This window comes from Nocardia sp. NPDC058244 (assembly GCF_042882065.1).
GTDB lineage: Bacteria > Actinomycetota > Actinomycetes > Mycobacteriales > Mycobacteriaceae > Nocardia.
Map to the genome: position 1 here is coordinate 561009 of NZ_JBHVWX010000005.1, position 87911 is coordinate 648919.

The window sequence follows — 87911 nt, forward strand, 5'->3', positions numbered from 1 at the left end:
GAATTCGCCGCGACCAGCGGCGCGCTGTCCTCGCACGCCTACGACCATCCGCTCATCGCGGCGGGCGCGGGCACGCTGATGCGCGAGATCCATGCGCGCGTCCCCGATCTGGACACCGTGCTCGTCGCCGTCGGCGGCGGCGGGCTGTTCACCGGAACCGCCGTCGCCGCACAGCATGTCGGGGTCCGCACGGTCGCGGTCGAGCCGGTGGGCAGCCGGTCGCTGCACGCGGCGCTCGCGGCGGGCAGGCCGGTGGACGTCACCGTCGATTCGGTGGCCGCCGATTCCCTGGGCGCGCCGAACGTCTCGGCCATGGCGCTGGCCGCGGCGCAGCACGAGAGCGTGCGCTCGGTCCTGGTCGACGACGACCTGATCCGGCGGGCCCGCAGGCAGCTCTGGGACGAGCACCGGATCGCGGTCGAATGGGGTGCCGCGACGGCGCTCGCCGCGCTGCTCGACGGCGGTGCGGGCGCGGCGTACCGGCCCGAGCCCGGCGAGCGGGTCTGCGTGATCCTGTGCGGGGCCAATACCGATCCCAGCGATCTGGTGCGCTGAGCGAGGTCAGCGGCGCAGGGCGGTCGGCTGTCCGATCCGGGCGAGTTTGTCGGGGTTGCGCATCGCGTAGAGGCCGGTCACCAGCCCGTCGTCGACCCGGACGGCGATGACCGTGTCGATCGTGCCGTCGAGGCGCAGGATCAGCGCGGGGTGGCCGTTGACCGGCACCGGGGTGACGGTCATCGTGGCACCGATCCGGGGCATGCTGCCGGACAGCAGCGCCGCGACGCGGTCGGCGCCGACGACGGGCGCGAGCGCGGCCTGCACGACGCCGCCGCCGTCACCGAGGAACACGACATCGGGGGCGAGGATGTCGAGCAGGGACTGCAGGTCGCCGGTTTCCACCGCCCGCTGGAACGCGTCGATCGCGTCGCGTGACTGCGCGGGCGAGACGATCCCGCGCGGGCGGCGCGCGGCGACGTGAGCGCGGGCCCGGCGTGCGATCTGGCGGACCGCGGCGGGCGTCTTGTCGACGGCCTCGGCGATCTCGTCGTAGGGCAGGTCGAAGACCTCGCGCAGCACGAACACCGCGCGCTCGGTCGGGGCCAGGGTCTCCAGGACGAGCAGCATCGCCATCGAGACGCTTTCCGCCAGTTCGACATCGGCGGCGACATCGGGCGTGGTGAGCAGCGGCTCGGGCAACCACGGACCGACGTAGGACTCCTTGCGGCGGCCGAGGGTCCGCAACCGCATCAGGGCCTCGCGGGTGGTGATCCGTACCAGGTAGGCGCGGTGGTCGAGCACCATGCCGAGATCGACACCGACCCAGCGCAGCCAGGTCTCCTGCAGGACGTCCTCGGCGTCGGCGGCCGAGCCGAGCATCTCGTAGGCGACGGTGAAGAGCAGATTGCGGTGGGCGACGAAGGCCTCGGTGGCGGGGCCCGGCGCGCTCGGCGAGGTGGCATACACGCCCATCAGATGCCGCCGCCGGGAATTCTGTGACAGCAGCTGGATATGGTCCACGTCACAGCGCCGGGGTTGTCACACCGCACGGGCCCGCGGCATCTCCATGGTCGTTCGCAAGACCCACGATGTGAGGACGAACTCATGGAACCCCGTTTCACCCTGGTGGACAACGAGATCGGCGCGAAATTCGCCAAGCGTTTCGGCAACGCCAGCCTGGCCATCCTGCAATCGACACTGCCCAAGACCACTCAGGATCTGGTGATGCTGCGCGTCAGCCAGATCAACGGGTGCGGATGGTGCACCGATGTGCACAGCAAAGACCTGGCACACGCCGGGGAACCCGCGACCAGGATCAACCTGGTCGCGGCCTGGCACGAGGCGGCGGTGTTCACCGAGGCCGAGCGGGCCGCGCTGGCGCTGGCCGAGGAGGGCACCCGGATCGCCGACGCCGCGCGCGGGGTCACCGACGAGACCTGGGCGCGAGTGCGTGCGCACTACGACGACGATCAGATCGCGGCGCTGGTCGCGCTGGTCGCCCAGATCAACGCGGCCAACCGGCTCGGCGTGATCGTGCGCCAGCAGGGCGGATCGTACGTGCCCGGCGCGTACGACATCGTCGCGTCCTGACCCCGGATCGGGCCCTGGATCCGGCGATCCGGGGCCCGTCCGGTCAGCGGACCAGCGCGTTCTTGGCGGCGTACCCGGACATGGCCGAGTTGAGACCGCGCATGGCCAGGGTGTAGCCGTAGGGCACGTAGCGCTGGCCCCAGTGCGCGAGCTGGATGTCGCGCGAGGTGTAGACCCAGTAGCGATTGCGCTCCACGCCCTTCACCACGGCGGTCGCGGCCTGCTCGGGAGTCACCGCGTGGCGCAGGAACAAGCGCATCGCCTTCTGCAGTGCCGCGTTGTCGCGATCGACACCGGCGATGTCGACGCTGTCCACCATCGGGGTGGCCATCGCGCCCGGCAGCACCAGGCTGACGCCGATCTTGTGCCTGCGCAGGTCGAACCGCAGCACCTCCGACACCCCGCGCAGGCCGAACTTGGTGGCGCTGTAGGGCGCGTGCCAGGGCAGACCGAACAGCCCGGCCGCCGAGGAGACGTTGACGATGTGGCCGCCGCGGCCCGCCGCGATCATCGGCGGCACGAACTCCTCGATGATGTGGATCGGCCCCATCAGGTTGATGTCGACGGTGCGCCGCCACTGCTGGTGGGTGAGCTTGTCGACGGTGCCCCAGGTGGCGATGCCCGCGACGTTCATGACGATGTCGACCCGGCTGACCGCCTCGAAGGTGTGCGCGGCCAGGCCGACGACGGCGGCATGATCGCTGACGTCGGCGGCGTGCGCGAGGTGCACGGTGGCGCCGGTGGCACGCAGCTCGGCCGCGGTGTCGGCGAGCGCGTCGGCGCTGATGTCGGTGAGCACGAGGGCAGCGCCTTTGGCGGCGGCCGCGAACGCGGTGGCGCGGCCGAGCCCGCTGGCGGCACCGGTGATCAGGCAGGTCTTCCCGTCGAACTTCGTCATGGCCCCGACCCTACGGTTCGGTGAACGGATTCGTCTATGGTCGCGTGGCGATCTCTATGGTGGTCCACCCGCCGACGTGGATCCGGCTGCCCGCGCGCAGTTCGACGGCGACCTGGGGCCGGATCGGCTGCGCGGCGCCGTCCAGGCTGGTCCCGTTGGTGGAGCCGAGGTCGGTCACGGTGAGACCGCCTGCCGGGTCCACCCGGATCAGCGCGTGCGCGCGGGACACCCCGATGTCGGCCGGGGCGATGCCGAGGTCGATCTCGGGCACGATGCCCTGCGAGTCCGAGCGTTTGCCGATCAGGAACTGGCTCCCGTGCAGCGGGATCCGCCGTTCCGGATAGAAGTCGGGGAAGGCGACGCGCTCGGCGTCGGGCCCCTTGTCGGCCTGGACCCTGGTGTAGAACTCGCGGTCGGCGAACACACGGGCCTCCCAGGCCGGCGCGACCCGGTCCCCGCGCGGCCCGTCCGCGCGGACGAGGGTCGGCTCGGCGCGGCGCGGATCGGGCTCCGGACGCGGCGCCGGCGGCAGGGCCGAGTCGTAGCCGCAGACCTCGCAGAACCGGCCGCTGGTCGGCGTCGCGCAGGACGGGCACAGGCGCAGGTCGGCCGGATCCGGCGCGCCGGCACCCGCCAGCGCCGAACCGCACACATCGCAGTAGTCCAGCGAGCGCGACTGGTGCCCGTCCGCGCAGATCGGCATGTCAGGCACCCTCCGGACGGACCCGCGCGGTCTTGGTCGAGCGGATGTCGAGCGCGAGTTCGTCGGCGGCGGCGACCTGGCCGCGCAGCTTGACGGTGCCGTCGCGGTCGTCGACCTCCACCACGCCGCGCAGCAGCTTGGCAGTGGACTCGTGCCCGGAGGCGGCGGCCAGTTCTACCGCGCGCCGCAGTTTCGCGGTCGCGGTGGTGAGGTCGCCGTTGCGACGGGCGGCCAGGCCCTCCTGGACGGCCTGGGCCAGTTCGACCTGCCCGGTGTAGTGGGCGACACGCGTACTGATCCGGGTGGACAGGGTGGTGTCGGTGGTCCAGACCGCGCGCACCAGCCCCTGGCCGAGCACCTCGTCACCGGCCAGCACACTCAGCCGCGCGGCCAGCTTCTCGCGGCCGGGCGCGGCCGGTTCCAGCTCGATCTGCACGTGGTACTCGCGCTCTTCGGCGGCCCAGGACGAGAGCGGGTACTCCCCCACCTGCGGGCCGGTGTCGGTGCGGCGGGGAGTGAGGTCCTCGAGCACCGGCGCGACCTGTTTGACCATCCGCACCCGCGCGCCCGCCGGGGTCCACACCCGCAGGGTGAGCTCCGGGATGACCCGCGCCACCGAGGACCGCATCATCTTGGCGAAGTCGGCGGACAGGTCCTTCGGATCGGCCACCATGTCGGCGTCGCCGGACAGTTTCGAGGAGATCTTGTGCAGATCGGCGGCCATCCAGTCGTCGCCGACACCGCGGCAGTCGCAGACGAAAAGGCCTTCGGCACGGTCGAGTTCGGTGGCCAGCTGCTCCGGCGTCTCGTGCTCGTTCTTGCCGTCGGTGAGCAGGATGGCGTGCGCCTGCGCGCCCGGATGCGCGGCGGCGACCTGGCGGGCCAGCGCGAGCCAGGACCCCATGGCGGTGCCGCCGTCGGGCCGCAGCTTGTCCAGTGCGCGCCGGGCGGCGCTGCGATGGGTGCGATCCGCCGGCGCCGACATGGTGCCGGTCGGGTAGATCAGCCGGGCGGCCTCGGTGCCCTCGATGATGGCGAACGCGGTGCCGTCGGGGATCTCGTCGAGCGCGGTCCTGGTGGCGGTGCGCGCGTTCTCGAACTTGCGCTTGTTGCCCATCGACCCCGAACAGTCGATGATCAGGATCTCCAGCCGGGGCGGCGGGGTGGCGACGGCGGCCAGTTCGGGGCCGGTGGCCACCGTCAGCACCGCGTCGACCACCCGCGTGCCCTCGGCGAGGAACTCGTTCTGGTCGACGGCGATCGAGATACCTGTGGTCTCGGCTGAGCTCATGACACTCCTGGATCGTGCGGTACGGCAGCGGGCGCGGGCACCGGGGCCAGCGCGACCGTGATGTTGTCGCTGCCGCCACTGTTCAGCGCGAAGTCGGCCAGCGCGCGGGCCGCGGCCTGCGGTGAGGTCTCGACGGTGAATCCGGCCAGGGCGACGGCATCCGGTAGGTAGTTCCACAGGCCGTCGCTGCACAGCAGCAGGGTGCCCGGTTCGGTGACGACCAGGCTCTGCAGGCAGTGCGCCGACCAGGGCGCCTCGCCGCCGTCGGCACCGAGCCAGCGCAGCAGCGTGTGCGCGCGGGGGTCGTGCATGGCGGCCTCCTCGTCGAGGGCGCCCGCGTCGACGAGGGCCTGGGCCCAGGAGTCGTCGACACTGAGCCTGCGCGAGGCGGTCGGGTCGCCCGCGGCCAGCCAGAACGCCCGGCTGTCACCGACATTGGCGACGGTGATCTCGGTGCCCTCGGCGGTCGTGCGCACGATCGCCGAGACGTAGGTGCACGAGGGCGCGTACTCGCTGCTGCGCGACATCCCGCGCACCGCCGCGGTCGCGGTCGCCAGGCCCGCCATCACGCTGTCGCGCGCGGACCGGCCGTCGGCGAGGGCGGCCAGCGCGGCGTCGACGCCGGAGCGGGCCGCGGTGCCGGAGGCGGCCTGCGGGTCCTGCGAGGTGGAGACGCCGTCGCTGACCACGATCACCCGGGTGCCGTCGCCGTCGCGGACGGCCGCGGCGACGGCGTCCTCGTTGCGCGCGTGGCTGATTCCGCGGTCGGTGAGCAGATACACCGCGCCCAGATCGTCCTCGAACCGGTCGGGCACCGGCTTCGGGCTGCCGCACTGCACGCAGAAGCCGCCCTCGTAGCGGCGTTCACCGCAGGTCGAGCACTGCGGCACCGCGGCCGGATCGTGTACCGGGAGCGCGACCTTGCGCACGCCGAGTTCCCGCCCGCACCCCTCGCAGAAGCGGTGCCCCGCCCTGGCCGACCCCGCGCAGTCCGGACACCCCGGCGCGCTCACAGCGTGGTCCTCGGCCGCACCGCGTTGGCCTGATCCACCAGCACGAACCGGGTCCACATGTCGTCGGCTTCCCGAGCCAATGTCCGCAAGCATCGTTCCAACCCCGTCCGCACTCCCTGCTCGGTGAATTCCACGTCCAACAGCTTGCCTGGCGCACTCGGCCGCTGTCCCGACCGGATCCAGTTCAGCGCCGCCTCCAGGACCCGCATGCGCACCCGCGCGGTCCGCGTCCGCGAGTCCAGGCTGAGCCGTTCGACCCGCTCGCCGGCCTCCCGCAGCAGCGCCTCGTCCAGCTCGGCGGGCGCGCGGTCGGCCAGCAGGGTCTCGACGGCGGAGACCCTGGCCTCGGTGTACATCGACGAGCTGCGGTCGACCTGGTCGAGCACCGCGACGGCGCCCGTCCGGTCCGCGCTCGCGCGCCGCAGCCGGGCCGCGCCGAAGGCGCCGGACAGATAGGTGTGGTCGGTGCGCCACACCAGCTCGTAGAGCGCCAGCGCGCGATCATGCTGTGCCGCAACAGCTTCGGTCTGCACCGCGCCGAGTTCCAGCGCCGCCGCCAGCGCCAGTTTCGGGGCGGGCTCGCCGGGCAGCGCGGCGTAGACGGCCTCGAAGTCGGCGGCGGCCGTGGCGTACTCGCCGGTCAGCAGCGCCGCCTGGGCGCGGTACCAGACCCGGCGCCAGTCGTATTCCAGGTCGATGTCCAGCGCGGCCAGGCGGGTCAGCGCGGCCTCGGCGTCGCCTGCCTCGAGTTCGGCGCGGACCAGGCGCAGCGGAATCTCCACCGACTCACCGGATCCGGTGACCACGGCGCGCAGCCCGGCCGTCAGCGCCGCCTCGAGTTCGGCGGGGGTGGCCGCGTCGGTGGTGGCCAGCAGGGCGGCGCCGCTGTCGGCGGGATCGACCAGCGGCGCGGGCAGGCCGGCGATCAGCGCGGCGGGCTCCGGGGTGGCGCTGTCGATACCGAAGACCGCGCGGGCGGGACCGAACGAACTCGACATGCCGGGCCGCGGGACCCCGTCGCCGGTGGCCAGTACCTCACGCAGGACGCCGGTGAGCTGATCGGCCATCTCCGCCATCGATCCGAAGCGGGCCAGTGGGTCGTCGTCGGTGGCGCGCAGCAGGAATCGGTGCAGGGAATCGTGGCGGGCGAGCAGGGGTTCGGCCTCGGGAGCGGGCAGCGGGCCGAGTTTGCCGTCGACGGAGGCGATCCGCATCATCAGCACGGCCAGCGTGCGGCCCGCGGTGTAGACCTCGGTGGCCACGGTGGGACCGGTCTCGGCGATCTCGGGCGCCTGGTAGCCGATGGTGCCGTAGATCGGGCTGGTGCGGTCGTCCATCGAGATGACGGCGCCGAGGTCGATCAGCTCGAGCCGTTCCTCGGTCTGCATCACGTTGTCGGGCTTGAAATCGCAGTAGGCCCAGCCACGCGCGTGCAGGTAGCCCAGCGCGGGCAGCATCTCCAGCACGTAGGCGATGGCCTGCGCGGGCGGCAGGTAGCGGTCGTGCTCGGCGCGGTAGGCGCGCAGGATCTGCTTGAGCGAGGTGCCACCGACATAGGCCATCACGATGTAGCCGACCGGATCACCGTCGGCGTCGGCGTGTTCGGTGAAGTTGTGGATCTTGACGATGTTCGGGTGGTCGACCTCGGCCAGGAAGCGCCGCTCGGCCACGGCCGCCGCGAGCGCGTCCGGGTCGCCGGTGTCGATCAGGCCCTTGAGCACCACCCAGCGCCGGTTGACGCGATGGTCGACGGCCAGATAGATCCAGCCCAGGCCGCCGTGCGCGAGCGCGCCCGCCACCTCGTACTGACCGCCGACGAGGTCGCCGGCGCGCAGGCGGGGCACGAAGGAGTAGCGGGTGCCGCAGTGCGGGCAGAACCCGGCGGTCCGGCCTGCTACACCGTCGTGGCTGCGGCCGACGGGCTTGTCGCAGGTGCCGCAGTACCGGTCGGATTCGGGGACCTGCGGGTCGGCGAGCACCGCGGTGGCCGGGTCGACGCGCGGAATCGGCGGCACCTCGACCAGCCCGGCGCCGAGCCTGCCGCGCGCGGCCGAGCGGGCCGACCCGGACCGGTGGGTGCGCACCGAGCGGCTCGAGGTGCGGCCACTGGCGCTCACCGTCGGCGCGGACGGTCTGTACACGGGGCTCGCGGTGGGCGCGGTACCGCAGGTGTCGCAGTACCCGTCGACGATCGTTCCGCCGCAGTCGGGTTCGGCGCACGCGCCCGGGGTGACGGGCGGGGGCGTCGCGCCGTTGCGCGGCTGGGCCGTGGTCCGCGAGGACCTGCCCGCACCGGACGGCGGCACCGCGCTCGGCGGCGGCGCGCTCGCCACCGGGGCGGTGCCGCAGAGGACGCAATAGCCGTCCTCGACGGTGCCGCCGCACCCCGGTTCACTACATGTCATGCTGTCCGCCCCGCTTTCTCCCCGATGATCGAACGATAGTCGGCGACCGCCCGGGTGACCGCGGCCAGATCGCAGGGCGTGCGGCCGAGCAGGCCGGCGGCGATGCGATCGGCGGCGAGGACGTCGCGGTCCTCGCTCACCCCGAGCCGGGACGCCTTGGCCCGGTAGGCCGTCAACCGGCCGCGTAGTTCGGCGCGCCGGTCCAGCAGTCCGCGCGCCAAATCCTGTCGCCGCGTCGCGATGTCGACGGCCTCGGTGGTGCGCGCCCGCAGCGCGAGCAGATGCTCGACCGTCGGTCTGGTCGGCGGCGCGCCGAGGGTGTCGAGCGCGGCGAGCAGTCGCGCGGCCGGTTCCCCGCCGCCGGGGAGCTCGCCGGTCGCGACCTTGCGCGCGGCGTCGGCGGCGGTCTCGTCGGCCGCGCGTTGCAGCGCGTCGAGATCGGCGAGCCCGGCCCGCAGTCGCGCGACCGCGCCGGGCAGGTCGGCGGCGACCGCGAGATACTCGGCGTGCCGGGCGGATTCGGTCTCGATCAGCGCGGTCAGCGAGGCGAGCGCGGCGGTGATCTCGCCCGGCCGGAACCCCAGTGGGTCGGTGCCCGCGCGGCTCAGCATCTTCGCCAGCGGTTCGGCGGCGGCGTCGAGCGCGCCGTGCGCCTGCTCGACCCGCTGCTGGAGCGGGGCGAGCGCGCCGAGCACCTGCTGGTCGACCGCCGCCACTTCCTCGGCGAACGGCGCGACGAACGCGAAGGCGGCGCGCATCCGGTCCAGCGAATCGGCGATGCCGACCGTCACGAGGGTCTCGGCGGGACCGGTGAGTCCGCGCTGCGCCAACGGGATCGGGATCCGGGCGACCTCGTGTGGACGGCCGCGCAGCAGTTCGGTGAGGCGGGCGCGGGCGCGGTCGTCGATCCGGCCGCGACCGCCACGGACCGTCTCGGCCTCGGCCAGGATCGCGCGCACCCGGCCCAGGTCCTCCCAGAGCCGGCCGAGCGCCTCCTCCACCGGCGCCCAGCGGCGCGCGGTCTCCCCCGTCGGCGGATACCGGCGCACCAGGGTCAGGCCGGGATGCCGGTCCAGTTCCAGCAGGGTCGTGGTCACCTGGGCCAATTCCGCGGTGCGCGCGGCCAGTTCCCGATCGATCTCGGCGAGACCGAGCAGCGGCCAGGTCATCCGACGTACCGGGGCACCGGCGGGCCCGGCGACGGCCCGAGCACCCCCAGATGCTGCTGGTAGATCCGCTGCCAGGTGCCGTCGGCGCGGGCCCGGTCGAGCACGCCGTTGACGAACCGGACCAGATCGCTGCTGCCCTTGGGCACGCCGACCGCGTAGGCGCCGGTGCCGATCTCGTCGCCGACCATTTCCAGGTTGCGGTCCTGGGCGACCAGTCCGGCCAGGATCGGCTCGTCGCCGCTGATCGCGTCGACGGTGCCCTGCTGCAGGGCGACCAGGCAGTCGGTCCAGTTGGTCACGCCGAGCACGGCGGGCGGCGTTGGCAGCGCGAACAGCGGCGCGGCCGCGGTGGTGCCCTTGGTGACGCACACCCGCTTGCCCGCGAGCCCGGACGCGGTGGTGATGCCCGAGCCCTTCGGGGCCGCGATGCGTTGCGCCGCACGGTAGTACACGCTGGAGAAGTCGACGTCGCGGCGCCGTTCGCAGGTGGCGGAGAAGGTGCGCACGATCATGTCGACCTTCTTCTCCTGCAGCAGCGGGATCCGGTCGGCCGCGGCGACGGAGCGCAGTTCGATCTTGTCCGGGTCACCGAACAGATCGCGGGCGATCTCCCTGGCCAGATCGATGTCGAAGCCCTCCAGCCGTCCGGTGGACGGGTTGCGGAAGCCGAACATGTAGGTGTTCTGGTCGACGCCGACGCGCAGCCTGCCGTTGGCCACGATCGCGGCCATCGACGAACCGGCGGGCATCGCGCCGGGACGCGGTTGCGCCGTCGGCGCCAACGTCGCCTCGGTGTCACAGGATCCGGTGCCCTCCGCGGCGGGGGCCGCGGTGATGGCCTCCGCGCCGGGGATCGGCGGGGCGACGGCGGTGGCCGGGATGGTCGACGGTGCCGGGGCGTCGCCGCAGCCGGCGACCAGGACGGCCACCGCGGCCAGGACCACGGCCAGGAGGGGACGCCGGGTGCTCACAGGAACTCCTTCAGTCGGGGCCACAGGCCGGTGACCACCGCGCCCGCAGCGGCCAGCAGTAGGAGCAGCGTGCCGAACGGGCTGAGCGTGAAGGTGGTTCCCGCGGCGTCGACGCCGTCGCGCAGGTCGGTGCGGGCCTGGGCCAGCGCGTCGCGCAGTTCGCGGTCGAGCCGGGCGAAGCTGGTGGCCGAGCTGTCGGGACCGGTGCCGATGGCCTGGGTGACGGCGCCCGCGTAGTCGGCCTTCTCGTAGGCGGTGCGCTGGGCGTTGTGACCGGCGTTCCAATTGGTCAGTGCCCGAGCCGCTTCCGAGTCACCCGCACCGGCCGCGGTGAGCCGCTGTTCGAGGTCGCGGGTGTGGGTGTGGAAGGCGTTCTCCGGCGCGGTGATGTCGCCCCGGGTGATCAGGGCGAGCGTCTCGTCGGTCCGGGCCTGCTGGGCCAGGATGCGCGCGCTCGCGAGGTTCTCCACCCGCGCGCCCGCCCCGGAGTCGCCGGTCTCGAGCAGTTGCGCGGCGGTCAGGGTGGCCCCCGCCGACCACACCAGCGCCAGCAGCGCGGCCGCGGCGGCCAGGGCCACCCCGGGGTTCACCAGCCGGTTGGTGCGGCGCAACAACAGCACCGAACCGGCGCCGCAGGCGGCGAGGACAAGAAGCAGGAGCACGATCGAGGTCAGCGGCAGCGCGCCGATGCGGTGCTGGTCCTCGCGGACGGCGGCGAAGCGGGCCTGGTTGAGCTGTTCGGCGTTGGGCAGCAACGAGGTCTGCATGAGGTCGGAGGCCTGCCGCAGATACGCCGAGCCGACCGGGAAGCCCTGGCGGTTGTTGGCCCGCGCGGTCTCCACCAGGCCGGTGTAGGTCGGCAGGTCGGCGGCGATGCGGGCCACGATCGCCCTGGTCTGGGCGTCGGTGGCGCCCGAGGTCGCTTCCGCCAGTGCGGCAGCGGCTTCGGCGAGCGCCTGCTCGTAGGTGTCGCGGACCTGGGGTGATTCGACGCCGCCGGACAGGAACGCCGTCGCCGCACCGGCGTCGGCGGCCGAGAGCGAGACGTAGAGGCTCTGCGCCGCGAAGGCCAGCGGCTCGGTGCGGTCGAGCACCTGCTCGGTGCGGCCGATCTTGGCGTCGAGCTGCTGTCCCACTGTCGATCCGGCGATCAGGCAGGCCACCGTGGTCACCACGAGGACCGCGCCGATCACACCCGGTGTCGTCGCGGCGAAACGCCGCACCCACATCCCCGCGTCTCGGATGGTCGCCGGTAGGCGAGATCCCACACCGTCCTCCTTCGTCTCCCCGGGCGGTGTCTTCGATCGCGATAGTACGGGAGGCGCTGGAAGTTCGCCCGGGCGACCGAAACCCGCTGCGCGCGAGCGGATCGGGCATCGATCACCGTGACGAAGAACGGGGTCCGTCACCGTGAAGTGACGGACCCCGTTCGGGTTCGGGTGGTACCGGAACTCAGGCGCCGACGGCCTGCTCGCCCGGCGCGACGGTCGTGCCGGTCTTGCTGAACCGCAGGACACCGTCCTCGATCGGCGCCTTGTGCATCAGCGTGCGGTCGCGGTAGTAGTTGTTGACCAGCTTCCAGGCACCGCGGGCACCCTGCCGCGGCATCGCGTCGTTGCCGCGCTGGATGTAGCCCGAGGTCAGGGCGCCACCCATCAGCGACTCGTCGGCGATGTCCTCGGGATTGGCGTGCACCTCGTAGGTGGTGTAGCCGCGGTCGCGCATGATGTTCAGCACGCGGCACAGGTAGGCGGCGGCGAGGTCGGCCTTGAGCGTCCAGGACGCGTTGGTGTAGCCGATGATCATCAGGAAGTTCGGGATGTCGGAGTACAGCACGCTCTTGTAGGCGACCGTCTCGTTGAACTTCACCGGCACGCTGTCGATGGACATCGTGATGCCGCCGAGCATCTGCACGTTCAGGCCGGTGGCGGTGACGATGATGTCGGCCTCGAGCTCCTGGCCCGACTCGGTCCGGATGCCCTTCTCGGTGAACGTGGCGATGCGGTCGGTGACGATGTCGGCCTTGCCGCTCTTGAGCACCTTGAACAGGTCACCGTTGGGCACCACGCACAGGCGCTGGTCCCACGGGTTGTAGCTCGGGGTGAAGTGGCGCAGGTCGACGTTCTTGCCGACCTGCAGGCGCACCTGGGCCAGCATCAGCTTCTTGGCCAGCTCGGGGTTGGTGCGGGAGAGCTGGAAGCTGGCCCGCTGCAGGGCGATGTTGCGGGCGCGGCCGATCTTGTAGGCGATCTGGTCGGGCACCCGGGACTTCTTAAGGCCGATGGCGACCGGGTCATCCGAGGGCAGCGCCTGGATCCAGGTGGGCGAGCGCTGCAGCATGGTGACGTGCGCGGCCTTGTCGGCCATCGACGGGATCAGCGTGATCGCGGTGGCGCCGGAACCGATGACGACGACCTTCTTGCCGGTGTAGTCCAGGTCCTCGGGCCAGTGCTGCGGGTGCACGATCCGGCCCTGGAAGTCGTCCTGGCCGGGGAAGGTGGGCTGGTAGCCCTCGTCGTAGTTGTAGTAGCCGCTGGCGCCGACGAGGAAGTTGGCGGTCCAGGTCTCGGTCTCGCCGGTGGCCTCGATCAGGGCGGTGACGGTCCACAGCGCGGCGGCGCGGTCGAAGTCGGCGGTGACGACCTTGCGACCGAAGGTGATGTGGTCGGTGACGCCGTATTCCTTCGCGGTGTCCTCGACGTACTGGCGGATGCTGGCGCCGTCGGCGAGCACCTTGGTGCCGATCCACGGGCGGAAACCGAAACCGAAGGTCAGCATGTCCGAGTCGGAGCGGATGCCGGGGTACTTGAACAGGTCCCAGGTGCCGCCGATGTTGTCGCGGCGCTCCAGGATCGCGTAGCTGCGTCCGGTCTGCTCGCGGATGAGGTGACAAGCCGTGCCGATTCCGGACAGGCCCGCGCCGATGATCAGTACGTCGACATGCCGCGTCATTGAGGAAACTCGTTTCGTAGGGTCGTCGCCGCCCGGGCACCGTCGCCCGAGCCTCCGCCGAGGTTACGTGTTTCGCATGGTTACGTCTAGTTCGGTCGGGCCACGTCATGGCGTGTCGGGGGTTGCGCGCACGGTGATCCGAATCCGTGACGCCGTCGCCTTCGCCGGTCAGAGTCGAGGACGGATTCCCCTCCCTACGACGAAAAGGCGGACATGACCGAGCGCGGACTGTCGTTCCACTGGTTCCTGCCCACATACGGCGATTCGCGCGGGCTGGTCGCCGGCGGACACGGCAGCTTCATGTCCGGTGATCGCCCGGCCACCCTGCGCTACCTCAACCAGCTCACCGCGGCGGCCGAGGACAACGGTTTCGAGGGCGTGCTGACCCCCACCGGCGCCTGGTGCGAGGACGCCTGGCTGACCACCGCCATGCTGGTGCAGACCAGCGAGACGCTCAAGTTCCTGGTGGCGTTGCGCCCCGGCCTGATCAGCCCCACGCTGGCGGCGCAGATGTCGGCGACCTTCCAGCGCCACTCCGGCGGCAGGCTGCTGCTCAATGTCGTCACCGGTGGCGAGCCGCGCGAACAGCAGGCCTACGGCGACTTCCTGGACAAGGCCCAGCGCTACGCCCGCACCGGCGAGTTCCTGCACATCGTGCGCGAGCTGTGGGAATCGACCGCGCCGATCAGCTTCACCGGTGAGCACCTGCGGGTGCGCGACGCGCTGCTCAGTGCCCGGCCCGACCCGATTCCGCCGGTCTTCTTCGGCGGCTCCTCCGGCCCGGCGGGCCCGATCGCGGCGCGCTATGCCGACACCTACCTGACCTGGGGTGAGCCGCTGGACGCGGTGGCGAAGAAGCTGGACTGGATCCGTGGGCTGGCCGCGATCGAGGGCCGCACCGTCGACTTCGGTCTGCGCATCCACGTGATCAGCCGCGACACCGCCGCCGAGGCGTGGGCCGAGGCCGAGCGGCTGCTGGCGGGCATCGCGCCGGGTGAGATCGAGCGGGTGCAGGCGAGCCTGGCCAACAGCGAGTCCGAGGGCCAGCGCCTGATGGCGCAGCTGCACAACGGGCGCACCGACGGACTCGAGATCGCCCCCAACCTGTGGGCCGGGGTCGGGCTGGTCCGCGGCGGCGCGGGCACGGCCCTGGTCGGGTCGCACGCGGAGGTGGCCGAGCGGCTGCTCGAGTACGCCGCGCTCGGGATCGACCACTTCATCCTGTCCGGGTATCCGCACCTGGAGGAGGCGTACTGGTTCGGCGAGGGTGTGCTGCCGATCCTGGAGCGCAAGGGGGTCTGGCGGCACCCGTCGCGGCCCGCCGCGGTGCCGGTGGTGGCACCGTTCACCGCGGCGGCCAGCAGCTGAGACGGCACGGTCAGCGCGCCGCGCCGAACCAGCGGGGCAGGTGGACCAGCAGGTCGTGCTGGTCCACCCCCGCCCAGGCGACGTGGCCGTCGGGGCGCAGCAGCACCGCGGGGACATCGAGTTCCGCGCCGACCTCCACCACATGGTCGACCCGGTCGGCCCAGCCCGCCACCGACAGCCGACCGGTCTGATCGAGCAACACCCCGCGCCCGGCGTGCATGCGGTCGTAGAGGCGCCCGTCCGTCAGCGCGATGTCGCGCAGCCGCCTGCCGAGGAGCTCGTGCCCGTCGCCGACGTCGTAGCGGATCCCGATCGCGACGATCTTCTCGATCAGGTACCGGTTCACCTCCTCGAACTCCATCAGCTCCGCCAGCAGCCTGCGCACGGCCTGCGCGCCCGGGTCGAGCGAGACCAGCGCCATCTGGGCACGGGTGTTGTCCAGGACGTCGGCGGCCACCGGACGCCGTTCGGCCTGGTAGCTGTCGAGCAGGCCCGCCGGCGCCCAGCCCGCGACCGCCGCGGCCAGCTTCCAGCCCAGGTTGACCGCGTCCTGCAGACCCAGATTCAGGCCCTGACCACCCAGCGGTGGATGGATGTGCGCGGCGTCGCCCGCCAGCAGGACCCGGCCGACGCGATAGCTCTCGGCCAGCCGGGTGGCGTCACCGAAGCGCGACAGCCAGCGCGGCGCGTGCGCGCCGAGGTCGGTGCCCGCGGTGGCCACCAGCTGCTGTCGCAGCTCCTCGAACGACGGCGGAACGGTCCGGTCCGCGGCGACACCGGCCGCGGGCACGACGACGCGGTAGACGCCGGCACCGAGCGGCATGGCGCCGAAGCGCAGCTGCGTCTTGCGCACCTCGGCGTTCACCGTGGCCAGCGTCTCCGGGGACGCGGTCAGCCGCAGCTCGCCGAGCAGGGTGTCGACCCGGCTGGGCTCGCCGGGAAAGGCAACGCCGAGCAGCTTGCGCACGGTGCTGCGGCCCCCGTCGCAGCCGACGAGGTAGCGCGAACGCAGCCGCGTGCCGTCGGCCAGCTCGACATCGACGCCGTCCTCGTCCTGCGTCAGCCCGACCACCTCGGCGCCGCGCCGGAGCTCCGCACCGAGGGCCAGCGCGTGCTCGGTCAGCAGGCGCTCGGTGACCGGCTGCGGGATGCCGAGCACGTACGGGTGGGTGGTGTCGAGGCCGGTGGGCTGGGGTTTCACGATCCCGGCGAAGAAGCCGCCGAGCGGGTGCGTCGTCCCCACGGCGAGGAATCGGTCCAGCAGGCCGCGCTGCCCCAGAATCTCGAGACTGCGGGCGTGCAAGCCCATCGCCCGCACCACCGGCGTCGGCGCCGGATCCCGGTCCAGCACCAGCGTCCGGACGCCGTGCAGCCGTAGCTCGCCCGCCAACATCACCCCGGTCGGTCCGCCGCCCGCGACGATCACGTCGATCATCAATGCCCCTTGTTTTCGCTGGTCATGGCTTCGGCAGGCGATTGTGCAGGAGGACCGGGGTCTTGCCGCAAGCCCCGGGGTGAGTTATAAATTGAGTGTGGCAAGGGGTGGTTTTCCCTCCTTGCCATTGGTTTGTCCGCACCCAGGTTGTCTCCTGGAGCCGTGTGCGACGCCCCTCTGCGACCATTGGCCACGGTACGGTTGCGCCTTCTCGATGGCAGTCGATGCATCTTTGCGGCCACTGCTGGTGACCGCTGATTCCTCCTGCCGACACCGCCGAATATGCCCGGGACCTCACCGGCTCTCGTTCACCACGAAACCGCCATACTTCGTGCACCGCCTGCGGTGATACACGCAGTGCATCGCACAATCGCACTCCCCCAAGCGTTTTCGGCAGTGAGTGCACGCGCCGTTCCACGTGAATCAGCCCGTCAGCGCGGGATTCGACCGGATCCCGATACGCTCGGCTCGTGACCCTCACCGTCGGTTTCGATCTGGACATGACCCTCATCGATTCGCGTCCCGGCGTCGCCGTCGCGATCGACACCCTGGCGCGGGAATTCGACCTGCCGATGGTGGGCAGCCACTTCGCCGACCACCTCGGACCGCCGCTGGCCACCCTGCTCGCCGACGCGGGCGCACCCGACGATCTGATCCCCCATCTGGTCACCCGGTTCCGCGCGCTCTACCCCGATGTCGTCCCGCACATCCCCGCCCTGCCCGGCGCGACGGCCGCGCTCGACACCGTGCGCGCCGGTGGCGGCCGCACGCTGGTCGTCACCGGCAAGTACGAGCCGAACGCGCGGCTGCACCTGGACCACCTCGGCTGGGAGGTCGACCGCCTCGCCGGCGATCTCTGGTCCACCGCCAAGGCCGAGGTCCTGCGCGCCGAGTCCGCGGCGGTCTTCGTCGGCGACCACGCCGGTGACATGCGCGGCGCGAAGGCGGCCGACGTCCTGGCCGTCGGCGTGACGACCGGCCCGTACGACGCCGACGGCTTGCGGGCCGCCGGCGCCGACGTCGTCCTCGACGACCTCACCCAATTCCCCGGCTGGCTGGCCGGTTTCGCGGCCGGTCGGGGCTAGGCCACCGGAACCGCCTGCGCGCGGCGGGGTTTCCCGGCCGGAACCCCCGCGTGATCCCGGCCGTTGTCGTGACATGTCGACCGACCCCTACTGGAATCACAACACGCAGTACCACCCCTGGATCCTCGATCAGGTCCCGGCCCACGCCCGCACCGCGCTCGACATCGGGTGCGGCGACGGCCTGCTCGCCCGCAAACTCGCCACCCGCTGCGACGCCGTCCTCGGCGTCGACATCGACGACGACATCATCGCCACCGCGCCTGCCGCCCCCAACGTGCACCTCGAACAGGCCGACTTCCGCGATCTCGACGACACCTTCGACATGGTCACCGCCGTCGCCACCCTCCACCATGTTCCCGTCCGCGACGGCATCGCCGCCCTGCGTCACCTCGTCGCCCCGGGCGGCACCCTCGCGGTGGTCGGCCTCTGGAAGATGCACCCCCTCACCGACATCCACTATCTCCCGCTGCTGCCCGCGATCCGCGGGCTGGACTGGTGGCGCCGCGGCGCGCTGGGCGGCCCGAACGCCACGGTCCGCGACCCGCGGGAAACGCTGGCCGAGATCCGTGCGGTGACCGGCGAACTGCTGCCGGGCGCGCAGATCCGCCGTCGCCTGATGTGGCGCTACACCCTGGTCTGGCGCAAGCCCGGTCAGCCCGGATAGGCCGCCACCAGACCACCGTCGACGATGATGTCCTGCCCGGTGACATAGGACGCCTCGGCCGATCCGAGGAAGGCGACCAGGGCGGCGACCTCCTCGGCCGTGCCGAACCGGCCCGCCACCACCCGGCCCGCCGCCGCGGCCGCGAACTCCTCGGTCATCGCGGCCGCGGACATGGGGGTATCGATATAGCCGGGGCTGATCGAATTCACCCGGATTCCGCGCGGACCGAGTTCGGTGGCCAGCGTGCGGGCCAGGTTGTGCACGGCGGCCTTGGTCGCGGCGTAGAGGGTGAGCGCGCTGTCGCCGCGGTGCAGGGTCCACGACGCGTTGAGCACGACCGAACCGCCCGCGGCCAGCAGCGGCAGCGTCTTCTGGACGGTGAAGAAGACGCCTTTGACGTTCACCGCGACCGCGTGGTCGAAGACCTCCTCGGTGATCTCGGGAAACGGCGCGAAGGTGCCTGCGCCCGCGTTGGCGAAGACCAGATCGAGCCGCCCGAAGCGGGCCGTGAGCGTGTCGGTCAGCGCGTCCAGTGCGTCGAGATCGGCCGTGTCGGCGGCGATTCCGGTGGCCCGCGGTCCCAGGTCGGCGGCCGCGGCGCGCACCCTGTCCTCGGTGCGGCCGGTGACGATCACCTGGGCGCCTTCGGCGATCAGCCTGCGCGCGGTGGCCAGGCCGATGCCGCTGGTGCCGCCGGTGACGAGGGCGACGCGGTCGGTGTAGCGGTTCATGCGAGTCCTTCGGTGAGATGGTCGGCGACGGTGTGCAGCCAGGCCGACCGGTGGTTGCCGACGAGGTGGTCACCGCCGGGAATGCGGAGGTAGCGGCCCTGCGGTGCGGCGCGGGCCAGCGCGGCGCCGTCGGTGACGCCGGGGATCACGTCGTCGGCGCCGTCGACCACCAGCAGCGGGCAGCGCACGCGCGGTGCCAGGTCGGTGAGGTCGACGGTGGCGGCGAAAGCCTCGGCGGCGGCTCGTGATCCGGCCCGGTGGGTCATCAGGTCGCGGACGGGGTCGGGCAGGTGTCGCCAGTCCAGTCGGTAGGGTCCGCTCACGGTGGCGGCCACGACGATGCGTGGGTCGCGGGCCGCGGCCGCCGCGACATAGAAGCCGCCGAGGCTGAGACCGACGACGCCGACCCGTGCGACGCCCAGGGTGTCGATCGCCGTGGCGACGACCGCCGGGTAGTCCGGGTCCAGCGTCGACGTGGCGACAGCGGCCCCCTGCGCGGGACCGTCCAGGGCGAGAACCCGGAGGCCGCGGGCCACGAGCGCATCGGCGAGGACATGGAATTCGTCCTTGCTCGAGTCGAGGCCGGGCACCACGATCACCGTGCCGATGGCGGCGGCGGGACCGCGCAGGATGCCCGTGAAACCGGGGCCGCTGCACCGCCGGGTGGTCGGATCCAGCAGGGAGTAGCCCTGTTCGGCAGCCGCATCCGCCGCCGCCGCTGCGGCCGCGTGGCCGTCGTCGGGCACCAGCGTGGCCAGGTGCGACCAGCGGGCCGCCAGGAGCAGGTGGTGGCCGCGCGTGATCGCCGAGCCGGGAGTGTTCCGGTGGCGGTCGGCGGCCGCTACACAGGTAGGTGCCCAGTCGGCGGGCGTGCCGATATCGGCGCAGATCCGCCGGTAATCGTGCGGATCGATGCCCGCCGCGGTGGCCCGGCTGAACAGGGCGTCGACCAGGTCGGCGCTCATCGGCCCGCGCTCGTGGTCAGGACGGCCTTGCCGCGTACCCGGCGCTCCCGCAGGTCGACGAGCACGCGTGCGGTCTCGGACCAGTCGGAGACCACGCCGATCTCGGGATGCAACCGCCCCTCGGCGACCAGCCGCACCAGGGTGGCGAGATCGCGCCCGTACGGTCCGCCCGCGTAATGGAAGTGGCGGATCGTCGCGTTCTCCGGCCCGGCGAAGAAGTCGAAGAAGTTCAGCGTGACCGGGGTCCGACTGGCCTGACCGAACCAGATCAGGGTGCCACCGGGTCGCAGCAGCGCCAGGCTCGTGGCCGTCGCGGCACCGCCGATCGACTCGAGCACGAGGTCGAACGGGCCTGCCGCGGCGGCGATCTCGTGCACCACCCGGGTCGCGCCGAGCATGGACAGGCGCTCGCCCCGTTCGGGCGTCGCGGTGAGGACGGTGACGTCGGCGCCCGCGGCGGCGGCCAGCTCGGTGACATAGTGGCCCACGCCGCCGGAGGCCCCGGTCAGCAGAATGCGCGCGCCCGCCACCGGGCCCGCCGCGCGCAGCAACCGCAGGGCCGTGATCCCGGCCAGCGGCAGGGCGGCCGCCGTCACCACGTCGAGCGCGTCGGGCAGCACGGCGAGCGCGTCGGTGGGCACCGCCACGTAGTCGGCCCAGCCGCCGAGCGCCGGATGACCGACCACCCGGGTTCCCATCGACGGACCCGAGCCGTCGGCCGCCGCCTGCACGACCAGTCCCGCGATGTCCTTGCCCGGTAACAGGTCCGGACGCGGATCCTCCAGCAGGAACGTCTCACCCCGGTTCGGGGCGAAGGCCGCGACGCGCACCAGCGCCTCGTCGGGTCGCGGCACGGGTTCGGTCGCCTCGGTGAACGCGACCGGCCGCCCCGGGTCGCCCGTCGGAATCAAACGCTGCATGACCCCAGGGAACCGCCGGGCCGCACCGACCGGCCAACAACCCGGCGACGGCGCCGACAACGATCGGTTGTCACCGCTGGCAGCACGGCTCTCCGGCTAGGGTGGACGACTGTGGATCTGGATCTCGCGACGGTGCGCGCGTTCGTGTTCGTCGCCGAGGAACGGCATTTCGGCCATGCCGCGGCGGCGCTCGGGCTGAGTCAGCAGGCGCTGTCCAAACGGGTGGCGCGGCTGGAATCGACCCTCGGCGTGCGGCTGCTGGACCGCGACCATCAGGGCGTGCGGCTCACCGAGGACGGCGCCCGCTTCCTGCCGGGCGCACAGGACACCCTCGACGCCGGCGATCGGGCCGTCGCCGCGCTGCTCGACGAGCGGCGTCCCGTGCGCGTGGACGTGTGGGGCCATCTGTACGCACCGCTGCGCACCCTCGCCGGGCTCACCACCGCTCCGGGCGCGCCGCCGCTGGAGCCCGGGCACGGCCGCGACCTGCCCGCCGTCGCCGCGGCGCTCGCGCACGGCGATATCGATGCGGGATTCGGCCGGGTCCATCCCCCACTGCCGCCCGGCCTGACCCATCGGCTGATCCGCCTCGAACCGGTCGATGTCCTGCTCGGCGCGGACCATCCGCTGGCCGCCGCGCCCGAACTACGTCCCGACCAGCTGCGCGACAGCGTCCTGCACACGCCCGCGGCCCTGGATCGCCTCGATTTCCTGGCCCGCTTCGCCGAGCGTTTCGGGATCGGCGAACACCGCGCCACCCCGAATCTCGGTCTGGCCCCGCTGCTGTCCGCGCTCGCCGCCGATCCCCGCGGCTTCGTGCTGCTGCCCGCCGACGTCGAGACACCCGAGGTCCCCGGTGTCCGCGCGATCCCGCTGGTCGATCCGACACCGCTGTACGCGTGGTCGCTGATCTGGCGCACCGGCCCCGCATCGCCGCAGGTGGACGCCCTGCTCGCCGCCCTGGTGCGGACGGCGGGCGAGCGCCGCTGGCTGGAATACGATCCGGCCCGCGACTGGCTTCCCGCCGCCGACTGACCAGCGCGCGACGGGCGCAACGGTTTTCGATGCGCCCATGCCGGGTGATACAGTCCGCCCAGTTTTTGTACGGGGAGGGTTTCGCACAGCGTGACGATGAATCGCACCAGATGGATCGTGGCGGGGATCTGCGCCGTGGTCGTCGCCATCGTCGCCGTGATCGTGGTGGTCGTGGTGACCAGGGACGAGAATCCGCGCGAGTTCGTGGCCGAGCACTATCAGCGGGCCCGCCAGCTCGACCAGGTCAACGACGGCCTCGCCTTCACCGCGGCCGCCGCGCCCGCCGCCGTGGCCGCGGCCATCGCGAAGGCCACCGACCCCCGTGATCGCCGCACTACCGGCGACAACCACTACCTGCGCTTCGACAAGGACCTCGTCGCGGTGTCACCGCACGCGGGCGGTTCGCTGGTGCTGGTCGACAGCCTCGCCAACGGCACCCGCCGCCATCACACGCACACCAGCACCTACGGCTGGAACAGCGGTTCCGCGGCGGGCGACTTCCGCGGCGGCGGCAGCGACCAGGGCGGCAAGTAGTACATCGTCACACAGCACAGGAGGACACACATGCTCGCCGACCTGGCGGCGGACGCGGGTGCCGCGCTCGCCTACTCCGCGGTGGGAATCGTGTTGATGGCCGTCGGTTTCGGCGTCGTCGACCTGCTCACCCCCGGTGATCTGCGCGCCCAGATCTGGCTCGAGCGCAACCGCAACGCCGCGACACTGCTCGCGTCGAACCTGTTCGGCGTGGGGATCATCGTGGCCACCGCCATCTGGACCTCCGAGGGCAAGATCCTGCAGGCGCTACTGGCGAGCGCGATCTACGGGGTGATCGGCCTGGCCGCGATGGCACTGGCGTTCGTGCTGCTCGACGCGCTCACCCCGGGCGATTTCCGGGCCGTCGTCGCCGATCCGGAACCGCATCCGGCGGTGTGGGTCACGACGTCGGCGCATGTCGCGGTCGCGCTGGTGGTGGCCGCGGGCCTGACCTGATGCCGGTGCACCGCCTGGCCAGGGCGGCGCTGCTGGCGACCGTGTTCGTCTGCGCGGCCTGCGGTCTGGTGTACGAGCTGTCGCTGGTCACCCTCGGCAGCTATCTGATCGGTGACACCGCGGCGCAGGCCTCGATCACGTTGAGCGTGATGGTGTGCGCGATGGGTGTGGGCGCGCTGGCCGCGAAACCGCTGCGCCGCCAGGCCGCGGCCGCGTTCGTCGCGGTCGAACTGGCGCTGGCCGTGATCGGCGGGCTGTCGGTGGCGGCGCTGTACGCCAGCTACGCCTGGCTCAATGTCTACACCGGGACCCTGGTGCTGGCGGCGGCGGTGATCGGCATGCTGATCGGCGCCGAGATCCCGCTGCTGATGGAGCTGCTCCAGCAGATCCGCAGGCAGGAGGCCAGCGGCGCGGTCGCGGACCTGTTCGCCGCCGATTACGTCGGCGCGCTGCTGGGCGGGCTGGCGTTCCCGTTCCTGCTGCTGCCGGTGTTCGGGCAGATCCGCGGCAGCCTCGTGGTCGGCGTGGTGAACGCCGCCGCCGGACTGGCGTTGGCGTTCTTCTTCTTTCGCGCGCAGATGACCCGCACGGCCCGGCGCGTGCTGGTGATCGCGACGGTCCTCGTCGCGGGCGGGCTCACGAGCACCTACCTCTACGCCGACCGGTTCGAGGCGACCGCCCAGCAGGCGCTGTTCGCGCATCCGATCGTGTGGCAGACCCGCACGCCGTATCAGCAGATCGTGCTCACCGAGTCGTTCTCGCCGTTCGGCACCACCGACACCCGGCTCTATCTCAACGGCGGACTGCAGTTCTCCTCGGTCGACGAGTATCGGTACCACGAGGCGCTGGTACATCCGGTGCTGGCGGGCGCGCACCGCTCGGTGCTGGTGCTCGGCGGTGGGGACGGCCTGGCGCTGCGGGAGATCCTGCGGTATCCCGATGTCGCCGAGGTGACGCTGGTCGAGCTCGATCCGGCGATGATCGAGCTAGCCCGTGCCGACGAGCGCCTCACCACCCTCAACCAGCGTTCCTTCGACGACCCCCGGGTGCGGGTGGTCACCGCCGACGCGTTCACCTGGTTACGCGGTGCCCCCGGTCTTTTCGACGCGGTGATCGTCGACCTGCCCGACCCGGACCAGACCTCGGTCGCCAAGCTGTACTCGCAGGAGTTCTACGCGATGACCGCGAACGTGTTGGCGCCGGGCGCCCGGCTGGTGGTGCAGTCCGGGTCGCCGTTCTTCGCCCCGCGCTCGTTCTGGACCATCGACGCCACCCTCCGCGCGGCCGGGCTGCGCACCACGCCGTACCACGTGGACGTCCCGAGCTTCGGCGATTGGGGCTTCGTTCTCGCCGCCGTCGGCGAAGCCCCGGCCCCGGCCCTGCGCTCCCCCGGCCCGCTGCGCTCCCTCGACGACCGCACCCTCACCGCCGCCACGGTGTTCCCGCCGGACCGCCGGGCGGTCGACCCGCAGGTGTCGACCCTCATGCGCCCGGTGATCCTGGATCTCCAGCGCCAGGAATGGCGCTGACCCTCAGGCCGTTCCGGAACAGGCCAGGTGGGTGCCGACCACGGCGAGTCCCAGGCCGGCCACCGCCGCCGACAGCGCGGGCAGGGGTTCCCGCACCACGCGCGTCGCCGCGCGCCGCGTCGCGGAGGCCACTCGCTCGACGCGCTGTCGCACCGGCATCCGCTCGGTGGACCGCGCCTCATCTGGCGCGCGGCCACGCAGGCTCCGGCGGAGGACACCGACGAGAGTGAGGACGAGGGCGGTGATCAGCATCGTCTCCTCCTGCCGCTCACCGGGTTCCGGCCGGTGCGGCGGTTGCCGCCCGGCGCGCACCTGGTGCGGTGACGAGGCCGAAGGCGATCAGGCTGTCGGCGGTGTCGCGGATGGTGTCCTCGATCGGGCGCATGGTCCAGCCCAGTTCGCGCCGGGCCTTGTCGGCGCTGACGTTCTCGGTGCGGCCGAGCACCGGGATGGTCAGCGCGACGCTCTTGTCGAACACCGCGACCAGCCGCACCAGCCAGTTCGGCAGCACCCGGGTCGGCACCCGGAAGCCCTGCGGGGCGAATTGCCGGTCGAGTATCGCGGCCAGCTCGCCCATCCACAGCGGCTCGTCCGCGCAGATGTACCGGTTGCCCACCGCCGCGGGCACTTCCATCGCCAGCCGGTGCGCGACGGCCAGGTCGCGCACGTCGACCGGGGTCCAGCCGGTGCGCACCGACCCGGGCACGTCACGGGTGAGCAGCCGGCGGATCGGTTCGTGCGAGGTGCTGGTCGTCGCGTCGAGCAGCGGGCCGAGCACCATGCCGGGATTCACGGAGACGAGTTCGAGTCCGCCGTCGAGTGATTCGACGTAGTCCCAGGCGGCGCGCTCAGCGAGGGTCTTGCTCTTCTGATACGCCGGAACCCGCTCGACCACCGACCAGTCGGCCTCGGTCCGGACGGCGTCGGTGTCGTGACCGTAGGCCACCGCGGCGACCGACGAGGTGAGGACCACACGCCGCACGCCCGCCGCCGCGGCGGCGCGCAGCACCCGCAGGGTGCCGTCGACGGCGGGGCCGATCAGCGCCTGCTCGTCGTCCGGCGGCGCGGACGGGAACGGCGAGGCGACGTGCAGCACGGTGTCGCAGCCGGCCACCGCCTCGGCCCAGCCGGCGTCGTCGTCCAGGGTGGCGGCGACGAACTCGAGATCACCGCCGGTGCGGCGGGCGAGCTCGGTCAGGTGCGCGCGGCGGGCGTGCGCGTCGAGGTCACGCACGGTGCCGCGGACGGCGTAGCCGTGCTCGAGCAGTTCGGCGATGCAGTGGCCGGCCACGAAACCTGTCGCGCCGGTGACCAATACCCGAGTGGTCATGGTGTTCACCCTTCGTCCTTCGGGGGGCGCCCGCTCATCTGAGCGGTGCTCAAATAATCTAAGCACTGCATAGATTTCCTGTCCAGTGCCGATTCCCGCGAGCGTCTCGCTTACGCTCGGAGGGTGAAGCGCACCCGTTACCACCACGGCGACCTGCGGGCCACGCTGATGGACGCCTGCCTGCGCCTGATCGAGAGCGAGGGCCTGGCCGCGGTCAGCCTGCGTCGCGTCGCCCGCGAGGCCGGGGTCAGCAGCGGCGCGCCGTACCACCACTTCGCCGACCGCGCCGCACTGCTGTCGGCCCTGTCGGTGGACGGCTTCCAGCGGCTCGCCGCCGACCTCACCGCGACCAAGGCCGCGGCGAACTCCCCGCTCGACGCGCTCACCGCGCTCGCCGAGGCCTACGTGCGGTTCTCCCGCGACCACCCGGCGCAATTCCGGCTGATGTTCCGGCCCGAACTGTCCCAGCCCGAGAAACACCCCGACGCGGGCGACGCGGGCGACACCGCCTTCCACGTCCTGGCCGACACGATCGACGAGGCCGTCGCTGCGGGTGTGCTGCCCGCCGACCGCGCCGAGACCCTCACCGTCGCCTGGTGGGGCCTGGCCCACGGCCTGGCCTCGCTGTGGCTGGACGGGCACCTGGTCAAGCGCAGCGAGCAGATGGGCACCACCGCGCCCGCCCTCGTCGACACCATCATGCGCGCCTTCGCCGACCTCGTCGCCGCCCACTCCGCCGACGGCTGACGCGCCATCGCGTATTCCCCCGGCCGAGCCCGCGCGCTCACCTACAGTGGGGTGCACCGTCATCCGTCGTGTGTCACCCGAGCAGGAGAGCCGATGTCTGCCACCGCGAAACTCGATCCCGTGGTCGAAGCGTTCGTCGACGCGCTCAACGCCCAGGACACCGACCGCTTCTACGGCGTGCTGACCGAGGACGCGACCATGTCCGACGACGGGGTCGAACGCGACCTCGCGCAGTGGACCGAGGCCGAGATCTTCAGCAGCAACGGCCGGCTGGCGGTCGAGTCGGTCGACGGTGACGGCCTCGAGCTCACCGCCGACTACACCAACAGCCGCTGGGGCTCGATGCGGACCACCTGGCGGTTCGTCCTGCGCGACGGACTGATCAGCCGATTCGAAACCGGACAGGCGTGAACGACCAACTCTTGCTGACCCCGCGCTACGGCGAGTCCTCCCTCGCCGACCTCCTCCCCTCGGCCCTGGCCTGCCTCGGCGTCGACGGCGAGACCGACCGGCTCGGCCTCGATCTCGACGTCGACCACGTGTGCGTGCTGCTCGTCGACGGGCTCGGCGCGCAGGCGCTGGCCGAGCACGCCGACATCGCGCCGTTCCTGTCGAGCCTGCCGCCCGCCACCATGACCGCGGGCTTCCCGAGCACCACGGCCACCAGCCTCACCACCCTGGGCACCGGCCTGCCGCCCGGCGAGCACGGCATCGTCGGCTATCTGCTGCGTCTGCCCGAGGAGCAGCGGCTGTTCAACAGCCTGCGCTGGCAGCTCAACGGCGCGGGCCCCAAGATCGACGCCCTCGCCACCTTCCCGCCGGAACGAATCCAGCCGCACCCCACCGTCTTCCAGCGCGCCGCCGCCGCGGGCGTCGCCGCGATCCAGGTCGCGCCCGGCTACCAGGACGGCTCGGGCCTGACCAGAGCCGGGTGGCGCGGCGGCGGGTTCCGGGCGACCTTCTCCGTCGGCGACCTGATCGACGGCGTGCTCGACGCGCTCGGCTCGGCCCCGAAAACCCTGGTCTACACCTACCATTCGGAACTCGACACGACCGGGCACGCGCGGGGTCCCGCCTCGCGGGCCTGGCGCTTCGAGCTCGCCCACGTCGACCGGATCGCCGCCGAACTGGCCGCGCGCCTGCCCGCCCGCTCGGCGCTGATCGTCACCGCCGACCACGGCATGGTCGAACTCACCGAGCGGATCGACTTCGACACCCACCCGCACCTGTCCGCGGGCGTCGCCGAGCTCGCCGGTGAACCCCGCGCCCGCCACGTCTACACCGCCGACGGCGCGACCGCCGACGTGGCCGGCACCTGGGCGGACGTGCTCGGCGCCGACTTCCTGATCCACACCCGCGCCGCGGCGATCGAGGCGGGCTGGTTCGGGCCGACGGTCACCGCCGAATCCGCCTACCGGATCGGCGATCTGGTCGTGGCGGCGCGCGGGGACGCCGGGGTGATCCGGTCCGGCGCCGAACCGCTCCAGTCGATGATGGTGGGCCATCACGGCTCGCTCACCGCCGCCGAACTGCTCGTTCCGCTGCGGATCCACCGCGGCTGAGACCGACCGCTTAGGCTGGAGCCCACTCGACGCGCACCCGCGCGGCGCGACCCTCAGGAGGAACCATGCACGCCACCACCCGAACCGGTGCCGTCGCCGTCGGCGTCGCGGTGCTGGCGGCACTGGCGAGCGGCTGCGCCGAGGTCGAGAAGGTGCTCAATCAGGGCGGCGACACCACCTGCCGCGACTACATCAACCAGGAGTCCGACACCAAGCGGATCACCATCGCCAAGGCGATGGAGGAGCGCAACGGCTCCGCACCCTCGGGCGCCCAGGTCGACTCGATGATCGTGCAGGTCGACCTGCTGTGCGCGGGCCAGCGCAATATCGACACCCCGATCAAGAACGCCGACATCCCCGGGCTGTTCCTGAACAAATAGCCGGCCACGGCGGCGTCAAGCCGCCACCACAGGGCATGCACCGGCGACCCGGTCGTCCTCCGGGAAACGGTGCACACCGCGGTGGCCCAGCTGATAGACAGGTAGGCGCCACCGACGAGCAGGGAGTGAACGTGGGCGCACACGACGACCCGATCGCCGGCTCGCCCAGGCCGGACCGGCTCTCGGACTATCGCGGCGCGCTCGAGAAGCAGTGGAACAAGCTGGCCGCGCCGTCGCGTCCGCTCCACCTGCCCCGCGACACCGGGCCGGTGCGCGAGGAGGTCGCCAAGTCGTGGCAGCGGTCGCTGCATACCGTCGACCCGGCGCAGACCGTCGCCCCCGGTTTCAACGACATCAGCGATCGCTGGTCGGAGTCGCCGCTGCGCAGGCCGGTCACCGAACTCGCCGGGCAACTGCGCGGCATGGCCGAGGAATCCGGCTATCTGGCCGTCGTCAGCGACGAATCGGGCACCATCCTGTGGACCGCGGGCGATCGGACCCTGCGCCGCCAGGGTGAGGCGGTGAACTTCGCGCCCGGCGGGGTGTGGGACGAGAGCCACATGGGCACCAACGGCCTGTCGCTGGCGCTGCACGACGACAAGGCCGTCACCGTCTTCTCCGCCGAACACCTGGTCGCCGCGCTGCACGGCTGGGTCTGCTACTCCGCGCCCATCCACGGCCCCGACGGCCGACAGGTGGGTGTCCTCGATCTGTCCTCCACCTGGGAACGCTCCCATCCGATGGTGATGACCTCGGTGCGGGCCCTGGTCACCGCGGTGGAGACGATGCTGCGCGCCGAGGCGCCGGCGCCCGCCCCCGGCGTCCGGCTCGAATGCCTCGGCGCCGCACGGTTGTTGCGCGACGGCAGGCCGGTGCCCCTACCGCCGCGCCAGCTGGAGATCCTGGCCCTGCTGGCGCTCGAACCCGAGGGCTACACGCCCGAACAACTGCACGCCGCGGTCTACGGCGACCGCTCGGTGTCGCTCAACACGCTCAAAGCCGATGTCTCGCACCTGCGCCGGGCCACCCGCGGCGAGATCGCCAACCGGCGCTACATGCTCACCGGTCCGGTGTCCTGCGACGCGGTCGACCTGCTCGCCGCGATCGAGGGCGGCGACCTCACCTCCGCGCTGTGGCTCTACCGCGGGCCGCTGCTGCCCGGGTCCGACCTGCCCGGCGTCGAACAGTGGCGCGCGCACCTGGACGTGGGCATCCGCAACGCGGTGCTCAACAGCGACCGGGCCGAGCACGCCGTCGCCTTCGGCCAGCGCTGCCCCGGCGACATCGCGATCCACGAGCACGCACTGCTGCTGCTCCCCCGTGACGACGTCCGCAGGGCCGTCGTCACGGCCCGCCTGTACACCGCACGCCAGGGCTGACCTGGGCGAACTCGCTCACCAACCTCGTACCAACCTTCGCCGACCATAGTGTGTTCCACCACGCAGAGGTCGCGAGGAGCGAGACGCATGATCTACGGCAAACCCGGATCGGATACCGGCATCGTCAGCTATGCCGCCCGATACGACAACTTCATCGGAGGTGACTGGGCCGCCCCCATCGAAGGCCGCTACTTCGACAACACCTCGCCGGTCGACGGGGAGATCTTCTGCGCGGTGGCCAGGTCGACGGCCGCCGATATCGACATGGCCCTCGAGGCCGCGCACCGCGCCACCGACCGCTGGGCCGCGACGCCGGCCGCCGAGCGCGCCGACATCCTCACCAAGATCGCCGACCGGATCGAGAACAGCATCGAGCCGCTGGCGGTCGCCGAGACCTGGGACAACGGCAAGCCGGTCCGCGAGACCCTGGCCGCCGACCTACCCCTGGCCGTCGACCACTTCCGCTACTTCGCCGGCGTCCTGCGCGCGCAGGAGGGCTCGATCTCCCAGATCGATCCCGACACCGTCGCCTACCACTTCCACGAGCCGCTCGGCGTCGTCGGTCAGATCATCCCGTGGAACTTCCCGATCCTGATGGCCGCCTGGAAGCTGGCGCCCGCGCTGGCCGCGGGCAACTGCGTGGTGATCAAACCCGCCGAGCAGACACCCGCGTCCCTGCTGCTGGTCGTCGAGCTGATCGCGGACCTGCTACCGCCCGGAGTCCTCAACGTGGTCAACGGCTTCGGCGTGGAGGCGGGCAAGCCGCTGGCGCAGAGCCCGCGGGTGGCCAAGATCGCCTTCACCGGCGAGACCACCACCGGTCGGCTGGTCATGCAGTACGCGAGCGAGAACCTCATTCCGGTCACCCTCGAGCTGGGTGGCAAGAGCCCGAACATCTTCCTGCCCGACGTGATGGCGGCCGACGACGACTACCTCGACAAGGCCGTCGAGGGGTTCGTGATGTTCGCCCTGAACCAGGGCGAGGTGTGCACGTGCCCGTCACGCGCGCTGATCCACTCGTCGATCTACGACGAATTCCTCGCCCGCTGCATCGCCCGCACCGAGGCCGTCGTGTCAGGTCATCCACTCGACACCGAGACGATGATCGGCGCGCAGGCCGGCAACGACCAGTACGAGAAGATCCTGTCCTACTTGGACATCGGCAGAGCCGAAGGCGCCCGCGTGCTGACTGGAGGGGAAGCACGCAAGGTCGACGGACTGCCGGGTGGGTACTACATCGAACCCACCATCTTCGAGGGTGAGAACACGATGCGGATCTTCCAGGAGGAGATCTTCGGACCGGTGGTCGCGGTGACCCGTTTCGACACCGTCGACGAGGCCGTCCGCATCGCCAACGACACCCTCTACGGCCTCGGCGCGGGCGTGTGGACCCGCGACATCAACACCGCTCATCGACTGGGCCGCGGCATCAAGGCGGGCCGGGTCTGGACCAACTGCTACCACGCCTATCCCGCGCACGCCGCGTTCGGCGGCTACAAGAAGTCGGGGTTCGGCAGGGAGAACCACGCCATGATGCTCGGGCACTACCAGCAGACCAAGAACCTGCTGGTCAGTTATTCGACCACGAAACTCGGGATGTTCTGATGCAGAACCGGATCCACCGTGTGGAGATCACCGAACGCGCCCAGACCCTGTTGCGCCGGTTGATCGAGGACAACGGCCCGGTGTTGTTCCGCCAGGCGGGCGAGTGCGGTGACGACGACGTCGCGCCGGTGTGCCTGTCCGCCAAGCAGTTCCCGATCGAGAAGGCCGACGTGCTGCTGGGCAGGCTCAGCTGGCACACCGAGTTCTGGATCAGCCCCGAGCAGTTCGAATGCTGGAAGGACACCCACCTCACCGTCGACGCGGTGCGCGGTCAGGCCAGCGCCGAATCGCTGGAAGCGGGCCAGGGCATGCGTTTCGTACTGCGCGCCCGCCAGCTCACCGCGGCGGAGAACGCGGCCCTGGCGGCCGCACCGCCCCCGCGAACCGGCGCCGACCGCACGCTCTAGCGGGCGCCCATCGACCTGACCTGGTAGGACCTTCCCGGCGCTGCCAGGTCACGGCGAGCCCCCGCCGACTGGGCCATCGCGGCTCAGCCGGCGGGGTGAGCTCGCCGTCTCCCGTGCCGGTCCGCACATAGCAAACACGTTCCGGCGCAAACCAAATCACGTCTCGCTCAGCGAGACATGCAGGTCAAGACTGCAACGATTCCGTTACGTTATAGCGATGTTCTTAGCGAGACTCGGTGTTCGAACCCGGATTCTGGCGATCGCTCTCATCCCCAGTCTCACGCTGGTGGTGGTCGGCGTCGGAACGGCGGGCTACCTGGTCGACGAGAGCAACAAGGCCGAGACCTGGGCCTCCGAGATGCAGGCGGCGGTTCCCTACACGCGCGAACTGATCGAGGCCGTGCAGTCCGAACGCCAGCTCACCCTGGCCCACCTGGCCGGTGACGAGACCGCCCAGCTCGCGCTCGCGCCCGCTCGCGCCCGGCTCGACGCCGCCTTCCGCGGCCTGATCGAGGTCTCGGCGGGCATCCGCGCGGTCGACGATTCCAACATCGGCGACGACAAGGGCGGATTCACCACGCTCGGTACGCATCTGGCCGGTGTGCGCGGTGGCGCCGACGCGGGCGTGCTGCCCGCCTCCGACGCGTTCATGTTCTACAACCGCCTGCTCGACGTCTTCACCGAGGGCACCAAGGTCGCCGAGCGCGCCGCTCCGGACGCCACCGTCGCCTCCGGCGTCGCCGAGGGCTTCCGCATGCTCAACGCCGCCGAGGCGATGTCGCGCAGTACCGCGCTGGCCATGCACATCGCCACCGCGGGCGGCCCGACCACCATCCCGGTCGAGGACTTCATCCGCCTCAGCGGCTTCTACCACGTCGAAGTCGCCAATCTCGCCGCCGAACTCGACGACACCCGGGGCGCCCCGATCACCGCGCTGATGGCCTCGCCGCAGTGGCTGCAGCTCACCGCGCTGGAATCCGCGCTCACCCAGCGGTTCACGACGCCGAGCGGCACCGGCACCTCGGCCAAGCCGGTCTCCACCACGGCGCCGCAGGTGAACATGACCGAATGGCAGACCGCGGCGGCCGACGTGAACCGGGCGCTGCTCGATACGTACGGCACGCACAACCGGTACGTCCAGAAGCTCGCCGAGGACACCGCGCAGCGCGCCGAGGTCACCGCGGCCATCGCCGGCGGCGGCGTGGTGGCGCTCAGTGTGCTGGTGTTCCTGATCGCGGTGATCCTGGCCAACCGGATCATCCGCCGCCTGCGCAGGCTGCGCACCGAAACCCTCGCCCTCGCCGACGAGCAGCTGCCCGCGACCATGCGCGCACTGCGCGAGGGCGGCGACATCGACGCCGTGCAGACCTCCCCCACCCTGGACTTCGGCAAGGACGAGATCGGTGAGGTCGCCCAGGCCTTCGAGCACGCCGCCTCGGCCGCGCTGCGCGCCGCCGTCGACGAGGCCCGCACCAGGGAGGGCGTGCGCGCGGTGTTCCTCAACATCGCCCACCGCAGCCAGATCGTGGTCCACCGCCAGCTCGAGATCCTCGACGAAGCCGAACGCCGCCAGGAGGATCCGGCGCTGCTGGAGACCCTGTTCCGGCTCGACCACCTGGCCACCCGCGAGCGCCGCAACGCCGAGAACCTGATCATCCTGGGCGGCGGCAGGCCCGGACGTCAGTGGCGCAAGCCGGTTCCGGTGATGGATGTCGTGCGCAGCGCCATCGGCGAGACGCTCGACTACGCGCGGGTGCGCGTCACCAAGCTGCCCGAGGTCGAGGTCGTCGGCACCGTCGTGGCCGACCTCGTGCACCTGCTCGCCGAGCTCGTCGACAACGCGACCGCGTTCTCCCCGCCGCAGTCGCGGGTCGAGGCGGGCGGCAACATCGTCGGCAAGGGCGTGGTCATCGAGATCACCGACCAGGGCATGGGCATGAGCCCCGAGGACCTGGCCCGCTACAACGACATGCTGGCCGATCCGCCGGACTTCGGTGTCGGCACGCTGTCCTCGGATTCGCGGCTGGGGCTGTTCGTGGTCGCCCGGCTGTCGACCTCGCACGGAGTCTCGGTGCGGCTCAGCGAGTCCGACTACGGCGGCATCCGCGCGATCGTGCTCATCCCGCTGTCGCTGCTGGCCGGCGACACCGACACCTCGATGATGCCGCCCGTCACCACCGGTCCGCTGCGTCGCGGGCTCCCCGCGCCCACCGCCGAGCCCACCCCGATCGCCGCGATCGAGTCGGCCCCGGCGCCGAGTGCGGTGGCCACGCTGGTCGCCGAACCCCCCGCGCCGCCGCGCCCGGTGGCGACCGAGCCGGAACTGCCGCCGGTGGAGACCCACGACGCCGACGCGCGACCGGCCCTGCCGCGGCGCCAGCGGCAGACCAACCTGGCGCCCGAGCTCACCGAGGAACCGGCGGCGACCGAGCCGCCGCGCGCGCCGGAGCGGCCCCGCTCGGCCGAACAGGCGCGCGACATCATGTCCGCGATCGAGAACGGCACCCGGCAGGGTCGCAAACCACTGTCCACATCGAACAAGGACGAACAGGAAGGCTGAGGTGAACTCTTCCCACCCAGGTGATCTCAACTGGCTGCTCGACGATCTCGTCGACCGGCTGGCCGGGGTCCGCTACGCGGTCGTGCTGTCCACCGACGGGCTGCTGCTCGGACGCTCCTCGCAGATGCAGCGTGAGGACGCCGAACACTTCGCCGCGATGTCGTCGACCCTCTACGGGCTCGCGCGCAGCGCGGGCAGCCGATTCGACGGCGGCGGCGTGCGCCAAGCGGTGATCGAGCTCGACCGCGCCGTCCTGTTCGTCACCTCCGCGGGCGACAACGCGTGCCTGGCGCTGCAGGCGAACGAATCGGCGAACCTCGGCATGGTCGCCTACGAAATGAACCTCACCGTGCAGCGGGTCGGCAGCTACCTGTCGACCGAACCGCGGCACGGACTGGCGGAGCTATAGGAAGCAGCACCATGACTCGACTCGGCGATCCGTGGTTCGACGACGCGGCCGGACCCCTGGTCCGCCCGTACGCGGTGACCCGCGGCCGCACCATGGGTGCGGCGCACGACCTGGACATGCTCACGGTGGTGGTGGCGGTGCATCCCGCCCCCACCCTGCGGCGCCCGGAACCCGAATACGCGACGATCGCACGGTTGTGCAAGCGCGCGCAGACGGTGGCCGAGGTCTCGGCCGTGCTGAAACTTCCTCTGGCGGTGACCAAGATCCTCGTCGGTGATCTCATCGGCGAGGGCCACCTCATCTTCCGGGCTCCGGTGACGGCCGAGGCCGGCGCCGGAGACCTCAACGTATTGCGAGCGGTTCTGGATGGCATCCGAAAACTTTGACCCCACGGCACCGGGCGGGCAGCATCTGGCCGCCTCGGTGAAGATCCTCATCGCCGGCGGCTTCGGCGTCGGCAAGACCACGATGGTCTCCTCCATCAGCGAGATCGCGCCGTTGCGCACCGAGGAGCTGATCACCGAGGTCAGCACCGGCGTCGACGACCTGTCGGGGGTGGAACAGAAGTCGACGACCACGGTCGCGCTGGACTTCGGCCGCATCACCATCGACCGCGACCTCGTGCTGTACCTGTTCGGCACCCCCGGCCAGGACCGGTTCTGGTTCCTCTGGGACGAGCTGTGCCGCGGCGCGCTCGGCGCGATCGTGCTCGCCGACACCCGCAGGCTGAGCAATTCGTTCGCGGCCGTCGACTTCTTCGAGCGGCGTGGCCTGCCGTTCCTGATCGCGGTGAACTGCTTCGAGGGCGCGCCGCGCTACACCGTCGACGAGGTGCGCGACGCCCTCGACCTCGACCCGAACACCCCCGTGGTGCTCTGCGACGCCCGCGACCGGCCCTCGGCCAAGGCGGTGCTGACCCACCTGGTCGAGTACCTCATCGAACGCGCCACCCGCACCCCGGTGACCACCTAGCGAACAGGTCCACCGGGGGGCGGTCCCGGCCGCTCTCCCGGGACCGCCGCAACCGCTCGGCAATCCCCCACCGAACCGCGGTGTTCGATCGAGAGCCCCCGACGACGGCCTCCAGCGCCGCGCGCGCCCGATCCCGCGGCGCACAGATGTGGTCCGGGCCACTTGGCCGGAAATGCTTCCGCTGCCATCTGGAACGAGTAATAATCTGGAATGTGTCCACCACATCGGACTTCGAGCGCATGCTCCGCGCGGCTTCCCTGCGCGTCACGGCACCGCGTCTGGCGGTGCTCACCGCCGTGCACCAGCATCCGCACGCCGATACCGACACCATTCTGAGCCGGGTCAGGGACACCCTCGGCGCGGTGAGTCACCAGGCCGTCTACGACGTCCTGCGCGCCTTGACCACCGCGGGTCTGCTCCGGCGGATCCAGCCCATGGGCACCGTCGCCCGGTACGAGACCCGGGTCGGCGACAACCATCATCACCTGGTGTGCCGATCCTGTGGCGTGATTGTCGATGTCGACTGCGCAGTCGGCGATGCGCCCTGTCTGACCGCTATCGATGACACCGGTTTCGTCGTCGACGAAGCCGAGGTCATCTACTGGGGCCGCTGCCCCGACTGCACGACATCACCATCACTCTCCTGAAAGGATTCACCGTGCCCGAGGAACATCCACCTATCGCGGAAGCCAACACGGAACCCGGTGACAATGGCTGCCCCGTGACATCGGCCCGACCGTTCGCCTCCGCCGACGCCCGTGGCAGCAACCGTGACTGGTGGCCGCACCAGCTCAATCTCACGATCCTGCAGAAGAATCCGCCGGTGGCGAACCCGATGGACGCCGACTTCGACTACGCGGCCGAGTTCGCCACCCTCGACCTGGCCGCGGTGAAGCAGGACATCGAGCAGGTCATGACGACCTCGCAGCCCTGGTGGCCCGCCGACTTCGGCCACTACGGCCCGTTCTTCATCCGGATGGCGTGGCACTCGGCGGGCACCTACCGCGTCGGCGACGGCCGCGGCGGCGCCGGCTCGGGCATGCAGCGCTTCGCCCCGCTCAACAGCTGGCCCGACAACGCCAGCCTGGACAAGGCCCGCCGCCTGCTGTGGCCGGTCAAGAAGAAGTACGGCAAGAAGCTGTCCTGGGCCGACCTCATCGTCTACGCGGGCAATGTCGCGCTCGAGTCGATGGGCTTCCCCACCTTCGGTTTCGGCGGCGGTCGCGTCGACGCGTGGGAGCCGGAGGAGGACGTCTACTGGGGTCCGGAGAGCACCTGGCTCGGCGACGAGCGCTACACCGGCGAGCGCAACCTGGAACGTCCGCTCGCCGCGGTCCAGATGGGCCTGATCTACGTGAATCCGGAAGGCCCCAACGGCAATCCGGACCCGATCAAGGCCGCGATCGACATCCGCGAGACCTTCGCCCGGATGGCGATGAACGACGAGGAGACCGCCGCGCTGATCGTCGGCGGGCACACCTTCGGCAAGACCCACGGCGCCGGCGACGCCGAACTGGTCGGACCGGAGCCCGAGGCCGCCCCGCTCGAACAGCAGGGCCTGGGCTGGAAGAGCAGCTTCGGCACCGGCGTCGGCGCCGACGCGATCACCAGTGGCCTGGAAGGCATCTGGAACAGCACCCCGATCACCTGGGACAACAACTTCCTGGAGACCCTCTACGGCTACGAGTGGGAACTCAGCAAGAGCCCGGCGGGTGCCCATCAGTGGATCCCGAAGGACGGCGCGGGCGCCGGTACCGTGCCCGACCCGTTCGACGCCGCCAAGAAGCGCACCCCGGTCATGCTGACCACCGACCTGTCGCTGCGCTTCGACCCGATCTACGAGCAGATCACCCGCCGCTGGCTGGCGAACCCGGCCGAGCTCACCGACGCGTTCGCGCGCGCCTGGTACAAGCTCACCCACCGCGACATGGGTCCGGTCGTGCGCTACCTCGGCCCGCTCGTCCCGTCCGAGGAACTGCTGTGGCAGGACCCGGTGCCCGAGCACACCGGCGCGCTGATCGGTGACACCGAGATCGCGACCCTCAAGAGCCAGATCCAGGCCTCGGGGCTCACGGTCGCGCAGCTGGTGTCGACCACCTGGGCGGCGGCCTCGTCGTTCCGTGGCAGCGACAAGCGCGGTGGCGCCAACGGCGGTCGGCTGCGGCTGCAGCCGCAGGCGGGCTGGGAGGTCAACCAGCCCGACGAGCTCGCGCAGGTCGTGCGGACCCTCGAGGGCATCCGGGAGACGTTCAACGCCACGGGCGGCGCCCAGGTGTCGTTCGCGGACCTGGTCGTCCTCGGCGGCGCGGTCGGCGTCGAACAGGCCGCGCAGGCCGCGGGCTACGACGTGACGGTGCCGTTCACGCCGGGCCGCACCGATGCCACCCAGGAGCAGACCGACGTCGAGTCCTTCTCGGCGCTCGAGCCCAAGGCCGACGGTTTCCGCAACTACCTGGCCAAGGATGCCCGCATCCCGGCCGAGTACCTGCTCGTCGACAAGGCGAACCTGCTCACCCTGAGCGCGCCGGAGATGACGGTGCTGATCGGTGGTCTGCGGGTGATCGGCGCGAACTACCAGCAGTCCCCGGTCGGCGTGCTGACTTCGGCGCCGGGCACGTTGACCAACGACTACTTCGTCAACCTGCTCGACATGGGCACCGAGTGGGCGCCGTCGGCGTCCGACGACAACGTCTACGAGGGCAAGGACAGCGCGACCGGCGCGGTCCGCTGGACCGGTAGCCGCGTCGACCTGGTGTTCGGCTCGAACTCGCAGCTGCGCGCCGTGGCCGAGGCCTACGCGACCGACGACGCGAAGGAGAAGTTCGTGCGCGACTTCGTCGCCGCGTGGACCAAGGTGAGCAACCTGGACCGGTTCGACCTGGCCTGATCGCTTCCGGCAGCACACCCCGCGACCCACTCGGGTCGCGGGGTGTGCTGTTGCGGGATCAGGCCGTTGCGGCGACCTCGGCCAGCCGGTCCACCGACGCCAGCAGCTTGTCCGAGGTGGTGGCCTTGGCCCTGACCTCACGCAGTTCGTCGTGCAGCCGCGTCCAGTCGTAGGTGTGGGTCACCCGGGTGGTGGTCTCGTCGATCGGCTCCAGCTCCCAGCGCCACAGGTGCCCGGGCGGGGTCTTGCCGCGCTCGGAGGGGTTCCACGCGATGCGGCGGCCCTCTTCGAACTCGACGATGTGGTTGTCGCGGTCGGCGCCGTTGGTCAGCGTCGTGGTGAACACGTCGCCGACGGCCGTGACCCGCTGTCCCGCCGCGGCTTCGGCGAGATTGTCGTTGCCGTCCCAGCGCGGTTGCTGGGCGGGGTCGGCGATCAGTTCGAAGAGGGCGGCGGCACTCGCCGCGATCTCGCGGGAGGCGTGGACGATGCGGGGCGCGTCGGTGGTTTCGGTCACGGAGCCGATGAAACCAGCAGCTCACCCGCCCGGGCAAGGATTCGGCTCGAGCCCGCGCCTAACTCACGCGCGACACCGTGAACACCGGGATCACGCGGCTGGTCTGCTCGCGGTACTCGGCGAACCCCGGCATGATCTCGACCATCCGGTCGAACAGCGCGGTGCGCTCCGGGTCGTCGACGAGTTCGGCCTTGCCCGTGAAGGTTTCGGTGGGCAGCTCGACGGTCAGCTCCGGATTCGCGACCAGGTTGTGGCACCAGGCGGGGTGCTTGTCGGCGCCGCCGTTGGAGGCGATCAGCACGACGCGGTCGCCGTCGGGCAGGAACACCAGCGGATTGGTGATCGCGCGACCCGACTTCGCGCCGGTGGTGGTGATGATCACCATGTTGTCGCGGCCCTCGAACATGCCACCGACCCGGCCGCCGTTCGCCCGGAATTCGGCGATCACCTGGTCGTTGAATGCGCTCATCGTCGTCCTTTCGTCGCTGCGGTCCCCTGCCCCAACCATCCTGGCGCGCCCCGCATTCCCGCCCGTCCTCGGCATATGCGCCGAGATGGTGACCTCGACTAACGTTGCGGAGTGCTTGGACATTCACACGCGACCAGTGGGGCGCTGGCCTGGGCGGGAACCGCCGCGGCGCTCCCGCTCACGGTCGCCGCTTTCCCCCTGTTCGACAGCGACACAACACGATTCGGGATCGCCGAACTGATCATGGGCACCCTGCTGACCGCGGGTGCCGCGCTGCTGCCGGACGCGGATCATCCGAGCGGAACCATCTCGCATGTGCTCGGCCCGGTGTCACATCACCTGTGCCGCTTGATCTCCTGGCTCTCCGGTGGGCACCGGCACGGTACCCACTCGCTGTTGTTCGTCGTCGTCGCGGTCGCCGCCACCTGGGCGGGCGAGCACTACCTCGGCAGGCCGTTCACCCTGGGTCTGGTGTTCTTCCTGCTCGCGCTGGCGGTGCGGTCGCTGCACCTGTGTCCGCCGGGAAAGAGCGTGCGGACCTACGGCACCGTGATCGTGCTGGCCACGGCGGGCACCTTCGCGGTGGACCACTGGATCGTCGACCGGCCGGCCTGGCTGCCGATCTGCGTCGGCCTCGGCTGCCTCGCGCATCTGCTCGGCGACTGCCTCACCGATCGGGGCTGCCGCCTGCTGTGGCCGTTCCCGCTGCGGACCCGGGTGCCGCTGATCGAGCGGACTGGGAACCGGGTCGAGACCTGGGTCATCTCACCGCTTTTCGTGCTCGGCACGATGGGCGCGCTCTGGTACGCGATCATGCATCGACCGTGAGCTGATCCGTCGCGAGGACGGCGGGACCCCTCCCCGCCGTCCTTGCCCTTCTTTCAGCGGTATCGCTTCCACAAATACATGTTTTGATGCGCATATCGACGTATCAGCATGCAGATTGTGACAAGTGAGCACGGCGAGCCCCGGCTACTGGCGTTCCTCCCGAATCGGCCCCACGCCCGGCATATTTCAGTGCACAGTTGTACTCTCAATCCCGTGACCGAGCAGCTCCCCCAACCCCAGGCCGAGGTACAAGCGCTCACGCGCCTGGCCGGCGACGAATTCGTCGGTGCCGTCGACGGCATCGCGGCCATCCACCGCGCCATCTCCGACCGCGTGTTCGCGGCGGTGCGGCTCGGGGTCGGTCCCGCCGCGGATCCGGTGAAGGTGGTGCACGACGCGATCACCGACGGCGTCTACGCGGTGGTCGGCGGGACGGGATTCGTGGTCGGCGAGGTGGCGAGCGCGGTCCAGGTGCCCGGCGTCACCGCACCCTCGCGGACGGTCTGGGGCGCGGGCGTCCTGGCCGCTCTCCAGGGCCTGATCGGGGACACCCTCGAGGACGAGGCGCCGATCCTGGCCTCCCCCATGACCTTCCGCGTCGACGGCGCGCCCGTCCCGCCGGAACAGCTGGCCGCCCACGTCGCCGTGCCGACGACCCGGCTGGTCGTGCAGCTGCACGGACTCGTGGAGACCGAGCACGCTTGGCGGCTCGGCGGCCGCCCCACCTATGGCGACCGGCTCGAGGACGACCTCGGCTACACCCCGATCCTGGTGCGCTACAACACCGGCCTGCACATCTCCGAGAACGCCGCCCAGCTCAGCGCGCTGCTGGCCCGGCTGGTCGCGGCCTGGCCGCTGCCGGTGCACGAGATCTGCCTGCTCGGTCATTCGATGGGCGGTCTGGTCGCGCGCGGAGCCTGCCACCTGGCCGACGCGGCGGACGAGGCCTGGGTGCGCGCGGTCCGGCAGGTGGTCTGCCTCGGTTCCCCGCATCTGGGCGCCCCACTGGAGCAGCTCGCGCACTACGCCGCGGCGGCGTTCGACCTGCTGCCGGAGACCCGTCCGCTGGGCAAGCTCCTGCGCAGGCGCAGCGCGGGAATCCGCGACCTGCGCCAGGGTTCGCTCGTCGACGAGGACTGGCGCGATCTCGACACCGACGCGCTGCGCGCGCGGGCGGTCCGCGAGGTGCCGTTGATCGCGGGCGTCGAGCACTACTTCGTCACCGCGACCGTCACCCGCAGCCCCCAGCACCCGCTGGGACGGGTCATCGGTGACGGGCTCGTGCTCACCGGCAGCGGATCGGGCCGCGGCCGGACCCGCCGGATCGGCTTCGACGGAGTCAACGGCCTGCACGTGCCCGCGGCCAACCACTTCAGCCTGCTCAACCACGACGCGGTGTACGAGGCGCTGCGCAGCTGGCTGACGAGCACGCCCCGCAGAGCGGCGCGGGTGGATACGCTGTGGCCATGACTCTCGACCACGGCGACCCCGGCGACGCACCCTCCATCCCGCTGCCGACCGCTCCCCTGGCCAACGAGGCCCGCCCCTCGGCGGCCGAGGAGGCCAGAACCATCGCGGCGGCCACCAATACCGGCACCCTGGCCAGCCTCACCGCCGACGGCGCGCCGTGGGCGTCGTTCATCACCTACGGACTGCTCGACGGCGCGCCCGTCCTGAGCGTCTCGCGACTGGCCGAACACGGCCGCAACCTGGCCGCCGACCCGCGCGCCAGCATCGCCATCGTGACCCCGGACATCCCGGCCGATCCGCTGGCGGGCACCCGGATCACCCTGGCCGGCGTGGTGGAACGACCGGAGGGCGCCGAGGCCGAGGCCGCCCGCGCCGCCCACCTGGCCGCCATCCCGGCCGCGAAGTACTACATCGACTACAGCGATTTCACCCTCTGGGTGCTGCGCGTGCAGCGGGTGCGCTGGGTCGGCGGGTACGGCCGGATGGACTCCGCGTCGGCGCAGGATTACCTGGCCGCGCAGGCCGATCCGATCGTGCCGCTGGCCGCACCCGGCATCGCCCACCTCAACGCCGACCACGCCGATGCCCTGCTGGCCATGGCCACCCGGCTCGGCGGCTTCCCCGACGCGACCGCCGCCGTCTGCGAACGCGCGGATCGCTACGGCCTGGACCTGCGGGTCGAGACGCCGCGCGGCGTCGCGCGCACCCGGGTCGGCTACGCCGCGCCGCTGTCGGAGATCGGCGAACTGCGCTCGGCGACGGTCGAATTGACGCGGCGGGCCCGCGCCACCGACTAGGCCTCGTACAGCTCGAGCGGCAGGTCGTCGGGATCGAAGAAGAAGGCCATGTGCTTTCCGGTGTACTCGTCGGTGCGCAATTCCTCGGTGCGGACGCCGCGTTCACGCAGGGCGTCGAGCGCGGCGGGCACATCGGCGACCACGAAGGCGAGATGACGCAGCCCCGCCGCCTCGGGCCTGCTCGGTCGCGCGGGCGGATCGGGAAACGAGAACAGCTCGATCCGGCAGCCGCCCGGCAGCGCGACATCGAGCTTCCAGGAATCCCGGTCGGCCCGGTAGTGCTCGCCGAGCACCGTCCCGCCGAGGGTTTCGGTGTAGAAGCGCTTCGAGCGGTGGTAGTCGGTCGCGATGATCGCGACATGATGGATCCCGAGAAATTCCATCCTCAGGTCCAGAGGGCGGCGACGAGCACGTTGACGATGGCGAGGCCACCGGCGGCATCGGTCATCCAGTCGACCTGCTTGCCACGCTTGGCGTCGGCGCGGCCGATCTCGGCGAGCGCGACGACGGCGACCGAGATGGCCAGCTTCACGGCCAGCTTGGTCGTGTCCGGGTCCTTGCCCAGCGAATCGACGGCCGAGGCCAGACCCGCCAGGACCAGGCCGGTGATGAGCTGGGCGCGCGCGCCCCACACCATCAGCTCCGAGACGACCGGCCGGGACGCCGCGAAGCCGCCGACCACGGCCGCCATGCCGAGCAGATGGGTGACAACCACCAGGTTGTAAACGAATTCCATGAATGGCGAGCGTAGTTCACACGAAAGCGGCCGGCGCCCGAAGGCACCGGCCGTTTCCCGACGAACTTTTCCCGTGTGTATTACAGCCCCTGTTCCTCCAGCACCTTCGAATCCTTGCGGACGCCGAAGGCGGTGATGATCTCCATGATGCCGATGACGATCAGGAAGATGCCGACCACCAGGGTCAGGGTCGCCAGCGACTCGATCGGCCACACGATCAGGATGATGCCGGCGATCGCGCTGATGATGCCGTAGAAGATCTGCCAGCCGCGCCCCGGCACGCCCTTGTCCGACATCGCGGCGAACAGCACCGCGACGCCACGGAACAGCCAGCTGATGCCGATCCACAACCCCAGCAGGAAGATCGAGGTCAGATCGTCGCGGAAGCAGAAGATGCCGATGATCAGCGACAGCACGCCACTGATGAAGGAGAGCACCCGGAAACTGGTGCTGGGCAGATGGGTGAAGGCGGCGATCAACTGGAAGATGCCGCTGACAACCATGTAGATACCGAACAGAATGCCCGCCACGAGCAGTGACGGACCGGGCCACACCAGCACGATGATGCCGAGGACCACCGCGAGGAGGCCGGTGACCAGAATTGTTTGCCAGGTTTTCTTGGCAAGAGCCGCAACGGGACTCTCCAGCACGGTATTTGTCGTCATGACGAGATGTTATGCCCGGTCGCTCTCGTTTTCCCGACATTAGCTGGAGCCGTGATCGTGTCGCGATCACCCGCCGTGCGACGACCTGGGCCGAGACCACCCCGCGTGACGACCGACACGTCGTTGCATGCGCGAACGTTTGGTCCACACAGGACCCGGGTAGGTCAAGAAGGTGTCGGTTGTACTCGTGCTGCAAGCTCGGGGCCTCGGTGATGTGCTCGCCGCGGTCCCGGCTCTGCGTGCTCTGCGTCGGGCCGAACCTCGCAGCAAGATCGTGCTGGCGGCGCCGCATCGATTGGAGCGGATCGTCGACCTGATCTCCTCGGTCGACGAACTGGTGCCCACCGCCGATCCGGCCGCTCTGATCTGGGACGGGCCGGCGCCCGAGCTGGCGGTGAACCTGCACGGCGCCGACGGCGCCAGCGCGCGGGCGCTCGCCGACACCGGCGCCGCGCGGATCATCGGTCACCGGTCCCCCGCCTCGCCCAAGCCCGCCGGTCCCCGCTGGGACCCGGAGGCCCACGTCGTGGATCGGTGGTGCCTGCTGCTGGAAGCCGAGGGCATCGCGGCCGATCGCCGCAATCTCGGTCTGGTGCCGCCGGTGGCCTCGATCAGCCGCCGCGACTGTGTCGTCGTGCATGTCGGCGCCGGTGCGCCGGCGCGTCGCTGGCCGCCGGAACGGTTCGCGGCGGTGGTCCGGCATCTGCTGGTGCTCGGCCGCGACGTCGTCCTGACCGGCGACCCGTTCGAACGCGAGATCGCGGTCCAGGTCGCCGTCCAGGCCGGGCTGCCCGACGATCGCGTGCTGGCGGGCAGGCAGAACCTCACCGATCTGGCGGCCACGGTCGCCGAGGCCGCCCTCGTGATCAGCGGCGACACCGGTGTCGCGCACCTGGCGACCGCGTTCGGCACCCGCACGGTACTGCTGTTCGGCCCGACCCCGCCGCGTCGCGGTGGGCCGCCCGCCCACCTGCTCGGCAGGCACGCGGTGCTGTGGGCGGGCCAGGTGGGCGATCCCGAGGGCCGGGTGCCCGACCCGGGGCTGTTGCGGATCGGGGTGCCCGAGGTGATCGCCGCGGTCGACGCGCAGCTGGACAAGCAGGACTGGGCGGAATCGACCCGGTTGCGTTACCGCCGGGTGGGCTGACCGGGCTCCGCGGCCGCACGCAGGGCTGCGGCGTGCGCGGCCAGCGCGCTGGGCCAGAACTGCTCCAGGTAGTCGCGGGCGTCGCTGAGACCCCGCGGGTCCAGGGAGTAGAGGTGCCGGTTGCCGTCGCGGCGCATGCTCACCAGGTGCGCTTCACGCAGGACGCGCAGGTGCTGGGAGGCCGCCGAGCTGGTGATTCCGGCGGCCGCGGCGAGGTCGGCGACCGACCGTGGCCCCGACGGCAACGCCTCGAAGATCACGCGCCGGGTGGGGTCAGCGAGCGCGGTGATAGCCCGAACTCCGTTAGCGTCCACTGAATCAGTGTCCCTGGGAAGCCGTGGTTCGGCAATGATCTTGCGTCCTGGGGATTCCCCCCGGTCGACCCTCGAAATTTCCGCATTCGTTATGGTGTCGTTATAGATCAACTGGCGTTATAGCGCATCGTGATCGCAGCCACATCAGTCGCCGTCGAGATCACGGTTTCGCTACGTTCGAAACATGTTCGTGACCAACCCGTTATCCGCTCGAGTCTCCGACGCCCTCGCCGGCCGCTGGGGAGGCGTTGTCGCGGGTGCGGTGGCTTTGTCCGCACTCGTGGGAACCTCGGCCGCCGCCTTCGGCGGGCCCGAGACCTCGGTTTCCGACACCAGTATCACCGCCAGCGCCACCGAAGGCGTGCACGCGGGCCAGTCGCCGTACCGCTTCACCGCCTACACCCCCGCCGAGGCCCAGGGCCCGCAGGGCGAGACCCCCGCGTCCGCCCCGATCCCGTGGGAGGAGCACCGCGAGGCCGTCGCGCTCGCGCTGCCTCCGCTGCCGACCCTCGCCCCGCCCCCGCCGCCGCGCCCGCACACCGTGCGCCCGGTCAACGGCCGGTTGACCTCGTACTTCGGCGCCCGCTGGGGTGCCGCGCACAACGGCATCGACTTCGGTGACCCGATCGGCGCGCCGGTCTTCTCGGTCACCGACGGTACCGTCATCGAGACCGGCCCCGCCTCCGGCTTCGGCCTGTGGGTCCGTGTCCTGCAGGACGACGGCACCATCGGCGTCTACGGTCACGTCAACGAGATCCTCGTGCAGACCGGTCAGCACGTGAACGCCGGTGACGTCATCGCCACCGTCGGCAACCGTGGCCAGTCGACCGGCCCCCACCTGCACTACGAGGTGCACGTCCAGGACGGCTCGCTCTACGGCGCCCCGATCGACCCGCACCCGTGGCTCGCCGCCCGTGGCGTCGACGCCGGTGTCGCCCAGGACTGACCCGCTCTACCACCCGAGTCGCGCCGTGTGCGCGATCAGGAAATCCCGTAGCCGCGCGACCGCGAGTGTCGGATCATGGTCTCCCGAGACCAGGCCGATCTCGCGGTCGCGTTCGCCATCGATCGGCACGACCGCCAGATCGGGGTGCGGAATCTCGGCCGCGGGCAGCAGGGCCACCCCGAGCCCGAGCGCGACCAGTTCTCGCAGCGTCTCGAACTCGGTGATCTCGAACAGCACCCGCGGCAGGAAACCCGCTGCGGCGCACCAGCTGTCGAGCAGTGCGCGCAGCTGGTAGCTGGGCGGATTGGCGATGAACGCCGCGTCGGCCAGCTCGGTGAGATCGACGCGGGCGCGCCCGGCCAGCGGATGGGCGCGGGCCACGTGCAGGGCGATGCGCTGCCTGCCCAGCGGCACCGTCGGCAGGTCGGCGGGCGGCGGGATCATCACCGCCAGGTCGAGCGCGCCCGCGCGCACCTGGTCGGCCAGCGCCTCGCCGTGTGCCTGCACCAGGTGCAGCCGGACTCGCGGCGCCCTGGTGTGGAACTGGGCCAGCAGCGACGGAATGCTCACCGGGCCGAGGGTGAGGGGGAACCCGAACCGGACGAGCCCGTTGTCGGGGTCGGCGTCGGCGCGCACCCGGCGCACCGCGTCGTCGAGCGCTCGCACCAGGCCGCGCGTGCGTTCGTACAGCTCACGGCCCTGCGGCGTGAGCGTCACGCCGCGGCCGGCCGGCTGGAACAGCGCCACCCCGAGCGTCTGCTCGAGCGTCTTGATCCGGCGGCTCACCGAGGACTGCGGCACACCGAGACGCTGCGCGGCCTTGGTGATGTGGCCGTCGCTCGCCGCCGCGTCGAACGCGGCCAGCAGCGGCGCGAGCGCCTGCGCTCCCCCGTCGCCTGAATCATCCATATCCGGATCGTATCTCCATTGATTCCGTATTGGACGGATCACTCCCGCGGCGTGACGATAGCCGTACACAGCGCACGGGAGGTTCGACGATGACCGAGACGACACCCCGCCGACCCGAATCCGGTGGCGGCGACGACATTCTCGACGCGGTGCTGATCGGCGGCGGTATCATGTCGGCCACGCTCGGCGCCCTGCTCAGCACGCTCGCGCCGGACTGGTCGATCGCGCTGTTCGAGCGGCTCGGCGAACCCGCCGCGGAGAGCAGCCATCCCTGGAACAACGCGGGCACCGGGCACTCCGGCCTGTGCGAACTCAACTACATGCCCGATCCGCGCGACGGCGAGCGCGCGGCCGGGATCGCCGAGCGTTCCAGCTCACCCTGCGGTTCTGGGCGGCGCTGGCCGCCCGTGGCGAACTCGACCCGGCGACCTTCGCCACCCCGACCCCGCACGTCACCGTGGTGTTCGGCGACCACGACATCAGCTATCTGCGGCGGCGCTACGCGACGCTGCGCGAGCGGCCCGCCTTCGCCGCGATGGAGTACACCGAGGACCGCGCCGTCATCGCCGAGTGGGCACCGCTGCTGGTGCGCGGCCGGGCCGACGGCGAGGCCATGGCCGCCACCCGGCACCGCGCGGGCACCGATGTCGACTTCGGCGCGCTGACCAGGTCGCTGCTCTCGACGATGACCGCGGCGGGCAACGCGGTCCGGCTGCACCGCGAGATCACCGGACTCACCCGCGACAGGGACGGCCTGTGGACCGTGCGCGGCCGGGACCTGGACAGCGGCAGGCGTTTTCGGGTGCGCACACGCTTCGTGTTCGTCGGCGCGGGCGGCTACGCCCTGCGGCTGCTGCAACGGGCGGGACTGCCCGAGGTGCGCGGCTACGGCGTGTTCCCGCTGGGGGCGCAGTTCCTGCGGACGACGAACCCCGACGTCGTCGCCGAGCACACCGCGAAGGTCTACAGCCAGGCCGCGCTCGGCGCGCCGCCCATGTCGGTGCCCCACCTGGATCGTCGCGAGGTCGACGGGTCGGCCGCATTGCTGTTCGGCCCGTACGCCACCTTCAGCACCCGCTTGCTGCGGCACGGCAGGCTCACCGATCTGTTCACCACGCTGCGGCCGCACAACATCGTGCCGCTGGTGGCCGCGGGCCTGCGGAACCTGGATCTGGTGCGGTACCTGATCACCGAGCTCCTCGCCTCGCCGCGCCGCAAGTTCCGGCAGCTGCAACGCTTCTATCCGACTGCCGACCCGGCCGACTGGGAGCTGATCCCGGCCGGGCAGCGCGCCCAGCTGGTCAAGCCCGACCCGGAGCGCGGCGGCGTGCTCGAGTTCGGCACCGAACTGGTGACCGGCGCCGACGGCACCGTCGCCGGGCTGCTCGGCGCGTCCCCCGGCGCCTCGATCGCGCCGTCGATCATGCGGGACCTGCTCGACCGCTGCTTCCCCGAACGGCGCTACGAATGGTCACCGCTGCTGGCCGAGCTGCTGCCCGAGGACCCGCGGGCGATCAGCGCGGCGCGTTGACCAGGGCCCCGATCAGGCGGTGGCTGCGGGCGCTCATCTCGCCCGCCGTCTGCTCGGGGTGGCGCAACCACCACAGCACCAGCGAGGTCACCGACCCCATCCAGACGTCGGTGAACGCCGACAGGTCGTCGGGGTCGGTGAGCGCGAGCGTGCTCAACGCGTCGGCGACACCGCGCGCGGCCTGGGCGGCGATCCGCCTGCGGGCCGCGCGCACCGCGTCGGCGGCCGGGCCCGCGTCCGGGTGCGAGCGGTCGAAGACGACGGTCCAGTCGTGCGGACGCGGCGCGAGGGCGACGAAGAGCGCGTCGAGGGTCCGCTCGGCCTTGGTCAGGCCGCTCGCCCCGGTGATGGCGGTTTCGATCGCGTCGTAGATGACGGTGGCCGCGCGCTCGACACAGGCGATGTAGAGCCCGTCCTTGGACTGGAAATAGGTGTAGACCAGCGGCTTGGACACCCCGGCCCGCTGCGCGACCTCGGCGGGCGAGAGCCCCGCGTAGCCGACCCGCCCGATCTCGGCGACGGCGGCGTCGAGGATCTGCTGCTCGCGCTCGGGGCGCGGGACACCCTTGGTTCCGGCTGTACTCACCCGGCCCATCCAACCATCGCGGCGACTCCTGTTGACACTCAATTGACTGATTTGTAATTTACTAGATAGTAAATTCATTCGTCCCCTCGACGCCAGGAGTCACCGTGCTCGACCGCCTCGCGCAGTCACTGCTGCTCAACCCGCCCGCGTTGCCGCGCACCGTGGCGCGGCTCGTGCTCGGCGAACGGCACGAGATCGCCGGCAAGACCGTCCTGCTGACCGGCGCGTCCTCCGGCGTCGGCCGGGCCACCGCGCTCGCGCTCGGCCGCGACGGCGCGCGGCTCGTCCTGGTCGCCCGGACCGCCGAACCGCTGCTCGAGGTCCGCGACGCGGTGCGCGCGGCCGGTGGCCGGGCCGACAGCATCACCTGCGATCTGTCCGACCCCGGCGACACCGACGACCTGGTCAAGACCGTACTCGAGCAGTACGGGACGATCGACGTGCTGGTGAACAACGCGGGCCGCTCGATCCGCCGCCGCGCGAGCGACGCCACCGACCGGTTCCACGACTACGAACGCACCATGGCGCTGAACTACTTCGGCGCGGCCCGGCTCACCATGGGCCTGCTGCCCTCGATGCTCGAGACCGGCGACGGGCACGTCGTCAATGTCGCCACCTGGGGCGTCGCCGCGGGCACGATGCCGATGTTCACCGCCTACCACGCGTCCAAGGCCGCGCTCGGCGCGTTCGGGCGCAGCCTGGGCGCCGAGACCAGGGCGCGCGGTGTGCACGTCACCACCGTCGGCTTCCCGCTGGTGCGGACCGAGATGATCGCCCCGACCGGCGCCTACGACGAGTCGGCGGCGCTGACCGCCGAGCAGGCCGCGGACTGGATCCGCACCGCGATCCGCACCCGGCCGATCGAGCTGTATCCCCGCTACACCCGGATTCTGCAGGCCGTCGCGACCGTCTCCCCCCGCGCGGTCGACGCCGTCATCTGGCGCCTGGGGATCTGATCGGCGCCCAGGTGACCGCACCGGAGTAGGGCCTTCCCCCTACCCCGGTACGGGTAGCGAACCGTTCCGCAGCGGGAGGTGTTGCGACGCACCGGATTTCTACCGTCGAGACATGGCGACGATCGATCTCTCCCACACCCTGTCCCGCATCCGGTTCCACGCCGCGCCCGCACGCGGGGCCGGCACCGACCGCGCGCCCTGGCACGGCCCGCTGCTGGTGAACTCCGCGCTGATGAGCGCGCTCGTGCTGGTCTCGGTCGTCGGCATGCTGGTCGACGACCGGATGCTGCTCGGCGAGTCGGTCTGGCTCAAACCCGCCAAGTTCGGGCTCGCCTTCGCCCTCTACGGCGTGACGCTGGCCTGGATCCTGCGGCTGCCGCACCGGGGCAGGCGGGCCACCTGGTGGCTGGGCACCGTCTTCGCCGTCACCGGGATCGCCGACGTCGGGTTCATCGCGCTGCAGGCCGCGCGCGGCACGTTCAGCCACTTCAATACCGCCGAGGATTCCGTCAACCAGATCGGCCAGCAGGTCTTCGCCTCCGGGGTGCCCGGCCTGTTCCTCGCCAATCTCGTCCTGGCCGTGATCATCTCGTGGCAGAAGCTGGCCGATCGGCCGACCCGGATCGCGTTGAAGGCCGGACTGTGGCTGGCGGTGGCGGGCATGATGCTCGGGTATCTGATGGGCTTCACCGGCCCGCAGCTGGTGCGGCAGTCCGACGGCACCGTCGTCGGGCTGATGGCCGGGCACACCGTGCGCGCGGGTGGCCCGCACGGTGACGCGGTCCGCGACGGGGTCGGCGCCATGCCACTCACCCACTGGAGCACCACCGGCGGTGACCTGCGGATTCCGCACTTCGTCGGGTTGCACGGCATCCAGGTGCTGCTGCTGTTGGCCGTCGTGCTGGTCGCGCTGGCACCTCGGTACCGGTGGCTGCGCGAGGAGACCGTCCGCGCGGCACTGCTCGGCGTCGCGGTGCTCGGCTACTTCGGGTTGCTCACCCTCGTGCTCTGGCAGGCACTGCGCGGTCAGCCGCTGACCAGCCCCGACCTCGCCACCGCGGGCGCGGCGACGGCACTCGCGCTGCTCGTCGCGGGCGGGGTGACGGCGGTGTACCTGCGGGCCCGCGACGCTGTCGAAACCCGCTGACCGCGCTCGCCCGGCCGGCCCATCGCACCCGAGGTGCGTTGGGCCGCACGAGGTTTCAGCGCAGCCGCTCGGCTTCTCGCGATAGCTGCAGCAGGGTGGCGCTGAGCTGTGCCAGCTCCGCGTGCTCGGCCCCCTCGGCCACCGCCGTCGCCACGTCCTCGGCGGCGCATCGGGCCGCGAACCAGCGATCGGCCAGATCCGCGGCTTCCTGGGCGGACAACACCACGGCGTCCTCCGGAATACCGGTTCCCTTGAGACTGGTGCGGTGCTCGTACGCCCGTTGACGGCACGACTGGCGGCAATAGCGGCGACGGCGCCCCGACTCGGAATCCACGATCTCCCGCCCGCACCACAGGCAGGACAGCAGGCGACTGCGCGACATGCTGCGAAACCCTATCGGTCCGGCGCCCGATCGGGCGGCTCAGGTCTCGCTCAGCGGGCACGGACCCCGCCGTCCCCGCTCAGGGGCCACCCGGCCGATTCACCGTTGCGACTACAATGGAACAGTTCAGAGGTCCCGTGCGTTAACGGTAGGACCACGATCGGCGCCAGCCGCCAAAGACAGGGAGCACACATGGCAGATCGCGTACTCCGAGGCAGTCGGCTCGGAGCGGTGAGCTACGAGACCGACCGCGACCACGACCTGGCCCCCCGCCGGATCGCCCGCTACCGCACCGACAACGGTGAGGAATTCGACGTCCCGTTCGCCGATGACGCGGAGATCCCGCCGACCTGGCTGTGCCGTAACGGCCAGGAAGGTCAGCTCATGGAGGGCACCACGGTGGAGACCAAGAAGGTCAAGCCGCCGCGCACCCACTGGGACATGCTGCTGGAGCGTCGCAGCAAGGAGGAGCTCGAGGAGCTGCTCAAGGAGCGCCTCGAACTGCTCAAGACGCGCCGGCGCGGATAGCGCTCAGTGCGATACGGCGAAGGCCGCCTCCCGCTCGGGAGGCGGCCTTCGCCGTTCTTCTGTCGTGGCCGGTCAGTGACTGGCCACCTTGCGGTACTGGAGTAGCGCCGCGGGCATCGCGATCGCCAGGATGACCACCGAGCAGATGATCGCGTAGAGGATGCAGTTGTCGGCGGCCCAGCCGGTGGCCGGAGCGAACGACGGCGGCGCGTCGTTGTCGAACAGCTCGCGACCCGCCGCCGAGACCGCGGTGATCGGGTTCCACTCGGCGATGGTGCGCAGCGGGCCCGGCAGGGTCTCGGCGGAGATGAACGCCGAGGAGATGAACGACAGCGGGAACATCCAGATCAGGCCCGCGCTCTGCGCGACCTCGACGGTCGGCGAGATCAGACCGGTCAGGGCGCCCACCCACGACATCGCGAACGCGAACAGCAGGATGATGGCGAAGGCCAGCGCCGCGTCGGCGACACTGCCGTGGATGCGCCAGCCGACGATGTAGCCGCAGATCACCATCACGCCCAGGCTGAGCACATTGACCACCAGGTCGGACAGCGTGCGGCCCATCAGCACCGCCAGCCGCGACATCGGCAGCGTCCGCATCCGGTCGATGATGCCCTTCTGCAGGTCGCCCGCCAGGCCGACCGTGGTGAACGCGGCGTTGAACGCGACCGTCTGGGTGAAGATGCCCGCCAGCAGGAACTCGCGATACTGGTCGCCACCCAGCGAGGCGCCGAAGATGTAGGCGAACAGGAACACGAACATCAGCGGCTGGATCGTCGCGGTGACCAGCAGGGTCGGCACCCGCAGGATGGTCAGCAGGTTGCGGTGCGCCACGATCGCGCTGTCCCGGATGAACCGGGCCCGCGGCGGCGCCTCGCCGGGGGCGGCGGGACGCGGCGGACTCGTCTGAATCGGCAGGTCGCGGGTCTCGTACTCGTCGACCTCCGGTGCCACACTCACGAGAGAATCTCCTCTTGCACGTCGTCGTTTTCGATGTCGGCGGCCGGCTCGGCCGGGGTGCCGGTGAGGGAGAGGAACACGTCGTCGAGGGTCGGGCGCACGACGACGGCGTCGACGACGCACACGCCCGCGTCGTCGAGGCGGCGCAGCGCTTCGACCATGGTGCGCGAGCCGTTGCCCACCACCACCGACACCTCGTCGCTGCCTGGCTCGTGGATCGGTTCGCCGACCCCGACCTGGTGCAGCACCTGGACCGCGGGGCTCGGGTTCTGTCCCGGCGCGAGGGTGACGGTGAGCCGGTCGCCGCCGATGGAGGTCTTCAGTTCGTCGGCCGAACCACGCGCGATGACCGTGCCCTTGTCGATGACGGTGATCCGGTCGGCGAGCAGGTCGGCTTCCTCGAGGTACTGGGTGGTGAGCAGCACGGTGGTGCCGTCGTCGACGAGGTCGCCGATCACCTGCCACATGTCCAGGCGCCCGCGCGGGTCCAGGCCGGTGGTGGGTTCGTCGAGCACCACCACGGGCGGCCGGGCCACGAGCGCCCCGGCCAGGTCGAGCCGCCGCGCCATACCACCGGAATAGGTGCCTGCTCGCCTGCCCGCGGCGTATTCGAGGCCGAGCGCGGCGAGCAGCTGTTCGGCGCGCGTGACGGCCTGCTTGCGCGACATGCCGTACAGCCGCGCCACCATCCGCAGGTTCTCGTAGCCGGTCAGGTTCGCGTCGACCGCCGCGTACTGCCCGGACAGGCCGATCCTGGTGCGCGCGGTGGCCGGGTCGGCCAGCACGTCGACACCGGCGACCCGGATCGAGCCCGCGTCGGGCCGCAACAGCGTGGTGACGACCCGCACGGTGGTCGTCTTGCCCGCGCCGTTGGGACCCAGCAGGCCGAGGACCGTGCCCGCCGGGATCTCCAGATCGATCTCCTTCAGCACGCGCACCTTGCCGTAACTCTTGGCCAGGCCACGTACTTCTACCGCCAAACTCACGGACGCATCTCCTTCTGGCCGCCGCCGCACACGGTGATCTCCGGGACCGCGTCGAGGTGGCGATGCAGCACGGGGCCGATCGCCGCCAGCGATTCCGGCGTGGTCATCGCCGCATGCCTGCAGGGCAGGTCGTGGTTGTGGATGTTGCCGGTGACGAACGGCTGCCACGCCTCGGCGCGCCTGGCCGGATCGGCGGCGTTGATCTCGTCCGCCGCCGCCGTGAAGAACACCAGGTCACCGTCGAAGGTGCGGGGCCGGAACCGGTTCGCCATCACCGTGCCGTCGGCGTACCCGGTGTAGAGCCGTTCGAGATTCTCGACCGAGAGCGCGGCGAACGGGCCCGGCTGTGCCCGCAGCAGTTCCGCCGCGTCGTGCAGGTCGATGTCGGCGGGCAGCGTTGCCCCACCGAGGATGTCGGCGCCGAACTCGCCGAGGACATCGGCCACGCTCGGCATCGCGGTGTCGAGCCAGCGGTCGCCGAGCTGGTAGCTGTCCATCATGGCCAGCAGCGCCACGTCCTCCCCCGCGTCCTGCAGCTGCACCGCCACTTCCTGCGCGATCAGCCCGCCGAGCGACCAGCCGAGCAGGTGGTACGGACCGTGCGGCTGGATCGACTTGATGTGTGCCACATAGTGTCCGGCCGCCTCGGGGATCGAGGTGAACCGGTCCTCGCCGGACACGTGCGGCGCCTGCAGGCCGTACATCGGGCGCTGGGGCGCGAGGTGGGCGAGCAGTCCGGCGTAGCACCAGGCCAGGCCGATCGCGGGGTGCACGCAGAACAGCGGGGTGTCGTGCGGGCCGGTGGACGGCCGGATGGCCAGCACCGGGCCGGTCGCCGCCGCCATCGCCGCGCCCGGGTCGGCGCCGTCGAGCCGGGCCGCGATGCCGGACGGGGTGGCGTCGCCGAACATCAGCTGCACCGGCATCTCGTAGCCCTGCTCACGCAGTGCCGCCACGACTTTGGTGGCCAGCAGCGAGTTGCCGCCGAGTTCGAAGAACCCGTCGTCGGCGCCGACCCGCTCCACCCCGAGGACCTCGGCGAACACCGCGCACAGCGCCACCTCGGCCGGGGTCACCGGCGCGCGGTAGCCCTCGGACGCCAGGAACACCGGCTCGGGCAGCCGCGCCCGGTCCAGCTTGCCGACCGGGCTGAGCGGCACCTCGTCGAGCAGCATCACCGACTGCGGGACCATGTAGTTCGGCACGTGCCCGCCGACATGGTCGAGCAGTTCCCGCACCGTCGGCGCGGACCCGGTCCTGGCCTTCACGTACGACACGAGCGCGGTGACGCCCGCCGGGGTGGTGTGCCCGATGGTGAGCGCGAACTCGACCTCGGGATGCCTGCCGAACGCGACGTCGATCTCGCCGAGTTCGATCCGGAAACCACGCACCTTCACCTGGTGGTCGGTGCGGCCGACGTACTCGACGTCGAGCGCCGACTTCGCGCCGTCGCGCCAGCGCACCAGGTCGCCGGTGCGGTACATCCGTTCGCCCGGCGCGCCATAGGGATTGGCGACGAACCGCTGGGCGGTCAGGCCCGGCCGGTTGTGGTAGCCGCGGGCCAGCGCCGAGCCGGCCAGTTGCAGTTCGCCGGTGACGCCGATCGGGGTCGGATGCAGCCGCCGGTCCAGCACGGTGGCGCTGACGCCGCGGATCGGGCCGCCGATGGTGATCGGGCCCCGCGGACTCATCGGCTGCGGCATCAGGGTGACGATCGTCGTCTCCGTCGGGCCGTACACGTTGTAGAAGTTGCGGCCCGGCGACCACCGGGCCAGCAGGTCCGGCGGCAGCGCCTCGCCGCCGACGAGCACGTGCGCCAGCGAGTGCACGCCCGCCGGATCGACGGTGCCGATCGCGGCGGTGGTGATGAACGCGTGGGTGATCCGCTCCCGGATGAACAGCTGGCGCAGATCCTCGCCACCGACGATCCCGGGCGGGGCGATCACCAGGGTCGCCGCCCCGCCGAGCGCGAACAGGATGTCGAGCATCGACCCGTCGAAGCTCGGCGTGGCGAAGTGCAGGACCCGGCTGCCGGGCCGTACGTCGTACCGGTCGGCGCACTCGGCGGCGAAGTTCGAGATGCCGCCGTGGGTCACCACCACGCCCTTCGGCGTACCGGTGGAGCCGGAGGTGTAGACCACGTACGCCGGGTTGGCCACGCGCAGCGGCCGGATCCGGTCGGCGTCGGTGACCGGCGCGTCGTCGGTGCCGAGCACGGTCGCGCGGGTGTGCGGATCGTCGAGCACCAGCCAGCGGCAGTCGCCGGGCAGCCGGTCCCGATGCGCCAGCAGGGTCAGGCCGACGGCCGCACCGGAGTCGGTGAGCATGTGGCTGATCCGCTGCGCCGGATAGTTCGGGTCGACCGGCACGAACGCCGCACCGGCCTTGGCGACCGCGAGCATCGTCGCCACCGACTCCACCGAGCGCGGAATACCCAGGGCCACCAGGCTTTCCGGGCCGATGCCCTGACCGATGAGGACCCGGGCGAGCCGGTTGGTCCAGCGGTCGAGCGCGTCGTAGGTGACGACGGTGTCGCCCGCGCACAACGCCACCGCGTCCCGGGACCGGGCGACGGCGGCACCGAACACCGCGGCGAAGCTGACCGGGGTGTCCGCGCGGGTGCCGTGCACCGGCGCGAGCGCGGTCCACTCCACGGCGTCGAGCAGCGCGAGATCGCCCACGGCCGTGTGCGGGTCGGCGGCGACGGCGGTGAGCAGCCGCACCAGCCGGTCGCCCAGCCTGCGCGCGGTGACCTCGTCGAACAGGTCCGCCGCGTAGTTCACCGCCAGCGTGACACCGTCGCCGACGCGCTCGGCGGTCTCGGTCTCGGTGAAGGTGAACTGCAGGTCGAACTTGGCGATGCCGGCGTCGGCGTCGACCGCCTCGATCCGCAGTCCGGGCAGTTCCAGCATCCGCACCGGGGTGTTGCGCACCGACAGCATCACCTGGAACAGCGGGTGATGGGCCTGCGAGCGAGCCGGATTGAGCACCTCGACGAGCCGTTCGAACGGCATGTCGGCGTTGGCGAACGCGTCGAGGTCCCGGTCGCGCACCGAACGCAGCAGGTCGACGAACGCCCGGTCGTCGGTCACCTCGGTGCGCAGCACCAGGGTGTTGACGAACATGCCGATCATCGCGTCCAGGGCCGGGTGCCCGCGGCCCGCCGTCGCGGTGCCGACGGCGATGTCGTCGTCGCCGGTGACCCGGTGCAACAGCACGGCCAGCGCCGCGTGCAGCACCATGAACATGCTGACGTTGTTGGCGGTGGCGATGCTGCGCAGCGCCCGGTGGGTGGCCGCGTCGACCTCGCAGTCGACGGTGCCGCCCCGGTAGGAGGGCACCGGCGGGCGGGACCGGTCGGCCGGGACGGTGAGCAGTTCGGGCAGGCCGTCGAGCGCGCCGCGCCAGTGGGCGAGCTGCTTGCTGATCAGCGAGTCGGGGTCGTCCTCGGTGCCGAGGAGCTCCTGCTGCCACAGCGTGTAGTCGGTGTACTGGATCTCCGGGATCAGGTCACCGAACGGCGCGCCCTCGCGGATGCCGCGGTAGGCGGCGGCCACCTCCCCGGCCAGCGGTTCCAGCGACCAGCCGTCCATCGCGATGTGGTGCACGACGAGCACCAGCACGTGCTCCTTCGACCCCGCGACGGCCAGCTTGGCCTGGGTGGGCACCGGCAGACCGGAGTGGTCGACGGTGATCAGCGCGGCCCGCATCGGCACCGAGGACGACAGGTCGAAGCCCGGCGCGACGAAGCGGGTCACCGCGGCGCCCACCTCGTCGGGGGTCGCCGTCGCGTGGAACAGGGTGACGGCGGCGACCTCCGGATCGAGCACGAGCTGCTCGGGCTCGCCCGCGCTCTCCGGGAACACCGTGCGCAGCGTCTCGTGCCGACGTTGCACCGTGTGCAAGGACGCGATCAGCGCGTCCAGGTCGATCGGGCCGTGCAGGCGCAGCACGACCGGGATGTTGTAGGCGCCCGCCGACTGGCTCTCGCCCTCGGTGCCCGCGTTGAACCGGTTCAGGAACCACAGCCTGCGCTGGGCAGCGGACAGCGGAATCCGTTCCGGGCGTTCCTGTTTCACCAGGTCGGGGCGGCCTTCGTCGCCGGACGGCCCGGACTCGATGAGCGCGGCCAGCTCCTCGACGGTCGGCGCGGCGAACACGGTCCGCACCTCCAGCCGCACATTGCTGGCCGCGGCCAGCCGCGCCACCAGCTGGGTGGCCAGCAGCGAGTTGCCGCCGATGTCGAAGAAGCTGTCGGTGGCGGAGACGTCGGTGCCGCCGACCAGCTCGTGGAAGACCCGGGCGACGAGCCGCTCGGACGCGGTCTGCGGCGCGCGGCCCGCGGTGGCGGTGAACTCCGGTTCCGGCAGCGCGCCCCGGTCCAGCTTGCCGACCGGGGTGAGCGGCACGCGGTCGAGCAGGGTCAGCGACGCGGGCACCATGTGCCCGGCCAGCCGGGCCGCCGCGTGGTTGCGGACGCGAGCCAGCTCGGCCGGGTCGGTGCCCTCGGCGAGTTGCACCCAGGCGACGATGCGGTCGTCGCCGGCGATCCGCCTGACCTCGGTGTGCGCGAAGCGGACCTCGGGGTGGCTTCCGAGCACGGCGCTGATCTCGCCGAGCTCGATCCGGAAGCCACGCACCTTGACCTGGTGGTCGCTGCGGCCGAGGTAGTCCAGTTCGCCGTCGGCGGTCCAGCGCACGACGTCACCGGTGCGGTACATCCGGCTGCCCGCGGGCCCGGCCGGGTCCGCGACGAAGCGCCCGGCGGTGAGGCCGAATCGCTCGTGGTACCCCCGCGCGATGCCCGCGCCGCCGAGGTACAGCTCGCCGGGCACGCCGGTGGCGACCGGACGCAACCGCTCGTCCAGCACCAGGACCTGTGCACCGCGCACCGGCGTGCCGATGGTCACCGGAACGCCGACGCGCAGGTGCGACATCGCCGCGATGACGGTGAATTCGGTGGGCCCGTAGGCGTTCACGAACCGCCGCCCCGGCGCCCAGTTCTCCACCAGGTCCGGCGGTACCGCCTCGCCACCGGCCATGAGCCCGCGCAGCCGCGGCAGCGGCCAGCGGGTGGCGTCGATCGAGGCGAGCACCGCGGGGGTGAGGAAGGTGTGCGTGATGTCCTCGCGCTCGAGCAGCGCGCCGAGCTCGTCGCCACCGTAGATGTCGATCGGGCCGATCACCATCTCGGCGCCGGACCAGACCGCCAGCAGCATGTCGAGCACGGAGACGTCGAAACTCGGCGTGGAGAAGAAGAACGTGCGGGCGAACCGGTCCAGGCCCATCCGTTCCTGCAGGTCCACCGCCAGGCTCACCAGACCGCTGTGGGTGACGGTCACGCCCTTGGGCAGGCCCGTCGAGCCCGAGGTGTAGATCTGGTAGGCCAGGTCGGCCGGGCGCACCGGGCGGACCCGCTCGGGGTCGGTGATCGGCACACTGTCGTAGCCCGCCAGTTCGGCCTGCAGTTCCTCGTCGTCCACCAGCAGCCACTGGGTGTCGAGCGATCCGGCCGCCTCGCGCAGGGACTCGGCGTCGGCGGTGGTGGTGATGACCGCGCTCGCGCCGGAGTCGGTGAGCATGTGCCGCACCCGGTCGGCGGGGTAGCGCGGGTCGACCGGAACGAACGCCGCACCGCTGGCCGCGACGCCGAAAATGGCCAGCGCGCAGTCCAATCCCCGGGTGAGGCCGACCGCCACGCGGTCGCCGGTGCCGATCCCGCGGGCGATCAGCGCACGCCCGAGCCGGTGCGCCCGGAAACCGACCTCGTCGTAGTCCAGCTCCCCCACCGCGCCCGCGACACTGCCGTCGGCGAACCAGCGCAGGGCCGGGCGATGCGCGAAGGTGGTGGCCGCGCGTTCGATGATGTCGGCCAGCACGACCGGGGTCACCGGGGCCGGGCCCTGCGCCGGCACCAGGGCGCGGCGTTCGGGCACGGTGAGGGCGTCGACCTCGCAGACCAGCTGTCGCGGATCGGCCGTCACCTGGGTGAGGATCTCGACGAACCGGGTCGCCATGGTCTCCACCGTCGCGGCGTCGAACATCTCGGCGGCGTAGACGAAGTCGAACCAGCGGGTCTCGCCGTCGCCGGGCGTCACCCGCAGTTCCAGATCGAACTTGGCGCGGGCGATGTCGAGTTCCTCGGCGGCCAGCCGCAGGCCGGGCAGGTCCAGTTCCGGCGTGCGGTCGTCCTGCATGCTCAGCGCGACCTGGAACAGCGGGTGCCGGTTGCTCGCCCTGCTGTCGCGGCCGAGCGCGTCGACGACGCGTTCGAACGGCAGGTCGGAGTTGGCGATCGCGGCCAGTTCGTCGTCGCGGTCGGCGTGCAGCAGGTCGACGAAGCTGCGGCCCGGGTCCACGTCGGACCGCAGGACCAGCGTGTTGACGAACATGCCGACCAGCTCGTCGAGCTGGACGTCGGTGCGGCCCGCCACCGGGGTGCCGATCGGGATGTCGCGGCCGCCGGTGACGCTGCGCAGCAGCACCGCCAGCGCGGAGCGGACCACCATGAACAGGCTGACGCCCGCCTCCGCCGCCAGCTCCCGCATGGCCTGCTGCAGCGGCGGCGAGATCTCACACCGCACGCTGCCCGCCACCCCGGTGGGTTCGGCCGGACGCGGCCGGTCGAACGGCAGCGGCAGCTCGTCGGGCAGCTCGGCCAGTGCCGTCCGCCAGTGCGTGAGCTGGGTGGCGGCGATGCTGTCCGGGTCGTCCTCGGCGCCGAGGACCGTGCGCTGCCACAGGCTGAAGTCGGCGTACTGCACCGGAAGTGGCGCGCGCACCGGCTCGGTGCCTGCCGACCTGGCCACATACGCCAGCGCCAGGTCCCGGGTGAGCGGGCCGAGCGACCAGCCGTCGGCGGCGATGTGATGCACGACGACGCCGAGCAGGTGCTCCTGCGGCCCGACCCGCAGCAGCCGTGCGCGCAGCGGCGGCTGGCTCGTCAGGTCGAATCCCTGGCGCGCCAGCGTGGTCAGCACCTCGAGCGCCCGGTCGGCATCGGTATCGACGGCCTCGATCGCGGGAGCCGCCGCGACGACCGGCAGCACGATCTGCTGGGCGCCGGACAGGTCCTCCGGGAAGATCGTGCGCAGCACCTCGTGGCGCTCCACCAGGTCGGTGAGTGCGGATCGCAAAGCACCGATGTTCAGATCTCCGCCGATTCGCAAGACGAATGCGATGTTGTAGGCGCTGGATTCGGGGGACAATCTGTTGAGGAACCACAGCCGCTGCTGCGGCAGCGACAGTGGTATGCGTCCCGGGCGTGGGGTGTGTACCGCCAGCGCCACCCGCTGCGTCCGGGGCGCTTCCGTGATCAGCCGGGCGATGCCCGCCACGGTCGGCGCCTCGAAGATCTGCCGGACCGGCAGGTCCACACTGAAATCCGCGTGCACGGCCGCCGCGAGCCGGGTGGCCAGCAGCGAGTTGCCGCCGATCTCGAAGAAGCTGTCCTCGGCGCCCGGCACCGGCCGGCCGAGGATCTCGGTGAACACCGCGGCGACCCGCATCTCCAGGTGCGTGCGCGGGGCGCGCGACCCGGTGGCGACGGCGAACTCCGGTGCGGGCAGCGCCTTTCGGTCGAGTTTGCCCGCCGGGGTCACCGGCATCCGGTCCAGCACGGCCAGTGCCGCGGGCACCATGTAGCCGGGCAGCCTGCCGCGCGCGGTGTCGAGCACCGCGGCCGGATCGACCGGGCGGTCGGCGGTGACGTAGGACGCGAGCCGCTGCTGGCCCTGCTCGTCGACGTGCACGACGGTCAGCGCCGAGCGCACGCCCGGGTGTTCCCGCAGGACGTGGTCGATCTCGCGCAGTTCGATGCGGAAGCCGCGGATCTTGATCTGATCGTCGGCGCGACCGAGGAAGCGCAACCGCCCTGCGGCGTCGGAGACGACGAGATCGCCGGTGCGGTACATGCGTTCGCCGACCCGGCCGTGCGGGTTGGCGACGAACCGCTGCGCGGTCAGCCCGAGCTTGCCCAGATAGCCGCGCGCGACACCGGGTCCGGACACGTAGAGCTCACCGGGCGTCCCCGGCGGGACCGGGTGCAGGCGGCCGTCGAGGACGAACAACCGCATGCCGCGCACCGGCGCGCCCAGCGGCACCGGCTCCCCCGCCACCATCGCCGCGCTCGCGGTGACCGCGACGGTCGCCTCCGAGGGGCCGTACATGTTGTGCATCCGGTAGTCGCTCGCCCAGCGCTGCACCAGCTCGTCCGAGCAGGCCTCGCCACCGACGATGACCGTGCCCAGGTCGGGGAAGTCGCCCGCGGGCACCGTGGCCAGCGCGGCGGGGGTGATGAACGCGTGGGTGATCCGCTCCGAGCGCAGGAAACCCGCCAGTTCCGCGCCGCCGTACAGGTCGGCGGGCGCGACGACGATGGTCGCCCCCGCGGCGAAGCCGAGCAGCAGCTCGAGCACCGAGGCGTCGAAGCTGGGCGAGGAGAAGTGCATGGTCCGCGCCGCGTCGGTGACCTTGAACAGCTGCGTCTGCTCGCTGGCGAGCGAGGCGATACCGGCGTGGGTGACGACGACGGCCTTGGGCGTGCCCGTCGACCCGGAGGTGTAGATCAGGTACGCGGGCTGACCGGCGCGCATCGGATGCCTGCGGTCGGCGTCGGTGAGCGGGGTGGCCGAGCGGCGCGCGCAGTCGGCCTCGAAGTCGGCCGTGCCGAAGACCAGCCACTCCGGCGCCTTCCGGTGCTTGCCCGTGGTGGTGGGCAGCCCGGCGAGATGCTCGGGCAGGGTGAGCCCGAGCACGGCGCCGGAGTCGCCGATCATGTGCGCGATCCGCTCGGCCGGGTAGGCGGGATCGACGGGTACGTACGCGGCGCCGGACTTGGCCACCGCCCAGATGGCGACGATCGATTCCAGGCTGCGCGGCAGCGCGACCGCGACCACCGATTCCGGCCCGGCACCGTGCGCGATCAGGCTGCGCGCCAACCGGTTCGAGCGTTCGTCGAGTTCGCGGTAGGTGGTGTCGAAGCCGAGGTAGCGAACGGCGACGGCATCGGCCAGCCGCTGCGCGGTCTCGCCGAGCAGCCGCGCCAGGGTGCCCGCGGGCTCGGCCGGCGCGCCCGCGACCGGCACCAGCCGCGCGATCTCGCGACGTTCCAGCAGATCGAGATCGCCGATCGGGCGGGTCGGGTCGGCCACCACGTTCGCCAGCAGCGTGGTGAACCGGCGGGCGATCGCCTCGACCGTCGCACGATCGAAGACATCGGTGGCGAAACCGAATTCGGCGTCCAGCGGCCCGTCGTCGTGGTTGTCGCGCACCTCGAGTTGCAGGTCGAACTTGGCGACCCCGGCCTCCACCGGCACGAGTTCGGCACTGACGCCGGGCAGTTCGACGCGCAGTTCCGGCGTGCGGTCATAGGACAGCATGACCTGGAACAGCGGGTGCCGGGCGGTCGAGCGTTCCGGATTGACGAGGTCGACCAGCCGCTCGAACGGCACGTCGGGGTTGGCGAAGGCGTCGAGGTCGGTCTCGCGGACCTGGTCGAGCATCCGGTCGAAACCGGCGGCCAGGTCGACCTCGGTGCGCAGCACCAGCGTGTTGACGAACATGCCGACCAGCTCGTCGAGCGCCGGATCGGAGCGGCCCGCGATGGGCGTGCCGATGGTGATGTCGCCGCTCGCGCAGATCCGGGCCAGCAGGGTCGCCAGGACCGCGTGCAGCACCATGAACATGCTGACGCCGTGGCTGTGCGCCAGTTCGGCGACCGCCCGGCGCATCGCGGCGTCGATGGTGAAGCCCACCGTGTCGCCGCCGGTGCCCCGGCGCAGCGGACGCGGCCGGTCCAGCGGCAGATCGAGCTGATCGGGCAGGCCGGCCAACGCGTCGCGCCAGTGGCCGAGCTGCTTGCCCAGCGGCGCCTCGGGATCGGTCTCGTCGCCGAGCAGTTCCCGCTGCCACAGCGCGAAGTCGGCGTACTGCACGGGCAGCGGGGTCCACTGCGGCGCGCGGCCCTCGGCCCGCGCGGCCACGGCCGACATCAGGTCCCTGGCCAGCGGGGCGATCGACCAGCCGTCACCGCTGATGTGGTGCAGCACGACCAGCAGGACGTGATCGTCGGCGCCGACCCGGTACAGCGCGACCCGCAGCGGCGTCTCGGTGCGCAGATCGAAGCCGCGCGCGGTCTCCTCGGCGACGAGGGCGGTGAGGTCGGCGGCGATGACGTCGACCGGCGCCAGGTCCGGTTCCACCGCGGCCGCGGGATGGATCAGCTGGTAGGCGCCGTCCGGCCCCTCCGGGAAACTGGTCCGCAGGCTCTCGTGCCGATCGAGCACGTCCCGCAGGCCCGCCCGCAGCGCGTCGAGGTCGAGGTGCCCGGTGAGCCGCAGCGCGAGCGGCATGTTGTAGGCGGCGGCGTGCTCGGCGAACCGGTTGAGGATCCACAGCCGCTGCTGGGCCAGCGACAGCGGCACCCGCTCGGGCCGGACCGCGGGAACCAGCTTGGGCGTGGAGGTTTCGGGCTTGTGGGTGCTGATGTACCCGGCCAGGGCCGCGATGGTCGACGCCTCGAACAGTTCCCGGATGGTGAGGTTCGCGTCGAGGGTGGTGTTGATCCGGGCGACCGCGCGGGCGGCGACCAGCGAATTGCCGCCGAGGTCGAAGAAGCTGTCCTCGACGCCGATCGCGGTGCCGTCGAGGGCGAGCACCTCGGTGAAGATCTCGGCGAGGGCGCATTCCAGCTCGGTCTGCGGTGCGGCGGCGCCGGTGGTGACCCGCACGCCGACGGTCGGCTCCGGCAGCGCCTTGCGGTCGACCTTGCCGTTGGCGCTCAACGGCAGTTCGTCGAGCACGACCAGCGCCGAGGGCACCATGTAGGAGGGCAGACCGCGGCGCAGCCCCGACAGCAGCACGGCGGGCTCGGGCGCCGCGCTGCCCGGTGTGGCCACCACGTAGGCGACCAGTTCGTCGTCGCCGGTGCGCCCGGCCCGCGCCACGCAGACCGCGCGCGCGATGTGGTCCTGGGCGAGCAGCGCGGACTCGATCTCGCCGAGTTCGATGCGCAGGCCGCGGATCTTGACCTGGAAGTCGGTGCGCCCCAGGTATTCCAGGACCGGCCGGTCGAGCTGCCAGCGGGCCAGGTCACCGGTGCGGTACATGCGCTGACCGGGGGTGAACGGATTGGCGACGAACCGGTCGGCGGACAGGTCGGGGCGGCCGAGGTAGCCGCGCGCCAGCTGCGCCCCCGCCAGATACAGTTCGCCGACGACCCCGGGCGGGACCGGTCGCAGCTGCGGGTCGAGCACGTAGGTCTGGGTGTTCCAGACCGGCGAGCCGATCGGCACCGTCGTCGCCTCGGCCGGGCACGGCCAGTAGGTGACGTCGACGGCGGCCTCGGTGGGCCCGTACAGGTTGTGCAGCTCGGGACCGCCGGTGGGGCCGTGCAGCGCGGCGTGGAAGTCGGCGACGGTGGCGCCCGGCAGCGCCTCCCCACTGCAGAACACCCGGCGCAGCCCGGCACCGCCGGCCACCCGCGGGTCGGTGACGAACAGCGACAGCATCGAGGGCACGAAATGCGCTGTCGTGATGGACTTCTCGGTGATGATCCGGGCCAGGTAGGCCGGATCACGATGACCGTCCGGCGCGGCGACCACCAGGCGGGCACCGACCTGCAACGGCCAGAAGAACTCCCACACCGACACATCGAAGGTGGCGGGCGTCTTCTGCAGGACGGCGTCGGTGTGGTCGAGCGGGTATTCGGCCTGCATCCAGCGCAGCCGGTTGACGATCGCCGCGTGCGTCACCCCGACGCCCTTGGGCTTGCCGGTCGAGCCGGAGGTGAAGATGACGTAGGCGAGGTGCTCGGGGCGCAGCGGTGCGCGCCGATCGGCGTCGGTGATCGGCGCGACCGGGTGCCCGGTGACGTCGAGGGTGTCCAGATCCACCCGCGCCGTGCCCTCGGGCAGCCGCACCATGTCGCGCGCGGCGGTGAGCACACAGACCGGCCTGGCCTGCGTCACCACGGCGTCGATGCGGTCGGCAGGGTGCTCTGGGTCCAGCGGCAGATAGGCGGCGCCGGTGGCGAGCACCGCGTACATGCCGATGACCATCTCGATACTGCGGTGCAGGCACACCCCGACCGTGGTCTCCGGCCCCGCCCCGCGCGCGATGAGCTCACGGGCCAGCTGGTTCACCCGGTCGCCGAGTTCGGCGTAACCGACGGCGCGGTCACCGAATTCGAGGGCGACGGCGTGCGGGCTGCGCCGCGCCTGGTCGGTGAACAGCGACACCAGCGTGGCGGTCGGCACCGGCATCTCGGTGGCGTTCCACTCCCGCAGCACCTTCGCCTGCTCGTCGGCGGTGATCGCGGTCAGCGTGCGGGTGGGGGTGCCGGGCTCGGCGGCCAGGAAACGGGCGAGGAAGTCCAGGTAGCGACCGTGGTGGGCGGCCACCTCGGCCTCACCGTAGAGCTTGGGGTTGGCTTCGAAGTCGAGCTGGATGCGGCCGCCGTCACCGTTGTAGATGTTGATCGAGAGGTCTTCGACCGGGCCGGTCGCGAGCACGTGCAGCTGGCCCGCGATGTCGCCGAACTTCAGCTCGTCGTGGAACAGCATGATGTTGACCATCGGCCCGAAGAAGCCACGGGCGTCGCGGGAGTAGCCGCAGTCGCGGCGGATGTCGTCGGAGCGGTAGCGCTGGTGCCGCAGCGCGCCGGTGATCTGCAGCTCGGTCTGGCGCACGACGTCGGCGACGGTGGTGTGCTCGTCGAAGCGCACCCGCAGCGGCACCACGTTCGACACCACGCCCGCCGACCGGCGCAGGGCGACGGTGGTGCGGGCCGAGACCGGAAGGCTCAGTACGACATCGGAGTCGCCGGTGACCGAGCGCACGTACGCGGCCAGCGCCGCGACGATGAGCGCCGAGTTGGCCGAGCCGTGTGTGGTGATCGCGTCGGTGAGCAGGCTGTCGAGATCGGGGTCGAGGACCGCGGTGGCACGATGACGGCCCGGATCGTGGGTGTCGCCGGTGGCGGTCACCGCGGACAGCGTCATCGGCTCGCCCACGCCGGAGAGCTGCGCGGTCCAGTACTCGCGGTCGGCGGTGCAGCGGCTGGACTCGCGGTAGCGGGACTCGTCGGCGTAGAGGTCGACCAGCGCGGCGGCGCGCGAGACCGACGGCTCGCGCTGTTCGCCGACGGCGGTGTAGATCTCGGCCGTGCGGGTCAGCGCGTTCATCGCACCGTAACCGTCGATCACGATGTGGTGTCCGCGTTCGTACCAGAACCAGTCCTGGTCACCGATTCGCAACACGACATTGATGGTGAGCGGCTCGCGCTCCATGTCGATCGGGGTGCTGGCGTGGTCGTTCATCCAGCGCAGCGCGGCGGCGCGCGGGTCGGGCTCGCCGCGCAGGTCGATCCGGGCCCAGCCCGGCCGCCAGGCCAGGTCGACCCGCTGATGCGGCACGCCGTCGACCTCGAGTAGGCGGACATGGCCCACCTGGGATTCGGCGCCGAAGCGCTCGACCGCGTACAGCAGCCTGCCGACGTCGAGATCACCGTGGAGTTCGACGTAGTGGGCGATGGTGAGGGGGATATCGGGCCGGATCCGTTGCGCGTACCACAGGGCCGTCTGACCGGGCGAGAGAGCGAACGGTTGGCCCGGATCGTCGTCGGTGACGCATGAGCTGACGCGGTCGGTGGCCAATGAACTCATCAAGCACTCCGTTCTGCCTTTGTGTCACAACTCCCCGAGCAGCGCCCGGGCACACGACGGCCCAGGGCGTGGCTATCCACGCCCATTGATTCGGAGTACTCCGGCAGCCGGATGGCTACCGATGTGGATTTGTTTCGAGCTCTATGTATTACGCCCCTGTAGCAGCTACTTACTGCTGCTTCCCCCGGGTTGAAACAAACCGCTTATTCGGAATTCTGCGAGCTCCGCGAAACCTGCGTCTGATTTGCCCGCCGGCGCCGGAAAAACACCAGCGCCACGCCGATCGCGGTCAGAATAACGGACGCCACTTCCGGCGCCGCGCCGATCCGCGTCGCGATCGTCGTCGTGTCGCGCAATGGTAGCTGGGCGACCAGCGCGGCGGGGACGACTTGTTCGGACTGCTGTGCGATCTCGCCGTTCGCGGTGATGATAGCGCTGACCCCGGTGGTTGCTGCGATCACCAGGGCCCGGCCGTGCTCGACCGCCCGCACCCGCGACATGGCCATCTGCTGGTAGGTCATCTCGCTCGTGCCGAAGGTCGCGTTGTTGGTCGGCACCGTCAACAGTTCGGCACCCGCGGCCAGCGACTCCCGAAAGGCCCGGTCGAACGCCACCTCGTAACAGGTGGCGACGCCGACCCGCACCCCGGCCGCCGTGACCGTTCCGTCACCGTCACCCGGCACGAAATGTCCGGCTTGGTCGGCATACGACGAGAACAATCGGAAGAAACTCCGCATCGGCAGGTATTCACCGAACGGCTGGATGATTTTCTTGTCGTGCCGATCGGACGGGCCGTCCGCGCCGTTCCACACCATCACCGAGTTGGTGGTCGTGCGGTCGCCGTTCACCAGGACCGCGCCGACCAGGATCGGCGCGCCGATCCGCTGGGCGGCCCTGCTGATCTCCGCGGCGGCGTCGGCATTGCGCAACGGGTCGATATCGGAGGAGTTCTCCGGCCAGATCACGATGTCGGGCCGGGGCGACTGCCCGCGGTCGACGGCGTCGGCGAGCTCCTCGGTACGCCGGACGTGGTTGTCCAGCACGGCCCGCCGCTGGGCGTTGAACTCCAGGCCCAACCGCGGCACGCTGCCCTGGATCGCGGCGACCGTGATCGTCCGGTCACCGTCGTCCGGGGCGGGCAGCGTCGGCCGGAGGATCACGCCGACGAGGGGCATGACAGCCACGGTGACCGCGGCCGTGGCCAATCCCAGCCGGGTGGCCCGGCCGGTCGCGCGCGGCGCAGGCGTGCGCGCCCAGGCCAGCACGCGCAGCGCGAGCGCGGCCAGGCCGGTGCCGGTCAGGGCGACGGCGAACCCGATCAGCGGCGCGCCGCCGTAGGCGGCCAGCGGCAGGTACCAGCCGTCGGCCTGGCCGAAAGCGACCCGCCCCCACGGGAATCCGCCGAACGGGAAACTCGACCGCGCCCATTCGGTGGCCGTCCACGCGAGGGCGAGCCAGACCGGCCAGCCGGGCAGGCTGCCGAGCCACCGGGCGAGCACGCCCCACAGGCCGAAGAACACCGCGCACGCGGTCGACAGCGCGAGCCAGGGCACCGGTCCGACGTAGATGCCCGTCCACGGCAGCAACGGGACGAAGAACGCGAGCCCGCCGAGGAATCCGAGGCCGAAACCACCGCGCAGCCTGCCCGGCCCGCGCACCGCGACGGTGAGCAGGGCCAGCGCGATCGGGGCGAGGAACCACCACGGCCGGGGCGGGAAGCTGCCGAACAACAGCAGGCCACCCGCGACGGCCGTGGCCATCCGGGCCAGGACCCCGAACCGGTCACCGCCCGCCGCGCCGGCCGGTGTCGCGGGGTCGGTCGGACCCGCCCCGGCCGCGTCGGCGGTCGTGGCGTCGGGCCCTGGTTCGGTGGCGGGGTGGATCATGGTGTCCTGCTCCGTGATTGGTGGCGCGGGTCGTGGTCAGGCGCGGTAGATGGTGGTGCCGTTGTGCACCGTGCGCAGGCAGGTCGGCAGGTCGGCGCCGGGATCGAGCCGGGGCAGACCGGGGACGCGCGAACGCGGGTCGGTCGACCAGCGCTGCACCGTGTCGGCGGCCGCGGCGACGACGAGCTCGCCCGCGTCCCACACGGCGTAGGAGGCCGGGGCGCCCGGCACCAGGGTGCCCGCCATACCGTCGCGCACGCCGCCCGCCCGCCAGGCACCCCGCGTCGCGGCCGCGAACGCGGCGCGCGGGGACAGGCCGTGACCGGGCGTGCGGTGCTGGACCGCCGCGCGCACCTGCTCCCACGGATTCAGCGTGGTCACCGGCGCGTCCGAGCCGATCGCCAGGGAGATGCCCGCCGCGGCCATCGCCGCGAAGGGGTTCAGGGTCGCGGCGCGCTCGGCGCCGAGGCGGGTGGCGTACATGCGATCGGGTCCACCCCACGCGGCGTCGAAACCCGGCTGCACGGACAGGATCACGCCCAGCGCCGCGAGCTGCTCGATCGCGGCGGCGTCGGTCATCTCGGCGTGCTCGACGCGGTGTCCGCGCGCGGCCACCGCCGGGCCGCCGAGTTCGGCGGCGACCGTGGCGAACCCGGCGACCACGAGATCCATGGCGGCGTCGCCGATGGCGTGGAAGCCGGCCTGCACACCGGCTTCGGTGCAGGCGCGGATGTGCGCGGTGACCGTGTCGGCGTCGAGGAAGTTCTTGCCGCAGCCGCTCGCGTCGGCGTAGGGCGCGCGCAGCAGCGCGGTGTGCGAGCCGAGCGAACCATCGACGAACAGATCGCCGCCGAGCGCGGCGACGCCCAGCTCGTCGATCAGGGCGCGCGCCTCGGCCGCGGTGCGCACGGCCTCGCCCCAGTAGGCGCGCACCTCGACGCCGTGCTCGAAGGCGAGCAGCTCGCGGACGTCCTCGCGGCTGGAGATATCGGGGCCCGCGCACTCGTGCACGGCGACGATGCCGTGCGCGGCGGCGGCGTCGAGGGCGGCGGTGCGGGCCCGATCACGGTGCGCGCGACCGAGTTCCGCGAGGGCGACGGCACGCACCCGGTGGTGGGCGTCGGCGCGCACCGGCTCCCCGCGGCGGTAGCCCTCGCCGAGTTCGCCCGCCGCGTCGAGCAGTGCCGAGGAGGCGACGGCGGAGTGCGCGTCGACCCGGGCCAGGTACACGAGCCTGCCCGCGCCGGCGGCCTCGTCGAGTTCGGCGACCGTGGGCGGGCGCTGCTCGGGCCACGCGGTGTCGTCCCAGCCCTCGCCGATGATCACGCCGTCGGGCTGCGCGCTCGCGTACGCGCGCAGGGCGGCGAGCAGCTCGGCCAGCGACCCGGTGCCGCTGACGTCGAGCCCGGTCAGCTGCAGGCCCAGCGCGGTGACGTGCACGTGCGGGTCGACGAAGGCGGGCGCGACGAAGGCACCGTCGAGGTCGATGATCTCCGCGTCGGGATGCATCGCGCGGCCGGGCGCTTCGGCCCCCAGCCACACCACCGTGCCGTCGGTGACCGCCATCGCGGTCGCGTCCGGGGAGCTGGAACTGTAGAAACGACCGCCGATCAGCAACTGGGTACTCACGGTCCCCCAGTCTGCCGTATCGGCGAATCGTCAGGTCGGCAGGGACAGGACCGCGCGGACGTCGGCGTCGCACAGCCCCGCTGGAGTGTGTCCGCCCGCCTCGACGGCGATGAGTTCGAGTCGCCACGCGGCGACCGTGAAATCCGACATGGACTGTCCGGCAGCGGCACTCGCCCTACGCACCGCGTCGGCCAGTTCCGCGCTCACCGTGACGGTGATCTGCTCGGTGGCCATCGGCACACTGTAGACCTTCCGGCCGCCGGGCGGAATCCTCGGTTCAGGCGGAGCCGAGCGCGCGCGGCCCGGCGGTGTGCCCGTCGTCGTACCACTGCCCGACGACGACGCCGTCGACCACGTCACCGCTGTCGGCGTCGACCACCATGCCGCGGTAGGGCGACGGCGCGAAGGAGGGCAGCGGACCGAACCGCCGGGTGCCGAGCTTCTCGAGCACCGGCCGGATCAGCGCCCTGGTGGGCGGGAACAGCGCGAGCAGGCCGACGAGTCCGGTGACCAGGCCGGGCACGAACAGCAGCACCGAGCCGGTGGCCACCAGCAGCCCGTCGGCGACCGCGCTCTCGGCGGTGACCTCGCCGCGCGCGGCCCGGCGGAACCGGTCGAACACGCGCCTGCCCTGGGCACCCAGCAGCAGCAAGCCGACCCCGGACACCGCGATCAGCGCCAGCAGCGCCCAGCCCGCGCCGATCAGCTGGGCGAGGCCGACGAACGCGGCGATCTCGACGACTAGGTAGAGCACGAACAGCACGGCGGTCATGGCGATCCTTTCGGACGATCTACCGAGTCAACGCACGGGAGCCCGATTTTTCTCCCGGCCGCCTCAGCCACCCGGCCGGACGAGACCGGTCTCATAGGCCAGCACCACCGCCTGCACCCGGTCGCGCAGCCCGAGTTTGGTGAGCACCCGGCCGACATGGGTCTTCACCGTGGCCTCCGACAGGAACAGCGCCCCGGCGATCTCGGCGTTGGAGCGGCCCGCGGCGATCTGTTCGAGCACCTCGCGTTCGCGGGCGGTGAGCACGTCGAGCACGCCCGGATCGCGCAGGCCCGCCGGGTCCTCGGCGACGAGCCGGTCGAGCAGGCGCTTGGTGACCTTCGGGGAGACCACCGCGTCGCCCGCGGCGACGCTGCGGATGGCGGAGATGAGGTCTTCGGGCGGGGTGTCCTTGAGCAGGAACCCGCTGGCGCCCGCGCGCAGCGCGCCGAGGGCGTGTTCGTCGAGATCGAAGGTGGTCATCACGAGCACGCGGACGCCGTCGCCCGCCGCGACGATCCGGCCGGTGGCGGTGACCCCGTCGACGACCGGCATCCGCACGTCCATCAGGACCACGTCGGGCCGCAGCTCCCCCGCGCGCCGCACGGCCTCGTCCCCGTTGCCCGCCTCGCCGACGACCTCGATGTCCGGGTGCGCCCCGAGGACCATCTTCAAGCCCATCCGCATGAGTTCCTGATCGTCCACCACGAGCACGCTGATCGGCATTTCCCAACCTTAGCGGGCGGATCAGTCGCCTTCGGCGCGCAGCGGGAGGGTGGCCAGGACTCGCCAGCGGCCGTCGGCGGTCCGGCCCGCGGACAGGGTGCCGCCGAGGACCGCGACCCGTTCGCGCATGCCGACCAGGCCCATCCCCGCGCCGGGGATCTCGGTGGTCGGCGGCCGCTCGGGCAGGCCGCCGCTGTCGGTCACCTCGACCAGGATGTCGTCCTCGCGGCGGTGCACGCGCACGGTCGCCTTCGGGCTCGCGCCGGCGTGGCGCAGGGTGTTGGTGAGCGATTCCTGGACGATGCGGTGCACCCCGAGGCTGACCTCGGGGGTGATGTCGTCGAGTTCCCCGGTCAGTTCGAGGTCGACGGCCACACCGGCGTCGCGCATCAGCTCGGCCACGGTCGCGATGCCCGCGCTGCCGTGCTGGGGCAGCAGTTCCGGCGCGTGCTCGGTGCGTAGCAGTGCCACGGTGCGGCGCAGTTCGCGCAGCGCCTCCCGGCCGGTGCCCGCGATGGTCGCGAGCGCGCGTTCGGCGGTGTCGGGGTCGTGGCGCAGGGCGTACTTGGCGCCGTCGGCCTGCACGATGATCACGCTGACCGCGTGCGCGACCACGTCGTGCAACTCCCGGGCGATGCGGGTGCGTTCGGCGGCCACCGCCTCGTGGGCACGGCGTTCCTTGTCGTAGTCGGCGACCGCGAGCCGCGCCGCGACCTCGGCGTCGTAGGCGTGGCGGGCGCCGTTGAACTCGGCCAGCGTCCAGCACAGCGCGTAGATCACGCCGACCAGCGCCAGATCGCCGCCCGCGGGTTCGCGCAGCACCACCATGGACAGCGTCAGATCGATCGCCAGGCAGACGAGATAGATCAGCCCGTCCCGCCTGCCGACGTAGGCGACGAGGGTGTAGAGCATCACGCCGAGCCCGATCAGCGCGACGTGACCGGAGGTGTCGTCGCCCACCAGATACCCGACCAGCGTGCACAGCACCGAGAGCACGAACATCACCGCGGCCACCGCCCGCGGATAGATCCGGCGCAGGATCAGCGGCAGCGGCAGGATCAGGGAGAAGACCAGGTAGGAGGCCTTGTGGTGTTCGTCGCCGACGCCGAGCGCGTCGAGCACCATCAGGAACAGCGCGAGGACGGAATCGGCGACGACGGGTCGGCCGCGGAGCCACAAGCTGAACCGGCGCACCGGCCCAGCCTAGTCGCCGGGCGCGGCCGGACCCGGTTGGCTTTCCGGGCGCGATCTTGATTGCCTGGTCCGGTGCAACTAGGAGACTGGACGGTCCTACTGGTGGCCGCGGCCGCGGCGGGGTGGGTCGACGCGGTGGTCGGCGGCGGCGGATTGATCATCCTGCCGACGCTGTTCCTGGTCGCGCCGGGCATCGCCCCGCAAACCGCGCTGGGCACCAACAAGCTGGCCGCGTTCTCGGGCACGGCGACCGCGGTGATCACCTTCGCGCGCCGGGTGCCGATGCAGTGGACCGTGCTGATTCCGGGCGCGGTGATCGCCGCGATCACGGCGGCCTGCGGCGCGGCCGCGGTCTCGCTGATCGACCGCGACCTGTTCATCCCGCTGGTCATGGTGGTGCTGGTCGGCGTCGCGCTGTTCGTCACGCTGCGGCCCTCGATCGGCATGACCATGGCCACCCATCCGCCGACCCGGCGCAAGGTGATCCTGGTGGTGGCGCTGGCCGCCGGGCTGATCGGCCTCTACGACGGTCTGCTCGGGCCGGGCACCGGCACGTTCCTGATCATCACCTTCGCGACGCTGCTCGGCACCGAGTTCGTGCGGGCCGCGGCCATGGCGAAGGTGATCAACTGCGGCTCGAATCTGGGCGCGCTGCTGTACCTCGGCTCGACCGGGCACATCCTGTGGGGCCTCGGCGCGGGCATGGCGGTCGCGAATGTGGCGGGCGCCCTGGTCGGTTCGCGGATGGCGCTGGCCAAGGGCGCGGGCTTCGTGCGGATCGTGCTGCTGGTGGTGGTCGTGGTGATGGTGATCCGGTTGGGATGGCAGCAGTTCGGCTAGCGCGCCGGTTCGACCGGGGCCGAGGCGGCCAGCCACGGTTGCAGTACCCGCGAGGTGGTCTCGTGGATCTTGCGGTGTAGTCGTTCGCCGTCGTCGATGCCGTGCTGGGGCTGCTGGAACAGCACCGTCAGCGCGCCCGAGACGGCGCCGACGACCGCACCGACGAGCGCGGCGGCGCCGACCTCGTCGAGTTCGTGCGGGAACGCGCTGTGCAGCTGCCGGGCGATCTCGCGCTGGGCGACGAGCTGGGCGTGCGCGGCCCGGCCGCTCACCGCGGGCACCGTCCGCGAGACCCGCGCGCGCAGCGCCGCCACCCGGGAGTTCAGATCGTCGACGAGATGCTCACCGGGGTTGTCGCCCGCCGCGCGCAGCGCGCGCAGCAGCACCTCCACCGGCCGCTCCCCCGGCCGCCGCGTGGCGATGGCCGCGACGGCGGCGCGCACCCGTTCGTCGGGTTCGGGGAAGAGCAGTTCTTCCTTGCTCGCGAAGTAGTTGAAGAAGGTCCGCGTGCCGACCTCGGCCTCGGCCGCGATGTCGGCCACGGTCGTTTCCTCATAGCCTCTGGCCTCGAACAATCCGACGGCGGCCACGAGGATCGCACGACGGGTTCGTTCCCTTTTTCGATCGCGGAGGGCGGATGGCGGCACGGCGGGCACCCTACGGCATCGGGGCCCACCGCCGCGGGAGGACCGGGGTCAGCGCGTCACGGTTGTGACTGCCGGAACCGGGTTTTCGCGGAATGCCGGGCACAGCTCCCGCGTGTCGGTCCCACCGGCTAGCGTAGGCCGGGTGACTACCGCGACTTCCGGAGAAGTGGACGAGGAGTTCCGCGCACTCGGCTTGCGCGCGCTGGCCGAGGCCGCCCTGTCGGCGGCGCGGGCGGCCGGGGCCGAGCACGCCGATCTGCGGGTGCAGCGGCTGGTGACCCAGTCGATCCGCTTGCGCGACGGGCGGGTCGAGGCCGTCACCGACTCGACCGAGCTCGGCCTGGCCGTGCGTGTGATCGTCGACGGCACCTGGGGTTTCGCCTCGCACGCCGCGCTCACCCCCGACACCGCCGCCGAGGTGGCCCGGCGCGCGGTCACCGTCGCGACCGCCCTGCGCTCGCTCAATCGGGAGCGCGTCGAGCTCGCCGACGAGCCGCGCTACGCGGACGTGTCCTGGGTGTCGGCCTACGACCTCGACCCGTTCGCGGTGCCGACCGCCGACAAAGTGGCGCTGCTGCAGGACTATTCGGAGCGGCTCTCGGCCGCCGACGGCGTCGACCACGTGACCGCGTCGGTGCTGCAGGTCAAGGAGCAGGTCTTCTACGCCGACACGGCCGGGTCGGCGATCACCCAGCAGCGGGTGCGGCTGCATCCGCAGCTCGAGGCGATCACCGTCGACGCGGCCTCCGGGGTCTTCGAGACCATGCGCACCCTGGCCGCGCCCGCGGGCCGCGGCTGGGAGTACGTCACCGGCGCCGACGGAACCTGGGACTGGGCGGGCGAACTCGCGCGGATCCCGGAGTGGCTGGCCGAGAAGGTGAAGGCGCCCAGCGTCGTCGCGGGCCCGACCGACCTGGTGATCGACCCGACCAATCTGTGGCTGACCATCCACGAGTCCATCGGCCACGCCACCGAGTACGACCGGGCGATCGGCTACGAATCCGCGTACGCGGGTACCTCGTTCGCCACCCCCGACAAGCTGGGCACGCTGCGCTACGGCACGCCGATCATGCACGTCACCGGGGACCGCACCCAGGTCAACGGGCTGGCCACGGTCGGCTACGACGACGAGGGCGTGGCGGGCCAGCGGTGGGATCTGGTGCGCGACGGCGTGCTGGTCGGCTACCAGCTCGACCGGGTGTTCGCCCCGCGCCTCGGGCTGGCGCGGTCCAACGGCTGCTCCTACGCCGATTCGCCGCATCACGTGCCGATCCAGCGGATGGCGAACGTGTCGCTGCAGCCGGACCCGGAGCGCGACACCACGACCGCCGAGCTGATCTCGCGGGTCTCCGACGGCATCTACATCGTCGGCGACAAGTCGTGGTCGATCGATATGCAGCGCTACAACTTCCAGTTCACCGGTCAGCGGTTCTTCCGGATCCGCAACGGAGAACTGGCCGGACAGCTGCGCGATGTGGCCTATCAGGCCACCACCACCGACTTCTGGGGAGCGATGGAAGCGGTCGGCGGACCGAGCACCTGGCAGCTCGGTGGCGCGTTCAACTGCGGCAAGGCCCAGCCCGGTCAGGTGGCGGCGGTGAGCCACGGCTGCCCGTCGGTGCTGGTGCGCGGGGTCAACATTCTCAATACCCGGACGGAGGGCGGCCAGTGAGCGCATCGGGTGTGTTCCCCGCGGGCGCGGTGGTCGAGCGCGCGCTGGCGGCGTCGAAGGCCGACGAGGCGATCGTGATCGTCACCGACGCGCACGAGGCGTCGCTGCGCTGGGCGGGCAATTCGATGACCACCAACGGGTCGTCGGTGTCGCGGGACTGGGCGGTGATCTCGGTGTTCCGGGACGGCCCCAACGCCGCCCGCGTCGGCAGCATCAGCTCCACCAGCGTGGACCCGGCCGAGATCGAGGCCGTGGTGCGCGCCAGCGAGGAGGCCGCCCGCACGGCGACCCCGGCGCGCGACGCGATGCCGCTGCTCGAACCCACCGTCGACGACACCGCCACCTGGGACCACGCGCCCGGTGCCACCGAGATCGACGTGTTCGCCGGCCTGGCCCGCGATCTGTCGACCGGTTTCGACGGCACCGACCGGCTCTACGGTTTCGCCCACCACCAGCTGCACACCACCTGGCTGGGCACCTCCACCGGGATCCGCCGCCGGTTCAGCCAGCCCACCGGGTCGGTCGAGATCAACGGGAAGCGGGGCGAGGGCGCCGATCTCGCCAGCGCCTGGGTGGGTGTCGGCACCGCCGACTTCACCGACGTCGACACCCCCGGCCTGCTGGCCGAGCTGTCCCGGCGGCTGGACTGGTCGGCCACCCGCGTCGACCTGCCCGCGGGCCGCTACGAGACGCTGCTGCCGCCCTCGGCGGTGGCCGACCTGATGATCTACCTGGCTTGGACGATGGAGGGCCGTGGCGCGCACGAGGGCCACACCGCCTTCTCCCGCGCGGGCGGCACCCGGATCGGGGAGCGGCTCAGTGATATTCCGCTGACCCTCTACTCCGACCCGAACGCGAGCGGTCTGGAGTACCGGCCGTTCGTGGCGACGCCGTCGTCGTCGGAGTCGCTGTCGGTGTTCGACAACGGCCTGCCCGCCCAGCGCGTCGACTGGATCGGCGCCGGCGTCATCGAATCGCTGGTCTACCCGCGGGCCACCGCCGCCGAATTCTCCGCTCCGGCCACGGTTCCCGGCGAGAACCTGCTGCTCACCGGCGGCTCCGACGCGTCCCTGGACGACATGATCGCCCGCACCGAACGCGGCCTGCTGCTGACCTGCCTCTGGTACATCCGCGAGGTCGACCCGGCCACCCTGTTGCTCACCGGCCTCACCCGCGACGGCGTCTACCTCGTCGAGGACGGCCGGGTCACCGCCGCCGTCAACAACTTCCGCTTCAACGAGAGCCCCCTCGATCTCCTGCGCCGCATCAGCGAAGCCGGCGCCACCGAGATCACCCTGCCCCGCGAATGGAAGGACTGGTTCACCCGCACCGCCATGCCACCGCTGCGCATCCCCGACTTCCACATGTCCTCGGTGAGCCAGGCGACGTAGTCGTCCAGGCTCACACGGCTTCGAGGACCGCGGAGGCGCCGATGCCGCCGGCGGCGCAGATGCCGAGCAGGGCGGTCTGCTTGCCGGTACGGGCCAGTTCGTTGGCCATGGTGGTGACCATCCGGGCGCCGGTGGCGCCGAAGGGGTGGCCCAGCGAGATCGAGCCGCCGTGGACATTGAGCGTGTCGATGTCCACGGTGCCGACCGGCTCGTCGCGGTCCAGGCGGGACTTGGCCCAGTCGGGGCTTTCCAGCATGCGCAGTACCGAGAGGGTCTGGGCGGCAAAGGCCTCGTGGATGTCGACGAGGTCGATGTCGGCCAGCGTCATACCCGCCTTGTCGAGGGCGCGCGGCATGGAGACGGCCGGGCCGATGAGGACCTGATCGGCGGGGTCGACGCTCACGAAACTCCACGAGCGCACGGCCGCGAGCGGGGTGAAGCCGAGGGCGCGGGCCTTCTCCTCGCTCATCAGCAGCACTGCCGACGCGCCGTCGGTGAGCGGGCTGGCATTGCCCGCGGTGACCGTGCCGCCCTCGGCGAACACCGGCCGCAGGGTGGCGAGTTTGTCGACGCTGGTGTTCGCCCGGACCAGGCCGTCGGTGTCGACGCGCTTGCCCGACGGGGTGGTCACCGGAACCACTTCGTCGTCGAAGCGACCCGAGGCGATGGCGGCCGCGGCGCGGTGGTGCGAGCGGGCGGCGAACTCGTCCTGGTCGGCGCGGGAGATGCCGTTGATCCTGGCCATCTTCTCGGCGGACTCGCCCATCACCTCGCCGGTGGTGCGCTCGGAGATCTTGGGCTGCCGCGGCAGGACATCGGTGAACGGCGCGAGCTGACGGACCACGTCGAGGTAGTCCTTCGGCTTCGGCTTGCCCAGCGCCACCGGCGCGACGGCGTGCACGACCTTCTGCGGGAGCTTGATCTCGGCATTGCTGGTGGAGTCGCTGCCACCGGCGATCATGATGTCGTACTCGCCGCGTTCGATGGCCGCGGCCGCCGAGGTGACCGCCTGCAGACCGGACGCGCACGCCCTGGTCACCGTGTAGCCCTCGCACCCGAAGTCCAGCTTCAGATCGAGGGCCACTTCGCGGGCGATGTTCGGCGCGTGACTCGGCAGGATGACGCCACCCCACACGATCGACTGGATCTCGCCCGGCGCGATCCCGGTGCGGTCGATCAGCCCGCGGACGGCGGCGCCGGCCAGGGCGATGCTGTCGAGGCGGGTGAAATCGGTGAACGCGCGCACGAACGGTGTGCGCGCGCCCGCGACGACGACGGCGCGGGTGCGTTTCTCGGCCATGTGAGTCCCTTCGGAGGTTCCGCTGAGCCCACGTTATCCGATACCCCGGGTACTGGGTACTGCTTCGGGTGATCCGTCAGGCGGGGGTGATCTCGATGCCGATGGTGCCCGCCTTGCCCCGGCGCAGGTTGCTGCCGAGGATCACCAGCGGGCCGGTCAGCCAGTACTTGCGGCGCAGCCAGGAGCGGACCTGTTCGGTCTCGGTGGCGTCGAGGAGGCGGGCGGTGCCGGTGACGACGGCACCGTGCGCCTTCCCGCGCGCGTCACAGGGCTGCAGCGTCACCTCGGGATTGCGGCGGATCCGCTTCACCTTCCAGCTGTCGGTCACGGTCCACACGAACAGCTTGTCGTCGCGGGCGACAGCCCACACGGCGGTGCCCACCGGGGTGCCGTCCTTGCGGAAGGTGGTGAGGAGGACGAAGTTCGCGGTCTGCAGCTCACCGAGAGGGTTGGTCATGCTCGCAGCCTAATGCCCGTCGGCGCGTGCGGCAGCGGCCGCCGATCGCGCTTCCCCTTTCATTGTCTACCGGCGAACGGGGCTTGCCGCAAGGGCGGGGCGGGGGTGCAGAATCGCTGTTCGCGCGCCGAGATCCGGGCGCAGGACGGGGTGTGACATGCGGGTTCTCTTGTCGACGATCGGGTCACGCGGGGAGGCGCAGCCGATGTTCGCGCTCGCGGTGCGGCTGCGTGCGCTCGGGCACGAGGCGGTGTTGTGCGCGCCGCCCGATTTCGCCGACCGGGCGCGGGAATTGGGTGTCGAATACGTCCCGGTGGGGCCGGAGGTGCGCGGCACGGCGAAGCCGCACGGCGTGCCGACGCCGGAGCAGCGGCAGCGGATGGTCGAGGACACGGTGGCGGCCCAGTTCGCGGCGGTCGGTGCGGCGTCGGCGGGCTGCGGCGCGGTGGTCGGCGGGGGCGGGTTGGCGATCGCCGCGCGTTCGATCGCGGAGTCGCTGGCGGTGCCGTACGTGTACGCGGCGTTCGCCCCGATGACACTGCCGTCACCGCGGCTGGCGCCGCCGGTCTTCGGCACGGCCCCCACCGGCGACATCGCCGCCCGCTGGGAACAGGATCGGCAGCTGTGGAACGGCGTCTGGCGGGCGCCGCTGAACGCCGCCCGCGCCCGGCTCGGACTCCCCGACGTCGAGGACGTGCGCGCGCACCTGTTCACCGAGCGGCCGTGGCTGGCCGCCGACCCACTCCTGGCGCCCTGGCCGGGGGCACCGGATCTGGACGTCGTCCAGACAGGCGCGTGGATGCTCGACGACACCCGCCCGCTCGACCCCGCACTGGCGGACTTCCTCGAGGCCGGCGATCCCCCGGTCTACGTCGGGTTCGGCAGCGTCCGTGCTCCGGAAGCTGTGGCGCACAGGATGATCGAGGCCACACGGACGCTCGGCCGTCGCATCGTCGTCGGCCGGGGCTGGGCGGATCTGCGGCCCCGGGACGACGGCCCGGATTGCCACATCGTCGGCGAGGTCGCCCATCAGGTGCTGTTCCCGCGCGTCGCCGCGGTGGTCCACCACGGTGGCGCGGGCACGACCCACGCGGCGGCACGGGCGGGAGTGCCGCAGGTCGTCGTGCCGCAGATGTTCGACCAGTTCTATTACGCCGGGCGGGTCGCCGAGCTGGGCATCGGCACCGCATTGACCGCCACCGACGACCCGCACACGGCACTGGAGGGCGCGCTCGACGCCGCGACCACGGCCCGCACGGTCGGCGAGCGGATCGTCCGCGACGGCGCCGCGGTCGCCGCCGACCGGCTGCTGAGCTCGCCCGACGAGTTATGGGCGGTTTCGCGAAAGTCTTCCTAACCTCGGATCCGACCGACCCGCGTTCTCCGGAAGGACACCGATGACCGATACCGCCGTGCCGCTGCTGTGGAGTGGCGAGCTGCCGACCACGCTGGCCTTCTACCAGGCACTCGGCTACACCGTCACCTACGAGCAGACCAGGCCCTATGTCTACGGCGCGGTCGAAGGGCACGGGTGCGCACTGCATTTCGCGGCCGCGCCGCCCGGGGTCACGCTGCCCACCGAGCATGTGGGCGCGCTGGTGATGGTCGACGACGTCGCCGCCCGCCACGCCGAATTCACCGCGGCCCTGCGCGCGGCGTACGGCCGGATCCCCGCCAAGGGATTGCCGCGAATCACCCGGTTCCGGCCGGGGCAGTCCCGGTTCTCCCTCGTGGATCCGGTCGGCAACACGCTGCTGGTGATCCAGCGCGACGAGCCGATGGAGCTCGAATACGGCGGCTCCCGTGCGCTGACCGGGCTGGCCAAGGTCCTCGACAATGCCCGCATCCTGCGCGATTTCAAGAACGACGACAAGGCGGCGGCCCGCGTCCTGGAAACCGGGCTGCGACGGTTCGCCACGGCCGCGTCGGCCCCCGACCGGGCCCGCGCCTACGCCGCGCTGGCCGAAATCGCCGTCGCGACCGAGGATTCCGAACGGCTCGCCCGCTGGCGGGCCGAGCTCGACGCCGTCGAGCTGACCGCCGCGGAGCACGCCGCCCTGTCCGCCGACACCGCCGCCTCCGACCTGCTCGCCACCTGGCTGACCACCACCGCACCCGGCTGACCCGGTGCGGCGCGGCCGGGCGACGGTCTAGGCTTCGGCCATGGATCGACGCTCCGGCACGCGCTATATCCGCTGTCTCGCAACGACACTCGCGGCGGTGGTGATCACCGGGCTCGGGCCGGTGGCGGCGGCGCGGGCCGAGCCGGGATGCGGCGGCGGGTGGCAGGCCGAGGTGCTGGCCGCCGACCTCGGTGGCCTGGAGAACCTGGAATACGACGGCGCGGGAGGCTTCTACGTCTCCGGCATCGTGCGTGGCGAGCTGCGGCACGTCGCGGCCGACGGCCGGGTCACCACGCTGCTCACCGGGCTCGACAATCCCGCCGGGCTGCGCCGCTCCGGCGCCGACCTCTACTTCCTCACCGGCGACGGCACCACCCCCGATGGTGGTGGCACGCTCCGGCGGCTACACCTGCCGACCGGCGAGGTCACCGTGCTGCTGCCCGATCTGGTGCAGCCCAACGGCCTGCTCCTGCTCCCCGACGGCGACCTGCTGCTGACCCAGCTGTCGATTCCGTGGCCACCGGTCGGCATCAGCCGCTACCGTCCCGCCACCGGCGAATTCACGCTCGGCTGGTCGCCGGTGCCCCGCCCCAACGGCCTCGCCCTCACCGCCGACCACCGGGCCGTCCTCACCGAGGACGTGGCCACCTCCCAGATCCTGCGCGTCCCCCTCGACGCCCCCGACCGTCCCACCCCGATCGCCGCGATCCCCGACGGCCTGTTCCCCGGACTGGACGATCTCGACACCGCCGCGAGCGGACTGGCCTTCGTCGCGGGCGACTACTCCGGCAGCGTCTACCAGGTCGACACCGCGACCGGCCGCTGGTGCACCCTTGCCACCGGCTGGACCATCCCGCCCACCGGACCGCTGCCCGCCCGACCCCCGATCGGCCCCACCTCCGCCCGCCTAGCCCCCGACGGTCCCGCCTGGTCCCTCTACGTCACCAGCATCGACGGCACCCTCCGCCGCCTGCGCCCACCCACCGACCTCGACCTGACTCCGGCGCTCGTTCGCTGACTCCGCCCCTGACCCGCAGCCGTTCGAGCAGCGGGCCATCTGCGACGGCCCGGTCACGGGTCCCCGGCGCCTCGCGACCGATTGCGCACAGCGCGAGCGGAAGGCTGGAGTCGCGCGGATCCGTGTGGTGGACTGGTGGATTCGCCGGTCGAGTCGAGGAGGGGCAGGGTGCGTTCGGCGCCGGAGTGGTCGCGGCAGCGAGGGTTCGGGATCAAGGTGGACTGGGGTAGAGCGGGCGCGGCGGCGATCGGGCCGGGTGCGGCGGCCGTCGTGGTGGTCGACGTGTTGTCGTTCACGACGTCGGTGTCGGTCGCGACCGGCGCGGGGACGGCCGTGTACCCGTATCGATGGCGGGACGCGTCGGCGCGGGAGTTCGCCGATCGGCACGGGGCGGCGCTGGCGGTCGGGCGACGCGAGGCGGAGGAGGCGCGGCCGTGGTCGCTCTCGCCCGCCGCGATCCGGCGGGCGCCGTTCACCGAGCGGTTGGTGCTGCCGTCGCCGAACGGGTCCGCCATCGCGGCCACCGTGGACGGCGGCACGGTCGTCGCCGGGTGTCTTCGCAACTACAGTGCCGTCGCCGACTGGCTGATCGCCCAGGGGTGGGGCACGCCCGAACAGCCGATCGCGATCGTCGCCGCGGGCGAACAGTGGCCGGGTAGCGAAGCGCTCCGGCCCGCGCTGGAGGACTGGGTCGGGGCGGGCGCGCTCGCCGCCGCTCTCCTGGACCGGTCGGCCACCGCCCCGTCACCCGAGGCACAGTCGGCGGCAACCACTTTCGCCGCGACGGCCGACGTGCCCGAGCTGATCGCATCCAGCGCGTCCGGCCGGGAGCTCGCCGCGATCGGCTTCGCCGACGACGTCGCGATCGCGATCGACCTCGACGCCGACACCACCGTGCCGGTCCTCACCGCCGGCGCGTTCACCGACCGCTCCGGCAGCTGAGCGCCGGACGCGGGTGCCCGCCACCCCCTCGGCACCTCAGCGACACCGGGTGGCCCGGCGGGCCACCTCCGGGCGGTCGCGTCCCGCGAAATCGCACCACGCGCCGAGCCACGGGCAGCGGTGCTCCACACAGCACAGCGGCGGGTGGCCGACCGACCACCCGCCGCGCGCCTCCCCTATTGGTTCGCGCCGATGATGCCGCCGATCACCGCCCCGATCACACAGCCGGGGATGGCGGAGACGACCAGGAAGATCAGCCCGATCAGCGCCCCCACCACACAGCCGATCGCGATACCGGCGACGATATTGCCGGTCTGATCGATCTGCTGCAGCGCCACCGGATTCAGGGCGGGCGCGCCGACCGGGGTGAGCGTCAGCGTGGTGGCCGCCGCGTCGACCTCGGGGATCACCCGCACCGCGGGCCCGGCGACCGGCTGCACCGTCGTCGGAATGAGGCCGATCCGGCTGCCGTCCGGGGCGAACACGGCGACCGAGGCGTCGGGCGTGAGCTCGAACCTGCCCGCCGCCAGTTCCACCGTCGCCGCGGAACCGTCCTTCGCCACCGCCGCGGTGTACGCGACGGCGCCGTCGACACCGGCGACCGAGGGGCCGGTGACCGGCGCGCCGTACGCGGTGGCCGCGGCGACACCGGTCGCCGCCACGGTGAGGACACCGGCAGCCAGCAACTGCTTGAACTTCATGGGTTTTCCCTCCGATTTGCCGAGCCCGTCCAACCCCGGTCCCGGCGCGATACCCACCCATGATGCGCCATGGCTATAGTGCATAACATCACTTCCGAGAGATCCGGATAGTGCTGCCCCACAGCGGAATTCACACCATCTGGACGTACCGACCGGTCGCCCCCGGCACGCCCGCCGACACGCCGACCCGCACCGGACCGATACGCTCGCGGAGTGACTCGGGGACAGCAAGGCGGCCGGGCGGCCCAGGCACAAGCGCGGCGTGCGGCCATCATCGACGCCGCGACCACCCTCATCGCCGAGCGCGGATACCAGGGCACCTCCCTGGCCGCCGTCGCCGACCGCGTCGGCCTCACCCAGGCCGGCGTTCTGCACTATTTCCCCAGCAAGGACGCCCTGCTGGCCGGCGTGCTCGAAGCGCGCGACCGCTGGGATTTCGCGGCGTTCGTCGCCCGCCTGGCCGACGCGCGCCTGTCCCACCTCGAGCAGATCGTCGAGTACAACGCCGAGCGCCCGGACCTGGTCCAGGCGTTCACGGTCCTGGCCGGGGAGTCCATCACCGAGGCGCACCCGGCGCGGGAGTTCTTCACCGAACGCTACGCCAAGGCCCGAGCCGACTTCGCCGCCCTGCTGAGCACCGAATTCGGCGATCAGCTGCCCGGTGGACTCACCCCCGAACAGGCGGCGCCGCTACTGCTCGCGGTCATGGACGGATTGCAGGTCCAATGGCTGCTGGCCAGGGACGATATCGACCTGACGGCCGCCTATCGAGACTTCGTTTCGCTGCTTTCACCCACTCAGCGGGAGCAAACATAACGTTTACATAACTTCACCAACCTAGCGCTCGGTAGGGTCACATACTCCGAGGCGGAAGTCGTGCGATCTACGTCACACTCGATCGCGCGGCGCTCCACTCCCTCTCGAAGTAATTCCCGAACAAACGGAGCGTGGCATGTCCACCATTCCTGAAGATCCGAAGCTGTCGAGTCCTGTCACGACCGACCCGGACACCAACGACACCGGCCGACTGGACGGCGCGTCACGGGCCCGCATCTTCACCGTGCTCGCGGTGATCGTGCTGTTCACCGAGATCGCGCCGATGCAGTACACGATCGTGTCGGCGGCGCTGCAGAAGATCGCGCCGACCTTCCCCGGCGTCGGCGCGAACATCAACTGGGCCATCATCGTCTTCGGCCTGATCGGCGCCGCCGCCTCGCCGCTCATCGGCAAGATGAGCGACGTCTGGGGCAAGAAGCGGATGTTCCTCATCTGCGGCGTGCTGTTCATGATCGGCTGCGTGCTCGACGCGACCACGTCGAACTGGGGCATCTTCCTGCTCGGCCGATGCCTGCAGGCCACCGCCATCGCGACGGCGGTCATCGCCTACGGCCTGATCCGGGACCTGATGCCACGCAAGTACGTTCCGCTCGGCCTCGGCGTCACCGCGACCGGCCTCGGCGTCTCCGCCATTGCCGGACCGCTGCTCGGCGGCTTCCTGGTCGACAACTACAGCTGGCGCGCGATCTTCTGGTGCCTGGCCGCGTTCACCCTGGTGATGCTGCCGCTGGTGTACTTCGTCGTCCCGGAATCCAAGCTGCGCGTGCGGGAACGGATCGACTATGTCGGCGCGCTGCTGCTCGCCGGTGGTGCCGCGCTGATCCTGATCTACCTCGACAAGGGCCACGACTGGGGCTGGGCGAAGCCGACCACGCTGGCCTGGGTGATCACCGGCGTCGTGTTGCTGCTGCTGTTCGTCCTGGTGGAAACCCGGGTGGCACAGCCGATCATGGACATGAAGCTGCTGTTCCACCCGCGCGTCGCGCTGGTGCTGGCCGGGGCGCTGTTCGCCTCGCTGCAGATCGGCGTCGTCTCCTACGCGATCGCCTACATGTCCCAGACGCCCGACGAGGCGACCGTCACCGCGGGCGCACAGCAGGGCATTCTCGCCAAGGTGCAGGCCATGACGGGGCAGCCGCTGCCGCCCGAAGCCGTCCAGGTGACGCTCGATCCGGGCTACACCTACGGCAGCGGATACACCCTGCTGGAGTTCGCGGTGCGGATCGCCCTGCTCGGCGCGGTGGTCACCATGGTCTGCGGTGCGCTCGCCGGCGTCATCGCGCGCCGGATGGGCGCCCGGATCCCGCTGGTCATCGCGCTGGCGATCTTCGTCTGCTCGGCCGCGGCCTTCGCGGTCCTGCCGCATACCAGCACGGTGTTCCTGCTGGTGAACGCGGTGTTCAGCGTCGGCTTCGGGTTCTACTACGCGGCCATGCCGATTCTCATGGTGGAGGCGGTCCCGCAGGAGCAGCAGGGCATCAGCCTGGGCATGCTCGGCGTCATGCAGTCGATGGGTGTCGCCGTCGGCCTGGCCATCGTCACCGCCTTCCTGCACGCCAACGGGATGACCGCGCTGATCAGCGTGGGCGGCCAGGCGCAGCCCCCGGCCCCGATTCCGGATGTGTTCGGTGATCGCGGATACGAGCTGGGCTTCTGGGTCTGTGGCGCCGCGGCGGCCGTGGCCCTGGTGCTGGCCGTGATCATGCGGCACGGGCGCACACCCGCCACCGGCGGCACCGCGCACTGAGCCCCGCCGCGGACGGGCCGGTGATCGTCAGACGATCACCGGCC

78 protein-coding genes and 1 pseudogene (1 of these 79 only partly in view) are annotated in these 87911 nt (G+C 71.6%); 41 read left to right on the plus strand and 38 right to left on the minus strand.

The features are described 5' to 3' along the window. Window positions 1–555: the 3' portion of a threonine/serine dehydratase gene (locus ACFVW6_RS19080; protein ID WP_378829285.1), read on the plus strand. 393 nt of this gene lie to the left of the window's left edge; only the last 555 of its 948 coding nucleotides appear in the window; the start codon falls outside the window, past its left edge; its stop codon occupies window positions 553–555. Window positions 556–561: 6 nt separating this feature from the next. Here the strand turns inward: ACFVW6_RS19080 and ACFVW6_RS19085 are convergent, their stop codons facing one another. Continuing rightward, window positions 562–1470 carry an RNA polymerase sigma-70 factor gene (locus tag ACFVW6_RS19085; protein WP_378829287.1) on the minus strand — a complete coding sequence of 303 codons (909 nt, stop codon included), beginning with the start codon at window positions 1468–1470 and terminating at the stop codon, window positions 562–564. 132 nt (window positions 1471–1602) lie between these two features. On the opposite strand from ACFVW6_RS19085, the gene ACFVW6_RS19090 reads away from it, so the two are divergent. After that, window positions 1603–2088, plus strand: a complete 486-nt coding sequence (locus tag ACFVW6_RS19090) for a carboxymuconolactone decarboxylase family protein (RefSeq protein ID WP_378829289.1) — start codon at window positions 1603–1605, stop codon at window positions 2086–2088. A 43-nt stretch (window positions 2089–2131) separates the two neighbouring features. Here the strand turns inward: ACFVW6_RS19090 and ACFVW6_RS19095 are convergent, their stop codons facing one another. From ACFVW6_RS19095 to ACFVW6_RS19115, 5 genes are read right to left on the minus strand one after another with little or no spacing between them, the layout of a single operon-like run. After that, the gene (locus ACFVW6_RS19095; RefSeq protein WP_355280338.1) at window positions 2132–2986 is read right to left on the minus strand and encodes an SDR family oxidoreductase; all 855 of its coding nucleotides are present in this window, start codon (window positions 2984–2986) and stop codon (window positions 2132–2134) included. Window positions 2987–3020: 34 nt separating this feature from the next. Continuing rightward, the gene (locus ACFVW6_RS19100) at window positions 3021–3689 is read right to left on the minus strand and encodes an FHA domain-containing protein (RefSeq protein ID WP_355280337.1); all 669 of its coding nucleotides are present in this window, start codon (window positions 3687–3689) and stop codon (window positions 3021–3023) included. 1 nt (window position 3690) lies between these two features. After that, window positions 3691–4980 carry a VWA domain-containing protein gene (locus tag ACFVW6_RS19105; RefSeq protein WP_355280336.1) on the minus strand — a complete coding sequence of 430 codons (1290 nt, stop codon included), beginning with the start codon at window positions 4978–4980 and terminating at the stop codon, window positions 3691–3693. After that, window positions 4977–5993: a PP2C family protein-serine/threonine phosphatase gene (locus ACFVW6_RS19110; RefSeq protein ID WP_378829292.1), complete on the minus strand. Its 1017-nt coding sequence runs from the start codon at window positions 5991–5993 to the stop codon at window positions 4977–4979. Before ACFVW6_RS19110 ends, ACFVW6_RS19105 begins: the two co-directional genes overlap by 4 nt. Continuing rightward, complete coding sequence (locus ACFVW6_RS19115; protein ID WP_378829294.1) at window positions 5990–8134, minus strand: tetratricopeptide repeat protein; 2145 nt, start codon at window positions 8132–8134, stop codon at window positions 5990–5992. The genes ACFVW6_RS19110 and ACFVW6_RS19115 overlap by 4 nt, the downstream gene beginning before the upstream one ends. On the opposite strand from ACFVW6_RS19115, the gene ACFVW6_RS19120 reads away from it, so the two are divergent. Further along, window positions 8070–8354, plus strand: coding sequence for a hypothetical protein (locus ACFVW6_RS19120; RefSeq protein ID WP_378829442.1), 285 nt, complete (start codon window positions 8070–8072; stop codon window positions 8352–8354). The genes ACFVW6_RS19115 and ACFVW6_RS19120 overlap by 65 nt on opposite strands. A gap of 40 nt (window positions 8355–8394) precedes the next feature. Here ACFVW6_RS19120 and ACFVW6_RS19125 read toward each other — a convergent pair whose 3' ends face one another. From ACFVW6_RS19125 to ACFVW6_RS19140, 4 genes are all read right to left on the minus strand, one after another. Further along, the gene (locus tag ACFVW6_RS19125; RefSeq protein WP_378829297.1) at window positions 8395–9567 is read right to left on the minus strand and encodes a hypothetical protein; all 1173 of its coding nucleotides are present in this window, start codon (window positions 9565–9567) and stop codon (window positions 8395–8397) included. After that, on the minus strand, window positions 9564–10538 hold the full coding sequence (locus ACFVW6_RS19130) for a glutamate ABC transporter substrate-binding protein (RefSeq protein WP_378829299.1): 975 nt from the start codon (window positions 10536–10538) through the stop codon (window positions 9564–9566). The genes ACFVW6_RS19125 and ACFVW6_RS19130 overlap by 4 nt, the downstream gene beginning before the upstream one ends. Beyond that, window positions 10535–11806, minus strand: coding sequence for a hypothetical protein (locus ACFVW6_RS19135; RefSeq protein WP_378829301.1), 1272 nt, complete (start codon window positions 11804–11806; stop codon window positions 10535–10537). The genes ACFVW6_RS19130 and ACFVW6_RS19135 overlap by 4 nt, the downstream gene beginning before the upstream one ends. A gap of 184 nt (window positions 11807–11990) precedes the next feature. Further along, window positions 11991–13490 (minus strand): flavin-containing monooxygenase, encoded by a 1500-nt coding sequence (locus ACFVW6_RS19140; RefSeq protein WP_378829303.1) that lies wholly within the window; start codon window positions 13488–13490, stop codon window positions 11991–11993. Between the two features lie 213 nt (window positions 13491–13703). Between ACFVW6_RS19140 and ACFVW6_RS19145 the strand changes: the two genes are divergently transcribed. Further along, the gene (locus ACFVW6_RS19145; RefSeq protein WP_378829306.1) at window positions 13704–14858 is read left to right on the plus strand and encodes an LLM class flavin-dependent oxidoreductase; all 1155 of its coding nucleotides are present in this window, start codon (window positions 13704–13706) and stop codon (window positions 14856–14858) included. 10 nt (window positions 14859–14868) lie between these two features. On the opposite strand, the gene rox is transcribed toward ACFVW6_RS19145, so the two are convergent. Further along, the gene (gene rox, locus ACFVW6_RS19150; RefSeq protein WP_378829308.1) at window positions 14869–16293 is read right to left on the minus strand and encodes a rifampin monooxygenase; all 1425 of its coding nucleotides are present in this window, start codon (window positions 16291–16293) and stop codon (window positions 14869–14871) included. A gap of 470 nt (window positions 16294–16763) precedes the next feature. Between rox and ACFVW6_RS19155 the strand changes: the two genes are divergently transcribed. Both ACFVW6_RS19155 and ACFVW6_RS19160 read left to right on the plus strand, forming a co-directional pair. Continuing rightward, the gene (locus ACFVW6_RS19155; protein ID WP_378829311.1) at window positions 16764–17378 is read left to right on the plus strand and encodes an HAD family hydrolase; all 615 of its coding nucleotides are present in this window, start codon (window positions 16764–16766) and stop codon (window positions 17376–17378) included. Between the two features lie 73 nt (window positions 17379–17451). Continuing rightward, window positions 17452–18042 carry a class I SAM-dependent methyltransferase gene (locus tag ACFVW6_RS19160; protein ID WP_378829313.1) on the plus strand — a complete coding sequence of 197 codons (591 nt, stop codon included), beginning with the start codon at window positions 17452–17454 and terminating at the stop codon, window positions 18040–18042. On the opposite strand, the gene ACFVW6_RS19165 is transcribed toward ACFVW6_RS19160, so the two are convergent. From ACFVW6_RS19165 to ACFVW6_RS19175, 3 genes are read right to left on the minus strand one after another with little or no spacing between them, the layout of a single operon-like run. Next, window positions 18030–18773 carry an SDR family NAD(P)-dependent oxidoreductase gene (locus tag ACFVW6_RS19165; protein WP_378829315.1) on the minus strand — a complete coding sequence of 248 codons (744 nt, stop codon included), beginning with the start codon at window positions 18771–18773 and terminating at the stop codon, window positions 18030–18032. The two genes, ACFVW6_RS19160 and ACFVW6_RS19165, sit on opposite strands and share 13 nt — an antisense overlap. Then, window positions 18770–19738 carry an alpha/beta hydrolase family protein gene (locus ACFVW6_RS19170; protein WP_378829317.1) on the minus strand — a complete coding sequence of 323 codons (969 nt, stop codon included), beginning with the start codon at window positions 19736–19738 and terminating at the stop codon, window positions 18770–18772. Before ACFVW6_RS19170 ends, ACFVW6_RS19165 begins: the two co-directional genes overlap by 4 nt. Next, window positions 19735–20658 carry a zinc-binding dehydrogenase gene (locus tag ACFVW6_RS19175; protein ID WP_378829319.1) on the minus strand — a complete coding sequence of 308 codons (924 nt, stop codon included), beginning with the start codon at window positions 20656–20658 and terminating at the stop codon, window positions 19735–19737. The genes ACFVW6_RS19170 and ACFVW6_RS19175 overlap by 4 nt, the downstream gene beginning before the upstream one ends. Before the next feature lie 111 nt (window positions 20659–20769). Here ACFVW6_RS19175 and ACFVW6_RS19180 point away from each other — a divergent pair, with 111 nt between their 5' ends. The 4 genes from ACFVW6_RS19180 to ACFVW6_RS19195 all read left to right on the plus strand — a co-directional run bounded on the left by ACFVW6_RS19180 (window position 20770) and on the right by ACFVW6_RS19195 (window position 24212). After that, window positions 20770–21693 carry a LysR family transcriptional regulator gene (locus ACFVW6_RS19180; protein WP_378829322.1) on the plus strand — a complete coding sequence of 308 codons (924 nt, stop codon included), beginning with the start codon at window positions 20770–20772 and terminating at the stop codon, window positions 21691–21693. A 96-nt stretch (window positions 21694–21789) separates the two neighbouring features. Next, window positions 21790–22227 (plus strand): DUF4247 domain-containing protein, encoded by a 438-nt coding sequence (locus tag ACFVW6_RS19185; protein WP_378829324.1) that lies wholly within the window; start codon window positions 21790–21792, stop codon window positions 22225–22227. A gap of 30 nt (window positions 22228–22257) precedes the next feature. Beyond that, window positions 22258–22683 (plus strand): DUF350 domain-containing protein, encoded by a 426-nt coding sequence (locus ACFVW6_RS19190; protein ID WP_378829326.1) that lies wholly within the window; start codon window positions 22258–22260, stop codon window positions 22681–22683. Further along, window positions 22683–24212, plus strand: coding sequence for a polyamine aminopropyltransferase (locus tag ACFVW6_RS19195; RefSeq protein ID WP_378829328.1), 1530 nt, complete (start codon window positions 22683–22685; stop codon window positions 24210–24212). Before ACFVW6_RS19190 ends, ACFVW6_RS19195 begins: the two co-directional genes overlap by 1 nt. A gap of 3 nt (window positions 24213–24215) precedes the next feature. On the opposite strand, the gene ACFVW6_RS19200 is transcribed toward ACFVW6_RS19195, so the two are convergent. Both ACFVW6_RS19200 and ACFVW6_RS19205 read right to left on the minus strand, forming a co-directional pair. Then, window positions 24216–24464 carry a hypothetical protein gene (locus ACFVW6_RS19200; RefSeq protein WP_378829331.1) on the minus strand — a complete coding sequence of 83 codons (249 nt, stop codon included), beginning with the start codon at window positions 24462–24464 and terminating at the stop codon, window positions 24216–24218. Between the two features lie 16 nt (window positions 24465–24480). Next, complete coding sequence (locus ACFVW6_RS19205; protein ID WP_378829333.1) at window positions 24481–25542, minus strand: NAD-dependent epimerase/dehydratase family protein; 1062 nt, start codon at window positions 25540–25542, stop codon at window positions 24481–24483. Between the two features lie 123 nt (window positions 25543–25665). Between ACFVW6_RS19205 and ACFVW6_RS19210 the strand changes: the two genes are divergently transcribed. The 13 genes from ACFVW6_RS19210 (at window position 25666) to katG (ending at window position 38450) form a co-directional block, all read left to right on the plus strand. After that, a complete protein-coding gene (locus ACFVW6_RS19210; protein ID WP_378829335.1) occupies window positions 25666–26289 on the plus strand; it encodes a TetR/AcrR family transcriptional regulator in 624 nt (207 codons plus the stop codon). A gap of 93 nt (window positions 26290–26382) precedes the next feature. Further along, the gene (locus ACFVW6_RS19215) at window positions 26383–26700 is read left to right on the plus strand and encodes a nuclear transport factor 2 family protein (RefSeq protein ID WP_355280301.1); all 318 of its coding nucleotides are present in this window, start codon (window positions 26383–26385) and stop codon (window positions 26698–26700) included. Further along, the gene (locus tag ACFVW6_RS19220; protein ID WP_378829339.1) at window positions 26697–27851 is read left to right on the plus strand and encodes an alkaline phosphatase family protein; all 1155 of its coding nucleotides are present in this window, start codon (window positions 26697–26699) and stop codon (window positions 27849–27851) included. Before ACFVW6_RS19215 ends, ACFVW6_RS19220 begins: the two co-directional genes overlap by 4 nt. 65 nt (window positions 27852–27916) lie before the next feature. Continuing rightward, on the plus strand, window positions 27917–28231 hold the full coding sequence (locus tag ACFVW6_RS19225) for a hypothetical protein (protein ID WP_355280297.1): 315 nt from the start codon (window positions 27917–27919) through the stop codon (window positions 28229–28231). Between the two features lie 125 nt (window positions 28232–28356). Further along, window positions 28357–29610: a transcriptional regulator gene (locus tag ACFVW6_RS19230; protein ID WP_378829341.1), complete on the plus strand. Its 1254-nt coding sequence runs from the start codon at window positions 28357–28359 to the stop codon at window positions 29608–29610. A gap of 87 nt (window positions 29611–29697) precedes the next feature. Further along, the gene (locus ACFVW6_RS19235) at window positions 29698–31215 is read left to right on the plus strand and encodes an aldehyde dehydrogenase family protein (protein ID WP_355280294.1); all 1518 of its coding nucleotides are present in this window, start codon (window positions 29698–29700) and stop codon (window positions 31213–31215) included. Then, a complete protein-coding gene (locus ACFVW6_RS19240; RefSeq protein WP_355280293.1) occupies window positions 31215–31622 on the plus strand; it encodes a DUF779 domain-containing protein in 408 nt (135 codons plus the stop codon). Before ACFVW6_RS19235 ends, ACFVW6_RS19240 begins: the two co-directional genes overlap by 1 nt. Window positions 31623–31839: 217 nt before the next feature. After that, window positions 31840–34182 carry a nitrate- and nitrite sensing domain-containing protein gene (locus ACFVW6_RS19245; protein WP_355280291.1) on the plus strand — a complete coding sequence of 781 codons (2343 nt, stop codon included), beginning with the start codon at window positions 31840–31842 and terminating at the stop codon, window positions 34180–34182. A gap of 1 nt (window position 34183) precedes the next feature. Further along, a complete protein-coding gene (locus tag ACFVW6_RS19250; protein ID WP_355280289.1) occupies window positions 34184–34591 on the plus strand; it encodes a roadblock/LC7 domain-containing protein in 408 nt (135 codons plus the stop codon). An 11-nt stretch (window positions 34592–34602) separates the two neighbouring features. After that, the gene (locus ACFVW6_RS19255; protein ID WP_355280287.1) at window positions 34603–34977 is read left to right on the plus strand and encodes a DUF742 domain-containing protein; all 375 of its coding nucleotides are present in this window, start codon (window positions 34603–34605) and stop codon (window positions 34975–34977) included. Continuing rightward, the gene (locus ACFVW6_RS19260) at window positions 34958–35563 is read left to right on the plus strand and encodes an ATP/GTP-binding protein (protein ID WP_218722350.1); all 606 of its coding nucleotides are present in this window, start codon (window positions 34958–34960) and stop codon (window positions 35561–35563) included. The genes ACFVW6_RS19255 and ACFVW6_RS19260 overlap by 20 nt, the downstream gene beginning before the upstream one ends. A 212-nt stretch (window positions 35564–35775) precedes the next feature. Beyond that, complete coding sequence (locus tag ACFVW6_RS19265; protein ID WP_355280285.1) at window positions 35776–36210, plus strand: Fur family transcriptional regulator; 435 nt, start codon at window positions 35776–35778, stop codon at window positions 36208–36210. Between the two features lie 11 nt (window positions 36211–36221). Next, entirely contained in the window at window positions 36222–38450 is a 2229-nt protein-coding gene (gene katG / locus ACFVW6_RS19270) for a catalase/peroxidase HPI (RefSeq protein ID WP_378829347.1), read from the plus strand. 58 nt (window positions 38451–38508) lie between these two features. Here katG and ACFVW6_RS19275 read toward each other — a convergent pair whose 3' ends face one another. Then, window positions 38509–38967: an SRPBCC family protein gene (locus tag ACFVW6_RS19275; protein WP_378829349.1), complete on the minus strand. Its 459-nt coding sequence runs from the start codon at window positions 38965–38967 to the stop codon at window positions 38509–38511. 58 nt (window positions 38968–39025) lie between these two features. Further along, a complete protein-coding gene (locus ACFVW6_RS19280) occupies window positions 39026–39436 on the minus strand; it encodes a nitroreductase family deazaflavin-dependent oxidoreductase (protein WP_378829351.1) in 411 nt (136 codons plus the stop codon). A 111-nt stretch (window positions 39437–39547) separates the two neighbouring features. Between ACFVW6_RS19280 and ACFVW6_RS19285 the strand changes: the two genes are divergently transcribed. The 3 genes from ACFVW6_RS19285 to ACFVW6_RS19295 all read left to right on the plus strand — a co-directional run bounded on the left by ACFVW6_RS19285 (window position 39548) and on the right by ACFVW6_RS19295 (window position 42531). Then, window positions 39548–40264 carry a metal-dependent hydrolase gene (locus ACFVW6_RS19285; RefSeq protein WP_355280280.1) on the plus strand — a complete coding sequence of 239 codons (717 nt, stop codon included), beginning with the start codon at window positions 39548–39550 and terminating at the stop codon, window positions 40262–40264. Window positions 40265–40477: 213 nt separating this feature from the next. Continuing rightward, window positions 40478–41734, plus strand: a complete 1257-nt coding sequence (locus ACFVW6_RS19290) for a lipase family alpha/beta hydrolase (protein WP_378829355.1) — start codon at window positions 40478–40480, stop codon at window positions 41732–41734. After that, a complete protein-coding gene (locus ACFVW6_RS19295) occupies window positions 41731–42531 on the plus strand; it encodes a HugZ family protein (protein ID WP_378829357.1) in 801 nt (266 codons plus the stop codon). The genes ACFVW6_RS19290 and ACFVW6_RS19295 overlap by 4 nt, the downstream gene beginning before the upstream one ends. Here ACFVW6_RS19295 and ACFVW6_RS19300 read toward each other — a convergent pair. The 3 genes from ACFVW6_RS19300 to ACFVW6_RS19310 form a co-directional block, all read right to left on the minus strand. Continuing rightward, window positions 42528–42914 (minus strand): VOC family protein, encoded by a 387-nt coding sequence (locus ACFVW6_RS19300; protein ID WP_378829360.1) that lies wholly within the window; start codon window positions 42912–42914, stop codon window positions 42528–42530. The two genes, ACFVW6_RS19295 and ACFVW6_RS19300, sit on opposite strands and share 4 nt — an antisense overlap. A gap of 2 nt (window positions 42915–42916) precedes the next feature. Beyond that, a complete protein-coding gene (locus ACFVW6_RS19305) occupies window positions 42917–43267 on the minus strand; it encodes a hypothetical protein (protein WP_355280274.1) in 351 nt (116 codons plus the stop codon). Between the two features lie 80 nt (window positions 43268–43347). Continuing rightward, on the minus strand, window positions 43348–43932 hold the full coding sequence (locus tag ACFVW6_RS19310; RefSeq protein WP_355280272.1) for an HdeD family acid-resistance protein: 585 nt from the start codon (window positions 43930–43932) through the stop codon (window positions 43348–43350). 172 nt (window positions 43933–44104) lie between these two features. On the opposite strand from ACFVW6_RS19310, the gene ACFVW6_RS19315 reads away from it, so the two are divergent. Then, complete coding sequence (locus ACFVW6_RS19315; protein ID WP_378829363.1) at window positions 44105–45079, plus strand: glycosyltransferase family 9 protein; 975 nt, start codon at window positions 44105–44107, stop codon at window positions 45077–45079. Here the strand turns inward: ACFVW6_RS19315 and ACFVW6_RS19320 are convergent. Further along, window positions 45061–45393, minus strand: coding sequence for a metalloregulator ArsR/SmtB family transcription factor (locus ACFVW6_RS19320; protein WP_357350265.1), 333 nt, complete (start codon window positions 45391–45393; stop codon window positions 45061–45063). The genes ACFVW6_RS19315 and ACFVW6_RS19320 overlap by 19 nt on opposite strands. A 262-nt stretch (window positions 45394–45655) precedes the next feature. Between ACFVW6_RS19320 and ACFVW6_RS19325 the strand changes: the two genes are divergently transcribed. Next, on the plus strand, window positions 45656–46339 hold the full coding sequence (locus ACFVW6_RS19325; RefSeq protein ID WP_378829365.1) for a M23 family metallopeptidase: 684 nt from the start codon (window positions 45656–45658) through the stop codon (window positions 46337–46339). A 6-nt stretch (window positions 46340–46345) separates the two neighbouring features. Here the strand turns inward: ACFVW6_RS19325 and ACFVW6_RS19330 are convergent, their stop codons facing one another. Continuing rightward, window positions 46346–47248, minus strand: a complete 903-nt coding sequence (locus tag ACFVW6_RS19330) for a LysR substrate-binding domain-containing protein (protein ID WP_378829367.1) — start codon at window positions 47246–47248, stop codon at window positions 46346–46348. 89 nt (window positions 47249–47337) lie between these two features. Between ACFVW6_RS19330 and mqo the strand changes: the two are divergent. After that, window positions 47338–48779 (plus strand): annotated as a pseudogene (mqo, locus tag ACFVW6_RS19335) (malate dehydrogenase (quinone)). On the opposite strand, the gene ACFVW6_RS19340 reads toward mqo, so the two are convergent. Next, window positions 48763–49365, minus strand: coding sequence for a TetR/AcrR family transcriptional regulator (locus ACFVW6_RS19340; protein WP_357350271.1), 603 nt, complete (start codon window positions 49363–49365; stop codon window positions 48763–48765). The pseudogene mqo and the gene ACFVW6_RS19340 overlap by 17 nt on opposite strands. A gap of 104 nt (window positions 49366–49469) precedes the next feature. Here ACFVW6_RS19340 and ACFVW6_RS19345 point away from each other — a divergent pair, with 104 nt between their 5' ends. Together ACFVW6_RS19345 and ACFVW6_RS19350 are read left to right on the plus strand one after the other, a co-directional pair. After that, complete coding sequence (locus ACFVW6_RS19345; RefSeq protein WP_365012912.1) at window positions 49470–50321, plus strand: SDR family oxidoreductase; 852 nt, start codon at window positions 49470–49472, stop codon at window positions 50319–50321. 112 nt (window positions 50322–50433) lie between these two features. Further along, window positions 50434–51468 carry a hypothetical protein gene (locus ACFVW6_RS19350; protein ID WP_378829371.1) on the plus strand — a complete coding sequence of 345 codons (1035 nt, stop codon included), beginning with the start codon at window positions 50434–50436 and terminating at the stop codon, window positions 51466–51468. A 55-nt stretch (window positions 51469–51523) separates the two neighbouring features. On the opposite strand, the gene ACFVW6_RS19355 is transcribed toward ACFVW6_RS19350, so the two are convergent. Further along, window positions 51524–51850 carry a hypothetical protein gene (locus tag ACFVW6_RS19355; RefSeq protein WP_355280256.1) on the minus strand — a complete coding sequence of 109 codons (327 nt, stop codon included), beginning with the start codon at window positions 51848–51850 and terminating at the stop codon, window positions 51524–51526. Window positions 51851–52042: 192 nt separating this feature from the next. Here ACFVW6_RS19355 and ACFVW6_RS19360 point away from each other — a divergent pair, with 192 nt between their 5' ends. Then, window positions 52043–52378 carry an RNA polymerase-binding protein RbpA gene (locus tag ACFVW6_RS19360; protein WP_110040609.1) on the plus strand — a complete coding sequence of 112 codons (336 nt, stop codon included), beginning with the start codon at window positions 52043–52045 and terminating at the stop codon, window positions 52376–52378. A gap of 72 nt (window positions 52379–52450) precedes the next feature. On the opposite strand, the gene ACFVW6_RS19365 is transcribed toward ACFVW6_RS19360, so the two are convergent. The 9 genes from ACFVW6_RS19365 to ACFVW6_RS19405 all read right to left on the minus strand — a co-directional run bounded on the left by ACFVW6_RS19365 (window position 52451) and on the right by ACFVW6_RS19405 (window position 74192). Further along, entirely contained in the window at window positions 52451–53230 is a 780-nt protein-coding gene (locus ACFVW6_RS19365) for an ABC transporter permease (protein WP_355280438.1), read from the minus strand. Between the two features lie 104 nt (window positions 53231–53334). Next, on the minus strand, window positions 53335–54324 hold the full coding sequence (locus ACFVW6_RS19370; RefSeq protein WP_378829374.1) for an ATP-binding cassette domain-containing protein: 990 nt from the start codon (window positions 54322–54324) through the stop codon (window positions 53335–53337). Continuing rightward, entirely contained in the window at window positions 54321–67988 is a 13668-nt protein-coding gene (locus ACFVW6_RS19375; protein WP_378829377.1) for an amino acid adenylation domain-containing protein, read from the minus strand. The genes ACFVW6_RS19370 and ACFVW6_RS19375 overlap by 4 nt, the downstream gene beginning before the upstream one ends. Window positions 67989–68191: 203 nt before the next feature. Beyond that, the gene (lnt, locus tag ACFVW6_RS19380; protein WP_378829440.1) at window positions 68192–69748 is read right to left on the minus strand and encodes an apolipoprotein N-acyltransferase; all 1557 of its coding nucleotides are present in this window, start codon (window positions 69746–69748) and stop codon (window positions 68192–68194) included. A gap of 162 nt (window positions 69749–69910) precedes the next feature. Then, entirely contained in the window at window positions 69911–71503 is a 1593-nt protein-coding gene (locus ACFVW6_RS19385) for an amidohydrolase (RefSeq protein WP_378829379.1), read from the minus strand. 30 nt (window positions 71504–71533) lie between these two features. Beyond that, window positions 71534–71737 carry a hypothetical protein gene (locus tag ACFVW6_RS19390; protein ID WP_355280249.1) on the minus strand — a complete coding sequence of 68 codons (204 nt, stop codon included), beginning with the start codon at window positions 71735–71737 and terminating at the stop codon, window positions 71534–71536. 43 nt (window positions 71738–71780) lie between these two features. Beyond that, window positions 71781–72275, minus strand: a complete 495-nt coding sequence (locus tag ACFVW6_RS19395) for an FxsA family protein (protein ID WP_355280248.1) — start codon at window positions 72273–72275, stop codon at window positions 71781–71783. A gap of 63 nt (window positions 72276–72338) precedes the next feature. After that, window positions 72339–72998: a response regulator transcription factor gene (locus ACFVW6_RS19400; RefSeq protein ID WP_355280246.1), complete on the minus strand. Its 660-nt coding sequence runs from the start codon at window positions 72996–72998 to the stop codon at window positions 72339–72341. A 21-nt stretch (window positions 72999–73019) separates the two neighbouring features. Then, window positions 73020–74192, minus strand: coding sequence for a sensor histidine kinase (locus tag ACFVW6_RS19405; RefSeq protein ID WP_378829385.1), 1173 nt, complete (start codon window positions 74190–74192; stop codon window positions 73020–73022). Window positions 74193–74264: 72 nt separating this feature from the next. Between ACFVW6_RS19405 and ACFVW6_RS19410 the strand changes: the two genes are divergently transcribed. Then, complete coding sequence (locus ACFVW6_RS19410) at window positions 74265–75032, plus strand: TSUP family transporter (protein WP_378829387.1); 768 nt, start codon at window positions 74265–74267, stop codon at window positions 75030–75032. On the opposite strand, the gene ACFVW6_RS19415 is transcribed toward ACFVW6_RS19410, so the two are convergent. Beyond that, the gene (locus ACFVW6_RS19415) at window positions 75029–75679 is read right to left on the minus strand and encodes a helix-turn-helix domain-containing protein (protein ID WP_378829389.1); all 651 of its coding nucleotides are present in this window, start codon (window positions 75677–75679) and stop codon (window positions 75029–75031) included. The two genes, ACFVW6_RS19410 and ACFVW6_RS19415, sit on opposite strands and share 4 nt — an antisense overlap. Before the next feature lie 142 nt (window positions 75680–75821). On the opposite strand from ACFVW6_RS19415, the gene ACFVW6_RS19420 reads away from it, so the two are divergent. Beyond that, a complete protein-coding gene (locus ACFVW6_RS19420) occupies window positions 75822–77351 on the plus strand; it encodes a TldD/PmbA family protein (protein ID WP_355280240.1) in 1530 nt (509 codons plus the stop codon). A gap of 11 nt (window positions 77352–77362) precedes the next feature. Next, entirely contained in the window at window positions 77363–78742 is a 1380-nt protein-coding gene (locus ACFVW6_RS19425) for a TldD/PmbA family protein (protein WP_355280434.1), read from the plus strand. Window positions 78743–78752: 10 nt separating this feature from the next. On the opposite strand, the gene ACFVW6_RS19430 is transcribed toward ACFVW6_RS19425, so the two are convergent. After that, the gene (locus ACFVW6_RS19430) at window positions 78753–80042 is read right to left on the minus strand and encodes an acetyl-CoA C-acyltransferase (RefSeq protein WP_378829392.1); all 1290 of its coding nucleotides are present in this window, start codon (window positions 80040–80042) and stop codon (window positions 78753–78755) included. A 76-nt stretch (window positions 80043–80118) separates the two neighbouring features. Next, a complete protein-coding gene (locus ACFVW6_RS19435) occupies window positions 80119–80499 on the minus strand; it encodes a PPOX class F420-dependent oxidoreductase (RefSeq protein ID WP_355280237.1) in 381 nt (126 codons plus the stop codon). A 157-nt stretch (window positions 80500–80656) separates the two neighbouring features. Here ACFVW6_RS19435 and ACFVW6_RS19440 point away from each other — a divergent pair, with 157 nt between their 5' ends. From ACFVW6_RS19440 to ACFVW6_RS19455, 4 genes are all read left to right on the plus strand, one after another. Then, on the plus strand, window positions 80657–81856 hold the full coding sequence (locus ACFVW6_RS19440; RefSeq protein WP_378829395.1) for a glycosyltransferase: 1200 nt from the start codon (window positions 80657–80659) through the stop codon (window positions 81854–81856). Window positions 81857–81896: 40 nt separating this feature from the next. Next, entirely contained in the window at window positions 81897–82622 is a 726-nt protein-coding gene (locus ACFVW6_RS19445; protein WP_378829397.1) for a glyoxalase, read from the plus strand. Between the two features lie 40 nt (window positions 82623–82662). Continuing rightward, complete coding sequence (locus tag ACFVW6_RS19450) at window positions 82663–83640, plus strand: hypothetical protein (protein ID WP_378829400.1); 978 nt, start codon at window positions 82663–82665, stop codon at window positions 83638–83640. Window positions 83641–83808: 168 nt separating this feature from the next. Continuing rightward, window positions 83809–84582 carry a 2-phosphosulfolactate phosphatase gene (locus ACFVW6_RS19455; protein WP_378829402.1) on the plus strand — a complete coding sequence of 258 codons (774 nt, stop codon included), beginning with the start codon at window positions 83809–83811 and terminating at the stop codon, window positions 84580–84582. A gap of 176 nt (window positions 84583–84758) precedes the next feature. On the opposite strand, the gene ACFVW6_RS19460 is transcribed toward ACFVW6_RS19455, so the two are convergent. Then, window positions 84759–85283: a hypothetical protein gene (locus ACFVW6_RS19460; RefSeq protein ID WP_357350307.1), complete on the minus strand. Its 525-nt coding sequence runs from the start codon at window positions 85281–85283 to the stop codon at window positions 84759–84761. Between the two features lie 213 nt (window positions 85284–85496). Here ACFVW6_RS19460 and ACFVW6_RS19465 point away from each other — a divergent pair, with 213 nt between their 5' ends. Together ACFVW6_RS19465 and ACFVW6_RS19470 are read left to right on the plus strand one after the other, a co-directional pair. Then, complete coding sequence (locus ACFVW6_RS19465) at window positions 85497–86099, plus strand: TetR/AcrR family transcriptional regulator (RefSeq protein WP_378829404.1); 603 nt, start codon at window positions 85497–85499, stop codon at window positions 86097–86099. Window positions 86100–86235: 136 nt separating this feature from the next. Continuing rightward, window positions 86236–87867 carry an MFS transporter gene (locus tag ACFVW6_RS19470; RefSeq protein ID WP_387792280.1) on the plus strand — a complete coding sequence of 544 codons (1632 nt, stop codon included), beginning with the start codon at window positions 86236–86238 and terminating at the stop codon, window positions 87865–87867. The last annotated feature ends 44 nt before the right edge of the window (window positions 87868–87911 follow it).

Bases quoted from the DNA above. Each gene is read 5' to 3' on its own strand.
- ACFVW6_RS19395 (WP_355280248.1), bottom strand. From the start codon at position 72,275: ATGACCGCCGTGCTGTTCGTGCTCTACCTAGTCGTCGAGATCGCCGCG.
- ACFVW6_RS19170 (WP_378829317.1), bottom strand. From the start codon at position 19,738: ATGAGCGCCGACCTGGTCGACGCCCTGTTCAGCCGGGCCACCGCGGCG.
- ACFVW6_RS19305 (WP_355280274.1), bottom strand. From the start codon at position 43,267: ATGGAATTCGTTTACAACCTGGTGGTTGTCACCCATCTGCTCGGCATG.
- ACFVW6_RS19165 (WP_378829315.1), bottom strand. From the start codon at position 18,773: ATGAACCGCTACACCGACCGCGTCGCCCTCGTCACCGGCGGCACCAGC.
- ACFVW6_RS19235 (WP_355280294.1), top strand. From the start codon at position 29,698: ATGATCTACGGCAAACCCGGATCGGATACCGGCATCGTCAGCTATGCC.
- ACFVW6_RS19350 (WP_378829371.1), top strand. From the start codon at position 50,434: ATGGCGACGATCGATCTCTCCCACACCCTGTCCCGCATCCGGTTCCAC.
- ACFVW6_RS19175 (WP_378829319.1), bottom strand. From the start codon at position 20,658: ATGCAGCGTTTGATTCCGACGGGCGACCCGGGGCGGCCGGTCGCGTTC.
- ACFVW6_RS19445 (WP_378829397.1), top strand. From the start codon at position 81,897: ATGACCGATACCGCCGTGCCGCTGCTGTGGAGTGGCGAGCTGCCGACC.
- ACFVW6_RS19440 (WP_378829395.1), top strand. From the start codon at position 80,657: ATGCGGGTTCTCTTGTCGACGATCGGGTCACGCGGGGAGGCGCAGCCG.
- ACFVW6_RS19330 (WP_378829367.1), bottom strand. From the start codon at position 47,248: ATGGATGATTCAGGCGACGGGGGAGCGCAGGCGCTCGCGCCGCTGCTG.
- ACFVW6_RS19240 (WP_355280293.1), top strand. From the start codon at position 31,215: ATGCAGAACCGGATCCACCGTGTGGAGATCACCGAACGCGCCCAGACC.
- ACFVW6_RS19195 (WP_378829328.1), top strand. From the start codon at position 22,683: ATGCCGGTGCACCGCCTGGCCAGGGCGGCGCTGCTGGCGACCGTGTTC.
- ACFVW6_RS19295 (WP_378829357.1), top strand. From the start codon at position 41,731: ATGACTCTCGACCACGGCGACCCCGGCGACGCACCCTCCATCCCGCTG.
- ACFVW6_RS19460 (WP_357350307.1), bottom strand. From the start codon at position 85,283: ATGAAGTTCAAGCAGTTGCTGGCTGCCGGTGTCCTCACCGTGGCGGCG.
- ACFVW6_RS19190 (WP_378829326.1), top strand. From the start codon at position 22,258: ATGCTCGCCGACCTGGCGGCGGACGCGGGTGCCGCGCTCGCCTACTCC.
- ACFVW6_RS19225 (WP_355280297.1), top strand. From the start codon at position 27,917: ATGCACGCCACCACCCGAACCGGTGCCGTCGCCGTCGGCGTCGCGGTG.
- ACFVW6_RS19085 (WP_378829287.1), bottom strand. From the start codon at position 1,470: ATGGGCGTGTATGCCACCTCGCCGAGCGCGCCGGGCCCCGCCACCGAG.
- ACFVW6_RS19090 (WP_378829289.1), top strand. From the start codon at position 1,603: ATGGAACCCCGTTTCACCCTGGTGGACAACGAGATCGGCGCGAAATTC.
- ACFVW6_RS19400 (WP_355280246.1), bottom strand. From the start codon at position 72,998: ATGCCGATCAGCGTGCTCGTGGTGGACGATCAGGAACTCATGCGGATG.
- ACFVW6_RS19470 (WP_387792280.1), top strand. From the start codon at position 86,236: ATGTCCACCATTCCTGAAGATCCGAAGCTGTCGAGTCCTGTCACGACC.
- ACFVW6_RS19245 (WP_355280291.1), top strand. From the start codon at position 31,840: ATGTTCTTAGCGAGACTCGGTGTTCGAACCCGGATTCTGGCGATCGCT.
- ACFVW6_RS19145 (WP_378829306.1), top strand. From the start codon at position 13,704: ATGACCGAGCGCGGACTGTCGTTCCACTGGTTCCTGCCCACATACGGC.
- ACFVW6_RS19280 (WP_378829351.1), bottom strand. From the start codon at position 39,436: ATGAGCGCATTCAACGACCAGGTGATCGCCGAATTCCGGGCGAACGGC.
- ACFVW6_RS19140 (WP_378829303.1), bottom strand. From the start codon at position 13,490: ATGACGCGGCATGTCGACGTACTGATCATCGGCGCGGGCCTGTCCGGA.
- ACFVW6_RS19105 (WP_355280336.1), bottom strand. From the start codon at position 4,980: ATGAGCTCAGCCGAGACCACAGGTATCTCGATCGCCGTCGACCAGAAC.
- ACFVW6_RS19205 (WP_378829333.1), bottom strand. From the start codon at position 25,542: ATGACCACTCGGGTATTGGTCACCGGCGCGACAGGTTTCGTGGCCGGC.
- ACFVW6_RS19255 (WP_355280287.1), top strand. From the start codon at position 34,603: ATGACTCGACTCGGCGATCCGTGGTTCGACGACGCGGCCGGACCCCTG.
- ACFVW6_RS19360 (WP_110040609.1), top strand. From the start codon at position 52,043: ATGGCAGATCGCGTACTCCGAGGCAGTCGGCTCGGAGCGGTGAGCTAC.
- ACFVW6_RS19160 (WP_378829313.1), top strand. From the start codon at position 17,452: ATGTCGACCGACCCCTACTGGAATCACAACACGCAGTACCACCCCTGG.
- ACFVW6_RS19450 (WP_378829400.1), top strand. From the start codon at position 82,663: ATGGATCGACGCTCCGGCACGCGCTATATCCGCTGTCTCGCAACGACA.
- ACFVW6_RS19100 (WP_355280337.1), bottom strand. From the start codon at position 3,689: ATGCCGATCTGCGCGGACGGGCACCAGTCGCGCTCGCTGGACTACTGC.
- ACFVW6_RS19260 (WP_218722350.1), top strand. From the start codon at position 34,958: ATGGCATCCGAAAACTTTGACCCCACGGCACCGGGCGGGCAGCATCTG.
- ACFVW6_RS19355 (WP_355280256.1), bottom strand. From the start codon at position 51,850: ATGTCGCGCAGTCGCCTGCTGTCCTGCCTGTGGTGCGGGCGGGAGATC.
- ACFVW6_RS19200 (WP_378829331.1), bottom strand. From the start codon at position 24,464: ATGCTGATCACCGCCCTCGTCCTCACTCTCGTCGGTGTCCTCCGCCGG.
- ACFVW6_RS19125 (WP_378829297.1), bottom strand. From the start codon at position 9,567: ATGACCTGGCCGCTGCTCGGTCTCGCCGAGATCGATCGGGAACTGGCC.
- lnt (WP_378829440.1), bottom strand. From the start codon at position 69,748: ATGGCCACGGCCGTCGCGGGTGGCCTGCTGTTGTTCGGCAGCTTCCCG.
- ACFVW6_RS19215 (WP_355280301.1), top strand. From the start codon at position 26,383: ATGTCTGCCACCGCGAAACTCGATCCCGTGGTCGAAGCGTTCGTCGAC.
- ACFVW6_RS19185 (WP_378829324.1), top strand. From the start codon at position 21,790: ATGAATCGCACCAGATGGATCGTGGCGGGGATCTGCGCCGTGGTCGTC.
- ACFVW6_RS19435 (WP_355280237.1), bottom strand. From the start codon at position 80,499: ATGACCAACCCTCTCGGTGAGCTGCAGACCGCGAACTTCGTCCTCCTC.
- ACFVW6_RS19375 (WP_378829377.1), bottom strand. From the start codon at position 67,988: ATGAGTTCATTGGCCACCGACCGCGTCAGCTCATGCGTCACCGACGAC.
- rox (WP_378829308.1), bottom strand. From the start codon at position 16,293: ATGATCGACGTGATCGTCGCGGGCGGCGGACCGACCGGGGTGATGTTG.
- ACFVW6_RS19390 (WP_355280249.1), bottom strand. From the start codon at position 71,737: ATGGCCACCGAGCAGATCACCGTCACGGTGAGCGCGGAACTGGCCGAC.
- ACFVW6_RS19430 (WP_378829392.1), bottom strand. From the start codon at position 80,042: ATGGCCGAGAAACGCACCCGCGCCGTCGTCGTCGCGGGCGCGCGCACA.
- ACFVW6_RS19310 (WP_355280272.1), bottom strand. From the start codon at position 43,932: ATGACGACAAATACCGTGCTGGAGAGTCCCGTTGCGGCTCTTGCCAAG.
- ACFVW6_RS19300 (WP_378829360.1), bottom strand. From the start codon at position 42,914: ATGGAATTTCTCGGGATCCATCATGTCGCGATCATCGCGACCGACTAC.
- ACFVW6_RS19095 (WP_355280338.1), bottom strand. From the start codon at position 2,986: ATGACGAAGTTCGACGGGAAGACCTGCCTGATCACCGGTGCCGCCAGC.